The sequence below is a fragment of the Pantoea sp. MHSD4 genome, assembly GCF_021043305.1.
Lineage (GTDB): Bacteria > Pseudomonadota > Gammaproteobacteria > Enterobacterales > Enterobacteriaceae > Pantoea > Pantoea eucalypti.
The window spans coordinates 402,308-517,650 of record NZ_JAJNDH010000003.1 but is presented as its reverse complement, the minus strand read 5'-3'; the positions used below and the strand labels follow the sequence as shown (position 1 = coordinate 517,650).

96 protein-coding genes, 2 pseudogenes and 1 riboswitch (2 of these 99 running past the window's edge) are annotated in these 115,343 nt (G+C 55.5%); of the genes and pseudogenes, 47 read left to right on the top strand and 51 right to left on the bottom strand.

The window, feature by feature from the left end:
* The 3 genes from glnD to LQK91_RS12820 all read left to right on the top strand — a co-directional run.
* Positions 1–2,574, top strand: partial view of a bifunctional uridylyltransferase/uridylyl-removing protein GlnD gene (gene glnD / locus LQK91_RS12830; RefSeq protein WP_105099577.1) — the 3' portion only. Its footprint begins 81 nt before the window's first position; the window shows 2,574 of its 2,655 coding nt (coding positions 82–2,655); the start codon falls outside the window, past its left edge; the stop codon is at positions 2,572–2,574.
* Between the two features lie 83 nt (positions 2,575–2,657).
* A complete protein-coding gene (gene dapD, locus LQK91_RS12825; protein WP_008925633.1) occupies positions 2,658–3,482 on the top strand; it encodes a 2,3,4,5-tetrahydropyridine-2,6-dicarboxylate N-succinyltransferase in 825 nt (274 codons plus the stop codon).
* A 224-nt stretch (positions 3,483–3,706) separates the two neighbouring features.
* Positions 3,707–4,099: a DUF3461 family protein gene (locus LQK91_RS12820; RefSeq protein ID WP_008925632.1), complete on the top strand. Its 393-nt coding sequence runs from the start codon at positions 3,707–3,709 to the stop codon at positions 4,097–4,099.
* Positions 4,100–4,160: 61 nt separating this feature from the next.
* On the opposite strand, the gene LQK91_RS12815 is transcribed toward LQK91_RS12820, so the two are convergent.
* The 3 genes from LQK91_RS12815 to dgt all read right to left on the bottom strand — a co-directional run bounded on the left by LQK91_RS12815 (position 4,161) and on the right by dgt (position 8,572).
* Positions 4,161–5,318 (bottom strand): CdaR family transcriptional regulator, encoded by a 1,158-nt coding sequence (locus LQK91_RS12815; protein ID WP_105099576.1) that lies wholly within the window; start codon positions 5,316–5,318, stop codon positions 4,161–4,163.
* Positions 5,319–5,502: 184 nt separating this feature from the next.
* Complete coding sequence (degP, locus tag LQK91_RS12810; protein ID WP_008925630.1) at positions 5,503–6,948, bottom strand: serine endoprotease DegP; 1,446 nt, start codon at positions 6,946–6,948, stop codon at positions 5,503–5,505.
* Between the two features lie 133 nt (positions 6,949–7,081).
* A complete protein-coding gene (gene dgt / locus LQK91_RS12805) occupies positions 7,082–8,572 on the bottom strand; it encodes a dGTPase (protein WP_105099575.1) in 1,491 nt (496 codons plus the stop codon).
* A 92-nt stretch (positions 8,573–8,664) separates the two neighbouring features.
* Here dgt and mtnN point away from each other — a divergent pair, with 92 nt between their 5' ends.
* The 3 genes from mtnN (at position 8,665) to LQK91_RS12790 (ending at position 10,524) form a co-directional block, all read left to right on the top strand.
* Positions 8,665–9,363: a 5'-methylthioadenosine/S-adenosylhomocysteine nucleosidase gene (gene mtnN / locus LQK91_RS12800; protein WP_008925628.1), complete on the top strand. Its 699-nt coding sequence runs from the start codon at positions 8,665–8,667 to the stop codon at positions 9,361–9,363.
* Positions 9,356–10,150, top strand: a complete 795-nt coding sequence (gene btuF, locus LQK91_RS12795; RefSeq protein ID WP_105099574.1) for a vitamin B12 ABC transporter substrate-binding protein BtuF — start codon at positions 9,356–9,358, stop codon at positions 10,148–10,150. Before mtnN ends, btuF begins: the two co-directional genes overlap by 8 nt.
* 122 nt (positions 10,151–10,272) lie before the next feature.
* Positions 10,273–10,524, top strand: coding sequence for a hypothetical protein (locus LQK91_RS12790; protein ID WP_008925626.1), 252 nt, complete (start codon positions 10,273–10,275; stop codon positions 10,522–10,524).
* A gap of 30 nt (positions 10,525–10,554) precedes the next feature.
* On the opposite strand, the gene erpA is transcribed toward LQK91_RS12790, so the two are convergent.
* On the bottom strand, positions 10,555–10,902 hold the full coding sequence (gene erpA / locus LQK91_RS12785; RefSeq protein WP_008925625.1) for an iron-sulfur cluster insertion protein ErpA: 348 nt from the start codon (positions 10,900–10,902) through the stop codon (positions 10,555–10,557).
* Positions 10,903–11,105: 203 nt separating this feature from the next.
* Between erpA and hemL the strand changes: the two genes are divergently transcribed.
* Entirely contained in the window at positions 11,106–12,386 is a 1,281-nt protein-coding gene (hemL, locus tag LQK91_RS12780; protein ID WP_008925624.1) for a glutamate-1-semialdehyde 2,1-aminomutase, read from the top strand.
* Positions 12,387–12,432: 46 nt separating this feature from the next.
* Here the strand turns inward: hemL and fhuB are convergent, their stop codons facing one another.
* From fhuB to hrpB, 6 genes are all read right to left on the bottom strand, one after another.
* Positions 12,433–14,412, bottom strand: a complete 1,980-nt coding sequence (gene fhuB / locus LQK91_RS12775) for a Fe(3+)-hydroxamate ABC transporter permease FhuB (RefSeq protein WP_105099573.1) — start codon at positions 14,410–14,412, stop codon at positions 12,433–12,435.
* The gene (fhuD, locus tag LQK91_RS12770; protein ID WP_105099572.1) at positions 14,412–15,290 is read right to left on the bottom strand and encodes a Fe(3+)-hydroxamate ABC transporter substrate-binding protein FhuD; all 879 of its coding nucleotides are present in this window, start codon (positions 15,288–15,290) and stop codon (positions 14,412–14,414) included. The genes fhuB and fhuD overlap by 1 nt, the downstream gene beginning before the upstream one ends.
* 10 nt (positions 15,291–15,300) lie before the next feature.
* Complete coding sequence (fhuC, locus tag LQK91_RS12765) at positions 15,301–16,095, bottom strand: Fe3+-hydroxamate ABC transporter ATP-binding protein FhuC (RefSeq protein ID WP_105099571.1); 795 nt, start codon at positions 16,093–16,095, stop codon at positions 15,301–15,303.
* A 43-nt stretch (positions 16,096–16,138) separates the two neighbouring features.
* On the bottom strand, positions 16,139–18,346 hold the full coding sequence (gene fhuA, locus LQK91_RS12760) for a ferrichrome porin FhuA (protein WP_105099570.1): 2,208 nt from the start codon (positions 18,344–18,346) through the stop codon (positions 16,139–16,141).
* A 199-nt stretch (positions 18,347–18,545) separates the two neighbouring features.
* Positions 18,546–21,071 carry a bifunctional glycosyl transferase/transpeptidase gene (mrcB, locus tag LQK91_RS12755; RefSeq protein WP_105099569.1) on the bottom strand — a complete coding sequence of 842 codons (2,526 nt, stop codon included), beginning with the start codon at positions 21,069–21,071 and terminating at the stop codon, positions 18,546–18,548.
* Positions 21,072–21,169: 98 nt separating this feature from the next.
* On the bottom strand, positions 21,170–23,677 hold the full coding sequence (hrpB, locus tag LQK91_RS12750; RefSeq protein ID WP_105099568.1) for an ATP-dependent helicase HrpB: 2,508 nt from the start codon (positions 23,675–23,677) through the stop codon (positions 21,170–21,172).
* Between the two features lie 30 nt (positions 23,678–23,707).
* Here hrpB and thpR point away from each other — a divergent pair, with 30 nt between their 5' ends.
* The 9 genes from thpR to panD all read left to right on the top strand — a co-directional run bounded on the left by thpR (position 23,708) and on the right by panD (position 30,765).
* Entirely contained in the window at positions 23,708–24,265 is a 558-nt protein-coding gene (gene thpR / locus LQK91_RS12745) for an RNA 2',3'-cyclic phosphodiesterase (RefSeq protein ID WP_105099567.1), read from the top strand.
* Entirely contained in the window at positions 24,243–24,947 is a 705-nt protein-coding gene (gene sfsA, locus LQK91_RS12740; RefSeq protein WP_008925616.1) for a DNA/RNA nuclease SfsA, read from the top strand. The genes thpR and sfsA overlap by 23 nt, the downstream gene beginning before the upstream one ends.
* 247 nt (positions 24,948–25,194) lie before the next feature.
* On the top strand, positions 25,195–25,650 hold the full coding sequence (gene dksA / locus LQK91_RS12735) for an RNA polymerase-binding protein DksA (protein ID WP_008925615.1): 456 nt from the start codon (positions 25,195–25,197) through the stop codon (positions 25,648–25,650).
* 73 nt (positions 25,651–25,723) lie between these two features.
* Positions 25,724–26,602, top strand: coding sequence for a tRNA glutamyl-Q(34) synthetase GluQRS (gene gluQRS, locus LQK91_RS12730; RefSeq protein WP_105099566.1), 879 nt, complete (start codon positions 25,724–25,726; stop codon positions 26,600–26,602).
* A gap of 86 nt (positions 26,603–26,688) precedes the next feature.
* Entirely contained in the window at positions 26,689–28,107 is a 1,419-nt protein-coding gene (pcnB, locus tag LQK91_RS12725) for a polynucleotide adenylyltransferase PcnB (protein WP_231001623.1), read from the top strand.
* The gene (gene folK / locus LQK91_RS12720) at positions 28,104–28,589 is read left to right on the top strand and encodes a 2-amino-4-hydroxy-6-hydroxymethyldihydropteridine diphosphokinase (protein WP_008925612.1); all 486 of its coding nucleotides are present in this window, start codon (positions 28,104–28,106) and stop codon (positions 28,587–28,589) included. The genes pcnB and folK overlap by 4 nt, the downstream gene beginning before the upstream one ends.
* A gap of 83 nt (positions 28,590–28,672) precedes the next feature.
* Entirely contained in the window at positions 28,673–29,467 is a 795-nt protein-coding gene (panB, locus tag LQK91_RS12715) for a 3-methyl-2-oxobutanoate hydroxymethyltransferase (protein WP_008925611.1), read from the top strand.
* A 15-nt stretch (positions 29,468–29,482) separates the two neighbouring features.
* The gene (gene panC, locus LQK91_RS12710) at positions 29,483–30,337 is read left to right on the top strand and encodes a pantoate--beta-alanine ligase (RefSeq protein WP_105099564.1); all 855 of its coding nucleotides are present in this window, start codon (positions 29,483–29,485) and stop codon (positions 30,335–30,337) included.
* Positions 30,338–30,384: 47 nt separating this feature from the next.
* A complete protein-coding gene (gene panD / locus LQK91_RS12705) occupies positions 30,385–30,765 on the top strand; it encodes an aspartate 1-decarboxylase (RefSeq protein WP_008925609.1) in 381 nt (126 codons plus the stop codon).
* Positions 30,766–30,831: 66 nt separating this feature from the next.
* On the opposite strand, the gene LQK91_RS12700 is transcribed toward panD, so the two are convergent.
* The 3 genes from LQK91_RS12700 to LQK91_RS12690 all read right to left on the bottom strand — a co-directional run bounded on the left by LQK91_RS12700 (position 30,832) and on the right by LQK91_RS12690 (position 33,965).
* Entirely contained in the window at positions 30,832–31,845 is a 1,014-nt protein-coding gene (locus LQK91_RS12700) for an acyltransferase family protein (protein WP_039658743.1), read from the bottom strand.
* Positions 31,846–32,268: 423 nt separating this feature from the next.
* Positions 32,269–33,039, bottom strand: coding sequence for an ABC transporter permease (locus LQK91_RS12695; RefSeq protein ID WP_003854661.1), 771 nt, complete (start codon positions 33,037–33,039; stop codon positions 32,269–32,271).
* The gene (locus LQK91_RS12690) at positions 33,036–33,965 is read right to left on the bottom strand and encodes an ABC transporter ATP-binding protein (protein ID WP_003854662.1); all 930 of its coding nucleotides are present in this window, start codon (positions 33,963–33,965) and stop codon (positions 33,036–33,038) included. The genes LQK91_RS12695 and LQK91_RS12690 overlap by 4 nt, the downstream gene beginning before the upstream one ends.
* Positions 33,966–34,073: 108 nt before the next feature.
* Here LQK91_RS12690 and can point away from each other — a divergent pair, with 108 nt between their 5' ends.
* Entirely contained in the window at positions 34,074–34,730 is a 657-nt protein-coding gene (gene can / locus LQK91_RS12685) for a carbonate dehydratase (RefSeq protein ID WP_003854664.1), read from the top strand.
* Positions 34,731–34,811: 81 nt separating this feature from the next.
* Here can and hpt read toward each other — a convergent pair whose 3' ends face one another.
* Positions 34,812–35,348 carry a hypoxanthine phosphoribosyltransferase gene (hpt, locus tag LQK91_RS12680; protein ID WP_105099563.1) on the bottom strand — a complete coding sequence of 179 codons (537 nt, stop codon included), beginning with the start codon at positions 35,346–35,348 and terminating at the stop codon, positions 34,812–34,814.
* Positions 35,349–35,582: 234 nt separating this feature from the next.
* Here hpt and LQK91_RS12675 point away from each other — a divergent pair, with 234 nt between their 5' ends.
* On the top strand, positions 35,583–36,866 hold the full coding sequence (locus LQK91_RS12675; protein ID WP_105099562.1) for a cystathionine gamma-synthase family protein: 1,284 nt from the start codon (positions 35,583–35,585) through the stop codon (positions 36,864–36,866).
* Here LQK91_RS12675 and cueO read toward each other — a convergent pair whose 3' ends face one another.
* Entirely contained in the window at positions 36,867–38,480 is a 1,614-nt protein-coding gene (gene cueO / locus LQK91_RS12670; protein WP_003854669.1) for a multicopper oxidase CueO, read from the bottom strand.
* Between the two features lie 181 nt (positions 38,481–38,661).
* On the opposite strand from cueO, the gene LQK91_RS12665 reads away from it, so the two are divergent.
* From LQK91_RS12665 to speD, 3 genes are all read left to right on the top strand, one after another.
* Complete coding sequence (locus LQK91_RS12665; RefSeq protein ID WP_003854673.1) at positions 38,662–39,009, top strand: YacC family pilotin-like protein; 348 nt, start codon at positions 38,662–38,664, stop codon at positions 39,007–39,009.
* Between the two features lie 102 nt (positions 39,010–39,111).
* Entirely contained in the window at positions 39,112–39,975 is an 864-nt protein-coding gene (speE, locus tag LQK91_RS12660; protein ID WP_008925603.1) for a polyamine aminopropyltransferase, read from the top strand.
* Positions 39,976–40,002: 27 nt separating this feature from the next.
* A complete protein-coding gene (gene speD / locus LQK91_RS12655) occupies positions 40,003–40,812 on the top strand; it encodes an adenosylmethionine decarboxylase (protein WP_078804736.1) in 810 nt (269 codons plus the stop codon).
* Positions 40,813–40,954: 142 nt separating this feature from the next.
* On the opposite strand, the gene yacL is transcribed toward speD, so the two are convergent.
* The 3 genes from yacL to LQK91_RS12640 form a co-directional block, all read right to left on the bottom strand.
* Positions 40,955–41,335, bottom strand: a complete 381-nt coding sequence (gene yacL, locus LQK91_RS12650; RefSeq protein ID WP_105099561.1) for a protein YacL — start codon at positions 41,333–41,335, stop codon at positions 40,955–40,957.
* Positions 41,336–41,524: 189 nt separating this feature from the next.
* Complete coding sequence (gene acnB, locus LQK91_RS12645; protein WP_008925596.1) at positions 41,525–44,122, bottom strand: bifunctional aconitate hydratase 2/2-methylisocitrate dehydratase; 2,598 nt, start codon at positions 44,120–44,122, stop codon at positions 41,525–41,527.
* A 591-nt stretch (positions 44,123–44,713) separates the two neighbouring features.
* Positions 44,714–45,223 (bottom strand): phenolic acid decarboxylase, encoded by a 510-nt coding sequence (locus tag LQK91_RS12640; RefSeq protein ID WP_003854706.1) that lies wholly within the window; start codon positions 45,221–45,223, stop codon positions 44,714–44,716.
* 105 nt (positions 45,224–45,328) lie between these two features.
* Here LQK91_RS12640 and LQK91_RS12635 point away from each other — a divergent pair, with 105 nt between their 5' ends.
* The 3 genes and pseudogenes from LQK91_RS12635 (at position 45,329) to LQK91_RS12625 (ending at position 47,671) form a co-directional block, all read left to right on the top strand.
* Positions 45,329–46,234 carry a LysR family transcriptional regulator gene (locus LQK91_RS12635; protein ID WP_003854707.1) on the top strand — a complete coding sequence of 302 codons (906 nt, stop codon included), beginning with the start codon at positions 45,329–45,331 and terminating at the stop codon, positions 46,232–46,234.
* A 389-nt stretch (positions 46,235–46,623) separates the two neighbouring features.
* A complete protein-coding gene (locus tag LQK91_RS12630) occupies positions 46,624–47,025 on the top strand; it encodes a hypothetical protein (RefSeq protein ID WP_033763234.1) in 402 nt (133 codons plus the stop codon).
* A pseudogene (locus LQK91_RS12625) lies at positions 47,018–47,671 on the top strand (hypothetical protein). The gene LQK91_RS12630 and the pseudogene LQK91_RS12625 overlap by 8 nt, the downstream one beginning before the upstream one ends.
* A 266-nt stretch (positions 47,672–47,937) precedes the next feature.
* Here LQK91_RS12625 and LQK91_RS12620 read toward each other — a convergent pair.
* The 5 genes and pseudogenes from LQK91_RS12620 to pdhR all read right to left on the bottom strand — a co-directional run.
* Positions 47,938–48,384 (bottom strand): annotated as a pseudogene (locus tag LQK91_RS12620) (IS481 family transposase); the annotation flags it as partial.
* Positions 48,385–48,612: 228 nt separating this feature from the next.
* Positions 48,613–50,037, bottom strand: coding sequence for a dihydrolipoyl dehydrogenase (gene lpdA, locus LQK91_RS12615; RefSeq protein WP_033763238.1), 1,425 nt, complete (start codon positions 50,035–50,037; stop codon positions 48,613–48,615).
* A 160-nt stretch (positions 50,038–50,197) separates the two neighbouring features.
* Positions 50,198–52,102 (bottom strand): pyruvate dehydrogenase complex dihydrolipoyllysine-residue acetyltransferase, encoded by a 1,905-nt coding sequence (gene aceF / locus LQK91_RS12610; protein ID WP_105099560.1) that lies wholly within the window; start codon positions 52,100–52,102, stop codon positions 50,198–50,200.
* 14 nt (positions 52,103–52,116) lie between these two features.
* Entirely contained in the window at positions 52,117–54,783 is a 2,667-nt protein-coding gene (gene aceE, locus LQK91_RS12605; protein WP_003854711.1) for a pyruvate dehydrogenase (acetyl-transferring), homodimeric type, read from the bottom strand.
* A 101-nt stretch (positions 54,784–54,884) separates the two neighbouring features.
* A complete protein-coding gene (pdhR, locus tag LQK91_RS12600) occupies positions 54,885–55,649 on the bottom strand; it encodes a pyruvate dehydrogenase complex transcriptional repressor PdhR (protein ID WP_008925589.1) in 765 nt (254 codons plus the stop codon).
* 514 nt (positions 55,650–56,163) lie between these two features.
* On the opposite strand from pdhR, the gene aroP reads away from it, so the two are divergent.
* From aroP to LQK91_RS12585, 3 genes are all read left to right on the top strand, one after another.
* Complete coding sequence (aroP, locus tag LQK91_RS12595) at positions 56,164–57,519, top strand: aromatic amino acid transporter AroP (RefSeq protein ID WP_003854713.1); 1,356 nt, start codon at positions 56,164–56,166, stop codon at positions 57,517–57,519.
* A 179-nt stretch (positions 57,520–57,698) separates the two neighbouring features.
* A complete protein-coding gene (locus tag LQK91_RS12590; protein WP_003854714.1) occupies positions 57,699–59,111 on the top strand; it encodes a glycoside-pentoside-hexuronide (GPH):cation symporter in 1,413 nt (470 codons plus the stop codon).
* A complete protein-coding gene (locus tag LQK91_RS12585; RefSeq protein WP_003854715.1) occupies positions 59,108–60,067 on the top strand; it encodes a glycoside hydrolase family 43 protein in 960 nt (319 codons plus the stop codon). The genes LQK91_RS12590 and LQK91_RS12585 overlap by 4 nt, the downstream gene beginning before the upstream one ends.
* Here LQK91_RS12585 and ampE read toward each other — a convergent pair.
* Positions 60,049–60,903, bottom strand: coding sequence for a beta-lactamase regulator AmpE (gene ampE / locus LQK91_RS12580; protein ID WP_003854716.1), 855 nt, complete (start codon positions 60,901–60,903; stop codon positions 60,049–60,051). The genes LQK91_RS12585 and ampE overlap by 19 nt on opposite strands.
* A gap of 16 nt (positions 60,904–60,919) precedes the next feature.
* The gene (ampD, locus tag LQK91_RS12575) at positions 60,920–61,471 is read right to left on the bottom strand and encodes a 1,6-anhydro-N-acetylmuramyl-L-alanine amidase AmpD (protein ID WP_008925586.1); all 552 of its coding nucleotides are present in this window, start codon (positions 61,469–61,471) and stop codon (positions 60,920–60,922) included.
* Between the two features lie 197 nt (positions 61,472–61,668).
* Between ampD and nadC the strand changes: the two genes are divergently transcribed.
* The 4 genes from nadC to hofC all read left to right on the top strand — a co-directional run bounded on the left by nadC (position 61,669) and on the right by hofC (position 65,759).
* Positions 61,669–62,565: a carboxylating nicotinate-nucleotide diphosphorylase gene (gene nadC / locus LQK91_RS12570; protein WP_105099559.1), complete on the top strand. Its 897-nt coding sequence runs from the start codon at positions 61,669–61,671 to the stop codon at positions 62,563–62,565.
* Between the two features lie 174 nt (positions 62,566–62,739).
* The gene (gene ppdD, locus LQK91_RS12565; protein WP_003854719.1) at positions 62,740–63,195 is read left to right on the top strand and encodes a prepilin peptidase-dependent pilin; all 456 of its coding nucleotides are present in this window, start codon (positions 62,740–62,742) and stop codon (positions 63,193–63,195) included.
* Positions 63,182–64,567, top strand: a complete 1,386-nt coding sequence (gene gspE / locus LQK91_RS12560; protein ID WP_008925584.1) for a type II secretion system protein GspE — start codon at positions 63,182–63,184, stop codon at positions 64,565–64,567. The genes ppdD and gspE overlap by 14 nt, the downstream gene beginning before the upstream one ends.
* A complete protein-coding gene (gene hofC, locus LQK91_RS12555; RefSeq protein WP_033763242.1) occupies positions 64,560–65,759 on the top strand; it encodes a protein transport protein HofC in 1,200 nt (399 codons plus the stop codon). The genes gspE and hofC overlap by 8 nt, the downstream gene beginning before the upstream one ends.
* A 24-nt stretch (positions 65,760–65,783) precedes the next feature.
* On the opposite strand, the gene LQK91_RS12550 is transcribed toward hofC, so the two are convergent.
* Positions 65,784–66,824, bottom strand: a complete 1,041-nt coding sequence (locus tag LQK91_RS12550) for a GMP reductase (RefSeq protein ID WP_008925582.1) — start codon at positions 66,822–66,824, stop codon at positions 65,784–65,786.
* A gap of 233 nt (positions 66,825–67,057) precedes the next feature.
* Here LQK91_RS12550 and coaE point away from each other — a divergent pair, with 233 nt between their 5' ends.
* From coaE to yacG, 3 genes are read left to right on the top strand one after another with little or no spacing between them, the layout of a single operon-like run.
* Positions 67,058–67,666, top strand: coding sequence for a dephospho-CoA kinase (gene coaE / locus LQK91_RS12545; protein ID WP_008925581.1), 609 nt, complete (start codon positions 67,058–67,060; stop codon positions 67,664–67,666).
* 4 nt (positions 67,667–67,670) lie between these two features.
* Positions 67,671–68,414 (top strand): cell division protein ZapD, encoded by a 744-nt coding sequence (gene zapD, locus LQK91_RS12540; protein ID WP_105099558.1) that lies wholly within the window; start codon positions 67,671–67,673, stop codon positions 68,412–68,414.
* Between the two features lie 8 nt (positions 68,415–68,422).
* Positions 68,423–68,620, top strand: coding sequence for a DNA gyrase inhibitor YacG (gene yacG / locus LQK91_RS12535; protein ID WP_003854728.1), 198 nt, complete (start codon positions 68,423–68,425; stop codon positions 68,618–68,620).
* 30 nt (positions 68,621–68,650) lie between these two features.
* Here the strand turns inward: yacG and mutT are convergent, their stop codons facing one another.
* From mutT to ilvI, 22 genes are all read right to left on the bottom strand, one after another.
* A complete protein-coding gene (mutT, locus tag LQK91_RS12530; protein ID WP_003854730.1) occupies positions 68,651–69,046 on the bottom strand; it encodes an 8-oxo-dGTP diphosphatase MutT in 396 nt (131 codons plus the stop codon).
* 153 nt (positions 69,047–69,199) lie between these two features.
* The gene (gene secA / locus LQK91_RS12525; RefSeq protein WP_105099557.1) at positions 69,200–71,905 is read right to left on the bottom strand and encodes a preprotein translocase subunit SecA; all 2,706 of its coding nucleotides are present in this window, start codon (positions 71,903–71,905) and stop codon (positions 69,200–69,202) included.
* Between the two features lie 74 nt (positions 71,906–71,979).
* A complete protein-coding gene (secM, locus tag LQK91_RS12520; protein WP_231001620.1) occupies positions 71,980–72,486 on the bottom strand; it encodes a secA translation cis-regulator SecM in 507 nt (168 codons plus the stop codon).
* A 301-nt stretch (positions 72,487–72,787) separates the two neighbouring features.
* Positions 72,788–73,705 carry a UDP-3-O-acyl-N-acetylglucosamine deacetylase gene (lpxC, locus tag LQK91_RS12515; protein ID WP_008925578.1) on the bottom strand — a complete coding sequence of 306 codons (918 nt, stop codon included), beginning with the start codon at positions 73,703–73,705 and terminating at the stop codon, positions 72,788–72,790.
* 101 nt (positions 73,706–73,806) lie between these two features.
* Entirely contained in the window at positions 73,807–74,961 is a 1,155-nt protein-coding gene (ftsZ, locus tag LQK91_RS12510; RefSeq protein ID WP_003854738.1) for a cell division protein FtsZ, read from the bottom strand.
* A 71-nt stretch (positions 74,962–75,032) separates the two neighbouring features.
* Positions 75,033–76,289 (bottom strand): cell division protein FtsA, encoded by a 1,257-nt coding sequence (gene ftsA, locus LQK91_RS12505; RefSeq protein WP_003854739.1) that lies wholly within the window; start codon positions 76,287–76,289, stop codon positions 75,033–75,035.
* The gene (gene ftsQ / locus LQK91_RS12500; RefSeq protein WP_003854740.1) at positions 76,286–77,125 is read right to left on the bottom strand and encodes a cell division protein FtsQ; all 840 of its coding nucleotides are present in this window, start codon (positions 77,123–77,125) and stop codon (positions 76,286–76,288) included. The genes ftsA and ftsQ overlap by 4 nt, the downstream gene beginning before the upstream one ends.
* Before the next feature lies 1 nt (position 77,126).
* Entirely contained in the window at positions 77,127–78,047 is a 921-nt protein-coding gene (locus LQK91_RS12495; RefSeq protein ID WP_105099555.1) for a D-alanine--D-alanine ligase, read from the bottom strand.
* Positions 78,037–79,515, bottom strand: a complete 1,479-nt coding sequence (gene murC, locus LQK91_RS12490; protein WP_008925575.1) for a UDP-N-acetylmuramate--L-alanine ligase — start codon at positions 79,513–79,515, stop codon at positions 78,037–78,039. Before murC ends, LQK91_RS12495 begins: the two co-directional genes overlap by 11 nt.
* Before the next feature lie 70 nt (positions 79,516–79,585).
* On the bottom strand, positions 79,586–80,644 hold the full coding sequence (murG, locus tag LQK91_RS12485) for an undecaprenyldiphospho-muramoylpentapeptide beta-N-acetylglucosaminyltransferase (RefSeq protein ID WP_003854746.1): 1,059 nt from the start codon (positions 80,642–80,644) through the stop codon (positions 79,586–79,588).
* Positions 80,641–81,855 carry a cell division protein FtsW gene (gene ftsW / locus LQK91_RS12480; RefSeq protein WP_003854750.1) on the bottom strand — a complete coding sequence of 405 codons (1,215 nt, stop codon included), beginning with the start codon at positions 81,853–81,855 and terminating at the stop codon, positions 80,641–80,643. The genes murG and ftsW overlap by 4 nt, the downstream gene beginning before the upstream one ends.
* A complete protein-coding gene (murD, locus tag LQK91_RS12475; protein WP_003854752.1) occupies positions 81,855–83,171 on the bottom strand; it encodes a UDP-N-acetylmuramoyl-L-alanine--D-glutamate ligase in 1,317 nt (438 codons plus the stop codon). Before murD ends, ftsW begins: the two co-directional genes overlap by 1 nt.
* Positions 83,172–83,173: 2 nt before the next feature.
* The gene (gene mraY / locus LQK91_RS12470; RefSeq protein WP_105099554.1) at positions 83,174–84,256 is read right to left on the bottom strand and encodes a phospho-N-acetylmuramoyl-pentapeptide-transferase; all 1,083 of its coding nucleotides are present in this window, start codon (positions 84,254–84,256) and stop codon (positions 83,174–83,176) included.
* Complete coding sequence (murF, locus tag LQK91_RS12465; RefSeq protein ID WP_008925574.1) at positions 84,250–85,608, bottom strand: UDP-N-acetylmuramoyl-tripeptide--D-alanyl-D-alanine ligase; 1,359 nt, start codon at positions 85,606–85,608, stop codon at positions 84,250–84,252. The genes mraY and murF overlap by 7 nt, the downstream gene beginning before the upstream one ends.
* Positions 85,605–87,092, bottom strand: a complete 1,488-nt coding sequence (gene murE, locus LQK91_RS12460; RefSeq protein WP_105099553.1) for a UDP-N-acetylmuramoyl-L-alanyl-D-glutamate--2,6-diaminopimelate ligase — start codon at positions 87,090–87,092, stop codon at positions 85,605–85,607. Before murE ends, murF begins: the two co-directional genes overlap by 4 nt.
* Positions 87,079–88,845 (bottom strand): peptidoglycan glycosyltransferase FtsI, encoded by a 1,767-nt coding sequence (locus tag LQK91_RS12455; protein WP_003854762.1) that lies wholly within the window; start codon positions 88,843–88,845, stop codon positions 87,079–87,081. Before LQK91_RS12455 ends, murE begins: the two co-directional genes overlap by 14 nt.
* Before the next feature lie 16 nt (positions 88,846–88,861).
* On the bottom strand, positions 88,862–89,182 hold the full coding sequence (gene ftsL / locus LQK91_RS12450; protein ID WP_003854764.1) for a cell division protein FtsL: 321 nt from the start codon (positions 89,180–89,182) through the stop codon (positions 88,862–88,864).
* Complete coding sequence (gene rsmH, locus LQK91_RS12445) at positions 89,179–90,120, bottom strand: 16S rRNA (cytosine(1402)-N(4))-methyltransferase RsmH (RefSeq protein WP_105099552.1); 942 nt, start codon at positions 90,118–90,120, stop codon at positions 89,179–89,181. The genes ftsL and rsmH overlap by 4 nt, the downstream gene beginning before the upstream one ends.
* A gap of 2 nt (positions 90,121–90,122) precedes the next feature.
* Entirely contained in the window at positions 90,123–90,581 is a 459-nt protein-coding gene (mraZ, locus tag LQK91_RS12440) for a division/cell wall cluster transcriptional repressor MraZ (RefSeq protein WP_003854767.1), read from the bottom strand.
* Positions 90,582–91,070: 489 nt separating this feature from the next.
* Positions 91,071–92,081: a catabolite repressor/activator gene (cra, locus tag LQK91_RS12435; protein WP_003854769.1), complete on the bottom strand. Its 1,011-nt coding sequence runs from the start codon at positions 92,079–92,081 to the stop codon at positions 91,071–91,073.
* A gap of 196 nt (positions 92,082–92,277) precedes the next feature.
* On the bottom strand, positions 92,278–92,769 hold the full coding sequence (ilvN, locus tag LQK91_RS12430; protein WP_003854770.1) for an acetolactate synthase small subunit: 492 nt from the start codon (positions 92,767–92,769) through the stop codon (positions 92,278–92,280).
* Between the two features lie 2 nt (positions 92,770–92,771).
* Positions 92,772–94,496 carry an acetolactate synthase 3 large subunit gene (gene ilvI, locus LQK91_RS12425; protein ID WP_008925573.1) on the bottom strand — a complete coding sequence of 575 codons (1,725 nt, stop codon included), beginning with the start codon at positions 94,494–94,496 and terminating at the stop codon, positions 92,772–92,774.
* A gap of 679 nt (positions 94,497–95,175) precedes the next feature.
* On the opposite strand from ilvI, the gene leuL reads away from it, so the two are divergent.
* From leuL to leuD, 5 genes are all read left to right on the top strand, one after another.
* The gene (leuL, locus tag LQK91_RS22095) at positions 95,176–95,310 is read left to right on the top strand and encodes a leu operon leader peptide (RefSeq protein ID WP_193555294.1); all 135 of its coding nucleotides are present in this window, start codon (positions 95,176–95,178) and stop codon (positions 95,308–95,310) included.
* Between the two features lie 89 nt (positions 95,311–95,399).
* Positions 95,400–96,962: a 2-isopropylmalate synthase gene (gene leuA, locus LQK91_RS12420; protein WP_003854773.1), complete on the top strand. Its 1,563-nt coding sequence runs from the start codon at positions 95,400–95,402 to the stop codon at positions 96,960–96,962.
* A gap of 2 nt (positions 96,963–96,964) precedes the next feature.
* Positions 96,965–98,056 (top strand): 3-isopropylmalate dehydrogenase, encoded by a 1,092-nt coding sequence (leuB, locus tag LQK91_RS12415; RefSeq protein WP_003854775.1) that lies wholly within the window; start codon positions 96,965–96,967, stop codon positions 98,054–98,056.
* A 4-nt stretch (positions 98,057–98,060) separates the two neighbouring features.
* Entirely contained in the window at positions 98,061–99,467 is a 1,407-nt protein-coding gene (leuC, locus tag LQK91_RS12410) for a 3-isopropylmalate dehydratase large subunit (protein ID WP_105099551.1), read from the top strand.
* Positions 99,468–99,470: 3 nt separating this feature from the next.
* Positions 99,471–100,076 (top strand): 3-isopropylmalate dehydratase small subunit, encoded by a 606-nt coding sequence (leuD, locus tag LQK91_RS12405; protein ID WP_008925570.1) that lies wholly within the window; start codon positions 99,471–99,473, stop codon positions 100,074–100,076.
* A gap of 39 nt (positions 100,077–100,115) precedes the next feature.
* On the opposite strand, the gene LQK91_RS12400 is transcribed toward leuD, so the two are convergent.
* Positions 100,116–101,294 (bottom strand): MFS transporter, encoded by a 1,179-nt coding sequence (locus LQK91_RS12400; protein ID WP_039658787.1) that lies wholly within the window; start codon positions 101,292–101,294, stop codon positions 100,116–100,118.
* Positions 101,295–101,547: 253 nt separating this feature from the next.
* On the opposite strand from LQK91_RS12400, the gene sgrR reads away from it, so the two are divergent.
* From sgrR to thiQ, 4 genes are all read left to right on the top strand, one after another.
* Positions 101,548–103,209 (top strand): HTH-type transcriptional regulator SgrR, encoded by a 1,662-nt coding sequence (gene sgrR, locus LQK91_RS12395; protein ID WP_105099550.1) that lies wholly within the window; start codon positions 101,548–101,550, stop codon positions 103,207–103,209.
* A 35-nt stretch (positions 103,210–103,244) separates the two neighbouring features.
* A riboswitch (TPP riboswitch) is annotated at positions 103,245–103,347 on the top strand.
* 46 nt (positions 103,348–103,393) lie between these two features.
* On the top strand, positions 103,394–104,380 hold the full coding sequence (gene thiB, locus LQK91_RS12390) for a thiamine ABC transporter substrate binding subunit (RefSeq protein ID WP_003854783.1): 987 nt from the start codon (positions 103,394–103,396) through the stop codon (positions 104,378–104,380).
* The gene (gene thiP / locus LQK91_RS12385; protein ID WP_039658791.1) at positions 104,356–105,963 is read left to right on the top strand and encodes a thiamine/thiamine pyrophosphate ABC transporter permease ThiP; all 1,608 of its coding nucleotides are present in this window, start codon (positions 104,356–104,358) and stop codon (positions 105,961–105,963) included. Before thiB ends, thiP begins: the two co-directional genes overlap by 25 nt.
* A complete protein-coding gene (gene thiQ / locus LQK91_RS12380) occupies positions 105,950–106,651 on the top strand; it encodes a thiamine ABC transporter ATP-binding protein ThiQ (protein ID WP_039658793.1) in 702 nt (233 codons plus the stop codon). The genes thiP and thiQ overlap by 14 nt, the downstream gene beginning before the upstream one ends.
* A gap of 3 nt (positions 106,652–106,654) precedes the next feature.
* On the opposite strand, the gene LQK91_RS12375 is transcribed toward thiQ, so the two are convergent.
* Positions 106,655–107,419 carry a DedA family protein gene (locus LQK91_RS12375; RefSeq protein ID WP_003854790.1) on the bottom strand — a complete coding sequence of 255 codons (765 nt, stop codon included), beginning with the start codon at positions 107,417–107,419 and terminating at the stop codon, positions 106,655–106,657.
* A gap of 168 nt (positions 107,420–107,587) precedes the next feature.
* Between LQK91_RS12375 and polB the strand changes: the two genes are divergently transcribed.
* The 3 genes from polB (at position 107,588) to rluA (ending at position 113,701) form a co-directional block, all read left to right on the top strand.
* Positions 107,588–109,948 (top strand): DNA polymerase II, encoded by a 2,361-nt coding sequence (gene polB / locus LQK91_RS12370; protein WP_105099549.1) that lies wholly within the window; start codon positions 107,588–107,590, stop codon positions 109,946–109,948.
* Positions 109,949–110,101: 153 nt separating this feature from the next.
* Entirely contained in the window at positions 110,102–113,008 is a 2,907-nt protein-coding gene (gene rapA, locus LQK91_RS12365; protein WP_003854794.1) for an RNA polymerase-associated protein RapA, read from the top strand.
* A gap of 39 nt (positions 113,009–113,047) precedes the next feature.
* Positions 113,048–113,701, top strand: coding sequence for a bifunctional tRNA pseudouridine(32) synthase/23S rRNA pseudouridine(746) synthase RluA (gene rluA / locus LQK91_RS12360; protein ID WP_003854796.1), 654 nt, complete (start codon positions 113,048–113,050; stop codon positions 113,699–113,701).
* Positions 113,702–113,764: 63 nt separating this feature from the next.
* Here the strand turns inward: rluA and djlA are convergent, their stop codons facing one another.
* Positions 113,765–114,574 (bottom strand): co-chaperone DjlA, encoded by an 810-nt coding sequence (djlA, locus tag LQK91_RS12355; RefSeq protein WP_003854797.1) that lies wholly within the window; start codon positions 114,572–114,574, stop codon positions 113,765–113,767.
* Positions 114,575–114,756: 182 nt separating this feature from the next.
* Here djlA and lptD point away from each other — a divergent pair, with 182 nt between their 5' ends.
* On the top strand, positions 114,757–115,343 hold the beginning of the coding sequence (lptD, locus tag LQK91_RS12350) for an LPS assembly protein LptD (protein ID WP_050540837.1). The gene runs 1,789 nt beyond the window's last position; the window shows 587 of its 2,376 coding nt (coding positions 1–587); it begins with the start codon at positions 114,757–114,759; its stop codon lies beyond the right edge, outside the window.

Sequence of the window (115,343 nt, the reverse complement as noted above, 5' to 3'; positions counted from 1 at the left end):
GACATTCTGAAGCCGAGGCTGGAGCTGTTTCAGCAACATCTGGCTGCCGCGTTTGATGCCGGTGAACCCGTTGAGCCGCTGATCGATGCCCGCACGCTGTTTATTGATCGGCTGCTGCGTCGCCTGTGGCGCTTCTTTGGCTTTGATGAAATGCCGTCTACCGCGCTGGTCGCCGTTGGCGGCTATGGCCGTGCCGAACTGCATCCGCTCTCTGATATCGATGTTCTGATCCTCAGCCGCCAGCCGCTGGATGAACAGGCTGCGCAACGCACCAGCGATCTCTTAACGCTGATGTGGGATCTTAAACTGGAAGTGGGCCACAGCGTCCGCACGCTGGAAGAGTGTCTGCTGGAGGGATTGTCTGATCTGACCGTCGCCACCAACCTGATCGAATCACGGATGCTGACTGGCGATGTGGCGCTGTTTCTGGAACTGCAGAAAAATATCTTCAGCGACGGTTTCTGGCCCTCATCCCGCTTTTTCGCCGCCAAAATTGATGAGCAGCAGGAGCGCCACAAGCGTTATCACGGCACCAGTTATAACCTCGAGCCCGATATCAAAAGCAGTCCCGGTGGCCTGCGAGACATCCATACGCTGCAGTGGGTTGCCCGACGCCATTTTGGTGCCACTACCCTGGATGAGATGGTCGGCTTTGGTTTCCTCACTGACGCTGAGCGCAGCGAACTCAACGAATGTCAGGAGTTTCTCTGGCGCATCCGCTTTGCCCTGCATCTTTCCCTCCCCCGCTACGATAACCGCCTGCTATTCGATCGCCAGCTCAGTGTGGCGCAGCGCCTGAATTACCAGGGCGAAGGCAATGAGCCGGTCGAACGCATGATGAAGGATTTCTATCGGGTCACACGGCGTATCGGTGAACTGAACCAGATGCTGCTGCAGCTGTTTGATGAGGCGATTCTGGCGCTCTCCACCAGTGAAAAACCCAGGCCTATCGACGACGATTTCCAGCTGCGGGGTGATTTGATCGACCTGCGCGACGAAACGCTGTTCACCCGCGAGCCGCAGGCGATTCTGCGTATGTTCTACGTGATGGTACGTAACGACAGTATCAAAGGGATCTACTCCACCACCCTGCGTCACCTGCGCCATGCACGTCGACATCTTAAACAGCCGCTGTGTCAGATTCCGGAAGCGCGACGCACGTTTATGTCAATTCTGCGCCATCCCGGCGCGGTGAGCCGGGCGCTGGTGCCGATGCATCGTCATAGCGTGCTGTGGGCCTATACACCGCTGTGGGGGCATATCGTCGGACAGATGCAGTTTGATCTGTTCCATGCCTACACCGTGGATGAGCATACTATTCGTGTCCTGCAGAAGCTGGAAAGCTTCGCCAATGAAGCCACCCGTCCTCAGCATCCACTGTGTGTCGAGTTATGGCCACGCCTGCCGCAGCAGGAGCTGTTACTGATGGCTGCGCTGCTGCATGACATTGCCAAAGGGCGCGGCGGCGATCACTCTATTCTTGGCGCGCAGGATGCGCTTGAGTTCGCTGAAATGCATGGCCTTAACTCGCGTGAAACTCAACTGGTGGCCTGGCTGGTTCGTCATCACCTGCTGATGTCTGTCACGGCGCAGCGTCGCGATATTCAGGATCCGACGGTGATCCAGCAGTTTGCTGAGGTGATGCAGAATGAGAACCGGCTGCGCTATCTGGTTTGTCTGACCGTGGCCGATATCTGCGCCACCAATGAAAGTCTGTGGAACAGCTGGAAGCAGAGCCTGTTACGCGAGCTGTTTTTCGCCACCGAGAAGCAGTTACGACGCGGTATGGAAAACAGTCCGGATTTGCGGGAACGGGTGCGTCATCATCGCCTGCAGGCACTGGCACTGCTGCGGATGGATAACATTGATGAAGAGCGTCTGCACCAGATCTGGAATCGTTGCCGCGCGGACTACTTCCTGCGCCATACGCCGAATCAGATTGCGTGGCATGCCCGCCACCTGCTGGTTCACGATCTGAAAAAACCGCTGGTGCTGGTCAGCCCGCAGGCCACCCGTGGCGGGACCGAAATTTTTATCTGGAGTCCCGATCGGCCTCATCTGTTTGCTGCTGTGGCCGGTGAACTCGACCGTCGTAACCTCAGCGTTCACGACGCGCAAATCTTCACCAGCCGGGACGGCATGGCAATGGATACCTTTATTGTGCTGGAACCGGATGGCAGCCCGCTCTCCCCCGATCGCCATCCGATGATCATTCAGGCGCTGGAACAGGCAATCACTCAGTCAGATTGGGTGCCGCCGCGTACCCGTCGTCCGTCGGCCAAACTGCGGCATTTCAGCGTGGATACCGAAGTGAACTTTCTGCCAACGCACACTGACCGTCGCAGCTACCTGGAACTGGTGGCGCTGGATCAGCCAGGCCTGCTGGCGCGGGTCGGCGAAGTCTTTGCCGATCTGGGTGTCTCACTGCACGGTGCACGCATCAGCACCATCGGCGAGCGGGTCGAAGATTTATTTATTCTGGCCAACAGCGAACGTCAGGCACTGGATGAAGAAATGCGCAAAGCGTTGCAACAACGGTTGACAGAGGCCCTTAATCCAAACGATAAAGTGTGACCAGATTCAATTTGTAGACATTACTCTATTTACTTGTGTCGGGCTGTTGTCCGGCACCGCACATGACAGATCAGGAAAAAAATATGCAACAGTTACAGAGCGTTATTGAATCCGCCTTCGAACGTCGCGCTGACATTACCCCTGCCAGCGTCGACAGCGAAACCCGCGATGCCATCAACCAGGTTATCTCCCTGCTGGACAGCGGTGAGCTGCGCGTTGCTGAGAAGATCGACGGCGAGTGGGTAACGCATCAGTGGCTGAAGAAAGCAGTGCTGCTCTCTTTCCGCATTAATGACAATCAGGTAATGGAAGGTTCAGAAACCCGCTTCTACGACAAAGTCCCGATGAAATTTGCTGGCTGGGATGAAGCGCGTTTCAAAGAAGCGGGTTTCCGCGTCGTGCCGCCTGCAGCTGTTCGCCAGGGTGCTTATATCGCCCGCAACACGGTCCTGATGCCTTCTTACGTCAACATCGGCGCCTTCGTGGATGAAGGCACTATGGTGGACACCTGGGCGACTGTCGGCTCCTGTGCGCAGATTGGTAAAAACGTTCACCTTTCTGGCGGCGTGGGTATCGGTGGTGTGCTGGAACCGTTGCAGGCAAACCCGACCATTATCGAAGACAACTGCTTCATCGGTGCACGCTCTGAAATCGTTGAAGGCGTGATTGTTGAAGCAGGCTCAGTGATCTCAATGGGCGTTTACATCGGTCAGAGCACCAAAATCTATGACCGCGAAACCGGTGAAGTCCACTACGGCCGTGTTCCTGCCGGTTCCGTCGTGGTCTCAGGTAACCTGCCGTCTAAAGATGGCAGCTACAGCCTCTACTGTGCCGTGATCGTGAAGAAAGTGGATGCGAAGACGCTGGGTAAAACCGGCATTAACGAACTGCTGCGCACCATCGACTGAGTAAAATGACGGGCTGGAAAGCAGCCCGTCATCTTTTCTTTACAGCTATTCCTGAACAACATGCTTCGCGTCGCGAATTAACTGGTGCGTTTAGTTTTCATCCAGGTCATAATCCGCGCCAGTTAAATCCTGTCGCGCAATGTTCATCCCGCTTATTTATGTCTACAGTTGACGGACGTCATGAACAAGTCTGCGCGCTTCTCACTTTTGATGGAAACAACGCTATGTATGACAATCTGAAAAGCTTAGGTATCAGTAACCCGGACGACATTGACCGCTACAGCCTGCGTCAGGAAGCCAACAACGACATTCTGAAGATTTACTTCCGCAAAGATAAAGGCGAGTTTTTCGCAAAGAGCGTCAAATTCAAATATCCGCGTCAGCGCAAAACTGTTGTTGCCGATCACGCAACCCAGGGCTACAAAGAAGTTCAGGAAATCAGCCCGAATCTGCGTTATGTCATCGATGAACTGGACCAGATTTGCCAGCGTGACCAGGTTGAAGTGGATCTGAAACGCAAAATTCTGGATGACCTGCGTCACCTGGAAAGCGTGGTTTCCCACAAGATCACTGAAATTGAATCGGATCTGGAAAAATTAACCCGTAACAGCCGTTAATTTTTTGTCCGACGAGAGAGGCCAGCTTTGCTGGCCTTTTTTTATGCCCTGAATTCGGCTCCTATCCCTGCTCATCCAGCTGTAAAGCCACATAGAGCAACAGCCTGTCATCGAAATGGCCAAGATTCAGTCCGGTGAGTTCAGAAATCCGGTTTAGCCGATATTCCAGCGTATTGCGATGAATGAACAGCGCACGCGCGGTGGCGCTTGGCTGGACATTATGGGTGAACCACGCGATTAACGTGCGTCGCAGCAAGCCGTTGTTATCCATGCTCTTAAGCTTCGCCAGTGGCCGGGCCAGTTCGTTGGCCTGCCAGCCGCCACGCAGGCTGTCGAGCAGCACCGGCAACACCAGATCCTGATAAAAATAGCTGCGTAACTCGGGCATACGTTGCTTGCCCACCATCATTGTGGTGCGTGCGGTCCGGTAAGAGCGTGCAATGCTGCCAGGCCCGCTAAAGAAGTTGCCCAGTGCGATACGCATCCGTAAATGTCCGCTCTCTTTCATCCGCTGCAGTAACTGTTCCACGCGGCGGCGATGATCCTCCTGGTCGTAGCGTCCATGTCCATTCAGTGCGGGCTTCAGCACCACCATTTCGGTCAGCGACACAATAGCGATCAGATTATCGCGCTCCGGCGTGGTCAGCAGCGTTTGCAGCTGCTGTAATTCTGACATCGCGCTGTCGACGCCGAGCTGACCGCTGTCCACTTCCAGCACGGCGACCACACGCGGCTGATTGAGATCGATGCCCAACCGCTGTGCCCATTCAGTCAGTTGTGGCGACAGGGTATCGCTGCGGATCAGGTTCAGCACCAGCTCTTCACGCAGACGGCTGTCCTGCGCCAGCATATGCAGCAATCGCGCCTGTTCCAGCATCATCTCTGCGGTCATGCAGACCAGTTCGCCATAATGTCGCAGCGCCAGTGGCTCGCCCGTCAGCCCAATGACCCCGACAATGTCACCGTCGATGCGCAGCGGCAGATTAATGCCGGGCCGCACACCATGAAGATGTTTAGCAACCGCCTCATCAATATCGACAACACGCCCCTGAGAGAGCACCAGCAACGCACCTTCGTGCAACTCCCCAATACGCTCCCGGTCACCGCTGCCGATGATCCGGCCCCGCGCATCCATCACGTTGACATTACTGTCAATAATTTTCATGGTGCGTGCCACGATATCCTGCGCCAGCCGGGCATCAAGGTGATAGGTAGCCATCCATTACTCCTGGAAAAGAGGGTGAGAAACAGAATACGCATGGGTTGCGCACAGAGCATTGTGCAACTGCACAGAGCCGGGCAATCATTTACCGAATTTGCGGAGAGCATCACACTCTGGCGGCGCGGAAGGCGGGCATAAAAAAGGCGGACCGCAGTCCGCCTCATGAACAGTTGTTATACCGTTACTGCATCAGCAGATAGATGCTGCTGTCACCACGTTTCACATTCAGCGCCAGAACGGCTGGTTTGGTGTCGAGGACTTTTCGCAGCTCACCGAGGTTGGTTACCGGCTGCTGGTTAACTCCCTGGATCACGTCACCCTTTTTCAGGCCGATACGCGCTGCGGCGCTGCCGGGTTTCACATTATCCACGCGAACACCTTTATCACCGGTTTCAACATTGCTGAGGTCAGCCCCTTCAATGCCGTTGTAAATGGTGGCGGACTGCACTTTCGCCTGGCTGCTCTGCTGCAAGGTAACCGAGACATCAACGGGTTTGCCGTCGCGCAGCAGGCCCAGTTTCAGTGTGGTGCCAACCGGCAGCGAACCCACTTCCGCACGCAGAGAAGCAAAGCTGCTCAGCGGTTTGCCATTCATTGAAACAATCACGTCACCCGCTTTAATACCCGCTTTAGCCGCCGCAGAGTCTGGCAGCACCTGGCTGACAAAGGCACCACGCTGTGCATCAACCTTCATCGCTTTTGCCAGCTCGGAGTTCAGTTCAGTCCCCTGCACGCCCAGCTCGCCACGTTTCACCTGACCAAACTCAACCATCTGAGCCGTCAGGTTTTTAACCATGTTGCTTGGGATAGCAAAGCCGATACCGATGTTGCCGCCATCCGGCGCCAGAATAGCGGTGTTAATCCCTATCAGTTCACCATTAAGGTTAACCAGCGCACCACCGGAGTTACCCCGGTTAATTGCCGCATCCGTCTGGATAAAGTTTTCGTAGTTTTCCACGTTCAGGCCGCTGCGTCCCAGCGCCGAGACGATCCCGGAGGTGACGGTCTCACCCAGACCATACGGGTTGCCGATCGCCACGGTGTAGTCACCGACGCGCAGGCTGTCGGAGTCAGCGATTTTCACAGCAGTCAGATTTTTAGCGTCCTTCAGCTGAATCAGTGCAATGTCAGAGCTGGGATCTTTACCAATGACTTTGGCGTCATAATGACGACCATCGCTGAGCTGCACCTGAATTTTAGTGGCGTTGTTCACCACGTGGTTGTTCGTCACCACATAGCCTTTTTCAGCGTTGATGATGACGCCCGACCCAAGAGCCCGGAATTTTTCCTGCTGGGTATCAGGGCCTGGCGCGCCACCGTTACCGCCCGCGCCGTCACCGCTCTGACACATGGGTGATCCCTGGAACGGAGAACCGTCCTGGCAGAAGGGCGAGTTGTCGCCAAAGAATTGCTGAAACTGCTGCGGCATGCGCGGGGTTTTCACGGTGGTGGTACCCTCAACGCTGATACTGACCACAGACGGCATTACCTTTTCCAGCATAGGCGCCAGGCTAGGGAGTTGCTGGCTATCGGAAGAGGCCGTTTGCGCAGCAAAAACAGTAACTGGGGCGAGCGCCATGCTCAGGCTCAACGCCAGCGCACTTAACACTAAAGTCTTTTTTTTCATTTTCATTTCTCGATAAGATTACTGTTCAGACCATTGCTGTGGTCGAAAGGTGAGATAAATGTTTTAGCGCGAAATTCCTTTAAAAGTTTAAGTCAAAGGTAAAAATTTATTCGCGGCCTTTACAAACGCCGGCTTATTCTACAGCCATCAGTCGGCGATACTCATCCCAGGCATAGAGATCGGTCATTCCACTGATATAATCCTGAATAAGCCGGAAGCGATAATAACGTTCCCACAGCAGCCGCTGATATTTATGCTCTACCACAAGGGTACGCATCTTTTGCAAATAGGCTTTACGGTGTTTACCAGAAAGCTTATGAAAAAGCCGGGTTTCAATCGGATGCTGACGCAGGAAGTCTTCATTTATCAGCGTGGTGAAAGCCTCATAGTTCAGGCGCATCAGCGGCTGATAGATCTCCAGCAGCCCTTTGATTACGCGGTATCCCTGCAACTCCAGCTGCTCGACTTCAGAGTGATTAAAGACCTGCTGGCGCGCAACAGTTTTAAACAGTTGCAGTAACCGGCCCTCTTCACCCTCATCTTCCAGCAGCGCGTGATTGAAACTGCCATCGAATATAGCAGGCAGATTATCAACGAAACGTTTCACGGCATAACTTACCAGCACGCTCTGAACATTTACGCGTAATGACATAAAAAATTGATCGCTGCGGCTTCGCCGTTTTTTACTGCAGGCTTCGCGCCAGGCTTCACCAATAGTCCGGCTGAAGGCGTCATTATTTTTAACCGGCCCCCAGGCTTTATTGAGAAACTCAAACAAACTCTCAACATTAAAGATATCTTTTTCTACAGCGTCGTCCAAATCGGCAATACAATAGGAGATATCATCCGCCGCTTCCATTATATAGGTAAGCGGAAAGCGATGGTGTTCTTTCATATTGGTGGCAGCACGTAAATCCGCAATATACTCCTGCTCAGAGAGATAAAAGCCGGGTTTCTTCATTAAGACGCTAAATTCGGCAGGTTTTTCACCCTGCCACCAGGCGGGTGCGGTATATTTCAGGATGCAGGCGACCTGAGAATAACTGAGATTGAGTTGCAGCAGCGTATGCACCATACGAATGGCCTGCGCATTGCCCTCAAAATGGCAGAGGTCCTGGCGGATCATGGCATTCAGCTGATCAAAAGCCTTCCGCTGTTCTTCTCCTTCAACGCCCGCTACCAGCGGATCCACCAGTTCGGCAGAGAGGTTCTCTTCAAACCAGTCGTTAATGGCGGCCTCGCCAAAATGGCCAAACGGCGGATTACCGACGTCATGCAGCAGACACGCCATCTCGATCAGACTTTCAAACGCGCCTTCCATCTCATCCAGTCCATACTGCGCCAGCCCGCCCTGCATCTTCAGGGTTTGCAGAATCTCTTTGGTGATGTAGCGCCCGGTTTGCTGCACCTCCAGCGAGTGCGTCAGGCGGGAGCGAACGGCGGCGTTGCGCTCCAGTGGAAAGACCTGCGTTTTCTGCTGCAGACGCCGGATAGCGGCCGAGTTGATAATTCGTCCACGGTCGCTCTCAAAATGGCGGGTAATGTAATATTCACCTTCCGGATCTTTTCGGCTGTTATAAGGGCGTGAGAAGCTGATCTTCTTCCTGAAATTGATCGCCGACATGAATTACCCCTGACTTTTTCGTGAATTAATCCCCTGAATGCCATGGTAGACTATGCCCTAAATTTTGATTCTTTACATTAGCGGAACTCACTATGAAAGCAGGCATTATTGGCGCGATGGAGCAGGAAGTCACACTGCTGCGTGACAAAATTGAAAACCGTCAAACGCTGACACTGGCGGGTTGTGAAATCTATACCGGCACCCTGCAGGGCGTTGAAGTGGCACTGCTGAAATCGGGCATTGGTAAAACCTCTGCCGCGCTGGGTACCACGCTGCTGCTGCAGCTCTGCAAGCCGGATGTGGTGATCAACACCGGGTCGGCAGGCGGTTTAGCACCGTCACTGAGCGTCGGCGATATCGTGGTATCAGATGAAGTGCGTTATCACGATGCTGACGTCACCGCTTTTGGTTATGAGCCAGGCCAGATGGCGGGTTGCCCTGCTGCGTTTGTGGCAGACAGCAAGCTTATCGCGGCTGCCGAAGCCTGCATTAAGCAGCTGGACCTGAATGCTGTACGCGGTCTGGTGGTAAGCGGTGATGCCTTTATCAATGGCGCTGAGCCGCTGGCGCGCATTCGTAGTCTGTTCCCGCAGGCGATTGCGGTTGAGATGGAAGCGACCGCTATCGGTCACGTCTGTCATCAGTTCCAGGTGCCGTTTGTGGTGGTCCGCGCGATTTCAGACGTGGCCGATAAAGAATCGCACCTGAGCTTTGATGAATTCCTGAGCGTTGCAGCGACGCAATCGTCGCTGATGGTGGAGAACCTGCTGGCGCATCTGGCGCGTGGCTAAAACGCTGCTGTTCTGCTGGCTGCTGCTATTAAGCGGCAGCCTGCTCGCTTCCCCACCGCGTGTTATCACCCTCGCTCCACACCTTACCGAACTCGCCTTTGCTGCCGGGATTACGCCGATCGCAGTCAGCGCCTGGTCCGACTATCCGCCGCAGGCGAAACAGATTGAACAGGTCGCCAACTGGCAGGGCATCAAAGCCGAGCGTATTCTGCAGCTCAAGCCGGATCTGGTCCTGGCCTGGCGCGGCGGTAATCCGCAGCGGCAGATTGAACAGTTGCAGCAGCTCGGCGTACCCATTAAATGGATTGATCCACTGACACTGGATGAGATGTTCACGGCACTGGCCGATCTGGGCCGCTGGAGTCCCAGGCCAGAGCAGGCCGCCAGCGCGGCCAGAGCGCTACGACAGCAGGCAGCGGCGCTGCGACAGCGCTATACTCATCTGACTGCGGTTCCGCTTTTTTTGCAGTTTGGTCAGCAGCCGCTTTTTACCGCTGCCAGAGCCACGCTGCAAAATGAAGTTATTACGTTATGTGGTGGCAGGAATATTTTTGCTGACAGCCGCGTCAGTTGGCCGCAGGTCAGCCGTGAGCAGGTGCTGATGCGCCATCCTCAGGCCGTGGTTATAGCCGGAGGTGCACAGCAGGCGGAGAACATTCGTACTTACTGGCGGCCACAGCTCACGGTGCCGGTGATCACCATTAACGAGGACTGGTTAAGCCGGCCGGGTCCGCGGCTGCTGCTGGCGGCGCAGCAACTCTGTTCCGCGTTGCATCCCGCACAATAAGTCCACGCATCGATTAAAGAAACAGCCTTTTTTGCCGTTAATCAATACCAGAGACGAGCGGGCCACGTATGCTCGCCGTCCTTTTAGCGCCGCGGCGCTTTTTAAAACACCAGGAACCTTATATGACCAGAGCACTGCTGCTGGCCATAGGGCTTTTGATCACCGGATCTGCTTTTGCGGGATCGATAAATGGCTCTATAGGCGCCAGGCTTGTCATCTATTCACGCTGTGAAATCAACACGGCTAACGGTCCGCTTTTGCCGCAAATCAACTGTGGCAGACAGGCAAGCGCGCAGCCACGCGTAACCCAAAGTCAGATTCAATCGCAGGGAAGCCTGAAGCAGAGTAACCGGCTGGTCACAATAGAGTGGTAAATGAGGCCGTCGGAGTGACGGCCTGCGCGATCAGATACTGAAGGATGAGCCACAGCCACAGGTGGTTTTGGCATTCGGGTTGGTCACGATAAAGCGCGATCCTTCCAGGCCTTCCGTATAATCAACCGAACCGCCCACCAGATATTGCAGGCTCATTGGATCAACGACCAGTGAGACGCCCTGCTTTTCAATTGTCATATCGCCATCGTTCAGCTGGTCGTCAAACGTAAAGCCATACTGGAAACCACTGCAACCGCCACCGGTGATATAGACGCGAAGTTTCAGCGCCGGGTTCTCTTCATCGGCAATCAGGTTTTTCACCTTGGTGGCTGCGGCGTCGGTAAACTGCAACGGCAGTGCTACTACTTCATCACTCATGTTTTACTCCGGTAAACGCCCAGGTCAGAAAACGACCTTAATAACGCTATTATCAGTCAGCACCTCAGCGCAATCAAGCTCTGCCCTTCGCACTCTGTGCCGCTTTCCCCTCCGTTCAGGACGCTGTGGGTGAATCCACCTTTCGTCTGCTGCTGCTCTTCCGTAGAATGGCGCAATATTTTTCTGAAACGCTGGAGCCGAAAATGAGTAAGTCCGAACAACTGTTTGCCGAGGCACAACGCCTGATTCCGGGTGGGGTAAACTCGCCAGTACGCGCATTTACCGGTGTGGGTGGCGTTCCACTGTTTATTGAACATGCTGATGGTGCGTATCTGTATGACGCTGATGGCAAAGCCTATATCGACTATGTCGGCTCATGGGGACCGATGGTGCTGGGCCATAACAACGCGGCGATCCGTAATGCGGTGATCGAAGCAGCCCAGCGCGGCCTGAGCTTTGGCGCACCGACCGAAATGGAAGTGACCATGGCGCAGCTGGTGTGTGAGCTGGTGCCGAGCATGGAGATGGTGCGGATGGTTAACTCCGGTACCGAAGCGACCATGAGCGCAATCCGTCTGGCTCGAGGCTTTACCGGCCGCGATAAAATTATTAAGTTCGAAGGCTGCTATCACGGCCATGCCGATCATTTGCTGGTGAAAGCCGGTTCCGGTGCCCTGACGCTGGGTCAGCCAAACTCGCCGGGCGTACCAGCAGATTTCGCTAAACATACCCTGACCTGCACTTTCAACGATCTCGACTCCGTGCGCAGCGCCTTCGAGCAATATCCTGATGCCATCGCTGCCATCATCGTTGAGCCGGTTGCCGGTAATATGAACTGCATCCCGCCGCAGCCAGAATTCCTGCCGGGCCTGCGCGCGCTCTGCGATGAGTTCGGCGCACTGCTGATTATCGATGAAGTGATGACCGGCTTCCGTGTGGCGCTGGGTGGCGCGCAGGCTCACTACAATGTGCGTCCTGACCTGACCTGCCTCGGAAAAATTATCGGTGGCGGGATGCCAGTCGGTGCATTCGGTGGCCGTCGCGACGTGATGGCTGCACTGGCGCCGACCGGCCCGGTTTATCAGGCAGGAACGCTCTCCGGTAACCCGATCGCGATGGCTGCCGGTTTTGCCTGCCTGACGCAGATCGCGCAGCCGGGCACGCACGAGAAGCTCGATACCCTGACCCGCAAGCTGGCAGAGGGTCTGCGCGAAGCCGCACAACAGCAAAATATTCCGCTGGTGATTAACCATGTTGGCGGGATGTTTGGCCTGTTCTTCACCGATGCTGACAGCGTGACCTGTTACGCCGATGTGACCCGCTGCGATGTGGAACGCTTTAAAACCTTCTTCCATCTGATGCTGGAGGAAGGCGTTTACTTTGCGCCATCAGCTTATGAAGCGGGCTTCATGTCACTGGCGCACAGCGAAGAGGATATTCAGCGCACGGTTGATGCCGCGCGTCGTTGTTTCGCGAAGCTGTAATTTCGGTAACGTTAAAGATGAAGACCGGCTTGCGCTGGTCTTTTTTTTAACCTGAACGACGCAGCAACCAGATAAAGTAAGGTGCACCTAAAAATGTCGCCATCAGCCCGGCAGGAATTTGATCCGGGAATGCCAGCATCCGCCCGCACCAGTCAGCCAGCACCATCAGTCCCGCCCCCAGTAATCCCGACAGCAGCAGTTGCGGCAAGGCACGCCGGAATCCCAACATGCGCGCCATGTGCGGCGCCATTAATCCAACAAAACTCAGCGGACCAATAGTCAGCGTTGCGCTGGCGGTCAGCGCGGCTGCCAGCAGCAGCAGACTCAGCCGCGCGGGCGTTAATGCCATGCCGGCCGAGCGTGCGGTAGCACTTCCCAGCGGCAGCAGCGTCAGCCAGCGGCTCGCCAGTGGTGCCAGCGAGACCAGCAGCAGCGCACAGAGTGCGCTCTGGATCGCCTGACTGCCGCTGATGTTATAGGTTGAGCCGGAGATCCAGCTCAGCAGCCCACCCATGCGGGGATCGCCACTTGCCAGCAGCAGCATCAGCAGGGTGACAAAGGCGCTGTTAAGCGCCATACCCGCCAGCAGCATTCTCTCAGGTGAGAAGCCGCCACGACTGGCTACCGCCATGATCACCAGCAGCGTCAGCGCGGCCCCCATCGCACCGGCGGGCAGCAGCCATGCCATTGCATCGCCCGGCACAAAGAACATCATGACGACGACGCCACAGGCGGCACCTGAACTGATGCCCAGCACTTCCGGGCTGGCCATAGGATTACCGGTCAGCCGCTGGATCAGGCTCCCCGCCACGCCCAGCATCAGGCCGGTCACCAGCGCAGCCAGCACGCGCGGTGCACGCCACGGAAGCAAAGAGTGCAGCATCTCGCCCGATGACCCGACCCAGCCCAGCGCATCACGCCCAAACGCCAGCGCACCCCACATCAGCAGGGCAAGCACCGCGAGACCCGTCAGCGTCCAGCGCAACAGGTTTTGTCGCTCGGCGGGTACGTTGTCGCCCTGATTCAGGGCGGGCGGCACTGAACCCGTACGCAGTCGCGGCAGCAGCCACAACAAAATGGGTACACCGAGCAGTGCCGTGGCCGTTCCGGTCGGGATATCGCGCCAGTGTGCGCTAAGCCATAACACGCAACTGTCGGCCAGCCACAGCAGCAGCGCGCCGGAAAGCGGTGCCAGCAGCATCCGGCTGAGGAGCCGTCGACCACCCAGCAGCTTCGCCAGCAGCGGCGCAAACAGTCCGATAAAACCGATGATACCGGCGACATTCACCAGCTGTGCGCTGAGCAGGATTGCCAGCCCGAGGCCACCAACACGCGCCACCGAGAGCGCCAGCCCCAGATTTTTTGCTACACCATCATCCAGCCCCATCAGTGTCAGCGGACGCAGCAGCGCCAGCGCCAGCAGAAACGCCAGCAGCAGGCGCGGCCAGAGCTGCTGCACATTTTCCCAGCTCATCTGATTCAGCGCGCCGGTGCTCCACAGAAACATGTTCTGCAGCTGATCGTGATTGAAGATAGCGAAGATTTGATTTACCGCGCCGCTGTAGAAGCTCAGCACCAGCCCGGCCAGAATCAGCGTCACCGGCGACAGACGTTTGCCCCAGGCCACACCAAACACCAGCGCGGCCACCAGCAACGCTCCGCCAAGCGCGGCAAACTGCTGTGTCAGCGCGCCGCCCGGCAGATGCCACAGCGTCGCCACGGTAATACCCAGCTGCGCGCCGGAAGAGACACCCAGTGTGGTGGGTTCGGCCAGCGGGTTCCGCAATATCTGCTGAAACAACAGGCCGGCAAGCCCCAGCCCGGCGCCCACCAGCAGCGCCAGCGCCGTGCGCGGCAGCAGGCTGTAGTGAAACACCATCTGCGGCAGGCTATCGACCGTCGGTGACCAGAATGCCTGCCACCACTCATGCTGCGGCAGCGCATGGTGCAGATTAACCAGCGTCAGGCTGAGTGAGAGCAGAAACAGCAGGCTGAGGAGACCTGCGGGAAACAGAGCATGGCGCATCAGTGCATCTCCAGCGCGCGTTCCAGCACGCGAACAAAGTGCAGCGCCGAGAGCGTAGCACCGTAATACCAGACCGCAGGGACGCGCTGAAAGCGTCCGGTGCGTACAAACGGCATGGCCTGCCACAGCGGGCTGCGCATCAGCTGCTGCATCTCTGCGTCATTGTCATGATCGAAACAGATGACATCCACATCTCCGGCCTGCGCGAGCTGTTCAATGCCGATCACCGCACTGCCCCAGAAGTTGGTCTCGCCCTGCCAGCCATTTTTCAGGCCCAGCAACGTCATTACTTCCAGGAACAGACTGTTTTTGCCGAAGGTAATAGCATGACGGCTGTCGAGCAGCGACATCAGCAGAATCGTGCGTCCGGCATAGGGCGCCAGCCGCTCGCGGGCCTCTGCCAGTTGCGCATCGACCTCGCGCAGATGCTGCTCCGCCCGATCGCGTAATCCAAGGCGCGCTGCCAGCTGATGCAGCGACGCGCGCGCGGCGGTGAAGGGTTTCCCGTCGCCGCTGTGAAGGTCAAAGCCCATGATCGGCGCGATGCGGGTTAGTTTCTCTTTGGGCGGGCCGTAGCCATTTGAACAGAGGATCAGCGACGGCTCCATTTGCGCCATCAGCTCAAGATTGGGTTCGGTGCGCAGGCCCACATCGATCACGCCCGCAGGCAGCGGTGGCTCCCCGACCCAGATGTTGTAGTTGTGCAGATCGGCCACACCCCAGGGCGTGACGCCTAATGCTATCAGCAGTTCGGTGGGGAGCCACTCCAGTACAATAATCCGGCCCGGATTCGGCGTGGCGGCACGCAGGGGAAGTGAACAAAACAGTGGCGAGGCCGCCAGCGCCAGCAACAGTCGGCGGCGATAAAGATCGGGCATCATCCTTTCCTTAACAGACAAAACTGACCGGCGCGCCGCCCTGCGGATGCGGTAAAATGCCCATCGGGATACCATAAATCGCACCCAGCACGTCAGGCTGCATAATCGCCTGCGCGTTACCTTCGGCAATCATCGTGCCCTGCCGCAGCGCCACCAGATGATCGCAGTAGCGTGCTGCCATATTGATATCGTGCAGGACCGCAATCACGGTTAAGCCACGCTGCTGGCTCAGATCTTTTATCAGCGCCAGTACCTCAACCTGATGGGCGATATCCAGCGCCGACGTCGGTTCATCCAGCAGCAGACAGCGGCTGTTCTGTGCCACCATCATCGCCAGCCAGGCACGCTGACGCTCACCGCCCGACAGGCTATCCACCAGTCGTCCGGCAAAGGGCTTGAGTCCGACCTGGGCAATCGCATCTTCTACCCTGTCCCGATCGTCCTGCCCGAAACGGCCCAGCGCGCCGTGCCAGGGATAGCGACCAATCGCCACCAGTTCACGCACCGTCATCCCTTCGGCTGCCGGTAACTGCTGCGGCAGATAGGCCACCTCGCGGGCAAACGCTTTGCTGTTCCAGCGCCCGACCGGCTGCTGATTCAGCAGCACCTCTCCGCCGCTGGCCACGTGATGACGGCCCAGCATTTTCAACAGCGTCGACTTACCGGAACCGTTGTGGCCAATCAGCGCGATCATTTTGCCGGGTGGAAAGGTCAGCGAGAGTGGCTGAAGGAGAGTGCGGCCGGGCACCTCAAAACTGGCGTTTGCCAGCGTAAAAGTCGCCTCTTCTGCGTGCGGATGCGGCATGGTTATCCCTGTGAACGAACGGGCGCCGAAGCGCCCGGTTAAATCAGAATCTGAAGGTCGCGGTGCCGACAATCTTACGCTCCGCGCCCCAGTAGCAGGCGTATTCACGGTAGCAGCTGGCGACATAGTCGCGGTTGAACAGATTGTTGACGTTAACGCCCACCGTCGAGCCAGGCAGACCGAAACGACCGAGGTCATATTTCAGCGCCGCATCCACCGTGGTGTAACCGGCAACCTTAAAGTTCTGGTTCTGCTCGGTGCCGGTGCTGTAGAGACCCTGGCTCTCGCCGACATAACGCACACCCGCGCCCACTGTCACGCCCGAAAGGGCTGTCTCGTGGAAGGTGTAGTCGCTCCACAGTGAGGCCATATTTTTAGGGACGCTCACCGGCGTTTTGCCTTTCAGCTGCGTGTCTTCGGTATATTCCGCATCGGTGTAGGTGTAGGACGCCGTGAGGTTAACGTTGGCATTGAGTGCCGCTTTCGCTTCCAGCTCTACGCCGCGCGACCGGATTTCACCGCTTTGAACACTAAAGTTTGGGTGATTCTTCGTATCAGGATCGGCCGTCAGGTTTTTGGTTTTGGTCAGTTGAAAAACGGCTGCGGTGAGCACAACCGGACGATCTTTCGGTACATATTTCACGCCCGCTTCATACTGTTTAGCGCGTGACGGATCAAACGCCTGACCATCATAGGTCGAACCCGCGTTTGGAATAAAGGCTTCGCTGTAGCTGAAATAAGGTGCGATGCCGTTATCAAACACATAGTTCACACCGCCGCGCCAGGTAAACGCCTGATCGTTCTGGCGATCAACGCTATCCGCCACCCGATCGTAAACCGAGTTCATGGCATAGTCGTATCGGCCGCCCAGCGTCAGCACCCAGCGGTTCCACTCCATCTGATCCTGCGTATAGAGGCCGGTCTGACGTTGCTTGTTGAGATGCTGATAAGGATCGGCAAAAGGTGTGACGCTGTTATCGCCATATTGCGGATTTACCGCGTTCAGGTTCGATGCCGAGCCAAACTGTGCGTCGATATCATTGCGGGTCCGCTGGAAGTCCACCCCCAGCAGCAGCGTATGATCAACCTGGCCGGTGGCAAACTTCGCCTGCGCCTGGGTATCGACCGCCAACTGGTTGAGCTTCTCATGGGAAACGGCCGAACCACGGGTAATTTCCTGAGTCTCCGGGGTAAACCCATTGCCATAGATACTGCGGTAATCGGTGCGCAGGTCGGCGTAACGCAGGTTCTGGCGCAACGTCCAGGTGTCGTTGAGGCTGTGCTCGGCGTTATAGCCCACCATTTTGGTGGTGCGTGAAATCTTGTTGCTCTGCTCGCCTTCATCGAAGTTGGTCGGCAGCTTGTACTGGCTGCCATCGGCACGGGTGATAGGCACTACGGTGCCCTGACGCGGCAGCCAGCCGTAGTAGCCGGTTTCTGGCTCGTTCTGGAAATAGGTCAGCAGGTCAACGCGAGTGCGATCGTCGGGACGCCAGCTGAAAGCCGGTGCGATGGTGTAGCGCTTCTCTTTGTTCATCGCCTGTTGCGCATCCTGACTGCGCGCCTGACCGGTCAGACGATAGCTGTAGACACCGTCATCATCCAGCGCGCCGCCAAAGTCAAAGCCAGTCGAGAAGAGGTTATCGTTGCCCATCTGGAACTGCACTTCGCGCAGGGTTTCCTGGGTCGGACGCTTGCTCACCAGCGAGACCACACCGCCAGGATTGCTTTTGCCGTAGAGTACCGATACCGGACCGCGCAGCAGTTCGGCGCGCTCCAGGAAATAAGGATCGATAGCAAACTCAGAGTAGTTATCACCCTGCAGTTTCAGGCCATCCATATACTGATTAGTATTAGTTTCGCTGAAGCCGCGAATCGACAACGCATCAATCACATCTGAGCTGCCACGGTTACCGGTCAGCACGCCAGGCGTGTAGTTAAACGCTCCTTTCACGCTGGTCACGTTGCGCATTTCCATCTCTTCGCGGGTGACCACGGAGACAGACTGCGGATTTTTTTCAATCGGCGTATCGGTTTTCGTACCGGTGGCGCTGCGTTTGGCTGCCACAGTGGGTGCCGGGCCCCAGGCGCTTTCCGCCTCGGCGCCGCTGCCGCCATCCGCTGAAACCACCATCGTCTCCGCCTGTGCGGCGTAAAGTGAGGTGCTCAGACTGAGAGAGATCATGATGCCCAGAAGCGGTCGGGAAAATGTTTTTTTGGTGTCGGCTGCAAAAGTCGTTCGCGCATTCATAAATGTGTCTCAGAAAATAGGCCCTTAAGGGCGAATCGAAACGATAATGATTATTATAACGGATTAGATAATATGCGAACTTCAGCGGGCACTGCAAGAAGAAATCCCAGTAGTGACGCCGTTTGCAGGGCGATTAACGCGTATTGATCAGAAACAAAAAAAGGGCGCCGAAGCGCCCTTTTAAACCTGTCTGACTGATTTATTTGCCAAACATATCTTTGATCCAGCCTGCTACGCCGTCGCTGTCTTTCTGCTCCTGCGGTTGCTGGGCCGGTTGTTGTTGCGGCTGCTGCTGTTGATCAAACAGCTGTTGCTGCTGCTGAACCTGCTGCTGCTGTTGCTGACACAGCGCATTCGGATCCAGCGCCCACACCGGCAGAGAACGCCAGGTGCTGCTGCCCGTGCCACAGACAAAGTTACCGGCTGAATCGACATTCATCATCGACACATCCTCCGGTGGCGTCAGCTGCAACGGCATCGGTGCCTGAATGTCGAGGTAACGACGATAAAGCTGCATCGCGCCACTGGCACCATAGAGTTTGGTCGGCTGGTTGTTATCGCGCCCCACCCAGGTGATCGCGACTTCTTTGCCATCAATACCGGCAAACCAGCTGTCGACCAGGTCGTTGGTGGTACCGGTTTTACCGGCCAGATGCGCATTCGGGAAGCGCGCACCCAGTGCACGGGCGGTACCGTGGTCAGCAACCTGCTGCATGGTGTAGAGCGTCAGATAGGCCGCCTGCGCGGGTTCAACCCGTTCTGCCTGCGGATAGCTCTGATAGAGCACGCTACCATCTTCCGCAATCACCGAACGCACTGCAGAGAGCGATGCGCGGTTACCGCCGCTGGCGATTGACTGGAACGCCTGCGCCACTTCAACCGGCGTCAGGTTCATGGCACCCAGCAGCATCGCCGGAACCGGATGCAGCTGATCTTTCGGCACACCCAGCTTGCTCCAGGTATCCACCACCGCATCCAGCCCCAGCGTCATACCGAGGTTAACCGTCGGCACGTTCATGGAGTTGGTCAGCGCATCCACCAGCATCACTTTTCCGCTGAAGCGACGATCGTCGTTCATCGGTTTCCAGACGCTGCCGTTTGGCTGCTTCAGCGCAATCGGCTCATCGGCGATCCAGCTGTTCAGCCGGTAGCTGTTTGGCTGGCTCAGCGCGGTGAGGTAGGTGGCGGGTTTCGCCAGTGAACCAATAGAGCGGCGCGCCTGTAACGCACGGTTGTAACCGGCGTACTGCGGATCGGCACCGCCGACCATGGCGCGGACTTCACCGCTAAAGCGGTCAACCACCACCATCGCGGTTTCCAGATCTTTCAGGCCACGCTGTTTTTTCAGCGTCGGAATACCATCAATAACGGCTTTTTCGGCTGCATCCTGTGACACCGGATCCAGCGTAGTGAAGATTTTCACGCCGGAGAGATCTTTAATCTTATCGCCCAGTTTCGCCTGAAGCTCGTTACGCACCATCTGCATAAAGGCAGGCTGCGGCGTGATCACGCCCCCTTTCGGCTGCACGCCCAGCGGACGCGCCGACAGCATGTCATACAGCTCCTGGTCGATCACTTTCTGCTGCTGCAACAGGCGCAGCACCAGGTTGCGTCGTTCCAGCGCCAGTTTCGGGTTACGCCACGGGTTATAGAGCGACGCACCTTTCACCATGCCAACCAGCATCGCCTGCTGATCCAGACTGAGCTCATCCACCGGGCGGCCAAAGTAGTAAAGGCTCGCCAGCGGGAAGCCGCGGATCTGATCACTCCCTGCCTGACCGAGATAGACCTCGTTCAGATAGAGTTCCAGAATGCGATCTTTGCTGTAGCGCGCATCCATGATCACCGCCATATAGGCTTCACGCGCTTTACGCCACAGTGAACGCTCGTTGGTGAGGAACAGGTTCTTCACCAGCTGCTGGGTCAGCGTACTGCCGCCCTGCACCGCTTTCCCGGCCGTGATGTTCGCCAGGAAGGCGCGACCAATGGAGTACGGGCTGATGCCATCGTGCTCATAGAAATGGCGATCTTCGGTAGCGATCAGCGTATCGACCAGCAGATCCGGGAAACCGGCGCGTGGCACAAAGAGACGCTGTTCACCATTCGGCGACTGCAGCATGGTGATCAGGCGTGGATCGAGGCGGAAAAAGCCAAAATCACGGCCGGTTTCGAGGTTTTTAATCTCGCTCAGCTCATCTTTCGTGAAGCTCATGCGCGCGTGGATCTGTCCCTCTTTACTGTCGGGGAAATCAAACGGGCGACGCAGCAGATCGATGGTGTTGCCCTTCACCGAAAACTCGCCAGGGCGGGTAATTCGGGAGACTTCGCGATACTGGGTTCCTTCCAGCAGCGCCACCATTTCACTTTTGTTGTAGGCCATACCCGGTTCCAGGCTGACCATGCGACCATAGACGGTCGCGGGCAGTTGCCACACTTTACCGTCAATACGGCTGCGAATTTCTGAGTCGAGGTAGATGCCCCATGCGACCATGACCACCACAAACACCAGGAACAGTTTAATTAACCATCCCAGCCAACGGCGTTTGCCGCGCGGCGGTTTTCCACCTTTACCTTTACGTGGCACCGGCGCTTCCTCCTCGTCATCATTAAAATCGTCCTGATCGATATCCTGTTCGATATCCCTGCGTCGTCCCCGGCCCGCACTGCTGCGCGGCGGCAACGGTTTACCTTTGCGCCCTATTGGTTCGCGATCGTTCCCAGACATGACTTTTTTTCTCCAGGCAGTGCTTACGGCAGCGCCGCTACTCTAACTGCTTTCTCGCGTGCCGCATGGCAGAACCCTCTGAATTCGATCCAGCGGACTCAACCCTGCGGGGACATTTTTTTGGTTCGCCTTGTTGGCAAGGCATTGGCCGGATCCTCTGGCCAGGGATGTTTAGGATAACGCCCCTTCATCTCTTTCCTGACTTCAGGCCAGGCACCGCGCCAGAACGCCGCCAAATCGCGGGTGATCTGCAATGGGCGCTGGGCGGGCGATAACAGCTCCAGCACCAGCGGAATACGTCCTTCCGCCACGGCAGGATTCGTCGCCTCACCAAACATCTCCTGAATCCTGACCGCCAGCGCGGGCGGCTTGTCCGCATCATAGCGGATCGGCAGCCGGCTTCCGGTCGGCACAGTGTAATGAGTTGGCAGCACAGTATCCAGCCGCTGACGTTGCGACCATGTGAGTAAATGTAAGAGTGCCGTCGTCAGGTTCACCGCCTGCAGGCTGCGGAGATCGCGCACTGCTGACATCTGCGGCAATAGCCACTGTGGCAGGCTCTTAAGCAGGCTCTCATCGTCTGTGGCGGGCCAGCTCTCTTCCGGCAACCACTGCGCCGCACACTGGATGCGCAGGCGCAGCTGTTCGGCATCCGGCGTCCAGCCCAGCACCGACAGACCTTTTTCGGCAATCCAGCGCAACATGGCTGCGTGCAGCACCGCCGGTTCCGGGCGCGCCATCGGCTGGGTCTTCAGTATCAGCGCGCCAATCTGCTCGCGTCTGAACGCGCGCAGTGTGCCTTTCTCTTCGTCCCACTCCACTTCAGTACGGCGCTCAATCAATGCGGGCTGCTGCTGGCACAACGTCTCAATGTCGACCGGTAGCGCCAGCAACATCCGGGCATCCGGCTTGGTACTGCCCTGTAACAGAGCAGGCGCAATCAGCCATTCATTGCGTGTCAGGCCATCCTGCTCATCCAGTCTGGCACCCAGGCCGTTGGCCAGTTGATAACGGCCACTCTGGTCACGTCGCCGCGCCAGCCGATCGCCAAAACCTGCCGCCAGCAAGCCAGCGAAACGATCTTCATCGACCCGTCCGCCACGAATTTTGAGTCGTTGCTGCCACTGCTGCGCGCGTCGCTGCCATGGAGACTGTGGCCGATGCAGGGCATCCCGCAGATCGGCACTGCCGCTACGCGGAGGATCTTCCAGAATCGCCACCAGCAGCGCGGCGCTGGCAACCGCATCCGGTTCATCGCCTGCGGCACAGAGCATAGCAGCCAGTCGGGGATCGCAGCCCAGCTGCGCCATGCGCCGTCCCAGCGTGTTGAGCAGGCCGTTGCTGTCCAGCGCACCCAGGCGAGTCAGCTGCTGTTTTGCGGCATCCAGATTTCTGGCGGGCGGCTGATCCAGCCACTGTAACTGGTGCGGCTCGGTACAGCCCCACTGCAGCAGATCCAGCCACAGCGACGAGAGATCGCTGTTCACAATTTCCGGTTCGCTCTGCGCCGCCGCACGGGATGCCTGCTCCTGCGGTAACAGATGCAGACAGAGTCCCGGCATCAGTCGCCCGGCGCGACCTGCACGCTGGATCATGGATGCCTGGCTAATTCGCTGGGTCTGCAGCCGCGTCACGCCGCTGCGGGCGTCAAACAGAGCGCTGCGCTCAAGCGCGCTGTCGACCACCAGCCGGATCCCCTCAATGGTCAGGCTGGTCTCAGCGATATTGGTGGCAAGCACCACTTTGCGGCGTCCGGCAGCAGCGGGAAGTATCGCCCGGCGCTGCGCCGCCAGCGGCAGTGCCCCATAGAGCGGTGTCAGGTCCACGTCGTCGCTGATGCGTGATTCCAGTTCGCGTTTCACCCGTTCAATTTCCGCCACGCCCGGCAGAAACAGCAGAAGTGATCCGGCTTCATCGCGCAGCAGCTGGGCGACTTCACGCGCGACCGCCTCTTCAAAACGCACGTTCTGATTCAGCGACGCATAACGACGCTCAACCGGATAGCTGCGCCCTTCTGAGACAATCAATGGCGCATCCGGCAGCAGCGCCGCCAGTCGGGCATTATCCAGCGTGGCGGACATCAGCATGATTTTAAGGTCGTCGCGCAGCCCCTGCTGCACATCGAGCAGCAGCGCCAGCGCCAGATCGGCCTGCAGGCTGCGCTCGTGAAACTCATCAAGGATCACCAGCGACACGCCCTCCAGCATCGGATCGTGCTGAAGCATGCGCGTGAGCATGCCTTCGGTCACCACTTCAAGCCGGGTCTGTGGCCCGACGCAGCTTTCGCCACGCATCCTGAACCCCACCGTGGCTCCCGGCTGCTCACCGAGCTGCTCCGCCAGCCGCTGCGCCAGCCGCTGCGCCAGCCGCTGCGCGACATTACGCGCCGCCAGCCGGCGTGGCTCCAGCATAATGATTCGTCCCGGCAAGGCTGCATGCTGTAGTAACTGCAAGGGCAGCCAGGTCGATTTTCCCGCGCCGGTGGGCGCGGCCAGCAGGATTTGAGAGGCGTCACGCAGCGCCGCCAGGATGTCAGGCAGCACCACGCTGACCGGTAAATCGCTCACAGCAAACTCCGCTTCTGCCTGTGCTAAGATGGCGCGCATTGTAGCACGTGATATTTGCCGGAGAGCGCCATGGCGACACAACGCTTATTTTTTGCCATCAGCCTGCCTGACGAGATGCAGCAGCAGCTGGTGCACTGGCGGGCAGACAACTTTCCTGCCGAGGCGGGCCAGCCAGTGGTCGCAGGGAATCTGCATCTGACGCTGGCATTTCTGGGTGAGGTCGCGCCGCAAACCTCCCAGCAACTGCAAACGCTGGCTTCCCGCATTATCCAGCCCGGTTTTGATCTCGACCTGGATGATGCCGGACACTGGCCACGTCCGGGCGTGGTCTGGCTGGGTTGCCAGCGCGCACCACGGGGTCTGCTGCAGCTCGCCAGCCTGCTCCGTGCGCAGGCCGCCCGACATGGCTGTTACCAGAGTCCGCAGCCGTTTCATCCACATATCACGCTGTTACGCCATGCCACTCAGCCGGTTGCGTTACCGCCACGCGGCTTTCACTGGCGTTTTCACGTCTCCACGTTTTCCCTGTTTGCCTCTGAATATTCCCGGGGCCGCACCCGCTATCGCGCTCTGGCCAGCTGGCCATTAACGTCTCAGGATCCGCATGCACTTCTCTCCTCCTCTTAAACCCGCCCGCCTGATTGCCCGTTACAAACGTTTCCTTGCCGATGTTATGACGCCGGACGGTGAGGTTCTGACGATCCACTGTGCCAACACCGGCGCCATGACGGGCTGTGCTACGCCGGGCGATCGGGTCTGGTATTCCACGTCCGACAGCCTGACCCGCAAATACCCTCACAGCTGGGAGCTGACCGAAACGCAGCAGGGCCACTGGATTTGTGTCAATACTCTGCGCGCTAACCAGCTGGTGGCTGAAGCGCTGGATCAAAACAGGCTGCCCGCGCTGGCGGGGTATTCCCAGCGTCAGGCGGAAGTAAAATATGGCAGTGAAAAAAGCAGAATTGATTTCCTGCTCAAGGCAGATGCCCGGCGCAACTGCTATATTGAGGTGAAATCCGTAACCCTTCTCCATGAAGGAAAAGGTTATTTTCCGGATGCGGTGACGATTCGAGGACAGAAGCACCTGCGTGAACTGGCGACAGTTGCAGCAGAGGGTCATCGGGCCGTTTTGTTGTTTGCCGTTTTGCACTCGGGGATTGAGGACGTTTCCCCGGCACGCCACATTGATGCGGTGTATGCAGAACAACTGGCTCAGGCGCAACAGGAAGGCGTAGAGATTTTAGCGTATCAGGCAGACTTATCGGCGGAGGGAATGTTTCTTAAATCGCCGATCAACGTAACCTTGTAATATCTTTTGCAATTTTATGTGTTAAGAATGTTCTGAGCTAAGGGCTGAATACGCTGTTCCTCACAGGCTTGTCAAGGTGTGTTCATGAAGAATTGCCAACCCTGACTGCTTCTGTTATTTATAGCGGCCTGTTTTTTTCCCCAATGGGGGATCGATGTACCCCGCAGACGTTAAATGCAGGCTGGCAGCAACGCCACTGCGAGACGGAAGTCAGAGGGTATAGTGCGTGTTATCCAGGAGAAGCAACATGCAAGAAGGTCAAAACCGTAAAACATCGTCCCTGAGTATTCTCGCTATCGCTGGTGTTGAACCTTATCAGGTGAAGCCAGGCGAAGAGTATATGAACGACGCGCAGCTGACCCATTTTCGCAAGATTCTGGAAGCCTGGCGTAATCAATTGCGGGACGAAGTCGATCGTACTGTATCGCATATGCAGGATGAAGCCGCTAACTTCCCGGACCCGGTTGACCGTGCCGCGCAGGAAGAGGAATTCAGTCTGGAGCTGCGTAACCGCGATCGCGAACGTAAACTGATCAAAAAGATCGAGAAGACGCTGAAGAAAGTCGAAGATGACGACTTCGGTTATTGCGATTCCTGTGGCGTTGAGATTGGTATTCGCCGTCTCGAAGCGCGTCCTACTGCCGATCTCTGCATCGACTGTAAGACGTTAGCAGAAATTCGTGAGAAACAAATGGCCGGCTAATGCCGCGTCCAGCCTGTTACCACGCAGCGGAACAAATGTTTGTTTGTCCGCTGCGTGGTCACTTCTGAATCCTATGCCATCCTCCTGTATCGGTCGCTTCGCCCCTTCTCCCTCTGGTGAACTCCATTTTGGCTCGCTTATTGCTGCCCTGGGCAGTTACCTGAGCGCACGCGCGCAAAACGGCATCTGGCGGGTAAGAATTGAAGATATCGATCCGCCACGGGAAGTATCCGGTGCCGCCAGCCGTATCCTGCATCAGCTGGAACACTACGGCTTAACCTGGGATGGCGATGTGTTGTGGCAGTCACAGCGTCATGAAGCCTACCGGGAGGCGCTGGCCTGGCTGCAGCAGCATCGCCAGAGCTATTTCTGCACCTGCCCGAGGCGTCGCATCCAGGAGATTGGCGGTTTCTATGATGGTTACTGCCGGGAACGACAACGCGGACCCGCAAATGCCGCGTTACGTTTGCGACAGCATGCGCCGGTCTTTGCGTTTGACGATCGACTGCGCGGCCATGTGGAGGCGGACCGACGCCTGGCACAGGAAGACTTTATCATTCACCGTCGTGATGGCCTGTTTGCCTATAACCTGGCGGTGGTTGTCGATGATCATTTTCAGGGTATTACCGAAGTGGTTCGCGGCGCAGATCTTATTGAGCCGACGGTACGACAGATTGTGCTCTATCAGCAATTTGGCTGGCCGGTGCCTGCCTGGTTACATCTGCCGCTAGCGCTTAACCATGATGGCAATAAGTTATCAAAGCAGAATCATGCACCTTCGCTGCCGGATGGCGATGCCAGACCGCTGCTGGTGGCAGCATTGCGTTTCCTTGGACAGCCTGTTTCAGACGGCTGGCAGGACTTAACGCAGGACAAACTGCTGTCTGATGCGGTGTCGCAGTGGAATATCGCTTTGATGCCGCAACAGAACGCCCTGAAACCGGATGCATAGACAACAGCATTCTCAAACGGTTCTCAACAGGCTATGATTAGCCGCTGATTTTACCTACACCCTAATTGCCACTGTCGAGGTGTCCCATTTTTACCCGAGTAGCTAATTTTTGCCGGAAAGTCCTGAAGCGTGATGAAGAGGAAGCCCCAGCAGAGGTTGAACCAGAGCGTCTGATGACCATCATCCCTCGTGAAAGCCATACCATCTCACGTAAAGACATCAGCGAAAATGCCCTCAAAGTGCTCTATCGCCTGAACAAAGCCGGTTATGAAGCCTATCTGGTAGGCGGTGGCGTGCGCGATTTGCTACTGGGGCAAAAACCCAAAGATTTCGACGTGACCACCAACGCCACGCCAGAGCAAATGCGTAAGCTGTTCCGCAACTGTCGCCTGGTTGGCCGTCGTTTCCGTCTGGCACACGTCATGTTTGGCCCGGAAGTGATCGAAGTCGCAACGTTCCGTGGCCATCATCAGGTGGAAGAGATTGCAGAAGATCGTAACAGTTCGCAGCGCGCCCAGAGTGGCATGCTGCTGCGCGATAATATCTTTGGTTCTATCGAAGATGATGCCCAGCGTCGCGATCTCACCATCAACAGCCTCTACTACAGCGTGGCTGATTTCAGCGTGCGCGACTATGTCGGCGGCATCAGCGATCTCGAACAGGGCATTATCCGCCTGATTGGCGATCCGGAAACCCGCTACCGTGAAGATCCGGTGCGGATGCTGCGCGTTGCGCGTTTTGCCGCCAAGCTCAATATGCGTATTGCGCCGGAGACCGCCGAGCCGATTCCGCGTCTCGCCTCACTGCTACGTGATATCCCGCCTGCACGCCTGTTTGAAGAGTCACTGAAACTGCTACAGGCCGGATACGGTTACAGCACCTATCTTAAACTGTGTGAATATCAGCTGTTCCAGCCGCTGTTCCCGACGCTGGCACGCAACTTCACGGAAAACAGCGACAGTCACATGGAGCAGATGCTGGCTCAGGTGCTGAAAAATACCGATAACCGCATTCACAACGATATGCGCGTTAATCCGGCATTTCTGTTTGCCGCGATGTTCTGGTATCCGCAGCTTGAAGCGGCCGAACGCATCGCGCAGGAAAGTGGCCTGACCTACTTCGAAGCTTTTGCGATGGCGATGAACGATACGCTGGATGAAGCCTGCCGTGCGCTGGCGATTCCGAAGCGTATTACTTCGCTTATCCGCGATATCTGGCTGTTGCAGTTACGCATGTCACGCCGTCACGGTAAACGTGCCTGGAAACTGATGGAGCATCCGAAATTCCGCGCCGCTTACGATCTGCTGGCGCTGCGGGCAGAAGTGGAAAATAACCCTGAACTGCTGCGCCTGAGCCAGTGGTGGGGTGAATTCCAGGTGGCTGCGCCGCCACATCAGAAAAACATGCTGAATAACCTGGGTGATGATCCGGTGCCACGCAATAAATCGCGTCGTCCGCGCCGCCGTCCTTCCGCGCCGCGTCGTGACAATCAAAACGCCTCATGACACGGGTTTATCTCGCGTTAGGCAGTAACCTGGCCGATCCGCTGCATCAGGTTGATGCAGCGCTGACCGCACTGGATGCGTTGCCGCAGACGCAACGCATCGCGACCTCTCCGTTCTACCGCACGCCGCCGTATGGCCCACCCGATCAGCCCGATTTTCTCAATGCCGCAGTGGCACTTGAAACCGATCTCAGCGCAGACGCGCTGCTTGACCATACCCAGCGGATTGAGCTGGAGCATGGCCGGGTGCGCAAGGCAGAACGCTGGGGCCCCCGCACGCTGGACATCGATCTGATGCTGTTTGGCGAAGCGGTGATCAACACGGAGCGGTTGATTGTGCCGCATTATGATCTGCAGAATCGCGCCTTTATGCTGGTGCCGCTGCTGGCGATTGCCCCGGATGCCCACCTGCCCGACGGCCGCGCACTCAGCACTCTTCTTGCCGCCCTCGACAGCAGCAGCATCGCGCTGTGGCACGGCTGATCAGACAAACGCAACTCTCTGATTCCGCTCTTTCACGCTATCCAGTAAACTGCGCCCATCAGAATTCCTGAGTTGAGAGCGCCATGAAACCCACCACGATTTCACATCTGCGTCAGGCGAAAGCCAGCGGTAAAAAGTTCGCGACGCTGACCGCCTACGATTTCAGTTTTGCCCGTCTGTTTGCCGATGAAGGTATTCAGGTGTTGCTTGTTGGTGATTCACTGGGAATGACGGTGCAGGGGCACGACTCCACGCTGCCGGTCACGGTCAGCGATATCGCTTATCACACCACCGCCGTACGCCGGGGTGCGCCGCAGGCACTGCTGCTCGCCGATCTGCCATTTATGAGTTATGCCACGCCACAGCAGACCTTTGAGAGTGCCGCACAGCTGATGCGTGCCGGCGCCAATATGGTGAAACTGGAAGGCGGCAGCTGGCTGGCTGAGACCGTGCAGATGCTGACCGAACGGGCCGTGCCGGTGTGTGGTCACCTTGGCCTGACGCCACAGTCGGTAAATATCTTTGGTGGCTATAAAGTACAGGGGCGTGATGAAGCAGGCGCAGAGCAGCTGCTGGCCGATGCACTGGCACTGGAAGCCGCTGGCGCGCAGTTGATGGTGCTGGAGTGCGTACCGGTGTCGGTGGCGCAGCAGATTACCGACGCACTCACGATACCGGTGATTGGCATTGGTGCCGGTAACGTCACCGATGGTCAGATTCTGGTCATGCATGACGCGCTGGGCGTGACTGGCGGTCACATTCCCAAATTTGCTAAAAATTTCCTGGCGGAGACCGGCGATGTTCGCGCGGCGATTCGCCACTATATCGCCGAAGTCGAGGCCGGTACCTACCCGGCGGCAGAGCACAGTTTCCAGTAATCCAGGAGAGTCACCGTGTTGATCATTGAAACGCTGTTGATGCTGCGCCAGGAAGTCCGTCGCTGGCGTCAGCAGGGTAAACGCATTGCGCTGGTGCCGACCATGGGCAACCTGCATGAAGGCCATCTGACACTGGTGGATGAAGCGCGCGCCCGCGGCGACATCGTCATTGTCTCGATCTTTGTCAATCCCATGCAGTTCGATCGCGAAGATGACCTCGCGCGCTATCCGCGCACGCTGCAGGAAGATTGTGAAAAGCTGAACCGTCACCAGGTGGATGTGGTTTTTGCGCCTGCACCGGCTGAAGTCTATCCGCAGGGTACCCAGAATCAGACCTTTGTTGAGGTGCCGGTGCTCTCTTCCCTGCTGGAAGGCGCGATGCGACCAGGCCATTTTCGCGGCGTGGCGACCATCGTCAGCAAACTGTTTAATCTGGTGCAGCCCGATATTGCCTGTTTCGGTGAAAAGGATTTTCAGCAACTGGCTATCATTCGTAAGATGGTGGCCGATATGGGCTTTGACATTGAGATTGTGGGTGTGCCCACCGTGCGGGCTAAAGATGGCCTGGCGCTGAGTTCACGCAACGGCTACCTGACAGCCGATGAGCGTAAGCTGGCACCGTTGCTGAGCCAGGTAATGCGTCAGATGGCGACACGGCTGGAGAATGGCGAGCGTCAGATTGACGAGATCATCGAGGCCGCCAGCGAGGCACTGCTGGCGCAGGGATTGCGTCCTGATGGCCTGGCGATTTGTGATGCGGACACACTGCAGCCGCTGACGGTGGACAGTCAGCGCGCGGTGGTACTGATGGCCGCCTGGCTGGGTAAAGCCCGCCTGATTGATAATCAAACTGTTGACCTGACGCTATAACTCTTTCTGCGGCAGGTTGTTTTATTTCTCTGACAAGGTTTCTGGCTATGATTCGCACTGTTCTGCAAGGCAAATTGCACCGCGTCAAGGTGACGCAGGCGGACCTCAACTATGAAGGTTCCTGCGCTATCGATCAGGATTTCCTGGATGCTTCCGGCATTCTGCAATATGAAGCGATTGATATTTATAACGTCACCAATGGCCAGCGCTTTTCCACCTACGCTATCGCGGCTGAGCGCGGATCGAAAATCATTTCAGTCAACGGTGCAGCAGCCCGCTGCGCCTGCGAGGGCGATATATTAATTATCTGCTCCTATGTGCAGGTTGAGGATGCCGAAGCGCGTCAGTGGCTGCCTAAAGTCGCCTATTTTGAAGGTGACAACCAGATGAAACGTCTGGCGAAAGCACTGCCAGTACAGATCGCCTGATTAATCGTTTATCTAAAAAAAGGGCCGCCGATAAAACGGTGGCCCTTTTCAATTCTGCTCCAGCAATTAAACCGGTTTGGTTGTCATCGGCTTTGATGACTTTTTCATCGTAAAGAGGAAATTAAACCAGCCGTGTTTTCTCATCAGACATAATGTCCACGGCAATGCCAGCGCTACCAGAAACGCTGAAATAAACTTCAGGTCATTTACCCAGGCTGACGGGCTTTCAAACTTCACAATCTTGCTGAAGAACTGAATCGCCAGATAATGTGACAGGTAGAAGACAATAGAGTTGACGCCAATGTAGTAAACCAGGTCAGATTTCAGCTTAAGCGCAATCCAGACAAAAAACGGAACCGACAATAGTGCCAGCGGTGATAATAACGCCTGGGAATGACGTTCCAGTATAAAGATATTCAGGCAGGAAAGAAGTACAAAACTCACTACTGAAATCAGCAGCGTCGGACCATGCTGCACTTTCTCTGCAATATCCACCTGCTTTCTCACTACGTAATCGCCGAGATAGAAGAAGACAAACAGATAAAGCGATTTGTTGATGTGCGTATTGTCGAAGCTGGCAAACACGCCATCCGCCTCAATCGCCGGCAGCGCCCAGCTCAGCGTCATACAGACGGCAAACACCAGCAGGAATGGCAGGTGACGCGCAAAGATAATCACAATAAAGAAAATAAACAGTGAATGCAGGAACCAGGTCATATCACCGCCACCGGTCAGGTGGGAGAGAATAATATTCATCGGTGATTGCGGCGTATTAGCCATTGAGCTGAACAGGATTTTTAATCCGCCGTAGACGGCTACCCAGACCACAAAAGGATAGAGAATACTGCGTACTTTGTTATTAAAAAAAGGCCCCAGGCCTTTTCTCAACCCTGCATCGACAAATAAACCCGAAACAAAGAACATCAGCCCCAGTCTTACCGGTGCCAGCATCTCGTTCAACAGGCTGCTAAAGGCGGTAAAATGTCCGGCGTTATTATGTACGGCGATAGTGCTGTGCAAAAAAATGATTGCGAGAATACTTAATCCCCGCAGATTATCGATCCACGTTATACGATTCATCTTTTCCTGCCTTTTATTAAAAACTGGCCCTGAATTCGATGCCATTTTTCTTATTGAGAACATCCCAAGCCCACCCTTTCATCCCTGAGCAGAGGAATAACCTTATTCCGGCGGTATTTTGATAATTCGTAATAAAATAAACAACAGTCAGAACTTAAGGCTATTCTTAAAAAAAATTTAACAGTTAAGAATCATTAAGATAGAGAAAGGTGTCAGATTATTATCAGATAATACTTAGGGTTATTTTTTGTGAGAAAGGATGTAAGCGAGGCGCCAGGCGGCTTCAGTGGCATAACAGAAACGTCAGGGTGGGTTTCAGGGGGAATTTTAAGGCCAGCCAGAACCGCAGGTATGGATGTTTTTTACTCAGCAAAAAAAAGCCACGCCCTTATCGAAGCGTGGCCCTTATGATTCAGGTTAACGTCAGGTGCGTAATCCGCGCCCGCGCTGTATCAGCGCATAGACCAGCCAGTAGAACACCAGAATAAAGGCCACCAGTACCGTGAGCGTAAACACCAGCGGCACATCGTTAATGCCCAAGAAGCCATAACGGAATCCGCTAATCATATAAACGATTGGATTCAGTTTAGAGACCGCCTGCCAGATTGGCGGGAGCAGACTCAGTGAATAGAATACGCCGCCCAGATAAGTCAGTGGCGTCAGCACAAAGGTCGGGATCAGGCTGATATCGTCAAAGGTGCGGGCAAACACGGCGTTCAGCAGGCCGGCCAGTGAAAACAGAATGGCGGTCAGCAGCAGCGTGATCGCGACCATCGACCAGGAGTGCACCTGAAACGGCACAAAGAACAGCGAGATCGCCGTCACCAGAATGCCCACGCAGACACCACGCGCTACGCCACCGCCAACATAACCGGCAATAATAATGTGGGTCGGCACCGGTGCAACCAACAGCTCTTCAATGTTGCGCTGGAACTTGGCGCTAAAGAACGACGACGCCACGTTGGCATAGGCGTTGGTGATCACCGCCATCATGATCAATCCCGGCACGATGAACTGCATATAGCTGAAGCCATGCATCTCACCGATACGCGAACCAATCAGGTTGCCGAAGATGATGAAATAGAGCGTCATGGTGATGACCGGCGGCACCAGCGTCTGGATCCAGATGCGGGCGAAACGGTTAACCTCTTTGGCCCAGATACTTTTCAGCGCCACCCAGTACAAATGTGTCATGCTTTTGCTCCTGTTTTTCCCTGCGTCGTCAGGCCAACGAACAGCTCTTCCAGACGGTTGGCTTTATTGCGCATACTCAGCACATGCACTCCCTGCGCGCTCAGCTGACTAAAGACGCTGTTGAGGCCCTGCTCACGCAGCACTTCCACTTCAAGCGTTGAGGTGTCAGTCAGCCGGTACTGAAACCCTTCCAGCGAGGGCAGCGGACTGCGCGGTGCCAGATCCAGGATAAAGGTTTCTGATTTGAGCTTGGACAGCAGCCCTTTCATCGAGGTGTTCTCCACCAGCTCACCGCTCTGGATAATGCCGATGTTGCGACACAGCATCTCCGCTTCTTCCAGATAATGGGTGGTGAGAATGATGGTGGTGCCTTTGGCATTAAGATCTTTCAGGAACACCCACATGGAGCGGCGCAGTTCGATATCCACGCCAGCGGTCGGCTCATCCAGAATCAGCAGTTTAGGCTCATGCATCAGCGCGCGGGCGATCATCAGACGACGTTTCATGCCGCCGGAGAGCATGCGCGCACGTTCGGTGCGTTTGCCCCACAGATCAAGCTGCTTCAGATACTTCTCCGCACGCTCATTGGCTTCACGACGCTCAACGCCGTAGTAGCCCGCCTGACTCACGACAATCTGCATCACCGTCTCAAACGGGTTGAAGTTAAACTCCTGCGGCACCAGGCCGAGCTGGCGTTTGGCATTCACCACATCTTTTTCCAGATCGTAGCCAAACACCCGCACGCTGCCTTCGGATTTATTAACCAGCGAGCTGATAATGCCGATGGTGGTGGATTTGCCGGCACCGTTTGGCCCCAGCAGTGCATAAAAGTCACCCGCTTCAACGTTAAGATCGATGCCCTTCAGCGCCTGCACGCCGCCGGGATAGGTCTTGGTCAGCCGGGAAAGTTCCAGTGCATAAGTCATTCTGCATCCATACCCTGTTTTGGTGGCATTGCAATGCCGTTTAAATTTATCAGACCCTGGCATATAGTACGCGCGCGCACTTTGCGCAGTAACCGGTCGCTCAACGCCATGACAGACATTAATACCCTGATCAGAAACAACCGCGAATGGTCAAAATTACTGGTTGAAGAAGATCCCAGCTTTTTTGAGCGTCTCGCCCAGGCACAAAAACCGCGCTTTCTGTGGATTGGCTGCTCTGATAGCCGTGTCCCTGCCGAACGCCTGACCGGACTGGAACCTGGCGAACTTTTTGTTCACCGCAACGTTGCCAATCTGGTGATCCACACTGACCTGAACTGTCTGTCCGTGGTGCAGTACGCTATTGAAGTGCTGGAAGTGGAACACGTTATCGTGTGCGGCCACTACGGCTGCGGCGGTGTGCAGGCGGCAATGGATAACCCGGAGCTGGGATTAATCGACAACTGGCTGCTGCACATCCGCGACCTCTGGTACAAGCATAGCGTGTTGCTGGGGGAACTCCCGCCGGATAAGCGCCTGGACAAACTGTGCGAAATCAACGTTATTGAACAAGTCTATAACCTGGGTCACTCGACCGTGCTGCAATCTGCCTGGAAACGCGGCAAAGATGTCTCCCTGCACGGCTGGGTCTATGGCATTCAGGACGGCTGCCTGCGTAACCTTAATGTCACGGCAAACAGCCGGGAGATCCTCGAACAGCGCTACCGTAATGGCATTGCTAATCTGCGGATGAACGGCGAATCCTGAGCCGATCGCGGCGTAAAGCGCGACATAGCCTACACCAGCTAACCGGTGCAGGCCTTGGAAGAATGTGCGGTCAGAGCGGGATCAGGATTCCAGCGGCACCACTTTGCCGATATAAGGCAGATGGCGATAGTGCTGAGCATAGTCGATACCAAAGCCCACCACGAACTCGTCCGGAATCGCAAAGCCGACATACTCAACGTTTACCTCGACTTCACGGCGCTCTGGCTTATCCAGCAGGGTACAGATCGCCAGTGATTTTGGCTGACGCAGCTGCAGAATCTCACGTACTTTGCTCAGGGTGTTACCCGAGTCGATGATATCTTCGACGATCAGCACATCCTTGCCACGAATGTCTTCATCAAGATCTTTCAGGATTTTCACATCACGTGTGCTGGACATGCCGCTGCCGTAACTGGAAGCCGTCATAAAGTCGACTTCATGCGGCACATCAATGGCGCGGCAGAGATCAGCCATGAACATGAATGAGCCGCGCAGCAGCCCTACCAGCACCATATCGCTGCCGCTGTCGCGGTAGTGCTCGTTAATCTCTTTGCCCAGTTCAGCGATGCGCGTGGCGATTGCCTGTTCAGGGATCATCACTTCAACAGTGTGTTTCATTGCGTTCAGCCCGGTTACGTCAGAAAGCCCCGAAGTCTATCACAGACGCAGCCGCGACGGCTGTGCGGCACCCGAAGCAAACGATTACGTCGCGAAATTTATCACACAGGGTCTGCAGGTCACAGAATTGCGCATTACCTTAGAACATTCTGGCATTTACCAGCATGATTCGCTGCATGGTAGCCTTTATCCAACAGATCGTTACTCTACTCGCGCCGCTGGCCGGAGATCACAATGACTTCATATTCAGGCAAAAAAACGCATATTGGCGACAGGCCACTTCACCCTGAAACTCAGATGCTGAACTATGGCTATGATCCCCGCCTCTCTGAAGGTGCGGTGAAGCCGCCCGTGTTTCTGACGTCGACATTTGTCTTCGACAGCGCCGAAGAGGGGCGGGACTTCTTTGACTACGTTTCTGGCCGACGTGAGCCACCGGAAGGCAAATCTGGTGGTCTGGTCTATTCCCGCTTTAATCACCCTAACAGCGAAATTGTTGAAGATCGGCTGGCGGTTTATGAGCAGGCAGAAAGCTGTTCGCTTTTCTCTTCCGGCATGGCCGCCATCTCCACTGCTCTGCTGACGTTTGCCCGTCCAGGCGAGGTGATCCTGCACTCCCAGCCGCTCTATGGCGGCACCGAAACGCTGCTCAGCAAAACGCTTCACAATCTGGATATTCAGGCCGTGGGTTTCAGCGACGGTAATGATAAAGTCAAAGTGAGGGATGCCGCTCAGCAGGCGATGGCGCAGGGCCGGGTGGCGGTGATCCTGATTGAAACGCCGGCGAATCCCACCAACAGCCTGGTCAATATCCGCCTGATGGCGCGTATTGCCGATGAGATTGACCAGCAGCAGGGTTCACGACCCATTATCGCCTGTGACAACACCCTGCTCGGCCCGCTGTTCCAGCAGCCGCTGACGCTGGGCGCTGACCTGTCGCTTTATTCGTTAACCAAATATGTAGGCGGTCACTCTGACCTTATTGCGGGTGCCGCAATGGGCAGTAAGGCGCTGATGGCGAAAGTGCGCGCCCTGCGCAGCGCCATCGGCACGCAGCTGGATCCGCACTCAAGCTGGATGCTTAGCCGCTCGCTGGAAACCCTGTCGCTGCGGATGGAGAAAGCTTTTCAAAATGCGGAAGCGGTCGCGGCGTTTCTGCGCGATCACCCGAAAGTGGCGAAGCTGCACTGGCTACCTTATCTGGATGCGGAGAGCGCCGAAGGGAAGACTTATCGTGAACAGTGCAGCGGCGCGGGTTCAACCTTCTCATTTGATATCACCGGCGGCCAGGCTGCGGCGTTCCGTTTTCTCAATGCGCTGTCACTGTTTAAGCAGGCGGTGAGCCTGGGCGGTACCGAGTCGCTGGCCAGCCATCCTGGCAGTACCACCCACTCCGGCGTGCCGCAGGCGGTGCGTCAGCGTATTGGTATCACTGACGCCACGGTGCGGCTGTCGATTGGCATCGAGAACGCCGGCGACCTGATTGAAGACATCAAACTGGCGCTCGATCAGGTGTAATCAGCTCACGGTAAAGCCCAGCATCATGCCGGTATCTTCATGCTCCAGCAGATGGCAATGGGCCATGTAAGCGTGTTCGGCGGCGGCGACATAATTGAAGCGTACCAGCACTTCACTGCGCCAGCCGTCGACATTCACCATATCTTTCCAGCCCTGCCGATGCGGAGCGGGCGGTTTGCCATTTTCAGAGAGAATACGGAACTGAGTGCCATGAATGTGGAACGGATGCAGCATGGCATCGCCCTCCCCTGAAATCGTCCATTTTTCATAATCACCCAGTTTCACCGCAAACGACGGTTTTTTCATGTCAAAGGCCTGGCCGTTGATCTTGTTGCCGTTGTGGAAATCGTAACCGGCGGGCGGCGCATTGCCGTGCATGCTGTGATCCATACCTTCCATGTTTTCCATACCTTCCATACCGTCCATCGGCTCTGCCGCCTTTTTCTTCGGCGTCTGCGGCATCGAATGATGACCGCCCTTGCCCATCGCTTTCTCGCCGTAGCGCTGCATCAATGCCTGCATGCCCTGCTGGTCCAGTTGCGGATCCATCATCAGTTGCAGCCAGCGTGTCGTCAGTCCGTCGGTGGCCGGCAGCGCGGGCAGCGTCGCCAGCCGATCCGGCAGCGTGGCGCTGGCCATCACCCGCAGCGGCAGGATCTGCACCAATGGCAACGGCTGGTCAAACGGCGGTAGCGTCATGCCCATCTGCTCTGTCGGCAGCGTGACCAGATCAAAGGCCTTGCCATCAGAGGTATCAATCATTACCTCAAAACGTTCGCCCGGCAGGAGCGGTAACGCGTCGAGCTTTACGGGCTCAGCCAGCAGACCGCCATCGCTGGCGATGATATAAAGAGGACGTTTATCACTGGCGGCAATGTTCAGCGAACGGGCGTTACAGCCGTTGAGTAGCCTCAGACGCATCCAGCCCCGCGGTACTGCATGCTGCGGATACTGCACGCCGTTGGTCAGCATCATGTCGCCAAACCAGCCCACCGCGGCGCGCATCACGTCGAGCTGATAATCAATATGGCTGCCATCTTTGGTCAGCTGCTTATCCTGGAAAATCAGCGGCACATCATCCACGCCCCACTGCGAAGGCAAGCGCAGCGTTCCGCTCTCTTTGTCTTCCAGCAGGATCAGGCCCGCCAGCCCCTGTGCCACCTGATGCCCGGTCTTACCGTGCAAATGCGGGTGATACCAGCAGGTGGCGGCGGGTTGATCGGGCGTAAAAGAGACCTGACGCGAACCACCAGGCGCAATCACCGCTTGCGGGCCGCCATCGACGGCGCCGGGGATTTCCAGACCGTGCCAGTGCAGGGTGGTCGCCTCATTGAGGCGGTTATAGATGTTGACCGTAACCGGTTTACCACTCTGCATCTTCAGCACCGGTCCCAGCAGGCTGCCGTTATAGCCCCAGGTCGGCACCGCTTTGCCGTTCCACTGGGTGGTGCCCTGCATCGCGGTGAGGCTGTAGCTTCCCCTGGCATCAGGTTCCAGCAGCGACGGGATCGGCAACAGTGGACGGGTGGCCGCCATCAGCGAACGGCTCCAGAGCGGCAAAGCTCCGGCTGCACTCAGTGTGGCGGTGAGTTTCAGGAAATGGCGACGTTGCATGGTGATCATCCTTGTGGCATCAGTGCAGACAGCCTAAACCCTGACCTTATGGGAAGGTCAAGTCTTACCCGTGAGAATCTGACGAAAAAAGGCGGTACAGCGCCCTGCAGCGCCAAATTAATCGAAAATCTGAGAATAACTGTGCTAACGTCATGAGCAATATCCATTGAAGAGAAAGACTATGAAGCAAAGTATCAGGATCCTGCTGTTGACGGGACTCCTTGGCTTCTCCTCCACCAGTTTTGCCCTGAGTGAATCCGAAGCGGAAGATCTGGCTGATCTCACGGCGGTTTTCGTCTATCTGAAAAATGATTGTGGCTATCAGGATTTACCGGACGCGCAGATTCGCAAAGCGCTGGTCTTTTTTGCTCAGCAGAACCGCTGGGATTTAAGTAATTACAGCAACTACAACATGAAGGCGCTGGGCGAAGATAGCTATCGCGATCTCAGCGGCATCGCCATCACCAACGATAAAAAATGTAAGTCACTGGCCCGCGATTCCCTGAGCCTGCTGGCCTACGTCAGGTAACAGCTCTGCCCTCTGCAGCCGGACATTGACCGTGCAACGGCGGTCAGTGTTAGCTATCATGTGCCGCCCATCTTCATGGCGATGTCATCAGAGGAGAGCACCATGGCCCAAAATGAAACGTGGTATGAAACCCTTCATGCTGGTTTTGGCCAGTATTTCACGGTAGACAAAGAGCTTTACCGTGAAAAGACTGCGCATCAGGATTTAATCATTTTCGAAAATGCCGCAATGGGCCGTGTTATGGCGCTGGACGGCGTTGTTCAGACCACCGAACGCGACGAATTTATCTATCATGAAATGATGACTCACGTTCCACTGCTGGCGCATGGCGCGGCGAAGAGCGTCCTGATTATCGGCGGCGGCGATGGCGCAATGCTGCGTGAAGTATCACGTCATCCTGAAGTCGAAAAGATTACTATGGTGGAGATCGATGCGGGCGTCGTAACCTTCTGTCGCCAGTATCTGCCAAACCACAGTGCAGGCGCCTATGACGACCCACGCTTTACGCTGGTGATTGATGACGGCGTTAATTTCGTCAATCAGACCCAGGAAAAATTCGATGTCATCATCTCTGACTGTACGGATCCAATTGGTCCGGGCGAGAGTCTGTTTACCTCCGAATTTTATGCGGGTTGCAAAGCGTCCCTTAATGAAAATGGCATCTTCGTGGCGCAGAATGGCGTCTGCTTCCTTCAGCAGGATGAAGCCGTCAACAGCCATCGCAAGCTGAGCCACTATTTTGGCGATGTCAGTTTCTATCAGGCGGCGATTCCGACCTACTACGGCGGTATTATGACCTTTGCCTGGGCGAGTGATAATCCGGCGCTGCGCCAGCTTGATACCGCCACTCTGCAGACACGTTTCAAGGCTGCTGGCCTGACCTGCCGTTATTACACACCAGCGATTCATACCGGCAGCTTTGCTCTGCCTCAATATCTGTTAAATGCTTTATCTGCCGCGTGCTGATCGGGCATTTTTAAGGGGTTAACAAAATTGCAAAAGCTAAAACTACATGGCTTCAATAACCTGACGAAAAGCCTGAGTTTTTGTATTTACGATATCTGTTACGCGAATACTGAAGCTGAACGCGATGGTTACATCGCCTACATTGATGAACAATATAACGCTAACCGGTTGACGGAAATCCTGACGGAGACCTGCTCAATTATCGGGGCTAACGTGCTCAACATTGCACGCCAGGATTATGAACCGCAGGGAGCCAGCGTCACGATTCTGGTCAGTGAAGAGCCGATCGATCCCAAAGATATCGATAACTCCGAGCATCCAGGCCCGCTGCCAAACTCGGTAGTGGCGCATCTCGATAAAAGCCATATCTGCGTGCATACCTATCCGGAGAGCCACCCGGAAGGCGGACTTTGCACTTTCCGCGCCGATATCGAAGTCTCAACCTGTGGCGTGATTTCACCGCTTAAGGCGCTGAACTATCTGATCCACCAGCTGGAGTCAGATATTGTCACCGTCGATTACCGGGTGCGCGGTTTTACCCGTGATGTGAAAGGGATGAAGCACTTTATCGATCACGAGATCAATTCGATTCAGAACTTCATGTCTGACGATATGAAAGCGATGTATGACATGGTGGATGTGAATGTCTATCAGGAGAACATCTTCCACACCAAGATGTTGCTGAAAGAGTTCGACCTGAAACACTACCTGTTTAACACCCGCCCGGAAGATCTCAGCCCGCAGGAGCATAAGCGTATTACTGACCTGCTGTGGAAAGAGATGCGGGAGATCTACTACGGCAGAAACATTCCCTCAGTGGGCCTGAAGAGCCTGTAATGGATTAGCACGCAGCGTTAGCGCAAGCCTGCCTTTGTGAATCGTGCGTCAAAGACCCTTATCTGACCGGCAGTCGGTAACGACATCGGTCAGATTCTCCTCTGGTTAGCTGACAAACCAGGAGCCGCACCTCATCGGGTTTTTATTTCCGTAACGGATTGCCGTACTGATTAACAAACTGGCGGTAGGCGGCGATCACCAGCAGAAAATCTTCAATGCCACAGAATGAGAGGCTCTCTTCGTCGTAGTAGTTCATCCCCTCTTCCATGCCGTCATCCTCCAGAGCCAGCAGGTTGGCGCGAATCATTACCTCTTCCTCATCCAGCAGGATGGTGTACTCGCTACCGACGCGCTGCCACTGACGCACGCTGCCTTTGACGTCTTCGATTGCGGCTTCGACTTCATCCAGCAATCCTGGATCGTTTTTCACCTCTTCGTTGAACCAGTGGCCGACCGCTTCATGATCCATCGACATACGAACTTTAATCTGTCCGGTCACATCGCGTAAAAATTCATATTCCATCGCCCGTTCCTCTTAACGTCATCGCGTCACTAAATGAGTGTCAGCGCTGCCTGCGCGGCAAAGTGTGACACGTCGCGCATTATTACAGGCTGTCTGGCGAAATCCAGCTTTTGATCGTCTCTCTGGCCAATGCCGGGACGAAAAAAAGGGGCGAATCATCGCCCCTTTCTGTTACTGCCAGGTGAAGAATCAGACCGCAGTCTGGAAAATCACGCCGTCAGCTTTGTCAGTGTACTGCGCCAGCTGGTCAAAGTTGAGATAGCGATAAGTGTCGCTGGCTGTTTTATCAACCTGCTCCATGAATTGCTGATACTCATCCGGCGTTGGCAGTTTGCCAAGCAGAGACGCGACCGCAGCCAGCTCCGCAGATGCCAGGTAGACGTTAGCGCCATTACCCAGACGGTTCGGGAAGTTACGGGTCGAGGTGGAAACCACCGTCGCACCGTCTGCAACACGTGCCTGGTTACCCATGCAGAGTGAACAGCCCGGGATCTCGATACGCGCACCGCTTTTGCCGAATACGCTGTAGTAGCCCTCTTCGGTTAGCTGTGCGGCATCCATCTTGGTTGGCGGCGCCACCCACAGACGGGTTGGCAGCTGACCTTTGTGGCTATCCAGCAGTTTACCGGCAGCACGGAAGTGACCAATGTTAGTCATGCATGAGCCGATGAACACTTCGTCGATCTTCTCGCCCTGAACGTCAGAGAGCAGACGTGCATCGTCCGGATCGTTTGGTGCGCAGAGGATCGGCTCTTTGATGTCAGCCAGATCGATTTCGATCACCGCAGCATATTCAGCATCGGCGTCTGCTTCCAGCAACTGAGGATCGGCCAGCCATTTCTGCATGCTTTCAACACGACGCTCCAGTGTACGACGATCGCCGTAGCCTTCTGCGATCATCCACTTCAGCAGTACAATGTTGGAGTTCAGGTATTCAATAATCGGTGCTTTATCCAGCTTGATGGTACAGCCCGCAGCGGAACGCTCTGCTGACGCATCAGACAGCTCAAACGCCTGCTCGACCTTCAGATCCGGCAGACCTTCAATCTCCAGGATACGGCCAGAGAAGATGTTTTTCTTACCTTTCTTCTCAACGGTCAGCAGACCCTGTTTGATCGCATACAGCGGGATGGCGTGAACCAGATCGCGCAGCGTAATGCCTGGCTCCATTTTACCTTTGAAGCGCACCAGCACCGATTCCGGCATGTCGAGCGGCATAACGCCGGTCGCGGCGGCAAACGCCACCAGGCCTGAACCCGCCGGGAAAGAGATGCCGATAGGGAAACGGGTATGGGAGTCACCACCGGTGCCCACGGTATCCGGCAGCAGCATACGGTTCAGCCAGCTGTGGATAATGCCGTCACCCGGACGCAGTGATACACCACCACGGTTCATGATGAAGTCTGGCAGCGTGTGGTGCGTACTCACGTCCACTGGCTTAGGATACGCGGCAGTGTGACAGAAGGACTGCATCACCAGATCGGTCGAGAAGCCCAGACAAGCCAGATCTTTCAGCTCATCACGGGTCATCGGGCCGGTGGTATCCTGCGAGCCAACCGAGGTCATCTTCGGTTCGCAATAGGCGCCTGGACGAACACCGGCTACGCCACAGGCGCGGCCCACCATTTTCTGCGCCAGTGAGAAGCCACGGGTGCTCTCCGCAACATCTTTCGCCTGACGGAATACGGTGCTGTGCGGCAGACCCAGTGACTCACGCGCTTTGGTGGTCAGTCCACGACCGATGATCAGCGGAATACGGCCACCGGCACGCACTTCGTCAATCACCACTTCGGTTTTGAGTTCGAAGCTGGCCAGCAGTTCGTTGGTTTCGTGATTGCGGACTTCGCCTTTAAACGGATAGATGTCGATGACATCACCCATGTTCAGGTTGTTGACGTCAACTTCAATCGGCAGTGCGCCTGCATCTTCCATGGTGTTGAAGAAGATTGGCGCAATTTTGCTGCCCAGCACCACGCCGCCGCCTTTTTTATTTGGCACGTTCGGGATGTCGTCGCCCATAAACCACAGCACCGAGTTGGTGGCAGATTTACGCGAGGAACCGGTTCCGACCACATCGCCGACATAGGCCAGCGGGAAGCCTTTGGTCTTAAGCGCTTCGATCTGTTTGATCGGACCGATGTTGCCTGCCTCATCCGGCTCAATGCCTTCACGGGCATTTTTCAGCATCGCCAGGGCGTGCAGTGGAATGTCCGGACGTGACCAGGCATCCTGGGCTGGAGAGAGATCGTCGGTGTTGGTTTCGCCAGTGACTTTGAACACCGTAACGGTGATTTTCTCAGCCAGTTCAGGACGTGACAGATACCATTCCGCATCGGCCCACGATTGCATCACCTGCTTCGCGTATTCATTACCCGCTTTCGCTTTCTCTTCGACATCATAGAAGTTGTCGAACATCAGCAGGGTGTGTGAAAGGGCTTTCGCCGCAATTGGGGCAAGCTTGCTATCGTCCAGCGCTTCAATCAGCGGGTGAATATTGTAACCACCCTGCATGGTGCCGAGCAGTTCAACCGCTTTTTCAGGAGATATCAGAGGAGAGGTTGCTTCGCCTTTGGCGACAGCCGCCAGGAAACCGGCTTTGACATACGCCGCTTCATCGACGCCAGGTGGGACTCGGTTGACCAATAAATCGGTCAAAAATTCTTCTTCACCCGCAGGTGGATTTTTCAGCAGTTCAACCAGCGCGGCCATCTGGGAAGCCTCTAAAGGCTTAGGTACAATTCCCTGGGCAGCACGCTCGGCAACGTGCTTACGGTATTCTTCTAGCACGACGTTATCCTCGCTCTCATTATGTAGGGCTTTCCGACCACCTTGCTCACTTATGGAGAACACACTTCCCTTTCTCGTCCAGGTTGAGGTGCCCGGTTTCGCGGAGGGCAGAATAGCAGGATTCCGTCTGTTTGTTAATCTGTTTACAAAAATACAACATAATCCACTACGCCCATTCTGCCCGCTTATCTCCCCGCATCAGGCTCCTGAGTGAGCCGATTTGGTCTCACAGCAGCTTACCGTATTCCAGTGAAATGGCGACACGATAAGGTCAGCTTTGCAGCGGTTTAAGCGAAATGATTCAGTGAAATAGATAACCAACAGGAATAGAACGCGGTGTGAATCGGGTGTAAAACAGCGGTGATTTTGACAAAATCTCAACACCAGAGCGAAGTGTGAGGTTCTTTTAGCGTCAGAGGATTACAGCGTAGTTTTCATTTCCTGCAGTGATAGTGGCTAGTCCCGCCGCCAGAACGCGCCCTCTTCCCTTTCCGTCATGGCAAGAAGGCTCAATTCTCTTTTAATACCTGCACTGCCTGCCTGGGCAATCCATTTTTAACAAATGGACGCCATGACCGCTTTTGTTCTGCGTTAATTTTGCAGGTTAGCTGGCCAATTGGCAGGCAGCTGGTCAGGCGGACAATCAATCACGCTTTCATTATTTTCGCCCACTTCGCGGATAACGGTCAGCGTCGCGAATTCATCGATAATCTCAGTTGGATAAGCCGGACCCGTTTCGCGGAATTTTGCCATCTCTTCCAGATGATCGTTCTGGAAGCAGACGGTTTTTTCCGGGTTGTTCATTACCCAGCGAGGGAAGAAGATGGTGCCATGGAAGATTTTATCGGCCAGATTAACGGCCAGGCTGACATCGGTGCCGGTAGGTTCGGTCCAGGAGACTTTATAGACATCCTGCGCCAGACGAACGACATAGACATGCTGATTTTTAACCCAGCGATTTCCCACCATGCCGCTGTGAATACGGTAGTCGATGGTGCTGGCATTTTTGATGTAGAGCTCGTAGTTCCAGCCATTGTCATAGGTATAAACCAGATGTTTACCGACGATGCCAGACAGGTCATGTTTATCAAAAGTACTCATGATTAACTCCTCATTTGTTTCCGTTGAGAGGATTATTGCGCGTTACAAAAGCGATGAATAACGCTATTTTTAGCGCTAAATAATTCATTTTTTAGATGAGTCAACATGTACAGGACAACGCTGGAACAGTGGTATCTGCTCGATGCAGTAGTCAATGAAGGGAGTTTTGCGCTGGCAGCGGAGAAGAACCATCGCAGCCAGTCTTCATTGAGCTACCAGCTGGGCCTGCTTCAGCAGCGGCTGGGGCTGACGCTGTTACAGCAGGAGGGCCGCCGTGCGATGCTGAGTGCAGAGGGACATCAGTTGCTCGCGCAGGTGCGTCCTTTGCTGGCGGGATTCAGTGCGCTTGAGGCGCAGGCTAATGCACTACAACGCGGCGAGCGGTCACGCATCGATCTGATGGTCGATGCGACGCTGCCCAAACCTTTGCTGTTTGATGTGCTCCAGACATTTCAGCAGCGCTATCCCCATGTGCGTATCTGGTTCAGCGAAATCGTCCGAAGTGAAACGCCTGACAGACTGGCGGAAAATCAGGCCGATCTCTGGCTGGTGGCGCAGCAGGGCGATACGCAATTTGCAGGCGAAAGCCTGATGAGTGTCGATTTCGTCGCCGTTGCCCATCGCGACCACCCATTACACCGCGAACCCGCCCCGCTTAATGCGGCCACGCTGGCTCGCTGGCCCTGCATTACCATACTGGATCGTCAGCAACAGCAGCAGTCAGAGGTGAATGGCGAACAAGCGGAAAACTGGTCATTTACAACACTGTCGGCCGCGATTGAGGCGGTCCAGCACCAGTTAGGTTATGGCTGGCTGCCGGAACAGAATATCGCCGCGCTTTTAGAGAGCGGTGAGCTTCGTCCCCTGCCGCTACTGCAGGGCCGCCGACGCAGCAGTTCACTGGTGATGCATATAAACGAAGAGAGACTGCCGGCCAATAGCGCCATTGCGGCACTGGCGCAGATGTTTATTGAACGGGTGGCGCAGGAGAAGCGCATAGCTGAGCGCTAAAGAGGCTGAGATTGTTTCCGTTGACGCGGGGAACACGCAAAAAAACACGCATTCCAAAGATTAAGCTGCGGTTTATCCCCCTCAAGCGTGGAACACCAGATTGGCGATCATTGGCAGGCCCCTGATTGTGGTTATATAAGGCTGTGGTGAAGGCCGGAACGCTGCTCAAGTAATCGCAATCATTATGTATAGATTATAGTAATCTATATCTTAATATACCAAACGTTCTCATACGATCAGATTGCTGGCCCAAAGCGGTAATCTTTGGTCTATCCGGCACTAAAGCTATCTACACAGTCAATCACCGTCGATACAAAGCGCCTAAAGAACGAGAGCCGATCCCCTTTAACGAAAACCAAATTACTGATGCTGAGATAGCTAATCGAGGTATGACATTCACCTATGAGCTTTTCAACATCTATCACATGATAGAATCAGGGGTTATCAGCAAAGAGGCTGCTCGTGAAGCCTTCAAGCAAGAATGCCTCATGGACTTCAGACACAGCCTTCACCGGCTCGACTTCAATCACTGCTATGATCGAGCGGTGGTTTACTCCCTTATAATCCCTGCCGACAGCAACTTTACTGTCTCAAGGTTTGATAAAATCGCAATACAGGACAGTGAGAATCATTGGCACTTACTCAATATTGAAAGCATTGAGATAGACCGTGTTCCTTACGATGAGGTAAGCAATGGCACAGTCGGCATCAAGGTTGATAGGATAGTGCCGGAAGCAAGGGACTACTATGTAGTCAAAGTAAGCGAGGATAAGGACCTTCAGGATGCGTAGCTACAGTGAGATCGCAAAGCGTATAGCCAAAATCATTATATAGCCTGAGTCAGCGATAGGATTAATGCATGGAGTCCTGTCTGTGCCTACAGACATTGGCTATCTTGCCTATGGATTTCTTGATACAGACAGCCGCTATCAACGTGAAACAGAGAAAATAAGGATGGTTAGTGCCATCAGGCATGGCATTCTTGAAAATCACAACTTCATGAAGACAATCGAGACTGTGCTCAATATCTTCAACAAGAATGTGCCTGAATTCAAGCAGAACGCTATCTATAGCAAAACGATGGCTTCAGTTGCTGGCCGGACGCTTACGAACTCACTAATAGCCGGAAGGTTAGCAACTACCATTGCGCAGCGTAGCTCCTTCCTTGTTGCGGTCAGAGGTGGCCTGATTGGTAATGCTTTACTGATCGGTGGCATGACAGAGAGATGTGTCTACACCTCTGAAAAGCTTCAAAAGAACAACCCAGAAGTCTACAACGCGCTACGCGTGCGGAACTATGATTTACTTTACTTCTTAGTTGAGCCAGCTCTGAACCCCTTCTTAGAAGCTCTGAATGTAAAGCGAACTCAGGGACAACCGGCTTTTGAGAAGATCATTGAGATGGTAGACCAGGAGGTAAACGCTAATGCGAGATAATGGGCCGGCTAAGTTGAGCTTAGGTAAACGCATCATGTGTAGCCTTATAGAGGCGTCAGGTGCGATCATAGGCGGGTTCTTGCTCTTACTATGCTGCTACTGGTTCTTTCACTATGAAACGTGGCATGAGAGGCTTATAGCGATTGGCTTATCTATAGGGGTTGTCTATCTGATAGGTAAGGTCTTACCTGAACGGCCAAATCAGTAAGCCCCTCATGGGGCTATACTAAGTTTTATCAGCTCAGGCCTCATCTGAAAGTTACCCGTTATTTATACAGGTATCTATCAGAGTATATTTGGATTGAATTCTTCTCAGCCCAGAGGCGTTTTCCATCAAGTAATATTTCCATAAGCGTCCGGCCAGGGCACATTTTCCCCTGATGAGTTCGCTAATTATTAAGTGAGCCAGCCAGTCATTAAGATCAGATTTTAATGTGTCGGGTTCACCATACAGCTTTTTGTGGAACGTCACCTGATATAATTCCTGCAATATCGTGATGTGGAACCGCATCGCAGTTGCCGTTCGTCTATGGTGACATCGCTTTGGTCTTCGTATGGTCTATATCATTTATTGCCAGACAAAGTTGATAATCATGCTGCTCCACTTTGCCACAGTACTCTATGCCTCCTTCGGTCAGTATTCTTAGAATTGGCAGGCCCTGAGACGCATAAATTGACAGTACACGTTCATTCAGCAGATCTGCCGCTGCAATAAAACGTGTCACGTGGGATAACCATGATTTACAGGCGGTTTATCCCCTGCTAACGCGTGGAGCACTCTAAATTTATTTGCCTGATTACTAAATACTTATTCGCACTCAAAAATTCCACCAAATTTAACGCTCTGATTTTACCCAACATCACACCTAATCCCACCACCAGAATCCAGGCCAAAAAAAAGCCCCCATTACGGGAGCTTTCTCAATAGTTGCGGCAGAAACTTATTTCTTCTTCGCTTTCGCGTTAGGCAGATCGGTGATGCTACCTTCGAAGATCTCTGCAGCCAGACCCACTGACTCATGCAGGGTCGGGTGAGCATGGATGGTCAGCGCGATATCTTCCGCATCACAACCCATCTCAATCGCCAGACCGATTTCGCCTAACAGCTCACCGCCGTTAGTGCCGACAATCGCGCCACCAATAATACGGTGCGTCTCTTTGTCGAAAATCAGTTTGGTCATACCGTCTGCACAATCAGAAGCGATAGCACGGCCTGAAGCAGCCCACGGGAAGGTGGAGGTCTCGTAGCTGATGCCTTTCTCTTTCGCTTCTTTCTCGGTCAGACCGACCCAGGCAACTTCTGGCTCAGTATAGGCAATTGAAGGGATCACTTTCGGATCGAAGTAGTGCTTCAGACCGGAGATCACTTCGGCGGCAACGTGGCCTTCATGCACACCTTTATGCGCCAGCATTGGCTGACCGACGATGTCGCCGATAGCATAGATGTGTGGCACGTTGGTACGCATCTGCTTGTCGACGCGGATGAAACCGCGATCGTCCACTTCCACGCCCGCTTTACCAGCATCCAGACCTTTACCGTTCGGCACACGACCGATAGCTACCAGCACCGCGTCATAACGCTGCGCTTCACCTGGTGCTTTTTTACCTTCCATGGAAACGTAAATGCCATCGTCTTTCGCTTCAACGGCGGTCACTTTGGTTTCCAGCATCAGGTTAAATTTCTTGCTGATTTTCCTGGTAAAGACTTTCACCACGTCTTTATCCGCAGCCGGGATAACCTGGTCGAACATCTCAACCACATCGATCTCTGAACCCAGCGCATGATAAACCGTCGCCATTTCCAGACCGATGATGCCGCCGCCCATAACCAGCAGACGCTTCGGCACTTCTTTCAGTTCCAGCGCATCGGTAGAGTCCCAGACGCGTGGATCTTCATGTGGAATGAATGGCAGTTCGATTGGGCGTGAACCCGCAGCGATGATGGCATTATCGAAGTTGATGGTGGTCGCGCCGCCTTCTCCTTCAACCACCAGGGTGTTAGCACCGGTGAATTTGCCCAGGCCATTAACCACGGTGACTTTACGACCTTTTGCCATACCTGACAGGCCGCCAGTCAACTGGTTGATAACCTTCTCTTTCCAGCTGCGAATCTTGTTGATATCAGTAGATGGCTGGCCAAACACAATGCCATGCTCTTCAAGGGCTTTCGCCTCTTCAATCACTTTAGCAACGTGCAGCAGCGCTTTAGATGGGATACAACCGACGTTCAGACAAACACCACCGAGGGTGCTGTAACGCTCTACCAGTACGGTTTCCAGACCTAAATCCGCACAACGGAAGGCTGCAGAGTAACCTGCAGGACCTGCCCCAAGTACCACGACCTGGGTTTTCATCTCTGTACTCATCATGACCTCTTAATTGATATCCGGCGGGTCAGACGTTCTTATAATGCCCTTGTTCCACCGGGACTTTCACCGCAAGAGTTTACAGAATTGTTAACAAACTGCCAACAGCGGCGCGACGAATCGTTAAAGGAAGGCCGGCATTCGCCGGCCTTCTTAACATTTACATAACTAAACGACGAATATCAGACAGCATATTGCCGATAATGGTGATGAATCGCGCACCATCAGCACCGTCGATCACGCGGTGGTCGAAGGAGAGAGAAATCGGCATCATCAGACGCGGAGTAAACTCTTTACCGTTCCACACCGGTTCCATCGCCGATTTAGAGACACCCAGGATAGCCACTTCCGGCGCGTTAACGATCGGCGCGAAGTGGGTAGTGCCCAGGCCGCCCAGGCTGGAGATGGTGAAGCATCCGCCCTGCATGTCGCCCGCTGTCAGCTTACCGTCACGCGCTTTCTTCGAAATCGCCATCAGTTCACGGGACAGCTCGGTAATGCCTTTCTTATTCACGTCTTTAAAGACCGGAACAACCAGGCCATTTGGCGTATCAACCGCCACACCGATATTGATATATTTCTTCAGCGTCAGTTTCTGCGCATCTTCAGACAGCGAACTGTTGAAGCGTGGCATCTGCTCAAGCGCCGCAGCGACCGCTTTCATGATGAACACCACTGGGGTGTATTTCACATCCAGCTTACGCTTCTCTGCTTCAGCATTCTGCTGCTTACGGAAAGCTTCCAGGTCGGTGATATCAGTTTTGTCGAAATGCGTAACGTGCGGGATCATCACCCAGTTACGGCTCAGGTTCGCGCCAGAAATTTTCTGGATACGGCCCAGTTCGACTTCTTCGATTTCGCCAAACTTACTGAAATCAACTTTCGGCCATGGCAGCATGCCAGGCAGACCGCCGCCGCTGGCCGCAGCAGGTGCTGCTTCAGCGCGTTTCACGGCCTCTTTCACGTAAGTCTGCACGTCTTCTTTCAGAATGCGACCTTTACGGCCGGTGCCTTTGACTTTCGCCAGGTTAACACCGAACTCGCGCGCCAGGCGACGAATCACCGGGGTAGCGTGAACGTAAGCGTCGTTCTCTGCGAACTCACCTTTGCTTTCTGCTTTAGCGGCGGCAGGTGCTGCTGCGGCTTTCGCTTCAGATTTGGCAGCAGGCGCCGGTGCGGCTTCCTGTTTCGCAGCCGCAGGGGCAGCCGGAGCAGCACCTTCGACTTCGAACACCATGATCAGTGAGCCGGTGCTGACTTTATCGCCCGTCGCGACTTTCAGCTCTTTGACGATACCCGCAAACGGTGCCGGCACTTCCATAGAGGCTTTGTCGCCTTCAACCACGATCAGTGACTGCTCAGCTTCCACCTTATCGCCAACCTTAACGAGGATCTCGGTGACTTCAACTTCGTCTCCCCCGATATCCGGAACGTTAACGTCTTTTGCGCCCGCAGCCGCTGCAGGTGCCGATGCCGCTTCTTCTTTCACTTCTGGCTTCGCATCAGAGGCCGGTGCTGCACCTTCTGCTTCAAAGACCATGATGGCTGAACCGGTGCTGACTTTGTCGCCGGTCGCAATGGTGATCGCTTTGACCACACCCGCGAACGGAGCCGGAACTTCCATTGACGCTTTGTCACCTTCGACAACAATCAGTGACTGCTCGGCTTCGACTTTGTCGCCAACCTTAACCAGAATCTCAGTGACTTCAACTTCATCACCACCGATATCCGGCACAGCCACTTCTTTGCTGGCAGTGGCCGCAGCAGCGGCTGGCGCAGGCGCCGCGTCCGCTTTCTTCTCTTCGGCGGCGGCAGGAGCTGCTTTCGCAGCGCCTTCAGCATCAAACACCATAATCAGCGAACCGGTCTCAACTTTGTCACCGGTAGAGATTTTAATCTCTTTGACTACGCCAGCCTGTGGCGACGGCACTTCCATTGAGGCTTTGTCGCCTTCCACGGTGATCAGCGACTGCTCGGCTTCCACCTTGTCGCCAACTTTCACCAGAATCTCGGTGACTTCAACTTCGTCAGACCCGATATCCGGTACCTTAATTTCGATAGCCATTACTCTATTACCTCTTAAGCCAGACGCGGGTTAACTTTATCGGCATCGATATTGAATTTGGTGATAGCGTCAGCCACCACTTTCTTCTCGATCTCGCCGCGTTTAGCCAGCTCACCCAGCGCGGCAACCACCACATAAGATGCATCAACTTCAAAGTGATGACGCAGATTCTCACGGCTGTCAGAGCGACCAAAGCCATCGGTACCCAGTACGCGATAATCGCTGGCTGGGACATAGCTACGAACCTGCTCAGCGAACAGTTTCATGTAGTCGGTTGAAGCAACAGCAGGTGCGTCATTCATCACCTGAGCGATGTAAGGTACGCGCGCTTCTTCAGTCGGATGCAGCATGTTCCAGCGCTCACAATCCTGGCCATCACGAGCCAGTTCGGTGAACGAGGTGACGCTGTAGACATCAGAGCCGATACCGTAATCTTTCGCCAGAATCTGGGCGGCTTCACGAACGTGACGCAGGATAGAACCTGAGCCCAGCAGCTGTACTTTACCTTTGCTGCCCTCTACCGTTTCCAGCTTGTAGATACCCTTACGGATACCCTCTTCCGCGCCCTTCGGCATGGCTGGCATATGGTAGTTTTCGTTCAGCGTGGTGATGTAGTAGTACACGTTCTCCTGCGCTTCGCCATACATACGCACCAGACCGTCATGCATGATGACAGCCACTTCATAAGCGTATGAAGGATCGTAAGAGATACAGTTCGGGATAGTCAGAGACTGAATGTGGCTGTGACCATCTTCATGCTGCAGACCTTCGCCGTTCAGGGTAGTACGACCCGAGGTGCCGCCGACCAGGAAGCCGCGCGCCTGTTGGTCGCCCGCCAGCCACATCAGATCGCCGATACGCTGGAAGCCGAACATCGAGTAATAGATGTAGAACGGGATCATCGGCAGGTTGTTGGTGCTGTAAGAGGTCGCCGCAGCCAGCCAGGAAGAACCTGCGCCCAGCTCGTTGATCCCTTCCTGCAGAATCTGGCCTTTCTCGTCTTCTTTATAGTATGCAACCTGCTCGCGGTCCTGCGGGGTGTACTGCTGACCGTTCGGGCTGTAGATACCGATCTGACGGAACAGACCTTCCATACCAAAGGTACGCGCTTCATCGGCGAGGATTGGAACCAGACGATCTTTGATCGACTTGTTCTTCAGCATCACATTCAGGGCACGCACAAAGGCGATGGTGGTCGAGATCTCTTTGTTCTGCTCTTCCAGCAGCGCACTGAACTCTTCGAGTGCTGGCATTTCCAGCTTTTCAGTGAACTTCGGCTGACGCGTTGGCAGGTAGCCGCCTAACTTCTCGCGCTGACCATGCAGATAAGCATGTTCTTCTGAGCCTTTTTCGAAGGTCACGTACGGCAGTGATTCGATTTTGTCATCAGCAACCGGCACGTTGAAGCGATCACGGATATAGCGCACGCCATCCATGTTCATCTTCTTCACCTGGTGAGCAATGTTTTTGCCTTCCGCGGTGTCGCCCATACCATAACCTTTGATGGTATGCGCCAGGATCAATACTGGCTTGCCTTTGGTGTCCTGCGCTTTTTTCAGCGCCGCGTAGATTTTCTTCGGATCGTGGCCGCCACGGTTCAATGCCCAGATTTCATCATCGGACATATCTTTAACCAGCGCGGCGGTTTCCGGATATTTGCCAAAGAAGTGCTCACGCACATAGGCACCATCGCGGGATTTAAAGGTCTGGTAGTCACCGTCGACCGTTTCGTTCATCAGCTGAATCAGCTTGCCGCTGGTATCTTTGCGCAGCAGCTCATCCCAGCGACCGCCCCAGATGACCTTGATCACTTCCCAGCCAGCACCGGCAAAGATGCCTTCCAGCTCGTTGATGATTTTGCCATTACCGGTTACCGGGCCATCCAGACGCTGCAGGTTGCAGTTGATGATGAAGACCAGGTTATCCAGTTTTTCACGGGTGGCGATGGTGATCGCACCTTTAGATTCTGGTTCATCCATCTCGCCGTCACCCAGGAAGGCGTAGACGGTCTGCGCAGAGGTATCTTTCAGGCCACGGTGTTCCAGATATTTCAGGAACTTCGCCTGATAGATCGCTGACAATGGACCCAGGCCCATTGATACGGTCGGGAACTGCCAGAATTCCGGCATCAATTTCGGATGCGGATAAGAAGAGAGGCCTTTACCGTCAACTTCCTGACGGAAGTTGTTCATCTGCTCTTCGGTCAGGCGGCCTTCAAGGAACGCACGCGCATAGATACCCGGAGAGATGTGGCCCTGGAAATAGACCAGATCGCCGCCATCCTTCTCACTGCGCGCGCGGAAGAAGTGGTTAAAGCACACTTCATAAATCGTCGCAGAAGACTGGAAGGAGGACATGTGGCCACCCAGTTCCAGATCTTTCTTCGATGCGCGCAGCACCGACATGATGGCGTTCCAGCGGATTGCGGAACGGATACGACGTTCAAGAGAGGTGTTGCCCGGATAATCGGGTTCATCTTCAACGGCAATAGAGTTGATGTAGTTGCTGATTGCAGAAGATCCTGCAGCCACGTTTACGCCGCCTTTGCGGGCTGCACCCAGTACCTGATCAATCAGATACTGTGCACGTTCAACACCTTCTTCACGGATGACCGATTCGATCGCCTGTAGCCAGTCACGAGTTTCAATCGGATCCACGTCATTGTGTAAACGTTCTGACATGGGTGTGTTCCTTATCTGTGTCTAATACGTTGAATAATCGGGAGCCTGTTAAAGCAGATGCAGGCAGGCTCGTCTGATATCAGTACGATCTTTGTCGCACGTCATTCCTTACGTTGCTGTAAACGACGCAGGGAGCGTTCTCGACGGCTCTGCTCCCGACTTCTGTCCAGCAAGATTTCCTCTATGAACGCCAGGTGACGGTGTGAAGCCTCGCGCGCTTTTTCTGGCTCACGGGCCACAATCGCCTCAAAGATTCTGGCGCGGTGACCGCTCACTTTTGCCAGCATTTCCCGGCGCGAGTAGAGCAATTCGAAATTCTGACGAACGTTTTGTTCCAGCATAGGGCCCATTGAGCGTAGCAAATGTAAAAGCACGACATTATGGGCTGCTTCTGTGACAGCGATCTGATACTGCATCACTGCGTCCGCTTCGGCGTCTAAATCGCCGCTGTCCTGCGCCTGCTGGATATTCAGATGGCAGTCGCGAATGCGCCGCAGGTCTTCCTCTGTGCCGCGCAGTGCCGCGTAATAGGCGGCAATGCCCTCTAAGGCATGGCGCGTTTCCAGCAGATCAAACTGGGATTCCGGATGGCCGGCAAGCAGCTCAACGAGTGGATCGCTTAAGCTTTGCCAGAGATTCTCCTGCACGAACGTTCCGCCACCCTGTCGGCGCAGCAATAATCCTTTCGCTTCTAAGCGCTGGATCGCTTCGCGGAGAGACGGACGTGAGACATCGAATTGTTTGGCGAGTTCGCGCTCAGGCAACAGCTTCTCTCCCGGACGCAACGTGCCTTCCATAATCAGGGATTCGAGCTGTTGCTCGATAGCATCGGAGAGCTTAGGTTGGCGAATCTTACTGTAAGCCATCATCCCTTCTTATTAAGCCAGGCGTCCGGAGTAAATTGGTAATACCAATTGCAATGAGGTGCCGGTAAAGTAACAAAGTATTCACCTTGTGTCTATATGGTGTCTGCGACATTCACCTCGCCTTAAAGCCTGTCCTGGCGCTAACTCGCGGTTAAAAAAATGAAAAAATCCGCTACGGCAAATGTTAAACAATTGCACTTTTACCAAACCTTACACCTGCTTAGCGCCTGATGAGTGCGGCAGCCATAAGTGAAAGCTATTCGTCATTACCCGAATTTCATGGCAGAAGTTTCGACAGGCAGACGTGACCAGGACGGCGTTTTTTCAGTCAAGTCTCAGCACGAAAGGCGAAAGCAGGTGCAAAGCGAATCGCTTATCACTATTCTTGTCGCCAGGGTAGCAAATGGCCGCATTCAGCACGCCAGATACCGTAAAATAATCAATACGTTATTGTAACTCCTTCATTACAGCGGATTGCGCTGCGAACGAAGAATAAAAACATCACGAGGTTTGTATGGAACAGCAGCAAGGCGAAGCGCTGAAACGTGGTCTTAAGAACCGCCATATTCAGCTCATCGCGCTGGGTGGTGCAGTGGGAACCGGCCTGTTTCTGGGCAGTGCATCGGTCATTGAATCCGCCGGACCGGCCGTTATTCTGGGCTATGCGATTGCCGGTTTTATTGCCTTTTTAATCATGCGCCAGTTAGGTGAGATGGTCGTGGAAGAGCCGGTTGCTGGCAGCTTCAGCCACTTTGCCTATAAATACTGGGGCAACTTTGCGGGTTTTGCTTCGGGCTGGAACTACTGGGTGCTCTATGTGCTGGTTGCCATGGCAGAACTCACAGCCGTCGGCAAATATGTCCAGTTCTGGTGGCCTGACTTTCCGACCTGGGCGTCGGCTGCCCTCTTCTTCGTGATGATCAATGCTATCAACCTGACCAACGTGAAAGTGTTTGGTGAGATGGAGTTCTGGTTCGCCATCATTAAAGTGGTTGCGGTCATTGGCATGATCCTGTTCGGCGGCTGGCTGCTGTTCAGTGGTCATGCCGGTCCGCAGGCGACAGTACGCAACCTGTGGGAACAGGGCGGCTTCTTCCCGCATGGCATTGGCGGCCTGGTCACCGTCATGGCGATTATCATGTTCTCATTCGGGGGTCTGGAGCTGGTGGGTATCACCGCAGCTGAAGCGGATAACCCGGAAGTGAGCATTCCAAAAGCGACCAACCAGGTGCTGTGGCGTATCCTGATTTTCTACATTGGTTCGCTGGCGGTCCTGCTGTCACTGATGCCGTGGACCCGCGTCACCTCAGAAGTCAGCCCGTTCGTCTTTATCTTCCACGAACTGGGCGATGCCATGGTGGCGAATGCGCTTAACGTGGTGATCCTGACGGCTGCCCTGTCGGTCTATAACAGCTGCGTTTACTGTAACAGCCGCATGCTGTTTGGTCTGGCACAGCAGGGCAATGCGCCGAAAGCACTGCTGAAAGTCGATCGTCGCGGTGTACCGGTGTTAACGATTCTGGTCTCTGCTGTGGCTACTGCGCTGTGTGTGCTGATCAACTACCTGATGCCGGGCGAAGCGTTTGGCCTGCTGATGTCGCTGGTGGTCTCTGCACTGGTCATCAACTGGGCGATGATCAGCCTGGCGCACCTCAAGTTCCGTCGTAAGAAAGATCAGCAGGGCGTCACAACCCGCTTTAAAGCGCTGCTCTATCCGGCAGGTAACTGGATTTGCCTGATCTTCCTGGCAGGGATTCTGGTACTGATGGCGACCACGCCGGGCATGGCGATCTCCGTCTGGCTGATCCCGGTCTGGCTGGTCATTCTGGGTATTGGTTACTTTATTAAAAACCAGACGCAGAAAGCCTGATGCTCTACTACGTGCTGCGACCTCTCAGGGAGGTTGCAGCACGTACCTCTGATGCCCGATCCAGCTCACACTTCTCTTCCCGCACCTGTTTTGTCCATCTTCATGACGAATTTCTCCCGTTCATCTCACTGATTTCCTGACAATACTTCCTGTTCACACTGGATGCGCAGGAATAAACCATGAAAGGTACAGCTCTCCCGTTTCGGGAAAAACTGGGATATGGCATGGGTGATGCCGGATGCAACATGATTGGCGGTGCCATCATGCTGTTCCTGAACTACTTCTATACCGATGTTTTCGGCCTTGCTCCGGCGCTGGTGGGAACCCTGCTGCTTTCGGTCAGGGTGCTGGATGCGGTTACCGATCCGATTATGGGCGCCATCGCCGATCGCACCCAGAGTCGCTGGGGCCGTTTTCGTCCCTGGCTGCTGTGGGTTTCCGTTCCCTATGTGGTCTTCAGCGTTCTGATGTTCACCACACCAGACTGGACCTATCACAACAAGGTCATCTGGGCGTTCGTCACCTACTTCCTGATGTCACTGACGTATACCGCGATTAATATTCCTTATTGCTCGCTGGGTGGCGTGATTACCAACGACCCTGGTGAACGCGTCTCCTGCCAGTCCTACCGTTTTGTCATGGTCGGTATCGCCACGCTGATACTTTCTCTGTCGCTGCTGCCGATGGCGGAGTGGTTTGGTGGGGAAGATAAAGCGCGCGGCTACCAGATGGCGATGGCGGTGCTGGCCACGATTGGTCTGGCGATGTTTCTGTTCTGCTTTGCCACAGTTCGTGAACGTATCCGCCCTGCTGTACCGAGCAATGATGACCTGAAAAAAGATCTGCGTGACGTCTGGAAGAATGACCAGTGGGTGCGCATTCTGCTGCTGACCTTCTGTAACGTCTGTCCTGGCTTCATCCGCATGGCAGCCACCATGTATTACGTCACCTGGGTCATGGGTCAGTCCACGCACTTCGCCACGCTGTTTATCAGCCTGGGCGTGATTGGCATGATGTTCGGCAGCACGCTGGCGAAACTGCTCACCGATCGCTGGTGCAAACTCAAAGTCTTCTTCTGGACTAATATCGCATTGGCGCTCTTCTCCTGCGGCTTTTACTGGATCGATCCTCACGCCACGGTGATGGTCGTAGTGGCTTACTTTGTGCTGAATATCCTGCATCAGATCCCTTCTCCGCTGCACTGGTCGCTGATGGCGGATGTGGATGACTACGGCGAGTGGAAAACCGGCAAGCGCATCACCGGCATCAGCTTCTCCGGCAACCTGTTCTTCCTCAAGGTGGGACTGGCAGTGGCCGGTGCAATGGTCGGCTTTCTGCTGTCGATCTATGGCTACAATGCGGGTGCTAAACAGCAGTCCCCTGAAGCGATTAACGGCATCATGCTGCTCTTCACCATCATTCCAGGCGTCGGCTATCTGATTACCGCCGGCGTGGTGCGGCTGATGAAGGTCGACCGCAAAATGATGATTACCATCCAGCAGGATCTCGCGCTGCGCCGCGAAAACTTCCACGAGTTACACGCTGTTCGCCTGCGCGACGGTGCTGCTACGCCAACCGGAGATGTTAAATGACTGCAATCCTGCCGAATCCTTTTATTGAGCAGCGCGCCGACCCCTTTATCCTTCGCCATGAACAGCACTACTACTTTGTGGCATCAGTACCGGAGTATGACCGGCTGGAGATCCGACGCGCCACAACGCTGGCTGGCCTGCGCAGCGCCGAGCCGGTCGTGGTCTGGCGCAAGCCTGATAGCGGCCCCTGTAGCGAGTTAATCTGGGCACCCGAATTGCACTACATTGACGGCCAGTGGGTTATCTATTTCGCAGCAGCGCCGACGCGGGAGATCAAAGAGGGACTGTTTCAGCACCGGATGTATGCGCTGGTGTGTGAGGCGGCAGATCCATTGCAGGGCGAATGGCAGCCCTGCCGCCGGGTTTTCAGCCAGCTCGACAGCTTCTCTCTGGATGCCACGCACTTCGTACATCAGGGCAAAAACTGGTATCTCTGGGCGCAAAAAGATCCCGTGATTCCCGGCAACTCTAATCTCTACCTGGCTGAGCTGCTGAATCCCTGGACGCTGAAAGGTACACCGGTGATGCTGAGTCGGCCAGAATATGAGTGGGAGTGCGCAGGGTTTAGCGTGAACGAAGGTCCGGCGGTGATTCGTCACAGCGATCGGCTGTTCGTGACCTACTCCGCCAGCGCTACCGATGAAAATTACTGTCTGGGGATACTGTCGATTGCCGCTGATGCCGATCCGCTTGATGTCACCGCCTGGCAAAAATCGGCACGCCCGGTCTTTGTATCCAGCTGGGACAACCATCAGTATGGGCCAGGCCACAACAGTTTTACCCAGGATGAGGCGGGACGCGACGTGCTGGTTTATCACGCGCGTAACTACACTGAAATTGAGGGCGATCCGTTGTGGGATCCGAACCGCCACACCCGACTGAAATATTTCAGCTGGCGGGAAGATGGCACGCCCGATTTTGGCGTGCCACCTGCCGATTACACCAGCGTGCCGTAAATCGTCAGCAACGCAACGGCAACCACCAGCACCAGTGAAGTGCGTTTCGCTAACGCCACGGCAACCCGTGGCGTTTCTACTTTATCGGTGTGCGGATCGCGTGACAGGGAGAACTGCGCCAGCGTCGTCAGCACCTGATACTGAGAACGGTGACGATCAGTCAGCGAAGCAAACCACGCAGGCAGCGCTTTTTCGCCGTGGCCGAGCAGCGCGTAAGCCACCCCCGCCAGCCGCACCGGGATCCAGTCGAGAAGATGCAGAATCGCATCCACGCCAGACTGCGAACGCGCCATCGGTGTACCATGTTTTGCCAGCCAGCCTTGCCAGGCTCGCAGAAACGCATAACCCACCAGCAGCACCGGACCCCACGGCCCTCCCACCACCAGCCAGAACATCGGCGCAAGGTAGAAGCGGAAGTTTATCCAGATCAGTGCATTCTGCAGTTCACGCAGGAACTCGCGTTCGCTGCATTCTACCGGCACGCCATGAATCAGCGTCAACTCAGCCGCCATCGCCTGATGCGCCGCGTCGTCGTCATGACTGGCTGCTTTCAGATAGCTATGGTAGTGCTGACGCACCGAACCGGCACCGATGCAGAGCAAGCCGGCGACGATCCAGAACAGTAATTGCAGTATACCAAACAGCAGCCCTTTCAGCGCCCAGATGACCAGCGCAGTCAGCGCCATCGCCAGCACAGTCATTAGCAGAGTACGCATCATGGAGAAATGTCGGCGATGCCGAAAAATCGGCTCCAGCCGGTGTTCGAGCTGCCAGTGCTCGCCCAGTTTAAACAGGCGCTCCCAGCCTAAAACCAACAACAAGGTAAACAACGTCATACTGACTCCGCAAAAATCAGGATTTTTGCTGCGTTAACAGCTGTTTGTAGTAGTCCCAGTCAAAAGCAGGTCCGGGATCGGTCTTTCGTACCGGCGCGATGTCACTGTGCCCCGTGATACGTGAAGGCGTTAACGGGTAATGCTGCAGCAGCAACAGGGTTACCTGCTGCAGGGCCCGATATTGCGCTTCGCTATAGGGCTCACTGTCTGTTCCTTCCAGCTCAATCCCTATAGAAAAGTCGTTGCAGTTTTCACGTCCTTCAAACTGCGAAATGCCTGCATGCCAGGCACGTTTATGAAAAGGGACATACTGCACGATCTCCCCGTCACGACGAATCAGGCAGTGTGCCGCGACTTTCAGCGCGGCGATATCCGCAAAATAGGGATGAGCATCCGGCGGAAGTGTGCCGGTGAACAGCTTGTCGATCCACGGCCCGCCAAATTCACCGGGTGGCAGGCTGATATTGTGAATCACCAGCAGTGAAGGCGCTTCATTGTCTGGCCGTTCATTGCAATGCGTTGACGGCACGTGACGCGCTCCGGTCAGCCAGCCCTGTTCGATTTTCATACCCATTTTCCTTGTTTCAGCTGGCTGAGAATAGCATGAATAATAAAGGATTCTTGCCTCTTAGTGTGCCGGTTGGGTCATATGACAACGCTGCGTGTTAAGGATACTAAACAAAATACGATTCGTTGCTGGAACCTGATGGCGGTTCAGGCTATTGTGTCACCCTCTGTCATTTCTCGTTCTGGAGTAAAACACCTATGTCATCTCGTGGTTATGATCCTGACAGCCGCCGTCAGGCACTCATCAAACGCATTGAAAGTGACATCCCGGATGCGGTTGCACTGGCGTTAAAAGAGGATCTTGGTGGAGAGATCGACGCTGACCGGGATATTACTGCCCAGTTGTTACCTGCCGATATCCAGGCTCATGCGCAGGTCATTACCCGTGAAGCGGGTGTTTTCTGTGGTAAACGCTGGGTGGAAGAAGTCTTCATTCAACTCGGCTCGCACGCGACACTGAGCTGGCATGTCGAAGATGGTGATCAGATCGAGGCAGACCAGCTGCTGTTTGAAATCGAGGGTCCTGCCCGACTGCTGCTGACTGCGGAGCGTACCGCGCTTAATTTTGTGCAAACACTCTCGGGCGTTGCCACCGAAGTCAGCCGCTATGTCGCACTGCTGGCGGGAAGCCAGACACAGCTGCTGGACACGCGTAAAACCCTGCCCGGATTGCGGACCGCGCTTAAATATGCCGTGCTCTGTGGCGGTGGCAGCAATCATCGCCTGGGCCTCTCAGATGCCTACCTGATTAAAGAGAACCATATTATTGCCAGCGGCTCAATTGCGCAGGCAGTGGAAAGAGCGCAATGGCTGCAACCCGATGTGCCGGTTGAAGTTGAAGTGGAATCACTGGAAGAGTTGCGTCAGGCGCTGGAAGCCGAAGCCGATATTGTGATGCTGGATAACTTCAGCCTGGAAGAAATGCGTACCGCCGTCGACATCAACCAGGGTCGGACGCTGCTGGAAGTCTCCGGTAACGTTACCGAAACAACCCTGCCACAGATCGCTCTGACCGGCGTGGACTATGTCTCTGTTGGCGCACTGACCAAGCATGTGCGGGCGCTGGATCTCTCGATGCGTTTCAAACAAAAGTAGCCTGCGCTACCGTAACCCGGCCCGGCGATTTTGCGACCCCGCTTCCGGCGCAGTTTCGACTGCGCTGCAATCCTGAAATCTGTTCACACCACACTTTCCAGTTTTCCCCTCTCTGACTGTCTTTTACTGCTACTGATTTTTAACCTGTCGCCTTCTTAATCAGGAGACGATGTGATGAATCATCAACGTGGATTTACGCTGGTTGAATTGATGATTGTGGTCGGTATTGTGGCGATCTTAAGTGCCATCGGCCTGCCCGCTTATCAAAATTATCTGCAGCGCGCTGCCCTCACCGACATGTTGCAAACAATGGTGCCGTTTAAAACTGCGGTAGAGCTCTGCGCCATGGAGCGTGGTGGCCCAACCCAGTGTCATGCAGGAGAAGCGGGCATTCCGGCAGCCAGAGGATCGCGCTACGTCTCGGCACTGAGCGTGACCAACGGTGTGATTGCATTGACTGGCCAGGAAAGTCTCAATGGCCTGAGCGTTGAAATGCTGCCGGTCTGGGACAGCACGGATGGCGGCATCAGATGGCAACGCAGTTGCACCAGTAGCAACAATAGCCTGCGCGACAATTGTCAGGATCAGTTCCGCTTTGCGGATAAAGGGGCCAGCGATGAACAAGCCTGATGAAGCGATCGCGGCTTTATGTCAGCGCTATCGCGCCCTGGTGTTACACCATGATGCCAGTCAGCTGCGTGTGGCCGTCGCAGAAAGCGTGCCGCCCGGACTGTCTGAAGCGCTTCATTTTGCCAGCCAGTGTAAGATTGAGATCGAATGCTGGCCGCAGGCCCGGCTCGACCAGCTTCGGCATGCCGACACACCGCTGGTGGCGCGTGAAGAGGCGCCCGCAGAGTCAGCGATTGAGGCAACACAGCTGATCCTGCGTCAGGCGCTCGAACGCCGCGCCTCCGATGTGCATATCGAACCCTGCCGCGAGGGTTTACGCGTGCGACTGCGCATTGATGGCGTACTGCATCCGCTCTCTTCATTACCTGCCACTCAACCTGCATCGCTGCTGGCACGACTGAAGATTCTCGGCGGGCTGGATATCGCCGAACGACGGTTACCACAGGATGGTCAGTTCAGCATGGAGATCGCCGGTAAACCCGCCTCGTTTCGTCTGGCCACGTTGCCCATCTACGGCGGGGAGAAAGCCGTAGTCAGGCTATTGCAGAGTGAAAGCGCGGCGCTGTCACTGGATAAGCTCGGTTTACCCACTGCGCAGCTACGTCTGTTCTGCGCTGCGCTGGCCCAGCCGCAGGGATTGATTCTGGTGACGGGCCCCACCGGCAGCGGCAAGACATTCACGCTCTACAGCGGACTTAGCGCGCTGAATAAACCTGAAAAAAATCTCTGCAGCGTTGAGGATCCGATTGAGATCCCACTGCCGGGCATCAATCAGACGCAGATCCATGCTAAAAACGGGCTCGATTTTAACCGCGTGCTGCGGGCGCTGCTGAGACAGGATCCCGACGTCATCATGGTGGGCGAAATTCGCGATGCCGAAACGGCAGAGATTGCGGTTAAAGCAGCACAAACCGGACATCTGGTCCTTTCCACGCTGCACACTAACTCCACCGCCGAGACGCTGACCCGGCTTCGACAGATGGGAATTCCCGGTTATCTGCTTGGGTCAGCACTGAAATTGATCGTTGCTCAGCGTCTGGTCAGGCGCCTCTGCCCTCACTGCCGTCAGCCTGCTCAGGCAGTGGCACACTATCCTCCGGAACTCTGGCCTGGCACCCTGCAAACCTGGCGTGCCCCAGGCTGCGACCACTGCTTTTCCGGCTATTTTGGCCGGCTGGCGCTGTTTGAACTACTGCCCATTAATGCCAGACTGCAAAATGCGATCGCCGCCGAGATGCCGCTGGAGAATCTGCTGAATCTGGCGAAACAGCAGGGATTGCGCACCCTGCTGGTTTCCGGTTTAGAAGCGGTAAGTCGGGGCGATACCTCCCTGGAGGAGATGCAACGGGTGATTGGGCTGGACGATGGCTAATGCCTCTTTATTCAGCTGGCAGGCGGTCGACAGTCAGGGTCAGTTACTCAGCGGTCAGCTACTGGCTATCGATAGTGACAATCTGCTGCTGATGCTGGCGCAGCGTGATCTTTTGCCGGTGAGCTGGAAGCGTGAAAAAGTCTGGCGTCCGAGGGACTGGAAGTGGCAGCACAAAACCGATCTCATTCGCCAGCTGGCCACCTTGCTCAAAGCGGGCCTGCCGCTGGCAGAGAGTCTGGTTTTGCTGGCGGAGGGGCAGCCGCATGCTGGCTGGCGGGCCCTGATGCTAGCTCTGCATCATCGGGTACTCAGCGGTGCGCCTTTTTCACAGGCTTTGCGTGAATGGCCGCAGATCTTTCCGGCACTCTATCCGTCCCTGATGGAGGTAGGTGAACTCACCGGTCAGCTGGATGTCTGTTGCAGCGAACTGGCTCAGCAGCAGATCCGCCAGCAGCAGTTATGGCATCAGGTGGGTAAAGCGCTGCGCTATCCTCTTTTTATTCTGCTGGTGGCGATGGCTGTCACCTGCGGCATGCTGCTCTTCGTGCTGCCGGAGTTCGTTGCGGTTTATGACGCCTTTGATGCGCCCCTGCCCGCCTTTACCGCAGCGGTAATGCAGTTATCTGCCGCGCTTCAGGAATGGGGAGGTGTGCTGGCCCTGGGTGTTTCGCTGATGCTGACTGGATGGCATCAGCTGCGACGACGATCTGAGGGCTGGCAACGCCGTGAGCAGGCATTTTTCCTGCGCATCCCGCTGCTTTCCGGATTGTGGCGCGGCACACAACTGACGCAGATCTATACCATTCTGCATCTCACACAGAGCGCCGGGTTAACGCTGTTACAGGGGCTATCCGCCGTTAAGGTAACACTCTCCTCATTGCTCTGGCGGGACGCGATAGCCGGACTGCAGCAACATATTGCTGAGGGAAGTCCTCTGCATCAGGCGCTGATGCAGCATCCGTTGTTCACGCCATTATGTGGTCAGCTGATTCGCGTCGGTGAGGAGGCGGGCGCCCTGGATTTGATGCTGGCACGTCTGGCTGAATGGCATGAGGCCGAAACGCGAGAGCGCGCTGACACACTGGCGGCTTCGCTGGAACCGATGATGATGATGGTGATTGGCGGCATTGTTGGCACACTGGTGATTGCCATGTATCTGCCGGTCTTCGGGCTGGGTGATGCGATGCATTAGGGGCGCACGCTGCGCCCCGGATGGCTATCGGTTAAATACCCGGTTCTCCTGCTCGTTAACCCGAATAAAGGTCGTGCGTTTGGTCAGCTCTTTCAGGCGCTCGGCCCCTACGTAAGTGCAGGCGGAACGCAGCCCACCCAGGATATCGCGTGCTGTCTCAGCCACCGGACCTCTTAAGGGCAGCTTGACCGTTTTGCCTTCTGCCGCACGGTACTGCGCAACACCACCAACGTGACGCTTCATCGCCGATTCGGAACTCATGCCATAAAAGAGCATGGATTTTTCGCCATTCTCTTCAACAACCTGCCCTTCGCACTCATCATGTGCCGCCAGCATGCCACCCAGCATCACGAAGTCAGCACCGCCGCCAAAGGCTTTGGCGATATCCCCCGGCACTGAACAACCGCCATCACTGACAATCTGTCCGCTTAAACCATGCGCCGCATCAGCACACTCGATAACGGCAGAAAGCTGCGGATAACCTACACCGGTTTTTACCCGGGTTGTGCAGACCGAACCCGGGCCAATGCCCACTTTGACAATATCCGCGCCGGAAAGAATCAACTCTTCCACCATTTCGCCCGTGACGACATTACCGGCACAGATTGTTTTAGAGGGGAAAGTTTCACGCGCGCGTTGCAGAAAATCGACAAAATGTTGTGAGTAACCGTTGGCCACGTCGATGCAGATAAACTGCAGATCGTCTGACAGCGCCATAATGGCGACCAGTTTACTGAGATCGGACTCTGAAGTGCCGGTGGAGACCATAACATGTTTAAGGCATGTCGCAGGCACGCGCTGAATGAACGCGCGCCAGTCATCAACGCTGTAATGTTTGTGGACTGCAGTAAGGATATTGAAGCTGGCGAGCGCCTCGGCCATCGAAAATGTGCCGACGGTATCCATATTGGCGGCGATGATGGGTACGCCGCTCCAGCTCAGGCCCGAATGTCTGAAGGTAAAGCTGCGTTCCAGCTCAACCTGTGAGCGACTTTGCAGCGTGGAGCGTTTGGGACGGATTAAGACATCTTTAAAGCCCAGTTTCAGATCTTCTTCAATACGCATAAATAGTGTCCTGGTAAGTGGCAACGAATCGTCGTTCGCGAAGTAAGCACAGCTCCAGTGGCGTTATGATACGCGCCTCTCGCTGTGCGACAAGACTGCGAATTTCACTTTATTTACGCTACAATCCGTTAAATTTAGTTGTGATTTATCGGTGTGATCTGACACCCATTTTTGCCTTTTTTAGTCAGATCATTACCCTGAACCCATGTCGTAAAAGAAGTCAGGTGAGAAACATGCCCTATATCGTCGCGCTTACAGGGGGGATCGGCAGTGGAAAGAGTACGATTGCCCAGGCATTCGCCGCGTCTGACGTGGACATTATTGATGCTGACCTGATTGCCCGTGAAGTTGTTGAACCCGGCACGCCCGCTTTGCAGGCTATAAAGGGGCGCTATGGCGCGTCGATAGTGACGGAGCAGGGCATGCTTGATCGTAAACAGCTTCGCGACATTATTTTCCAGAAGCCGGAAGAGAAAAGCTGGTTAAACGCACTGCTTCATCCGCTGATAAACGCCCGGACGCGACAGCTGATCGCCCAGGCCACCTCACCTTATGTGCTCTGGGTAGTGCCATTACTGGTGGAAAATCAATTACAGCACCAGGCTGATCGGGTACTGGTGGTGGATGTTGATGAGGCAACGCAGTTAGCGCGGACTCAGCAGCGTGACCATCTTTCCGTCGAACAGGCGAAACGTATTCTTGCCGCACAGGCCACGCGCCAGCAACGCCTCGCCTGTGCCGATGACATTATTGATAACAGCGGCGAGCCCGACGACGCCCTGCCACAGGTTGCCGAACTCCATCAGCGCTATCTCAGGCTGGCGGCAACGAAACAGGATTAATACCATGAGTACACCCGTTCTGTTTGAACACCCACTGAATGAAAAAATGCGAACCTGGTTGCGGGTTGAATTTTTGATTAATCAGTTAGATGAAACCACGCCACTGGATAAAACCGTTAATGCGCTGACCTTTTTTCGCCTGATTGGCGAGTTGCTCGACATTTTCGAGCGCGGCGATATGCGGACTGAACTGTTGAAAGAGCTGGAGCGTCAGCAGCAAAAATTACGTGCCTGGGCTGATGTGCCGGGTGTCGACATGACGCTGGTGGATGCTCTGCACGATAAACTAAAAATTCAGTCAACGCAGTTGATGAATGCCCCGCGTATGGGACAACAGCTCCGCGAAGATCGTCTGATTGCTCTGGTGCGCCAGCGACTCAGCATTCCCGGCGGATGCTGCAGCTTTGATTTGCCAGGCCTGCACATCTGGCTCCATCTGCCGCAGGAAACACGCGATGCGCAGGTCGAAGCCTGGATGCAGACGCTCAAGCCCCTGCACCATGCGCTGGCGATGGTACTGGATCTGATCCGCCAGTCCGGCGCATTCCATATGCAGACCAGTCTGAACGGTTTTTATCAGGATAATGCCGAGGGTGCCGATCTGCTGCGATTGCAGTTATCGCTGGACGATGCCCTCTATCCACAGGTGTCCGGACATAAAAGCCGCTACGCCATTCGTTTTATGCCATTTGATAGTGAGCGCGGTGAAGTTCCGGCCCGCCTTAACTTCCAGTTGGCCTGTTGTTAGAGGTAAACATGCAGCAAGAAGTCATGACCGTTTCCTGTCCGCAGTGCGGCAAAGATGTCATCTGGGATGAGCTCAGCCCGTGGCGCCCCTTTTGCAGTAAGCGTTGCCAGCTCATCGATTTAGGTGAGTGGGCCGCAGAAGAGAAACGCATTCCCAGCAGCGACGATATGAACGACAGTGACAACTGGAGTGAAGAAGAGCGCTGATAACAGGATGGGGCGCGCTGCCCCATCCACTCAGAGTTCGCCGGCGACCAGACGCGCAATCAGCTGATGATTCGCTGGCGGAAACTCCTCCGCGACCAGCGCATGCTGATCAACCCAGCGCTGCGGTTGCCCCTCTTTGCCCCACGGCTCCCCTTTCCACCCTTCAACCAGAAAGAAGTGCAGCGTTACGCGCAGATCGTCATAGCTGTGATCTGCATGACCAATCGGGCGAGCCTCGGTGACATCGATCCCGGTTTCTTCCTGGAGCTCCCTTATTAGTCCCTGTTCGGCGCTTTCGCCCGCTTCAATCTTACCGCCAGGAAACTCCCACTTATTTGCCATATAAGAGGTCGATGCGCGCTGGGCAAGGAAAATCTGTTTATTGGCATTGCGAATGATGCCAACTGCAACCTGCAGGTGCTTCATGAAGACTATCCGGTAGTAATGGTGAATGAAGGCTGATTTTAGAGCATGCCGTAACGGAAGTTAACCGCTTTAGCTCAGCATGGGCATAGTCATCGTAGTGGCAAAGGCCATAAAAAAAGGAGCCAGCGGCTCCTTTTTTATCAGCATTTAGCCTCAGGCGATACGGCCATGACACTGCTTATACTTTTTACCGGAACCACATGGGCAGGGATCGTTGCGGCCCACTTTGCGTTCTCCACTTTGCTCAGCCACAGGCTCAGCTGCCAGCAGATCTTCTTCCACATGGCTCAGCTGCTGTTGCTGTGCCAGACGTTCAGCTTCTTCGCGACGCTGTTGCTCCATCGCTTCAACTTCTTCTGGCATGCGCACCTGAACTTTGCTCAGCGTACTGATCACTTCATACTTCAGTGATTCAAGCATTGCGGCGAACATGGCAAAGGATTCACGCTTGTACTCCTGCTTTGGATCTTTCTGCGCATAGCCGCGCAGATGGATACCCTGGCGCAGATAGTCCATCGCTGCCAGATGCTCTTTCCACAGAGAGTCCAGCGTCTGCAGCATCACGCCTTTTTCGAAGTTGCGCATCATTTCCGCGCCCACGATCTCTTCTTTCTCTGCGTAGCTTTCCATGGCATGGGTCATGATGCGTTCACGCAGCACTTCTTCATGCAGATCGGGCTCTTTGTCCAGCCACTCTGCAATCGGCAGGTTAAGATCGAAGTCAGTGCGCAGACGCTCTTCCAGGCCAGGCACGTCCCACATTTCTTCCAGCGACTGTGGCGGAATGTAGGTATCGATAGTGGCTTTGTAGACATCGTGGCGAATGCTGTTGATGGTTTCGCTCACATCAGACACATCCAGCAGCTCATTACGCTGACTGTAGATCGCACGACGCTGGTCGTTAGCCACATCATCATATTCCAGCAGCTGCTTACGGATATCGAAGTTACGGCTTTCGACTTTACGCTGTGCGTTGGCAATCGCTTTAGTCACCCACGGGTGCTCAATCGCTTCACCTGGCTTCATCCCCAGTTTACGCATCATATTTGACACGCGGTCTGAGGCGAAAATACGCATCAGCGCATCTTCCATCGACAGGTAGAAGCGTGAAGAACCGGCGTCACCCTGACGACCTGCACGACCACGCAGCTGGTTATCGATACGACGCGATTCGTGACGCTCAGTACCCACAATATGCAAACCACCTGACGCCAGAACTGCATCATGACGAATCTGCCAGGCCGCTTTAATCTCTTCGATTTGCGCTTCAGTTGGCTCTTCCAGTTCGGCCACTTCAGCGTGCCAGCTACCGCCCAGCATAATGTCCGTACCACGTCCGGCCATGTTGGTCGCGATAGTGACCGCGCCCGGCTGGCCGGCCTGTGCCACGATATCCGCTTCGCGGGCGTGGAATTTGGCGTTCAGGACGTTATGTTTGATACCGGCGCGGGTCAGTTCATTAGAGACCACTTCTGATTTTTCAATCGAGATCGTGCCCACCAATACCGGCTGTCCATTGGCTGTACGCTCACGGATATCTTCGATAATCGCATCGATCTTCTCTTTCTCTGTCATGTAGACCAGGTCAGCCAGATCTTTACGCACCATCGGACGGTTAGTCGGCACGACAATGGTGTCGAGCTTGTAAATAGAGCTGAATTCGAACGCTTCGGTATCAGCAGTACCGGTCATACCGGCCAGCTTTTCGTAAATACGGAAGTAGTTCTGGAAGGTAATAGAGGCCAGCGTCTGGTTCTCGTTCTGGATCTCTACGCCTTCTTTCGCTTCAATCGCCTGATGCAGACCATCTGACCAGCGACGACCCTGCATGGTACGGCCGGTGTGTTCATCAACGATTACCACTTCGCCATCTTTCACGATGTAATCAACATCGCGGGTAAAGAGTGCATGCGCGCGCAGTGCCGCAGTGACGTGGTGCATCAGCATGATGTTGGTCGGTGAGTAAAGTGACTCGCCCGCCTCCATAATGCCCTGGCTGACCAGCAGCTCTTCCACTTTCACCAGACCGCGTTCAGACATATGAGCCTGACGCGCTTTCTCATCGACCCAGAAGTCGCCTTCACCCTGATGGGTTTCGGTATCTTCTTTATCCTGGCGAACCAGATGAGGGATGATCTTGTTCACTTTGGTGTAGAGATCAGAACTGTCTTCTGCCGGACCGGAGATGATCAGCGGTGTACGCGCTTCATCGATCAGGATGGAGTCGACCTCATCCACCAGCGCATAGTGCAGTTTACGCTGTACGCGCTCTTCCGGGCTGAACGCCATGTTGTCGCGCAGGTAGTCGAAGCCATACTCGTTGTTGGTGCCGTAGGTAATGTCTGCTGCATAAGCTTCACGCTTCGCCACAGCCGGCAGGCCCGACATGTTGATACCAATCGTCAGACCCAGGAACTCAAACAGTGGTCGGTTGTTTTCCGCATCACGCTGTGCCAGATAGTCGTTGACGGTCACCACGTGAACACCTTTACCAGACAGCGCATTCAGGTAGGCTGGCAGCGTTGCGGTCAGGGTTTTACCTTCACCGGTACGCATCTCAGCGATGCAGCGGTCGTTCAGCACCATGCCGCCGATCAGCTGCACATCAAAGTGACGCATACCGAACACACGTTTACTCGCTTCACGCACGGTCGCGAACGCTTCCGGGATCAGACTCTCCAGCGATTCACCTTTTTTCAGGCGATCGCGGAACAGGTCGGTTTTAGCTTTCAGTTCATCGTCAGAGAGCTTCTCAAAATCAGGCTCCATCTTATTGATGACATCCACCACCTTGCGCATACGACGCAGCGTACGATCGTTACTGCTACCAAAAACCTTGGTTAATATTTTGCTAAACATAATAAATATATTCTCAATTCAGCCGGAATATTCCGGACTGCGAAATCTAAACAGAGTGAGTAAAACCAATACTATTAGCAGAACAATCGGGCGGGTCCGGCGCGGATGCCATGCACACTGGCATGCCATTCTACCCATGAACGGGTAACGGCCATGAAGAGAGGCGGTGTTGCCATCTGCTGCGGTACGGTATGCAGCGCAGAGTGCGATGTCAGTAAATTATGCAGTGAGTCAATCAGCGCCAGCTTTTGGGCCGCCAGCGGTAACTGCTGTTGTTCCGCCTGCGCCTGGGGGGCAAGCGTGAAAGAGAGGTGACGAATAACGGTGCGGATGGCGTGCTGATGCCAGTAATCCACGCTGAAGCTCGGGCGCCGTGACGCTTCCTGGAGCCGGATTAAATGATCAAAGCGTGTGGCATTGCCAAGAAAGAGGCTGCTGGCTGGCGATTCAGAGGACGCGTTGGGTTCGGCGCTTTGCGCACAGGCTGGCAGGCCAAAGCTGGCCGCTACCATCCCTAACAGGAGATGAGGCCAGAAATAGCGTCTACCTAATTGTCGCCAGCGCTGAAGAATCCCGATCACAACCTTTCCATCGCGCACGCTCTGTTGCGCTCTTGTTTTCGTGTACCCGCCGCGAGCCGCAACGGATTTCGGCCTGTAAAAGCGCCACAGATAGTAACATTAATGTGGGGCATCCACACCTGGGATTAAAGTGGCGGCGTGAGAAAAGGCGTGTGATTGTTCAGCAATTCAGCAGAACAGACAATGTGTTGCGAGCGACGTCGCAGTCGTCAGGAGTATGACAGAAAGCCATAAAAAAACGGCTGGTGCCGCTGACCGGAGAGGGTGTCAGCATAACCAGCCGTTTTACGTTCTGGGGTAGTTAAGCCAGAACCAGATTCGGTGCTTTGAATGCCACTGGCAGTTCAGCTTCGTCTTCGAAGGTTGCCCATTCCCAGGCTTCCTGCTTAGCCAGAACCGCTTGCAGCAACTTGTTATTCAGCGCGTGACCCGATTTAAACGCAGAGAATGCGCCAATGATGTTGTGACCACACATAAACAAGTCGCCAATCGCGTCCAGCATTTTGTGACGAACAAACTCGTCCTCAAAACGCAGACCTTCTTCATTCAGTACGCGGAAATCATCCAGACCTATCGCACAATCTAAGCTACCGCCCAGGCACAGGCCTTTAGACTGCAGATATTCGATTTCACGCATAAAGCCAAATGTACGCGCCCGGCTGATTTGACGAACAAAGGCGTCAGCAGAGAAGTTCATCGCATAGCGCTGTGAGCTGGAGTCGATAGCCGGGTGTTTGAAGTCGATGGTGAAATCAAGCGAGAAACCGTTGTACGGTTTGATCTCGGCCCATTTGTCACCCTCTTCCACACGCACGGTCTGCTTAACACGCACAAATTTCTTCGCGCTGTTGAGCTGCTCGATACCCGCATCCATCAGCAGATAGATAAACGGTGCTGCGCTGCCATCCATGATCGGGATTTCCGGCGCATCGACTTCAACAATAATGTTGTCGATACCCAGACCCGCCAGGGCGGCATTGAGGTGTTCAACCGTTGAAATACGCACGCCTTCATCATTCACCAGGCAGGTACTCAGCATGGTGTCGCGCACGTATTTTGCATCAGCCGGAAAATCTACCGGTGGATTCAAGTCGGTGCGACGATAGATGACCCCGGTATTAGCCGACGCAGGGCGTAATGTCAGTGTGACTTTTTTGCCGGTATGTAAACCGACACCCGTCGCCTGAACAATACGTTTTAATGTCCTTTGTTTGATCATCGCATTATCTCGCAGTATCACCTTTCCGACCGCCAGTATACTTTACCAGCGGACAGACACTTTAGCACAAAGAGCGGATAATCCCAATTATAGGGTTAATCCTAATCGGCCTGCTTACGTAAAAAGGCCGGAATATCAAGATAGTCAGGCTCTTTGTTCGACTGCGCAGCCTGGTCATTTACGACTTTGGCAGCGGGTTTCTGCTCCTGCGGCAGCGGTGACATACCGTGCTGCTGATAGCGATGGTCCATCACTGGCTGACTGGCTGGCTTGTTGGTGACCAGCGTGATTTCCGGACGCTTGTCCATGCCGATACCGGTTGCCACGACAGTGACGCGCAGTTCGTCATTCATTTCCGGATCCAGAGAGGTACCGATTACAACGGTTGCGTTGTCAGAGGCGAAGGCGCGGATAGTGTTACCCACGGTCTCGAACTCATCCAGACGCAGGTCGAAGCCCGCAGTAATGTTGACCAGCACGCCACGGGCGCCTGACAGATCAATATCTTCCAGCAGTGGGCTGGAGATCGCCATTTCAGCCGCTTCTTCCGCACGATCTTCACCGCACGCAACGCCTGAACCCATCATGGCATAACCCATTTCGGACATCACTGTACGCACGTCAGCAAAGTCGACGTTCATCAGGCCCGGACGAGTGATCAGCTCGGCAATACCCTGGACTGCGCCTTTCAGCACGTCGTTAGCAGCGCCAAATGCATCCAGCAGGGAAATACCACGGCCCAGCACTTTCAGCAGCTTGTCGTTGGGAATAGTGATCAGTGAATCGACGTGCTTAGAAAGTTCAGCGATCCCCTGCTCAGCAAACGCCATGCGCTTTTTGCCTTCGAAGTTGAACGGCTTGGTAACAACGGCCACCGTCAGGATACCGAGATCCTTAGCCACTTCAGCAACTACAGGGGCTGCACCGGTACCGGTACCGCCGCCCATGCCTGCTGCGATGAAGACCATGTCTGCCCCTTCCAGCGCAGCCCGCAGTGCTTCGCGATCTTCTTCTGCTGAGTTACGGCCTACTTCCGGATTCGCACCCGCACCCAGACCTTTGGTAATGTTATTACCGATCTGAATGGTCTGGCCGACAGCTGTTTTACGCAGCGCTTGCGCGTCGGTATTCACAGCAAAGAATTCCACACCTTCGATACGTTCGCGTACCATGTGCTCTACGGCGTTACCGCCGCCGCCACCGACGCCGATGACTTTAATCACCGCGTCGTTGGTTAATTCCATAGGTTCAAACATGATTTCTCTCCGTTATGTGCCTGTCGCCTGGAGATCACTAAAGAAAACAGCATGATCCCCTTTCACAAAAATTAAAACTCTTTTTTTAACCAACTGTTAATACGCTTGAACCAGTTACCTACTGAGACCCGTTTTTCGGTCTCTGCATCACCGTTCATGTGCGACTCTTTGCCGTAATGCAACAGTCCCACGGCAGTGGAGTAGTACGATTCCTGCGCATAGTCAGTCAGGCCGGTAATATTCAGCGGCTGTCCGATACGCACCTGCGTATGGAATACGCGTTGCGCACAGGCCGCCAGTCCTTCAATTTGCGCTGCACCACCGGTCAGGACAATGCCTGCGGCTAAGTGATGCTTTACGCCCTGCTGACGCAGTTGTTCCTGTAACTGCAGAATCTCGTCATTAACCAGATTCAAAAGTTCGGTATAACGCGGCTCAATCACTTCCGCCAGCGTCTGACGTTGCAGGCTGCGTGGTGGACGTCCGCCCACGCTCGGTACCTCAACGTTCTCATCTTTGCCGACAATCGAGCCCAGCGCGCAACCATGACGCACTTTAATCGCTTCAGCATCCGTTGGCGGTGTGCCAAACGCATAGGCGATATCGCTGGTGACGACGTTGCCTGCATACGGAATAACCTTAGTGTGCCGTAAAGCGCCGCCGGTATATACGGCTATGTCCATTGTACCGCCACCAATATCGACAACACACACGCCCAGCTCACGTTCGTCTTCAGTCAAAACGGCAAAACTGGAGGCGAGACCGGCAAAAATCAGCTGATCTACTTTCAGTCCGCAACGCTCAACGGCTTTAACGATGTTCTTCGCCATGTCGTTGTGGCAGGTGATCAGGTGCACTTTCGCCTGCATACGCACGCCAGAAAGCCCAACCGGATTCTTGATCCCTTCCTGATAGTCGATCGCGTATTCCTGAGGAATAACGTGCAGGATGCGATGCTCGTCGCGCACTCTCACCGATTTAGCGGTATGTACGACATTCTCTACATCATCCTGAGTCACTTCCTCTTCTGAAATCGGAACCATCCCGATTTCGTTCTGACAACTGATATGTTTGCCCGATAAAGCAAGGTAGACGGAGGAGATCTGGCAATCCGCCATCAGCTCAGCCTGATCGATGGCGCGCTGAACGCATTTCACCACCGACTCAAGATCGTTTACGCCACCTTTATCCATACCACGGGAAGGACAGCTGCCCACCCCAATAATGTTGACCATACCATCGGGCAGAATTTCCCCAACCAGGGCGGCAACTTTCGCAGTGCCGATTTCGAGTCCAACTACCAGTTTTCTGTCCGTTGCCTTGATCATTGTTGTTTAGCCTGTGCCTGGTTCTGTTGCTGATTACTGTCCTGTGGCTCCATCACGACCGGTGTCCAGCCAACAGAAGCGCCCGAGTCATATCGCAAATCCACGTAGCTGATACGTTTGCTCTCGTTCTGACCTTGCTGTTGCAGTACCGGGTAGAGCTCAATAAAGCGATTCAGTCGTTTCATGGTGTCGCTGCGTCCCAGTTCGATGCGTACATCATCACTGGTGACCAGCTGCCATGAACGACGGGCCGTCATTGACGCCACCTTCAGGGTAAACTTCCGGGCTTTTAGCACATCATCCATGCTGTGATAGCCTGCCAGGACCTCTTTCTCACTCCCTTCTGGCCCATACAGCATCGGCAGTGTCTCTTTGCCGACATGACTGGCGGGTACGCTGAAGGCGTTACCTTCTGCATCCACCATATGCAAATCGTTCCAGCGCGCCACCGGCGTGTACTCCACCAGGTGGATCTTCAGTTCGTCCGGCCACTGCTTACGCACACTGACCTGCTTAATCCACGGCAGCCGCTCAATCTGCTGCTGCAGAATGTCCACATTCTGTGACATAAACGTGCCGGGCGGACCCAGCGACAAAATCGCCTGTCGAATATCGTCGTGCGTGGTGTAATGCGTCTGTCCTGTCACCACCAGTTTTGACAACGGCAGCCGGGACGCATCGTTCATCCACTTCAGCACCACCAGCCCGCCGGCAACCATAATCCCGATAACGATCAGCAGGAAAAAAATGCCGAACAGTCGGGCACCATTACTGCGCCCGGTGCGAATACGCTCCTGCGGTTCACGGTTTCGAACTCTCATCGCCGCCTGTGACATATCAGTCGGCCAACTCCAGAATATGGGCTACCAGCTGCGGGAAGCTCATACCCGCCTGTTTTGCTGCCATAGGAACCAGACTGTGGCTGGTCATGCCTGGTGAAGTATTGGCTTCCAGTAACTGAAAGCGCCCTTCCCCGTCGGTCATCACATCAACCCGTCCCCAGCCACGACAGCCCAGCGCACGCCAGGCCGCCAGCACCAGCTGCTGCAATTCAGCTTCACGTTCAGCACTTAACTCGGCCGGACAGACGTACTGAGTATCGTCAGAAATGTATTTAGCTTCATAGTCATAGAACTCGCTGGCGCTCTTTATTTCTATTGAGGGCAGGATACGATCGCCCACAATCGCGACGGTATACTCCGCGCCGCTGAGAAACGCCTCGACCAGTACGTCATTGTCGTACTTAAACGCCATCTCCAGTGCCGCTGGCAGCGCGTGCAGATCGTTAACACGGCTGATGCCCACGCTGGAGCCTTCACAGGCTGGCTTCACAAACAGTGGCAGGCCAAGCGCTGCAATCGCCGCGTTGCTCTCCTCATCCAGCCCGCCCTCAAACTGCTGACGCGTCAGCCAGACAAATTTTCCTGATGGTAAACCACGCCCCTGCCACAGCAGTTTGGTGCGCAACTTATCCATCGTCACCGCCGATGCCATCACGCCGCTGCCGGTGTAAGGCAGTTGCAGGAATTCCAGCACCGCCTGCATCGTGCCATCTTCACCGCCGCGACCATGTAGCGCGATAAAGGCTTTGGTAAAGCCCTGCTCTTTCAGCGTCAGCACGGAGACATCGCGGGTATCGATGCCATGTGCATCGATACCCATTTCCCGCAATCCGGCAATCACGGCCTGACCCGAGTTGAGCGAAACCTCGCGCTCTGCCGACGTGCCACCCATTAATACTGCAATTTTATCCGCCATGACGATCCTCCGCTTTGCGTTCCGGCTGGAGCTTCGTGTCCGCCAGCTTGCGGGCAACCTTGCCGACGTTCCCGGCACCCTGTACCAGAATCAGGTCATTGCCTGACAGCAGCGGTGCAAGCATCTCCGGCAGTGCGTCATGTTCCGGCACCAGAATCGGATCGACCTTGCCCCGGTTACGAATGGCACGGCAGAGCGAACGACTGTCAGCGCCGGGAATCGCGGTCTCACCAGCGGAGTACACATCCAGCATCAGCAACACATCGACATGCGACAGTACGTTGGCGAAATCATCAAACAGATCGCGGGTACGGCTATAACGGTGCGGCTGAAACACCATCACCAGCTTTTTATCTGGCCAGCCTGCGCGCGCGGCTTTAATCGTCGCGTCAACTTCGGTTGGGTGATGACCGTAATCATCCACCAGCATCGCGGTGCCCGGTTGTCCATTAACCGGCTCGGTCGGGAATTCACCCAGCAGATCAAAGCGACGGCCTGTGCCCTGGAAGCTCTCCAGTGCGGCCAGAATCGCATTGTCTTCGATGCCTTCTTCACTGGCGACGGCGACAGCGGCGGCTGCGTTCAGGGCATTGTGGCGGCCCGGCGCGTTCAGCGTAATCTGCAGCGGCGCTTTATCCTGACGAATCAGAGTGAAATGCCCCTGCGCGCCACTCTGCTCGTAATTTTCAATGCGCAGATCCGCATCGTCACTGAAACCGTACGTGGTGATATGACGGCCCACGCGAGGAAGCAGGTCACGAATAACTGCATCATCCACGCACATCACCGCACGACCGTAAAACGGCAGGTTGTGCAGGAAGTTAATAAAGGTCTGCTTCAGGTTCTCAAAATCGCCCTGATAGGTGTCCATATGATCAGCTTCAATGTTGGTCACAATCGCCACCATCGGCTGCAGATGCAGAAACGACGCATCGCTCTCATCCGCTTCAGCAATCAGATACCGGCTGTTACCCAGACGGGCATGGGTTCCAGCTGCTTTAACCAGTCCGCCGTTAACGAAAGTTGGATCGAGACCCGCTTCCGCATAAATGCTCGACACCATCGCCGTCGTCGTCGTTTTGCCATGGGTCCCTGCAACGGCAATGCCGTGACGGAAACGCATCAGTTCAGCCAGCATCTCCGCGCGACGGATCACCGGAATGCGCTGTTCACGTGCTGCTACCAGTTCAGGGTTATCCTGTGAAACGGCGCTGGAGACCACGACCACGCTGGCATCGGTCACGTTTTCAGGGCGATGGTTAAAATAAATAGTGGCACCCAGCGCAATCAGATTCTGCGTCACCGGGTTAGGGGCCAGATCTGAACCGCTGATATGGTAGCCTTCATTTGCTAACACTTCGGCAATACCGCCCATGCCAGCACCGCCGATGCCGACAAAGTGGATGTGCCGGACGCGACGCATCTCGGGCACGATAGAACGCAGTTTTGCCAATTGTTGTGTATTCATCGCTCTCTGTTACCTGCTATTTCAGTTTGTACCCAGTCCGGGTACAGGTCAGACGCGCTGACCGGAATGATTACTTTGCGGCGCGAGCCACTTCCTGAGCGACTCGTTCAGTCGCATCGGGGATAGCCACCTGACGGGCCTGTTCAGCCATCGTCAGCAGTGTTGCACGATCCCAGTGGCGTAGCAGATCCGCTACAGCCTCCGCAGTAAATTGCGGCTGCTCAAAAATTCTGGCGGCGCCCGCTTTTTCCAGCGGCAGCGCGTTCCAGTACTGCTGGCGATCTTTGTGCTGAAACGGCACAAAAATGGCCGGTAAACCAGCGGCAGCAACTTCGCTCACGGTTAACGCACCGGAGCGGCATACCACCACATCAGCCCAGGCATAGGCAGCAGCCATATCATCAATAAATTCGGTCACTTTATGCTGCGTCTGACCGACCTGCTGATACGCTTTCTCTGTTTCAGGCAACGCCCCTTTACCGGTCTGATGCCACAGGGTGATCTCATCACCCACCAGCGCCGCAATCTGCGGTAGCGTCTGGTTCAGTATCCGTGCGCCCTGACTTCCACCAATCACCAGCACCCGAATCGGGCCATGACGGTCTGCCAGACGTTGCGCAGGTAAAGGCAGTGCCAGAACGTCAGTGCGAACCGGATTTCCTACCACGTCGGCGGCAGGAAACGCGCCCGGAAACGCCTGCAAAACTTTGGTGGCGATTTTCGCCAGCCATTTATTGGTCAGACCGGCAATACCGTTCTGCTCATGCAGCACAACCGGAATACCGCAGCTCCAGGCCGCTAAGCCGCCCGGACCGGAAACGTAGCCGCCCATGCCCAGCACGACATCCGGCTTCCACGCTTTCATGATGCGACGCGCCTGACGCCATGCATTGAAGATGCGCAGCGGTGCCAGCAGCAACGCTTTCATGCCCTTACCGCGTAGTCCGCTGATGCGGATAAAGTCGATTTCGATGCCGTGCTTCGGCACCAGATCGGCTTCCATACGGTCGGCGGTGCCTAACCAGCGAACCTGCCAGCCCTGTTCCATCAGGTGATGGGCGACAGCCAGACCGGGAAAGACATGTCCGCCGGTTCCGCCTGCCATCACCATCAATCGCTTACCGCTCATCGACCACCTCGGGTAAACGCCTGCGCTTTCGCCAGGCGCGTTTCATAATCTATGCGTAATAAAAAAACGATGGCGGTCGACATAATGATCAGACTCGACCCACCGTAACTGATCAGCGGTAAGGTCAGACCTTTGGTCGGTAACATACCTGCGGCAGCCCCGACGTTAACCAGCGCCTGGAAGCTGAACCATACACCGATCGAACAGGCTAAAAAGCCGGAAAAACGCTGATCCAGTTCCAGAGCACGACGGCCAATCGACATCGCACGAAAAGCGACGAAGAATACCATTAAAAGTGCCAATACCACACCGACGTAGCCGAGTTCTTCCCCGATGATGGCGAAAATAAAGTCGGTATGGGCTTCCGGCAGATATTCCAGCTTTTGCACAGAGTTACCGAGCCCCTGCCCCCAGAATTCACCGCGACCAAATGCCATCAGCGACTGAGTCAGCTGGTAGCCGCTACCAAAGGGATCTTCCCACGGATTCCAGAACGACGTCACACGGCGCATACGGTAGGGTTCTGCAATGATCAGCAGAATTACCGCAAAAATGCCGGAGCCGATAATTGCCATGAACTGCCACAGCTTGGCACCGGCCAGGAACAGCATCGCCAGCGTAGTCACAAACAACACAACCACCGTACCGAGGTCCGGCTGTGCCAGCAGTAACACGGCCAGCACGACCATCACGCCCATCGGCTTACAGAAGCCCCAGAAGTTGTTACGCACCTCTTCCACTTTGCGCACCAGATAACTGGCGAGATAACAGAACAGAGAGAGCTTCGACAACTCAGCCGGCTGGATACGCAGTGGACCCAGTGCAATCCAGCGCGATGCACCGTTTACCGAGCTACCAACTACCAGAACAATCAGCAGCATCGCCACCGTGACCATCAGCATCACGTTGCTGTAGCGCTGCCAGAAATCCATCGGCACCCGCAACGTGACCAGTGCCATACCTAATGCCAGCACGATGTAGAAAGCATCACGCTTGGCGAAGTAAAAGAGATCGTCATTCAGACGCTGACCCACCGGCATTGATGCCGACGTCACCATCACAAAACCAATCACCGCCAGGCCCAGCGTGAGCCATAGCAGTGTGCGGTCATAGAGCACCAGTGAAGAGTCATCACTCTCACGTGCGCCCATGACCCAATCTTTCAGGCGTCCTGAGAAATATCCCGCCAGTCCGGCACCAGGAATACGCATCAGCTCAGCTCCTTCGCCAGTTGCGCGAACTGCTCACCGCGCTGCTCAAAGTTACGGAACTGGTCAAGGCTGGCGCAGGCCGGCGACAGCAGAACCATATCGCCTGCGTTAACCTGCGGCGCGATCTGCTCCATCGCCTGCCGCATGGTTTCTGTGCGCACGGCGATATCAGGACGCAGCGCGGCCAGCGCATCACCGTCGCGGCCAAAGCAGTAAAGACGCACGTTGTCGCCCTGCAGCCAGGGGATCAGCGGCGTAAAATCGGCTGACTTACCATCACCGCCCATCAGCAGCCACAGCGTTCCCTGAACCTGCAGGCCATTGAGCGCCGCTTCGGTGCTGCCGACATTGGTCGCTTTGGAGTCATTGATCCAGCGCACGCCCTGATGTTCATGGACCAGCTGGAAACGATGCGCCAGACCGTTAAAGTGCGTTAAGGCCGCCAGGCTTGAAGCGCGTGGCAGACCGACCGCATCGGCCAGCGCCAGTGCCGCCAGCGCGTTGGTATAGTTGTGCTGTCCCACCATCTTCATTTCAGCGGTGTTCAGGACTTTCTCGCCCTTCACCCGCAGCCAGATGCTGCCTTGCTGCTTATTCAGGTGATAGTCACCAAAATCGACACCAAAGCTGACACAGCGGGTATCTGCGCCGCGGACCGGCATTGTCAGTGCGTCATCGGCGTTAACGATGCAGATCTGTGCATTCTCATAAACCCGCAGCTTGGCGGCGCGATACTGCTGCATACCCAGCGGATAGCGATCCATATGATCTTCACTGACGTTGAGCACGGTTGCCGCAGCCGCTTTCAGACTGTATGTGGTCTCAAGCTGGAAGCTGGAAAGTTCCAGTACATAAAGTTGCGCGGGTGATTGCAGCAGACTCAGCGCGGGCAGACCGATATTGCCGCCAACGCCCACCTGCCAGCCCGCGGCTTTCGCCATCTCACCCACCAGCGTTGTAACAGTGCTTTTGCCGTTGGAACCGGTGATCGCCACGATAGGTGCCTGCGCCTCGCGGCAGAACAGCTCAATATCACCGACGATTTCGATTCCGGCTTCGACGGCTTCGCTAAGAATCGGATGCGCCAGCGCGACGCCAGGGCTGGCAACAATCAGATCGGCCGCCAGCAGCCAGTCACCGTTGATGCCGCCCAGGTGACGTTCAACCTGCCCGGGCAATTTATCCAGCCCCGGCGGCGAGACACGGGTGTCCATCACGCGGGGCGTTACGCCCTGCGCTAAAAAGAAATCAACACAGGAGAGCCCGGTAAGGCCCAGCCCGATTATGACAACTTTTCTACCCCGATAGTCAGCCATGATTAACGCACCTTCAGCGTGGCCAGGCCAATCAGCACCAGCATTAGCGAAATAATCCAGAAGCGCACAATGACGCGCGGTTCCGGCCAGCCCTTGAGTTCATAGTGGTGATGGATCGGCGCCATGCGGAAAATACGCTGGCCGCGCAACTTAAACGATCCCACCTGCAGGATTACCGACAGCGTTTCAACCACAAACACGCCACCCATAATCACCAGTAAAAATTCCTGACGCAGCAACACGGCGATGGTTCCCAGCGCGCCGCCCAGCGCCAGTGAGCCGACATCCCCCATAAAGACCTGAGCCGGATAGGTGTTGAACCACAGGAAGCCCAGCCCTGCCCCGACGATGGCGGTACAGACAATCACCAGCTCACCGGCGTGACGCAGATAAGGAATATGAAGATATTCAGCAAACTTCACGTTACCGGTGGCCCAGGCAACCAGCGCAAAGCCTGCGGCGACAAAGACGGTGGGCATGATCGCCAGACCATCGAGACCATCGGTCAGATTGACCGCGTTACCCGTTCCGACAATCACAAAGTAGGCCAGCAGCACATAAAACAGGCCTAACTGCGGCATGATGTCTTTGAAAAAGGGCACCACAAGCTGGGTCGCCGGGGTGTCTTTACCTGCTGCATAAAGCCCGAACGCGACGCCCAGAGAAATCACCGACATCCAGAAATATTTCCAGCGGGCAATCAGACCCTTAGTATCTTTGCGCACCACTTTGCGGTAGTCATCGACAAAGCCGATGATGCCAAAGCCGATTAGCACGAACAGCACGCACCAGACATACGGATTCGATGGATACGCCCACATCAGCACCGAAATGGTGATGGAGGTCAGAATCATAATCCCGCCCATTGTGGGCGTTCCGCGCTTACTGAAATGCGATTCCGGGCCATCGTTACGGACAACCTGACCAATCTGTAATTTCTGCAGCCACGCAATCAGGCGCGGCCCCATCCAGAGAGAGATAAAGAGTGCTGTCAGCAGGCTGACAATGGCGCGAAACGTCAGATAGGAAAAGACGTTGAAGCCCGAATAAAAAGTGACCAGATGCTCGGCCAGCCAAACTAACATGTTCCTTTCTCCTTTAAGCTCTGTACTACCTGCTCCATGGCGGCACTACGCGAGCCTTTTATCAGGACGGTAATTTCTGAGTGTTCGGACAACAATTGACGCAAACGTTCAGTCAGCGCTGTCTTATCGCTGAAATGTTCGCCAGCTTTGCTGTTTTCACTAATAAAATGGCTGAATTTTCCGCAGCTCAATACGCGATCAATACCTGCATCACGTGCCGCATCCCCGATTTCGCGGTGGCATTTTTCGGTCTCATCACCCAGTTCCGCCATATCGCCGGCGACCAGCACCCGGTAGCCCGGCATCTCTGACAGGACCTGGACGGCGGCGGTCATCGATCCGACATTCGCGTTATAACTGTCATCCAGCAGCAGCTGATGCGCAGAGAGGCGCACCGGGAACAGGCGACCTGGCACCGACTGCAGGTTTTTCAGCCCCTGCTGAACGGCGCTAAGCGGGGCATCCACTGAGAGGGCCAGAGCCGCCGCAGCCAGTGCGTTGGCGATGTTATGCCGACCCGGCAACGGCAGCACAATCTCAGCCTCACCACGCGGTGTCTTCATCACAAAATGGGTGCCGTCCTGCGCAATGCGGATATCACGGGCAGAGAAATCACACGCTGCCGCCTGCGGCGAGAAGCGCCACACGGTTTTGTCCTGCAGCGTGGTCTGCCAGTTTGGCCAGTCGTTGCTTTCCTCATTGAGAATCGCAATGCCATTCGCCGGTAAGCCCTGAAAAATCTCGCCCTTGGCTTTAGCGACACCCGCCAGCGAACCAAAGCCTTCCAGATGGGCCGCTGCCAGGTTATTCACCAGCGCGCTTTCCGGTTTAACCAGGTCGGTGGTGTAGGCGATTTCGCCCTGATGATTAGCGCCAAGCTCAATTACCGCATACTGATGCTCTGCGGTCAGACGCAGCAGCGTCATCGGCACGCCATAATCGTTGTTGAGATTGCCTGCGGTGTAGAGCGTCTCACCGCACTCACGCAGAATCGCTGCCGTCATCTCTTTAACCGACGTTTTGCCGGACGAGCCGGTCAGCGCCACGACGCGGGCAGTGGACTGCTGACGAACCCAGGCACTCAGTCGGCCAAAAGCAAGTCGGGTATCTTCCACGACGACCTGAGGCACAGAGACAGGTAAATGCTTACTGACCAGTAACGCCTGTGCGCCACTGTCAATGGCCTCTTCAGCGAAGTCATGGGCATCAAAACGTTCGCCCACCAGCGCGACAAACAGACTGCCTGCTGTCACTTTGCGGGTATCCGTCGTTACGTCATTCAGGGTTAAATCACTGCCGTGCAGCGTTCCGCCGGTGATCTCCGCAAGCGTTTTTAATGAAACCGGAATCATGCTGCGCCTCCCAGCAGTGCCGCAACCGTGGCACGATCGGAGTAGTCGAGACGGCGATTGCCGATGATCTGATAATCTTCGTGGCCTTTACCGGCCACCAGCACGATATCGTCGGGCTGAGCCTGCATGATGGTGTTAGTGACGGCCTGCGCGCGGCCAGACACCACCCGTGCACGGCCCGGATCCAGCAAACCGGTCAGAATATCGTTAACAATCGCCTGCGGATCTTCGCTGCGCGGATTGTCGTCGGTAATCACCACCACATCCGCATATTGCTCAGCAATCGCGCCCATTAATGGTCGTTTGCCTTTGTCACGATCGCCACCGCAGCCAAACAGACACCACAGTTTGCCTTTGCAGTGCAGGCGGGCTGCTTCCAGCGCTTTTTCCAGCGCATCCGGCGTATGGGCATAATCCACCACGACCGTCGGTTTTCCGGCGGCGCTGAACACTTCCATACGCCCGTTGACCGGCTGCAACTGCGGTGCAACGTTGATCAGCGTCGCCAGCGGATAATCCAGTGACAGCAGCGTCGCCAGCGCCAGCATCAGATTGCTGACGTTGAACGCGCCCATTAATGGACTGTTGATTTCTCCGTTGCCCCAGCTGGAGCTGAAACGGATGTGCGCGCCGTTATCGTGGTACTCCACCGCATCGGCTTTCAGCCAGCGGCCATGGCAGCCCGGCTGGAGGTTATTCTCCATCGTGACGGCAACGGCATCCGGTAAGCGCGCCAGCCAGCGACGACCGACTTCATCATCGGCGTTAAGAATCGCCTGCCCGACCTGATGCTCAGAAAACAACAGCCATTTGGCTGACTCGTAGCTCTGCATATCACCGTGATAATCGAGGTGATCGCGGCTGAGATTGGTAAAGACCGCTGCGGCAAACGGCAGCGCCGCGACGCGATGCTGAACCAGTCCGTGTGACGAGACTTCCATTGCGGTCAGGGTCGCCCCTTTTTCCGCCAGATCGTTCAGCAGATGCTGAACATCAACTGCTGAGCCGGTGGTATTTTCTGCCGCGGACAAGTGACCCACCAGCCCATTCCCGACGGTGCCCATGACCGCGCTGGTTTCACCCAGCAGCGTTGCCCACTGCGCCAGCAACTGGGTCGTGGTGGTTTTACCATTTGTACCCGTAACGCCAATCAGCGTCTGTTTCTCACCCGGCTGCTGATAAAAACGGCCTGCTAAGGCTGAAAGACGCTGAGGCAATTGGGCCAGATAGATAACCGGTACGCCGTGCATTTCACGGATTTCGCCGTCGGCGGCTTCGCCTTCAGCTTCGGCCACCACGGCGGCGACGCCCTGAGCAATCGCCTGCGGGATGAAACGGCGTCCATCGACCTGATGGCCTGCAACAGCGACAAACAGATCGCCAGAAGCCGCAATGCGGCTATCCAGTGTCATGTCGCGCAGTGGGCGCGCCGGCGCGCCTGGCACCCAGGGGCCGAGTAAGTCGCGCAGGTTACGATCTGTCACTTGTTTCCTCACTTCTGTTAGTCACCAACTCATTCTTGTCATTGGTCGGTAACGCGTCCGGCTCGATGTTCATGGTGCGCAGTACGCCGCCCATGATGGCACCAAACACCGGGGCAGAAACCGCACCACCGTAATACTTGCCGGCCTGGGGATCGTTGATCACCACCACCAGCGCGAATCGGGGATGACTGGCAGGCGCAACGCCTGCGGTATAGGCAATGTATTTGTTGACGTAGCGACCATCGGGGCCGACTTTTTTCGCTGTACCGGTTTTTATCGCAATCCGATAACCTTTGATGGCCGCTTTGACCCCACCGCCACCAGGCAGCGCCACGCTTTCCATCATATGCATCACGGTTTTCACCAGTGACTCATCGAAAACGCGTTGTCCCGCGACGGGCGGATCCACTTTGGTAATCGACAGCGGACGATTAATGCCATAGCTGCCAATTGTTGCGTAGACTCGCGCTAACTGTAACGGCGTTACCATTAGCCCGTAGCCGAAAGAGAAGGTGGCCCTCTCTATGTCAGACCACCGTTGTTTTTTAGGGTATAAGCCACTGCTTTCCCCGACCAGCCCCAAATTGGTCGGTTTGCCCAGTCCAAAGCGCGCATAAGTTTCTACAAGCGCTGAGGAAGGCATCGCTAACGCCAGACGTGAAACACCGACGTTACTCGATTTCTGTAAAACCCCTGTCAGGGTCAATTCGTTGTAGCGCGCCACATCCTTGATCTCATGACCATTGACGCGATATGGCACGGTATTCAGGACGCTGTTCTCTCTGACCACGCCGCGTTGCAGCGCCGCCATGACCACCATCGGCTTCACGGTCGAGCCCGGTTCAAAAATGTCGGTGATGGCGCGGTTACGCATCAGATCTTTCGGCGTGTTGCCAAGATTATTCGGGTTGTAAGCCGGGCTGTTGGCCATCGCCAGTACTTCGCCGGTATTCACATCCACCAGGACTGCCGTGCCCGATTCCGCTTTGTTAAAGGCCACAGCGTTATTCAGTTCACGGTAGACCAGCGCCTGTAAGCGCTCATCGATGCTGAGAGTCAGGTTATGCGCGGCCCGGCTGTCCACAGAGGAGATATCTTCGATGACGCGACCGTAGCGATCTTTACGCACCGTCCGCTCGCCCGGCGCACCGGTCAGCCATTTATCAAAACTCTTCTCAATGCCTTCAATGCCCTGCCCGTCGATGTTGGTAAAGCCAATCAGATGAGAGGTAACCTGCCCGGCAGGATAGTAACGGCGCGACTCTTCGCGCAGATGAATACCGGGAAGTTTGAGTTTTTTGACGTAGTCGCCGATGGCCGGATTGACCTGACGCGCCAGATAGACAAAGCGGCCTTTAGGATTGGCATTTACGCGCGCGGCCAACTGGTCAAGGGGGATAGAGAGCGCATCAGAGAGTGCCTTCCAGCGGCTGTCCAGCGTGACGCCACCACCGGCGTGCAGCTCTTTTGGATCCGCCCAGATGGCATTAACCGGGACACTCACTGCCAGCGGTCGTCCGGCACGATCGCTGATCATCCCGCGCGAGGTTGGCACCGCCTGAACGCGCAGCGAGCGCAGATCGCCCTCTTTGACCAGCTTGCCAGGATTGATCACCTGCAGCCAGGCAACACGTGACAGCAATCCACCCAGCGCCAGTAAAATACAGCCGCACAGCAACGCAAAACGCCAGCTTACAAAGCTGGCTTTATCTTCCGGTTTCTTCAATTTCAGCGTTCTGCCTGTGCCGCTCATTCGCTAACTTAAGTCCTTATTTCTGCACCACGATATTTTCTTGTGAAGGATCAACGTGCTGCAGCTGCAGCTTCTCGGTGGCGATGCGTTCAACACGGCTGTGATCGCCCAGCGCATTCTCTTCCAGAATCAGGTTGCGCCACTCGATATCCAGCGCGTCACGCTCCAGCACCAGCTGTTCACGCTGTGCCGTTAACAGTCGTGTTTTATGCGTGGTGGTGACCACCAGCACGGCAGAAACCACGACAGCGATCAGCAACAGCACCGGAATCTTGCCCTTTCGCAGCAGATCCCCGCCGATAACGGCAGGCAGACTGTGACGCTCGTTACCGATCATGCGTCGGTTTTCTCCGCGATACGTAAAACCGAGCTGCGCGCGCGTGGGTTCTCAGAGACTTCAGCGTCACCCGGCGACATTTTGCCGAGCAACTTCAGTTCACGGCCACCCAGGGCTCGCAGCTGATGTTCAGTCATCGGTATTCCGGCCGGCACCTGTGGTCCACGACTCTGATCGCGCATAAAGCGCTTAACCAGCCGATCTTCCAGTGAATGGAAGCTGATCACAGAGAGACGGCCCTGCGGTGCGAGTACCTGAACCGCGCCTTTCAGTGCGTTATCGATCTCTTCCAGTTCACTGTTAATCCAGATGCGAATGGCCTGGAAGCTGCGTGTAGCCGGATGTTTAAACTTATCTTTCACTGGCATAGCGATGGAGATGACTTCAGCCAGTTCACGGGTGCGGGTCATCGGCTGCTCGCGATTGCGCTCGACAATGGCCCGGGCAATACGTTTAGCGAATCGCTCTTCACCGTAAGTCTTCAGGACGAAAGCGATATCTGCCTCTTCCGCGTGCAGCAACCATTCTGCGGCTGAGTGACCACGCGACGGGTCCATTCGCATGTCCAGCGGTCCGTCACGCATAAAGGAGAAGCCGCGTTCAGCGTCATCCAGTTGCGGCGATGAAACCCCCAGGTCCAGCAAAATCCCGTCAATTTTTCCGACCAGATCCCGTTCAGAAACATACTCTGCCAGCGCAGAAAAAGGGCCATGAATAATTGAAAAACGCGGGTCGGTAATCTCAGCAGCAGCGGCGATAGCTTGCGGATCACGATCGATGGCGATCAGTTTTCCCTTCTCTCCCAGTTGCGAAAGAATCAGGCGTGAGTGGCCACCACGACCAAATGTGCCGTCGATGTAAATACCGTCTTCCCTGATATTGAGGCCGTTAACCGCCTCATCCAACAGCACGGTGGTATGTTTGAAATTTTCCTGCATAGCTATAGCGACAAGTCCTGCAACCGCTCAGATAAAGGTTCCTGAGCCGACTGTTCTGCGTCAATATCGTCCCTGACTTGTTGATACCAGGTCTGTTCATCCCACAGCTCAAACTTATTGAACTGTCCAACCAGCATCACTTCTTTGGTTAATTTTGCGTGCTGCCGAAGCGTATTCGCCAGCAGCAGGCGGCCTGCATTGTCCATCTGACATTCACTGGCATGTCCCAGCAGCAAACGCTGCACGCGGCGCTCAAGTGGATTCATACTGGAAAGGCGTGCCAGCTTTTTTTCAATGATTTCCCATTCGGGCAGGGTGTAAAGCAACAGGCATGGCTGGTGGAGGTCGATGGTACAGACCATCTGCCCCTGAGACTCCCCAATCAGCAATTCGCGATATCGCGTGGGTACGGCGAGCCGCCCTTTGCTGTCGAGATTGACTAACGTTGCTCCGCGGAACATGCCAGTCTCTTCTCCTCATCACCCATTTACGCCACTTTATCCCACTTTTTACCACGAAACGAGTTTAAGGATCCCATGAAATCCTTGTCAAGCCGGAGCGGCAGTTGAATATCACTCTTTACAAGGCGCAAAATTAAAGTCTGGCGACGATATAATCGAATAAAAGGAGAAACTAAAAATTAAGCCAATGAATAACTGAATAAAAAAAATGGCTCGGGGAAAAAAGACTAAAAATGAAACAATGTAAAGGGTTAAATATTTATCCTGATTTCTGAGACAGCGGCGGCATTTTAGGGGATTTCTGAATGGAAGCCCAGCGGCTTCAGGGCAGACGGGAAAGAAGGTTTGTTGAAGTTGTAAGCAAATAATAGGTATCGGGCTTTCTGCTTTGTTAGATTTGATGAGCAGAATTTACCCTTTTTTACGTCGACCTGTTTATTTAATCAGTAAATCGCGAAATAAAAGGGGCAGTATAATACTGCCCGTTACTCATTTAACTCTTCGGCTTAATTGTCCGCGACGGTATAAATTACGCCGGATACGGGTTAAGCCTGGTTTTGGTTTTCGGGGTTCGTCCAGTGAGGCTAAAACTAATTCCAGCACGCGCTCTGCCACGTCACGATGACGCTGACCAACGGCCAGGACCGGACACTCAAGAAAGTCCAGTAATTCGTGGTCGCCAAAGGTGGCAATCGCCAGCTCCGTCGGCAGGCGGCCGTTTCGTTTCAGCGTCACATCCATCACACCCTGCAGCAGCCCAAAAGAGGTGGTGAAAAGCGCCTCTGGCATCGGATGATCTTCAAGGTATTTCTCAAACAGTGCAGCAGCAGCAGTGCGTTCGAAGCTGTTGCAGTAGATATAATCAATCGGACGGGGATCGTCTTTCCAGGCATCGCGGAAACCCATTTCGCGCAGGAAGCTCACTGACAGTTCGGGTAACGCACCGAGGAACAGCACATTTTTAACGTCGAGCTGACGCAGTTCAGCAGCCAGTGTCTGGGCATCGTCCTGATCGGCCCCGACGACACTGGTAAAATGTTCACGATCCAGCGCACGGTCCAGCGCAATTATTGGCAGAGAATCGTTGATCCAGCGCTGATAAAAGGGATGCTCTGGCGGTAATGAGGTGGAAACGATAATTGCATCGACCTGGCGCTGCAGCAGATGTTCAATGCAGCGCATCTCGTTTTCAGGCTGATCTTCAGAACAGGCGATAAGAAGCTGATAGCCGCGCTGACGTGCCTGTCGCTCAAGATAGTTTGCAATACGCGTATAACTGGTATTTTCCAGATCAGGGATCACTAACCCAATGGATCGCGTACGCCCGGCGCGCAGCCCCGCAGCCACCGCATTAGGGTGATAATTATGTTCACGTACCACTGCCATGACTTTTTCAACGGTCTTGTCGCTGACACGATACTGCCGCGCTTTGCCGTTGATCACATAACTGGCCGTGGTGCGCGACACGCCTGCCAAACGCGCAATTTCATCCAGTTTCACAATAACCCCACCATCAAATCCGCTTTTACGGCAGAAATAGCCGCAGTTAAGCTATGGATAACTCATGTCTATCATCTAACAGCAGAAAAGTGCGCGGAGCAACCGCTTTTCTGAATGTAATCCGCCTGACGCATAAAAAATAAAAAAACCCGGCATTTCGCCGGGTTAGGTGAGGATTGATGATGACGCAGCGTGATTAACGCATGATGCGATCGCCGCGTGAAACGCCGACGATACCGGAGCGCGCCACTTCAACAATTTCAGCGACATCGCGGACGGTGCTCAGGAAGGCGTCCAGTTTGTCGCTGGTGCCTGCCAGCTGAACCGTGTACAGCGTCGGCGTTACATCGATGATCTGACCACGGAAGATCTCGGCGTTACGCTTCACCTCTTCGCGACCATAACCACTGGCCTGAATCTTCACCAGCATGATTTCGCGCTCAACATAGGCGCCCTGCCCCAGCTCGGTGACGCGCAGGACATCCACCAGCTTGTGCAGTTGCTTTTCAATCTGCTCCAGTACCTTCTGATCGCCCACCGTCTGAATGGTCATCCGCGACAGTGTGGGATCGTCGGTTGGCGCCACGGTCAGGCTTTCAATGTTATAGCCGCGCTGTGAGAACAGGCCGACGACACGGGATAATGCGCCGGATTCGTTCTCCAGCAGAACTGATAAAATACGACGCATAATTATGTCCTCTCCGTTTTGCTCAACCACATCTCATCCATGCTGCCACCGCGAATCTGCATTGGGTAGACATGTTCGCTACCGTCAACGGTGACATCCACAAAGACCAGACGCCCCTTCGCCAGGGTTTCCAGCGCCAGCGTCAGCTTCTCTTCCAGCTCAGCCGGATGCTCAATCGCGATCCCGACGTGACCGTAGGCTTCCGCCAGACGCACGAAGTCAGGCAGCGATTCCATATAAGACTGGGAGTGGCGACCCGAGTAGATCATATCCTGCCACTGTTTCACCATGCCCAGCACCCGGTTATTCAGGTTCAGTACCAGCACCGGCAGATCGTACTGCAATGCTGTTGAAAGCTCCTGAATATTCATCTGGATACTGCCATCGCCCGTTACGCAGATGACGGTCTCTTCCGGCAGCGCCATTTTCACACCCAGCGCCGCGGGCAGGCCAAAGCCCATGGTGCCCAGACCGCCAGAGTTGATCCAGCGGCGCGGTTTATCGAAAGGATAATAGAGCGCAGCAAACATCTGGTGCTGACCTACATCTGACGTGACATAGGCATCGCCTTTGGTCAGCCGGCTGATGGTTTCAATCACGGCCTGCGGCTTAATTTTGTCGCTGGTGCGATCAAATTCCAGACAGTGACGACTGCGCCAGCCTTCAATCTCCTGCCACCAGTCGTGCAGGCTTTCAGCACGTGATGGCGTGTCGCTTTGCGTCAGTAACTCCAGCATCTGCTGCAGCACCTGTTTTGCATCGCCGACAATCGGGATATCCGCCGACACCGTTTTGGAAATAGAGGTCGGGTCGATATCGATGTGCATCACCGTGGCATTGGGGCAATATTTCGCCAGATTGTTGGTGGTGCGATCATCAAAGCGAACACCGATCCCAAAAATCAGGTCGGTGTTGTGCATCGTCATATTAGCTTCATAGGTGCCGTGCATACCCAGCATGCCGACACACTGACGATGGGTGCCAGGAAACGCGCCCAGGCCCATCAGCGAGGTCGTCACCGGAATATTCAGGCTTTCTGCCAGCTGTAACAGCTCCGCTTCACAGCCTGCGGTAATGGCACCGCCACCCGCATAGATCACCGGCTTCTTCGCCGCCAGCAATGTTGTCAGCGCGCGCTTAATCTGCCCTTTATGACCCTGAATAGTGGGATTGTAAGAGCGCATGCTCACTGACTCCGGCCAGTGATAAGGCAATTTGTTCGCCGGGTTCAGGATATCTTTTGGCAGGTCAATCACCACGGGTCCCGGACGGCCGCTGGAGGCCAGCCAGAATGCCTTTTTCAGCACGCTTGGGATCTCTTCGGTGTTTTTCACCAGGAAGCTGTGCTTCACCACCGGACGAGAGATGCCGACCATGTCGCATTCCTGAAAGGCGTCATAGCCAATCAGCGACGACGGAACCTGACCCGACAGAATCACCAGCGGAATCGAGTCCATATAGGCGGTGGCGATACCGGTAATCGCATTGGTTGCACCAGGTCCGGAGGTGACCAGCACCACGCCGACTTCACCCGTCGCGCGCGCCAGGCCATCAGCCATATGCACCGCACCCTGCTCATGGCGCACCAGAATGTGATCGATACCTCCGACGGTTTGCAGCGCATCATAGATATCTAAGACTGCGCCACCCGGATAACCGAATACCTGCTTCACGCCCTGATCGATTAACGAACGGACGACCATTTCGGCTCCTGACAACATCTCCATCTTCTGCCTCCAGGCTTGCGGACCCGGCTCTGTGAATGCGCCCGTTTATGCGTATCACGTTGCCCCGGTGCCTGCTTTGCCAATCAAAATCTTATGTTTATGCACGACAGCGGAAACGTCAGCCGCTGTCCGGTTACAGAGAAATCTGTTGCGTTTATTTTTCTGAGAGTAGGTCGATTACCATAACCGCAGTTACACGGGCAGGCAAACCGCAAACCCGCGTAAATTAAAAGGCAGGGACGTAAAGCCTCTGGCCGATAAGAATTGGCTACGCGGATTAAACTAATTACGCGGCAGAACCGCAGAGGAAAATGCTGGGTATGAAATTATTTTCAGCGTGATCTAAGAAATAACGAAAACTTATTACCGGCTGCAATAGCCCACTATCGTCTGACATTTTTCTTTTCTGGCGTAATTAACCAGGAAATCACTAAAGCACATTGGATTATGCTAACCAGCAGGTGATAAATGCTGTGTTCCCGCATAACACCATGCAAACAAAATACTTATAATTCAATTAAATAGAATTTAAATCGCGCCCCAGCGCCCCGCATTCCCGCGCTGATTGCGTCCACAGTGAGGGTCGCGCTGTTCATTACGCTGCCTGACCGATAAATAACAGAATATCTTCCTCTGGCGCCCAGGAGAATACCCCTGCATTGAAGGTTGACATCCCTGAATGATTCCAGTACCAATATGTACAGCACAACATTTTATAAGGTTTGAATCCATGTTTCGTTCTGTTCGCCTTCTCGGTCTACTACTAAACGCACTCAGCTTGCGCGGTAGACTTGTGGGCGGAATCAAACACTGATTCAAACCTGCTGAAAGTTAAAAACCCGCGCCTGTCGCGGGTTTTTTTATGCTCGTTGCCAGGCCAGAAAAAGCATAAGGATGAATACGATGAGCCAGCAAGTCATTATTTTCGATACCACTCTGCGCGACGGTGAGCAGGCATTACAGGCCAGCCTGAGTGTGAAAGAAAAATTGCAGATTGCGTTAGCGCTGGAGCGCATGGGCGTGGATGTGATGGAAGTCGGTTTCCCGGTCTCCTCACCGGGCGACTTTGAGTCTGTTCAGACCATTGCGCGCACCATCAAAAACAGCCGCGTCTGTGGACTGGCGCGCTGTGTAGAAAAAGATATCGACGCAGCTTATGAGTCACTGCGTGTTGCCGAAGCCTTCCGTATTCATACCTTCATCGCCACTTCCCCAATGCACATCGCAACCAAACTGCGCAGCACGCTGCCAGAAGTGATTGAGCGTGCGGTACATATGGTGAAGCGTGCGCGTAACTACACCAGTGACGTTGAGTTCTCCTGTGAAGATGGCGGCCGTACCCCGATTGATGACCTGTGCCGTATGGTGGAAGCCACGATTAACGCCGGTGCGACCACCATCAACATCCCGGATACCGTTGGTTACACCCTGCCAGGCGAATATGCGCACATTATCAGTGAACTGATGAACCGCGTTCCTAACATCGATAAAGCGATTATCTCTGTGCATACCCACGATGACCTGGGTATGGCATCCGGTAATGCCCTGGCTGCTGTCCAGGCAGGCGCGCGTCAGGTTGAAGGCACGATGAATGGTCTGGGTGAACGTGCCGGTAACTGTGCGCTGGAAGAGGTGATCATGGCGATTAAAACCCGCCAGCAGATCATGAACGTACACACCAATATCAATCATCAGGAAATTTACCGTACCAGCCAGATGGTCAGCCAGATCTGCAACATGCCGATCCCAGCGAATAAAGCCGTGGTCGGCTCCAATGCTTTCGCCCACTCTTCCGGTATTCATCAGGATGGCGTGCTGAAGAATCGCGAGAACTACGAAATCCTGACGCCGGAATCGATCGGCTTACATAAAATTCAGCTCAATCTGACTTCTCGTTCCGGCCGTGCGGCGGTAAAACATCGTATGGAAGAGATGGGTTATGCCGAGCAGGATTACAATCTGGATACGCTGTATGACGCTTTCCTGAAACTGGCCGACAAAAAAGGTCAGGTCTTTGATTACGACCTGGAAGCGCTGGCCTTCATCAACAAACAGAATGAAGAGCCGGAGCATTTCCAGCTGCACGAATTTAACGTCCAGACCGGTTCCAGCATGACTGCCACCGCCTCGGTTAATCTGGGTTGCGGCGATGTTGCTAAATCTGATGCGGCTACCGGTAACGGCCCGGTTGACGCGGTTTACCAGGCGATTAACCGCATTACCCAGTTTGACGCTGAGTTGGTTAACTACAAACTGACCGCTAAAGGCCACGGCGAGAATGCGCTGGGCCAGGTCGATATCGTCGTAAGCTACAACGGCCGCAAATTCCACGGAATTGGTCTGGCGACCGATATTGTGGAGTCCTCCGCTAAAGCGATGGTCAACGCCCTGAACAATATCTGGCGTGCCCGTCAGGTTGAACAAGAATTGCAGCGCAAATTTAAAGACCAGAAGGAAACCGTATAACCATGTCCAGTTCATCTCATATCGCAGTTTTACCCGGTGATGGTATCGGCCCGGAAGTGATGGCGCAGGCGATGAAGGTGCTTGATGCCATTCGTCAGCGCTTTGATATGCAGATCACTACTCAGGAATATGCGGTCGGCGGCATCGCTATCGATCAGCATGGAGAGCCTCTGCCACCGGCAACGGTTGCAGGCTGCGAGCAGGCCGACGCGATCCTGTTTGGTTCCGTTGGCGGTCCGAAGTGGGAGCACTTACCGCCCGCATCACAGCCGGAGCGCGGTGCGCTACTGCCGCTGCGCAAACATTTTAAGCTGTTCAGTAACCTGCGTCCGGCTGCGCTCTACAGCGGTCTGGAAGCATTTTGCCCGTTGCGCGCCGACATCGCGGCTAAAGGCTTCGACATTCTGTGCGTGCGTGAACTGACTGGCGGCATCTATTTTGGCCAGCCGAAAGGACGCGAAGGCAGCGGCCCGGAAGAGCGTGCTTTTGATACCGAGGTCTATCACCGTTTCGAAATCGAGCGCATTGCCCGTATCGCGTTTGAATCGGCGCGCAAACGTCGCAACAAAGTCACCTCGGTTGATAAAGCTAACGTGCTGCAGACCTCGGTGATGTGGCGCGAAATCGTCAACGAAGTGGCTAAAGAGTACCCTGACGTGCAACTGAGCCACATCTACATCGACAACGCGACCATGCAGTTGATCAAAGACCCGTCGCAGTTTGACGTGCTGCTCTGCTCCAACCTGTTTGGTGACATTCTGTCTGATGAGTGCGCCATGATCACCGGCTCGATGGGTATGCTGCCGTCAGCCAGCCTGAATGAAGCGGGCTTTGGCCTGTTCGAACCGGCGGGGGGATCAGCGCCGGATATCGCCGGTCAGAATATTGCTAACCCGGTCGCCCAGATTCTGTCGCTGTCATTGCTGCTGCGTTACAGCCTGAATGCCGATGCGGCAGCCGACAGTATCGAACGCGCCATCAGTCGTGCACTGGAACAGGGCTACCGCACCAAAGATTTAGCCGGTGATGGCCCAGCGGTCAGCACAGATGAGATGGGCAGCATCATTGCCCGCTTTATCGCCGAGGAAAAATAAAAAAATGAAAACCTTATACCAGAAGTTATTTGATGCACATGTCGTCCATGAAACGCCAGAAGAAACCCCATTACTCTACATTGATCGCCATCTGATCCATGAAGTGACCTCGCCCCAGGCCTTTGATGGTCTGCGTGCGCACGGACGTAAAGTCCGTCAGCCGGGCAAAACCTTTGCCACCATGGATCACAACGTCTCCACGCAGACCAAAGACATTAATGCGTCAGGCGAGATGGCGCGTATTCAGATGCAGGAGCTGATGAAGAACTGCGCAGAGTTTGGCGTACAGCTCTATGACCTGAATCACCCTTTCCAGGGCATCGTCCACGTTATCGGCCCTGAGCAGGGTATGACGCTGCCGGGAATGACCATTGTCTGCGGCGACTCGCACACGGCGACGCACGGCGCCTTTGGCTCGCTGGCCTTTGGTATCGGCACCTCTGAGGTGGAACATGTGTTTGCAACGCAGACCCTGAAACAGGGTCGGGCGAAAACCATGAAGATTGAAGTGCTGGGCCAGGCATCCACCGGCATTACAGCAAAAGATATCGTGCTGGCGATCATCGGTAAAACCGGCAGCGCGGGCGGCACCGGCTATGTTGTTGAGTTCTGCGGCCCTGCGATTCAGGCGCTGAGCATGGAGGGTCGTATGACGCTGTGCAACATGGCGATTGAGATGGGGGCGAAAGCGGGCCTGGTGGCACCGGACGAGACCACCTTTAACTATCTGAAAGGTCGTCAGTTCTCGCCTCAGGGTGAGAAATGGGAGCAGGCAGTGGAATACTGGCGCACCCTGAAGTCTGACGCAGGCGCGAAGTATGATGCGGTGGTCACGCTGCATGCCGAAGAGATCGCACCGCAGGTCACCTGGGGCACCAACCCGGGTCAGGTGATTGCCGTTGATCAGGTGATCCCGAATCCGGCCTCGTTCGCCGATCCGGTTGAGCGCGCCTCAGCGGAAAAAGCGCTGGCCTACATGAACCTGCAACCGGGCATCAGACTGACCGATGTTGCGATTGATAAAGTGTTTATCGGCTCCTGCACCAACTCACGCATTGAAGATCTGCGTGCCGCCGCCGCCATCGCTAAAGGCCGCAAAGTGGCACCTGGCGTGGTTGCCATGGTGGTACCAGGTTCCGGCCCGGTAAAAGCGCAGGCTGAAGCGGAAGGTCTGGATAAAATCTTCCTGGAAGCGGGCTTTGAATGGCGTCTGCCTGGCTGCTCAATGTGTCTGGCGATGAACAATGATCGTCTGAATCCGGGCGAGCGTTGCGCCTCTACCAGCAACCGTAACTTTGAAGGCCGTCAGGGCCGTGGTGGACGTACCCATCTGGTCAGCCCGGCGATGGCCGCGGCGGCTGCCGTGACCGGCCACTTTGCCGACATCCGTGAACTGACGACAGGAGCCTAAGTCATGGCGAATAAATTTACTCAGCATACTGGTATTGTTGCGCCGCTGGATGCCGCGAACGTTGATACGGACGCAATCATTCCCAAGCAGTTTTTGCAGAAGGTGACCCGCACCGGTTTCGGTCAGCACCTGTTCCACGACTGGCGCTTTGAAGATGATGCCGGTACGGTGCCGACGCCTGGCTTTGTGCTGAATAAGCCGGAGTTTAAAGGCACCAGCATCCTGCTGGCGCGCGAGAACTTTGGCTGCGGCTCCTCACGTGAGCATGCCCCGTGGGCGCTGACCGATTTCGGTTTCCACGTGGTGATTGCGCCGAGCTTCGCGGATATCTTTTACGGCAACAGTTTCAACAACCAGCTGTTGCCGGTGAAATTAAGCGAAGAGGAAGTGGATGAGCTGTTCAGACTGGTAGCGGCCCAGCCAGGCATCAGCTTCACAGTCGATCTGGAAGCGCAGACGGTCACCGCAGGCGACAAAGTCTATTCGTTTGAACTCGATAGCTTCCGTCGCCACTGCATGATTAACGGCCTGGACAGCATCGGCCTGACGCTGCAGCATGAAGCGTCGATTTCGCAGTATGAGCAGAATCAGCCCGCCTTCCTGCGCTGATTGCGTTAAAGCAGGGCGACATCCGGTCGCCCTGCTTCTTTATACGTCGCGCACCCGCGCCGACATCACCAGCGCCACTATCCCCAGCCCGAATGCCAGCCAGTAAACCGCCTCATGTCCCAGCCGCTCACTCAGCGTCCCCTGAATAACACCCGCCAGAATCATGCCGGTCGAAATCGAATTGGTGAACATCGTGGTCGCCGCACCCGGCCGTCCTGGCATCAGATCCTGGAACCACAACATCCCTATGCCAGCAATAATCCCGACAAACACCGCATTAAACAGCTGTAACACCATCAGCGAGGTGCGGGAATTGAAGAGCACCAGCCCCAGATAAAACAGGACGCCCGCCGCCACCGCGATCAGCATTAACCGCCGCTTGCCGATGCGACGCGCGTAATGGCCCGCCAGCAGCATCACCGGGATTTCCAGCCCGGCCGCCGTTCCCATCAGCAGACCGGCCAGTTTCTCCGGCAGACCCAGCGTGGTGCTGATATAGAGCGGCATATCAATGATATACATCGTGTTGCAGGTCCACATCGCCACCGAGGCGAGGAACAGCAAACGCACATCGCGATCGCGCCAGCCGCTCAACGGCAGCCCGCCGCTTTGCATCAGTGGTTGCGAACGTGGCACCGACGGCAGGGTAAACCAGACCAGCAGAATGCAGAGCAGAAACAGCACCGCGGCCACCATAAACAGCGTCACAAAGCCGTAGTTCAGCGCCAGCGCGAACGATAACGGCGGCCCGATCACCCACGCCAGCGACAGCTGCGCACGCATCACAGAACTGAACATCACTGCTTCACGCGCCGACTGATCGGCATACTCTCGTGCCAGCGCAAACAGCTGCGGCATAGAAACACTGGCCAGCGCTGACAGCAGTACACCCAGTGTCAGCAGAGTCAGATAGTCGCGGGTAAAGGCAAACAGTAGCGCATTCACCAGCGCCATCAGGCAGCAGAAAAGAATGATATGACGACGATCGCCGACGCTGTCTGAGCGCTTTGCCACCAGCATACTCACTACGATACCGGCCACCGCATTAATGGTGAAAAACAGCCCGACCCAGAAGGGCCGCGCCTGTACCTCGCGCGTCAGAAACAGGCTGAGCGTCGGTGCCTGCAGAGCACCCGCGATGCCCAGCATGAACGAGGCGACCATAAAAGCGAGGTAAACCGGGTTGATGCGGCGCTGCCGCGTTAACAGCGATTTCATTCGAAATCCCTTACAGAACAAACAGAGGGGAAAAAAGAAGGGTAGACGATACCGCGCAACATGAAAAAAGCCAGCAGAGATCATCTGCTGGCGGTGTAAATGCACCCTACTCAGAAAAGCACTCCGCTGAACAGCGAAGTGAGGGTCGAACGCCATTCACTGCTGAATGCCTCCCGCTCTTCCCATAGCGTAAAGTTTGCTCTTAAAATGGGGCAGGAAAAACAGAGCGCTTTTCACAGGGAGTTCCCCTTTTATGTCCTCATCACGTCTGAAGCAGCAGTTCATCCGCCTGTGGCAGAGTTGTCAGGGCCAGACGCAGAAGATTACGCTCAGCGAACTGGCTGATCTGCTGCACTGCTCGCGCCGCCATATGCGCAATCTGCTCAACCGGATGCAGGCCGCAGGCTGGCTGACCTGGCAGGCTGAAGCCGGACGCGGCAAGCGATCGCAGCTTATCTTCTGCTACACGGGCCTGGCCCTGCAGCAGCAGCGTGCCGAGGATTTGCTGGAACAGGATCGCATCGATCAGCTGGTCCAGCTGGTAGGCGATAAAAACCAGGTGCGGCAGATGATCAGCGCGCACCTGGGGCGCAGTTTCCGGCAGGGCAAGCATATCCTGCGGGTGCTCTACTATCGTCCGCTGCTCAACCTTTTGCCCGGCTCGCCGCTGCGGCGCTCGGAAACCCACATTGCCCGACAGATTTTCAACGGTCTGACGCGGATAAATGAGGAAAACGGGGAAATCGAACCCGATATTGCGCACCACTGGCAGCAGACGTCTCCACTTCACTGGCGCTTCTTCCTGCGTCCGGCGATTCGCTTCCATCACGGCAGAGAACTGGAGATGGAGGATGTGCTCGCCACGCTGGAGCGTCAGCGCCCCCATCCGCTCTTTTCCCATATTGCGCAAATCGACTCACCTGCCCCCTGGACGCTGGATATCCGTTTAAGCCAGCCCGACGAGGGCTTGCCCTGGCTGCTGGGCAGCGTCAGTGCGATGATCCTGCCGCGCGAATGGCCGACGCTGCACGACTTTGCTCGCCAGCCAGTTGGCACCGGTCCTTACCGGGTGATCCGCAATCAGGAGAGCCAGCTGAAGATCGAAGCGTTTGATGACTACTTCGGTTTTCGCGCGCTGATTGATGATGTCTCTATCTGGGTACTGCCCGACATCAGCGATGAGCTGGTCTATGCGGGTGTCCGTCTGCAGGGCGGCAGCACCGATGAAGTTCAGGAGGAGAGCCGCCTTGAAGAGGGCTGCTACTATCTTTTGTTCGACCAGCGTTCAGAGCAGGGTCGAAACGAAGCGGTCCGGCGCTGGGTCAGCTACCTGTTTAACCCCATCGCCCTGCTCAATCACGCTGGTGTCGGCTATCAGCGCTACTGGTTTCCGGCGTATGGTCTGCTGCCACGCTGGCATCATCGCCGTGACCTGACGCCAGTAGAAAAACCGCCCGACTTAACCCATCTGACGCTGACCTGGTACAGCCAGCACGTGGAGCATGAAGGCATCGCGAATGCGCTACGTCCGCTGCTGGCAGAGCATGGCGTCACGCTGGAGACCCGTGAGATCAGCTACGAAAGCTGGTATCAGGGCGAAACGGAGAGTGATATCTGGTTGGGAAGCGTGAACTTTACCCTGCCGCTGAATTATTCGCTGTTCGCACAGCTTTATGAGATCCCGCTGCTGCATCACTGCCTTGCTATCGACTGGCACGGCGATGCGGCCCGCTGGCGCGAGAAAGCGCTGCCGCTGGCCGAATGGAGCAAACAGCTGGTCGACGAAGCCGGCCTGCATCCGCTGTTTCATCACTGGCTGTTGCTTGAAGGGCAGCGCAGTATGCGCGGCGTCCGGATGAATACGCTGGGCTGGTTTGATTTTAAATCGGCCTGGTTCGCCCCACCCGCGCTGTGACGCTTTCGCCCCGGCGCTGAAATGACTAGAATGTGACGTTCTCAACGGGGTGCGGCCTGCCACAAGCAAGCCGCTGAGAGAGACCCGTCGAACCTGATTCGGTTAATACCGACGTAGGGATTTGAGAGGCCTCTGTGCTCAGATCCTTTGCGACTCATCCCCTATTCTCCTGAAGGAGCGCAAAGTGTTAAACAAAGTTCTGCCGGTGCTGCTGTTACTCTCCGCCCCCGTTCTGGCGGCTAAGCCGGTTCTCACGGTCTACACCTACGATTCCTTCTCCGCCGACTGGGGCCCTGGTCCGGCGGTAAAAAAAGCCTTTGAAGCACAGTGCAACTGCGAGCTGAAATTCGTCACGCTGGAAGATGGCGTGTCGCTGCTGAACCGCGTGCGGATGGAAGGCAAAAACAGTAAAGCCGATGTGGTGCTGGGGCTGGATAACAATCTGGTGCAGGCCGCGCAGAAAACCGGTCTGTTTGCCGAAAGTCAGGTCGACACATCGACATTAAAACTGCCCGATGGCTGGCACAACACCACCTTCGTGCCGTTCGATTATGGCTACTTCGCGTTTGTCTATGACAAAACCCGGCTGAAAAATCCGCCAAAAAGCCTGAAAGAGCTGGTCGACAGCCCGGAGAAGTGGCGGGTGATCTACGAAGATCCCCGCACCAGCACGCCCGGCTTAGGGCTGCTGCTCTGGATGCAGAAAGTCTATGGCGATCAGGCGCCGCAGGCGTGGCAAAAGCTGGCGCAGAAAACCGTGACGGTGACCAAAGGCTGGAGTGAAGCCTATGGCCTGTTCCTCAAGGGCGAAGGCGATCTGGTGCTGAGCTACACCACCTCTCCGGCTTACCACATCATCGAAGAGAAGAAAGAGAATTACGCCGCTGCACCCTTTGCAGAGGGTCATTATCTGCAGGTCGAAGTTGCCGCGCAGCTAGCCAGCAGCAAACAGCCGGCACTGGCACAGCAGTTCATGAAATTTATGGTTTCGCCTGACTTCCAGCGCACTATCCCCACCGGCAACTGGATGTACCCGGTGATCGACACGCCGCTGCCTGCCGGTTTCGCGGCGCTCAACGTGCCTTCCACTGCTCTGCAGTTCTCGCCAGAAGAGGTTGCCAGCCAGCGTTCGGGCTGGATTAGCCAGTGGCAACGCGCCGTCAGTCGCTGATGCCGCGCTGGCTGATTCCCGGTTCCCTCGCCACGATATTACTGACCATCGTGGCATTTATGGCGTTCGGTGCACTCTGGAGCGCCGCGCCGGATACGGACTTACGCGGCGTGCTGCAGGATGATTACCTGCATCACGTTATCGCGTTTTCTTTCGGTCAGGCTCTGCTCTCCGCCCTGCTGTCACTGCTGCCTGCGGTGCCGCTGGCGCGGGCGCTCTATCGACGCCGTTTTCCGGGTCGTCTGTTGCTGCTGCGCCTGTGCGCCATGACGCTGGTGCTGCCGGTGCTGGTCGCGGTGTTCGGTCTGCTGACCGTCTATGGTCGCAATGGCTGGCTGGCGCAGTTGTGCCAGCTGGCAGGGATGGGTTATCACTTCTCCCCGTATGGTCTGCCAGGCATCTTGCTGGCGCACGTCTTCTTTAACCTGCCGCTGGCGACCCGCCTGATGCTGCAGGCGCTGGAGAGTATTCCGGCGGAACAGCGTCAGCTGGCGGCACAGCTCGACCTGCGCGGCTGGCATCATTTTCGTCTGCTGGAGTGGCCATGGCTGCGGCGTCAGCTGTTGCCGACCGGTGCGCTGATCTTCATGCTCTGTTTCGCCAGCTTTGCCACCGTACTGTCACTCGGCGGCGGTCCGCAGGCCACCACCATTGAGCTGGCGATCTTCCAGGCGCTGAGTTATGACTACGATCCCGGACGCGCAGCGCTACTGGCGCTCATCCAGCTCGGCTGCTGTCTGACGCTTGTGCTGCTCAGCCAGCGTTTCAGCAAGGCGATTCCCGCCGGAACCAGTCAGCTGAACGGCTGGCGTGATCCGCAGGATTCGCGTGGAGCACAGCTGATGGATGCGCTGCTGATTCTGCTGGCGCTGATGCTGCTGCTGCCCCCGCTGGCGGCGGTCATCGTCGATGGTCTGCACGGCGGACTGCGTGGCGCGCTGGCGCAGCCTGCACTGTGGCAGGCCACCTTGACGTCATTGCGTATCGCCATCGGTGCCGGTCTGATCTGTGTGGTGCTGACCATGATGCTGCTGTGGAGCAGTCGGGAACTGCGTCTGCGCCAGCGTCCGGCGGCGGCACAGTTGATCGACACCAGCGGCATGCTGATTCTGGCGATGCCAGGCATTGTGCTCGCCACCGGCTTTTTCCTGCTGTTCAATGCCACTATTGGCCTGCCTGATTCGGCAGAAGGGCTGGTGATCTTTACCAATGCGCTGATCGCCATTCCCTATGCGCTGAAAGTACTGGAAAACCCGATGCGGGATGTCGCAGAGCGTTACGGCAGGCTCTGCGATTCGCTGGATATCCACGGCTGGAACCGGCTGCGGCTGATCGAGCTGCGGGCGCTGAAACGTCCGCTTGCCCAGGCGCTGGCCTTTGCCTGCGTACTGTCGATTGGTGATTTCGGCGTGGTGGCACTGTTTGGCAACGCTGACTTCCGCACACTGCCGTTCTACCTTTATCAGCAGATTGGTGCCTATCGCGGCGCAGATGGCGCGGTCACCGCCCTGCTATTACTGCTGCTCTGCTTATTGCTGTTCACGCTAATGGAAAAATTACCAGGCCGCCATGCTGACTCTTGATAACCTCACTTACCTTTATCAGCATCTGCCGATGCGCTTCAGCCTCAAGGCCACACGTGGCGAGCGCATCGCCATTCTCGGCCCCAGCGGAGCCGGGAAGAGTACCCTGCTGAGCCTGATTGCCGGTTTCCTGCCGGTGAAACAGGGCACCCTGATGATTGACGGGCAGGATCACACCCACAGCGTGCCAGCCAGACGACCGGTTTCGATGCTGTTTCAGGAGAACAACCTGTTTCCGCACCTCAGCGTGCAGCAGAACATGGCGCTGGGGCTGCATCCGGGATTAAAACTCAGCGCTGAGCAGCGCCAGCAACTGGCTGCACTGGCCGATCAGGTGGGATTAGGCGATCTGCTGGCCCGCCTGCCGGGCGAGCTGTCGGGCGGACAGCGACAGCGTGCGGCGCTGGCGCGCTGTCTGCTGCGTGATCGTCCGGTGCTGCTGCTGGATGAGCCTTTTTCTGCACTGGATCCCGCGTTGCGCGGCGAGATGCTGCAACTGGTGCGTTCAGTGTGCGAAGCGCGCAGCATTACACTGCTGATGGTGTCGCACAGTCTCGAAGATGCCCGGCAGATTGCGCCGCGCAGCGTTGTGATTGTGGATGGACGGGTTTACTGGGATGGCGAGACCCGACAGCTGCTGTCGGGTGACACGCGGGAGGCCGAGGTCCTTGGCATCCCGCGCCGTTAAGCGTTACGCGAAGAAAACCTGCCACAGCAGATGACGGAAAATCGGCATCATCGGATGGAACTGAATGCCGACAAACGCTGCGACGGCGATCACCAGCCCCAGCGGACCTGCCCAGCGCAAACGCTCCGGCGGCAGCCAGGCAGTCGCCCAGTCACGACTCTTGCCACTGCGCCACCAGCGCCAGCATAACCAGCCCCCGAGCCATATCAGCAGTGCTGCGCCAAGTAACAGCCATTTAAAGCTGCCGCCCTGCGCGGCTTTCGGCACATCGATCGCCACGCCTGCCAGAATACCAGGCAGCAGATAAAGCGGTGGCCAGAGGATGCAGCCGATAAGGTTCGGCGGCAGAAATTTACGCACCGGCAGCTCCAGCATACCGGCCGCCAGCGGGATCAGCGGACGCGTAGGTCCCACAAAGCGCCCGACCAGAATCGTAAACATGCTGTGCTGATGCAGGGCGTGCTCGGTTTTATCCAGCAGGCCTTTGTACTTTTGCAGATACTTCCAGCGGTGCAGCGGCCCCTGGAATTTCCAGCCGATACCGTAAGAAACCCAGTCACCAATCAGGCAGCCCGCAAAACCCGCGGCCCAGGCCGGGTAAAGGCCCAGCTCGCCACTGCCGATCAGCGCGCCCAGGCTGGCCATCATCACTGTGCCTGGCAGCAACAGCCCGACCAGCGCCAGCGACTCCAGAAACGTCACCAGCGCAACGGCAAACAGCGCCCATTCCAGAGACTGCGTAATCAGTTGTTGAATCCAGGCTTCCATAATCATCCTAAGTAAAAGCAGAAGGCTGGATTGTCCAGAGCCAGCCACACAGCGTCAAGGCAAGAATTGTAGGACAATGTTGACAAAACCGGTGACGAGAACTGTATAAATATCCATGGTATACTTAAGCCGTTTTCTCACCCCTGAAATACTGAGTCCGGAGAACATCTGAATATGCCCCGCGCAGGTTTTCTGCTCACCCGCCACTGGCGCGACAGCCCGCATGGCACCGAAATTATCCTCTGGCTCGCCACTGATGCCGGTGCGCAGCGCGTGGTGCTGCCCGTGCAGGAGTCTGTCGCGTTTATTCCCGAAGAATTTCAGGCGCAGGTCAGCGAGCTCCTCAAAGATGAACGTCAGTTTCGGATTCAGTCGCTGGCGCTGAAAGATTTCCGCCGCCGCCCGGTTTTTGGCCTCTACTGCCCGCAGCATCGTCAGCTGCAGCGCATTGAAAAACGGCTGCGTGAACAGGGCATTCCGGTGTATGAAGCGGATATTCGCCCGCCGGAGCGCTACCTGATGGAGCGTTTTATTACCGCGCCGGTCTGGTTTGAGGGCGAGCAGCGCGGTGATAGCGTGGTCAATGCGCGGCTCAAACCCCATCCCGACTATCGCCCGCCACTGAAGTGGGTCTCGCTGGATATTGAAACCACACAGCATGGCGAGCTCTACTGCATCGGGCTGGAGGGCTGCGGTCAGCGTCAGGTTTATATGCTCGGCCCGGCCAACGGTGATGCCAGCACGCTGGATTTCGAGCTGATCTATCTCGACAGCCGACCACAGCTGCTTGAAGCGCTGAACCAGTGGTTTGCAGATCACGATCCGGATGTGTTGATTGGCTGGAACGTGGTGCAGTTTGACCTGCGGGTGTTGCAAAAGCATGCCGATCGTTACGGCATTCCACTTCGTCTTGGTCGCCAGCAGGCCGCGCTGGAGTGGCGTGAACATGGCTTTAAGCCCGGCGTTTATTTTGCGCAGGCCAGCGGGCGGTTGATTATTGATGGCATTGACGCGCTGAAATCAGCGTTCTGGGATTTTCCCTCATTCAGCCTGGAGTCGGTGTCGCAACAATTGCTGGGTGAAGGTAAAGCAATCGATAATCCCTGGCAGCGCATGGAGGAGATCAACTGGCGTTTTGCCAACGATAAACCGGCGCTGGCACGCTACAACCTCAAAGACTGCGAGCTGGTGACGCGCATTTTTCATAAAACGGCGATAATGCCGTTTCTGCTGGAACGCGCGGCGGTGAATGGCCTGGCAGTCGATCGCCACGGCGGCTCGGTGGCGGCCTTTGGTCATCTTTATATTCCGCGGATGCATCGCGCGGGATTTGTTGCCCCGAACCTGGGTGATGTGGCGCCGGAAGCCAGTCCGGGTGGCTATGTGATGGATTCGCGCCCTGGTCTGTATGACTCGGTGCTGGTGCTGGATTATAAAAGTCTCTATCCGTCGATTATCCGCACCTTCCTGATCGACCCGGTGGGTCTGGTAGAAGGACTGGCCCATCCTGATGATGCCGATTCGGTCGAAGGTTTTCGCGAAGCGCGTTTCTCCCGGCACACTCACTGCCTGCCTGCGATCGTCGAGCAGATCTGGCTGGGTCGTGAAGCGGCGAAAAAGCAGAAAAACCAGCCGCTGTCGCAGGCGCTAAAGATTATCATGAACGCCTTTTACGGTGTGCTGGGCACCAGCGCCTGCCGCTTCTTTGATCCGCGCCTCGCCTCCTCAATTACCCTGCGCGGTCACGCCATCATGCAGCAGACACGCGCGCTGATCGAGGCGGAAGGCTATGACGTGATCTATGGCGACACCGACTCCACTTTTGTCTGGCTGAAGTCCGCCCACAGTGAAGAGCAGGCCGCCGCGATTGGTCAGCAACTGGTGCAGAAAGTGAATGCCTGGTGGCGCGACCACCTGCAGCAGACCCACGGGCTGACCAGCGCACTCGAGCTGGAGTATGAAAATCATTTTTGTCGTTTTCTGATGCCGACCATTCGCGGCGCGGAACAGGGCAGCAAGAAACGCTATGCCGGACTGATTCGTGACGCCGCCGGTGAACGCATGGTTTTCAAGGGGCTGGAGTCGGTGCGAACGGACTGGACGCCACTGGCAAAAGCATTTCAGCAGCAGCTCTACCACCGTATCTTCCACCGTGAGCCGTGGCAGGATTACATTCGCACCACCGTCGCGCAGCTGCTGGCGGGTGAACTCGACGATCAGCTGATCTACAAAAAGCGTCTGCGACGTCCGTTAAAAGAATATGAACGAAACGTGCCCCCGCACGTGCGTGCCGCCAGGCTGGCGGATGAGCAGAATCGTAAATTAAACCGGCCTTTGCAGTATCAGAATGGAGGCCGGATTCGTTACGTGATTGCCACGGCAGGCCCCGAGCCACTGGAGGCACGCAGCACGCCGCTGGATTACGACCACTACGTTACGAAGCAACTTCAACCGGTCGCGGAGGGGATTCTGCCCTTTGTCGAAGGTGACTTTGCTACACTTATTACCGGGCAGCTGGGGCTTTTTTGACAGGTGACGAATGCCCTGCCATCCAGTACCATAGCGCCCTTCCTGAAACTCACCGCTCTTAAAGCCCGCTCCAGACCTTGTTGTCTGGTGGTAGCGCTATTGCCTGAGCTTTGGGAACACCTTTAAAAACGTTAAAATTCGAGCAAACAATATATGGTTTTTACATTAGGTCAGCGCTGGATTAGTGATACGGAAAGTGAACTGGGACTGGGCACCGTGGTGGCGATCGATACACGTATGATCACCCTGCTGTTCCCCGCTACGGGAGAAAACCGCCTTTACGCCCGCAACGATTCGCCGGTTACCCGCGTCATCTTTAATCCGGGTGATACCATCACCAGCCACGAAGGCTGGCAGATGCGCGTTGATGAAGTACGCAACGAAAATGACCTGATGACCTATATCGGTACCCGTCTGGATACCGAAGAAAGCGACGTGATGCTGCGCGAAGTGATGCTCGACAGCAAGCTGGTATTCAGTAAGCCGCAGGATCGTCTGTTTGCCGGCCAGCTCGACCGGATGGACCGTTTTGCCCTGCGCTTCCGCGCCCGTAAATACCAGAGTGAGCAATACCGCCTGCCGATTAGCGGCTTACGCGGTATGCGTACTAACCTGATCCCTCACCAGTTGCACATCGCCCATGATGTGGGCCGCCGCCATGCGCCGCGCGTGCTGCTGGCCGATGAAGTTGGCCTGGGTAAAACCATTGAAGCCGGGATGATCATCCAGCAGCAACTGCTGGCTGGCCGTGCCGAGCGCGTACTTATCGTGGTGCCTGAAACCCTGCAGCATCAATGGCTTGTTGAGATGCTGCGCCGCTTCAACCTGCGCTTTGCGCTGTTTGACGACGACCGCTACACCGAAGCGCAACACGACAGCGACAATCCGTTTGAAACTGAGCAGCTGATTATCTGCTCACTCGACTTCGTGCGTCGCAACAAACAGCGTCTTGAAATGCTGGCCGATGCCGAATGGGATCTGCTGGTGGTCGATGAAGCGCACCATCTGGCCTGGTCAGAAGGCGAGCCAAGCCGTGAATATCAGGTTATTGAACAGCTGGCTGAAAAAACTGCCGGGGTTCTGCTGCTGACCGCGACGCCAGAGCAGCTGGGCATGGAGAGTCACTTCGCCCGTCTGCGCCTGCTCGACCCGGACCGTTTCCATGACTTTGCCGCCTTTGTTGAAGAGCAGCAGCATTTCCGCCCCATCGCCGATGCCGTTACCGCGCTGCTGGCGGATAAAGCGATCTCCCAGGCGGAGATGAACCGGATCAACGATCTGGTCGGCGAGCAGGACATCGAGCCGCTGCTGCAGGTTGCCAACAGCGACCGCGAAGGCAAGCTGGAAGCGCGTCAGGAACTGATCTCCATGCTGATGGATCGCCACGGCACCAGCCGCGTGCTGTTCCGTAACACCCGTAATGGGGTTAAAGGCTTCCCGAAACGCGAACTGCATCAGATCCGCCTGCCGCTGCCTGCGCAGTATCAGACGGCAATTAAAGTCTCCGGCATTATGGGCGCGCGCAAAAGCGCAGAAGAGCGGGCGCGCGACCTGCTCTATCCGGAGCAGATTTATCAGGAATTTGAAGGCGACAGCGGCACCTGGTGGAACTTCGATCCGCGCGTGGAATGGCTGATGGGCTATCTCACCACTAACCGTAAAGAGAAAGTGCTGGTGATCTGCGCCAAAGCGGCCACCGCGCTGCAGCTGGAGCAGGTACTGCGCGAGCGCGAAGGTATTCGTGCAGCGGTGTTCCACGAAGGTCTGTCGATCATTGAACGTGACCGTGCTGCCGCCTGGTTCGCCTCAGAAGAGAATGGCGCGCAGGTGCTGTTGTGCTCTGAGATTGGTTCAGAAGGCCGTAATTTCCAGTTTGCCAGCCGTCTGGTGATGTTCGATCTGCCGTTTAACCCGGACCTGCTGGAGCAGCGTATCGGTCGTCTGGATCGTATCGGTCAGGCGCACGATATTCAGATTCTGGTGCCGTGGCTGGAGCAGACCGCACAGGCCGTGCTGCTGCGCTGGTATCACGAAGGACTGGATGCGTTTGAACACACCTGTCCGACCGGCCGGACAATCTATGACAGCGTCCATTCGCAGCTCATCGGCTATCTGGCCGCACCGGAAAACAGCGAAGGCTTTGATGCCTTTATCACCGACTGCCGCAAACAGCATGACGCGCTGAAACTGCAGCTGGAACAGGGTCGCGATCGCCTGCTGGAGCTGAATTCAAACGGCGGTGAATCGGCTCAGTTGCTGGCTAACGCTATCAGCGAGCAGGATAACGACACCGGCCTGGTGAACTTCGCGCTTAACCTGTTTGATATTGTCGGTATCAATCAGGAAGATCGCAGCGATAACCTCATTGTGCTGACCCCTTCCGATCACATGCTGGTGCCCGATTTCCCTGGCCTGCCGGAAGATGGCTGCACCATCACCTTTAACCGCGATCAGGCGCTGTCACGTGAAGATACTCAGTTCATTACCTGGGAGCATCCGCTGATTCGCAACGGACTGGATCTGATTCTGTCGGGCGACACCGGCAGCAGCGCCCTGTCACTGCTGAAGAACAAGGCGCTGCCGGTGGGGACGCTGCTGGTCGAGCTGATCTATGTGGTTGAAGCCCAGGCACCGAAGCATCTGCAACTGACCCGCTTCCTGCCGCCAACGCCAATCCGTCTGCTGATGGATACGAAAGGCACTAACCTGGCAGGCAAAGTGGAGTTCGAAAGCTTTAACCGTCAGTTGAATGCCGTTAACCGTCACACCGCCAGTAAACTGGTGAATGCGGTGCAGCAGGATGTCCATGCGATTCTGACTCAGGCCGAAGAGAGCGTCGTCAGCGAAGCGCGTGCCGTGATTGAGGCGGCACGGACCGAGGCGAATGAGAAGCTGGGTGCCGAGCTTTCGCGTCTTAACGCGCTGAAAGCCGTCAACCCGAACATCCGCGACGACGAAGTTGAGGCGCTGGAAAGCAATCGTGAACAGGTGCTGCAAAGTCTGGATGAGGCCAACTGGCGTCTTGACGCGCTGCGCCTGATTGTGGTGACACACCAGTAAGCTCAGGGGCCGCATGGCCCCTTATTTTTGGAAAGCCCCATGGAACCTTACAACCCACCGCGTGAACCCTGGCTGCACATCCTTTATCAGGATGCGCATATCATGGTGGTGAACAAACCCAGCGGTCTGCTCTCGGTACCCGGTCGTCTGGATGAGCACAAAGATAGCGTGATGACGCGGATACAGCGGGATTTCCCGCAGGCGGAATCTGTGCACCGACTTGACATGGCGACCAGTGGCGTGATGGTCGTGGCGCTGACCAAGGCGGCGGAGCGTGAGCTGAAACGACAATTCCGCGAGCGGGAGCCTTCCAAAACGTATGTGGCCTGCATCTGGGGTCATCCCGAGAAGGAAGAGGGGCTGGTTGATCTGCCGCTGATCTGCGACTGGCCAAATCGTCCAAAGCAGATGGTCTGCTTCGAGAACGGCAAAGCCGCACAGACAGAATATCAGGTGCTGGAGTATCGGGCGGACAACAGTACGCGGATTTCGCTTAAGCCGATTACTGGCCGCTCACACCAGCTAAGGGTGCATATGCTGGCGCTGGGCCACCCGATTCTGGGGGACAACTTCTATGCACATCCGGAGGCCAAAGCGATGGCGCCCCGTTTACTGCTGCACGCGGAGTCACTCACCATTACCCATCCGGCATTTGGTAATGCCATGACGTTTCGTCAGCCCGCCGACTTTTAAGGTTTACGGCAGGACTGTCGCCGTGGCCTCCTCTGTTGCAGAAGAGGCCACAGGAGCGACGCATTACTTGAAGCCTTTCTCTTTGCGAATCAGATCGTAAGCCGCCTGAATTTCCTGCGCTTTCTGCTTCGCCATCTCCATCATCTCTGGCGGTAACCCTTTCGCCACCAGCTTATCAGGATGATGCTCACTCATGAGCTTGCGGTAAGCACGTTTAATCGTGGTGGCGTCATCACTGCTCTTCACGCCCAAAACGCTACAGGCATCTTCCAGCGTTGGACCACGTTGCGCCTGCTGAAAGCCGCCTGAACTGCGCTGCCCGCCGCCAAACTGCTGGCCGCCCTCCATCATGCGCAGGAACTGATCGAACTGACCACGCGAAATGCCCAGCTCTTCGGCAATCACGTAGAGTACCTGTCGCTCATTGGGGTGCAGTGAGCCGTCGGCAAAGGCGGCCTGGATCTGAATCTCCAGGAACATCCGAATCAGATCGAACCGGCCAAAACAGGCGCTGCGCAGTTCTCGCAGCTTGCTGCGCAACGGGTAATCCGCCTGCTTACCTTCGCGGAACGCGCGCTGAGCAGCCGTGCGTGAGTCACCGTGCAGCTGCATCCGCTCCATGAGCAGTGAAGCAATCTGGATATCCGCTTCCGTAACCCGCCCTTTTGACTTGGTCAGATGGCCCATCACCTGAAAGGTGGTGCTGAAAAACAGCGTCTGCCGGGTCTGATTATTTGAAAAGTAAGCCTTGCCTTGTGCGCCACGTACTTTGTCAATCATATGGCCAATGATCAAACCGATCACAATACCCCAAAAGCCTGCGCCGGAAAGTAATCCCACCGCCAGACCCATAACTTTTCCCCAGTAGCGCATAAACTCCTCAATTCGCCATGCTTGCGGCTGAAAATTGCATTATCATACCTGTCATTTATCTCAGCGCCTAACGGCAACGCTGACAGACCAGGATTAACACTGGCGCAACGCCGGGCAGTAAGTTAGTCTCTGACCCGATTGTCGGCATGATGCCAGTTTTCATGGAATTCTCGATACCGCGTATGAAAAAACATATACCTACCCTGCTGGCCACACTGATCGGCGCAGCCATTAGCCAGCAAGCCTTTGCCGACGATTTGATGTCGCAGTGTATGTTAGGCGTGCCGAGTTATAACCGCCCGCTGGTCAACGGTGATACCAACCAGCTGCCTGTCACTATTCACTCCGACGCCGCCAAAGGGAACTATCCCAATGATGCGGTCTTTACCGGCAATGTGAATATTGAGCAGGGCAACAGCCGTATGCAGGCGGATGAAGTTCAGCTTCATCAGCGTCAGCAGGAAGGCCAGACGGCGCCAGTGCGTACCGTCGATGCCCTGGGTAATGTGCACTACGATGACAACCAGGTCATCCTGAAAGGTCCGAAAGCCTGGTCAAACCTCAACAGCAAAGATACCAACGTCTGGAACGGTGATTATCAGATGGTGGATCGTCAGGGACGCGGCACCGCCGACCAGATGAAGCTGCGCGGCGATAACCGCTACACCATTCTGGAGAACGGCACCTTTACGTCCTGTCTGCCCGGTTCCAACAGCTGGAGCGTGGTCGGTTCACAAGTCATCCAGGATCGCGAAGAGGAAGTGGCGGA

What these genes read in the sequence shown, in the direction of transcription:
- dksA (WP_008925615.1), top strand. Translation starts at nt 25,195, where the DNA reads ATGCAAGAAGGTCAAAACCGTAAAACATCGTCCCTGAGTATTCTCGCT.
- LQK91_RS12820 (WP_008925632.1), top strand. Translation starts at nt 3,707, where the DNA reads ATGTATGACAATCTGAAAAGCTTAGGTATCAGTAACCCGGACGACATT.
- LQK91_RS12695 (WP_003854661.1), bottom strand. Translation starts at nt 33,039, where the DNA reads ATGACACATTTGTACTGGGTGGCGCTGAAAAGTATCTGGGCCAAAGAG.
- zapD (WP_105099558.1), top strand. Translation starts at nt 67,671, where the DNA reads ATGAGTACACCCGTTCTGTTTGAACACCCACTGAATGAAAAAATGCGA.
- LQK91_RS12690 (WP_003854662.1), bottom strand. Translation starts at nt 33,965, where the DNA reads ATGACTTATGCACTGGAACTTTCCCGGCTGACCAAGACCTATCCCGGC.
- LQK91_RS12815 (WP_105099576.1), bottom strand. Translation starts at nt 5,318, where the DNA reads ATGGCTACCTATCACCTTGATGCCCGGCTGGCGCAGGATATCGTGGCA.
- leuA (WP_003854773.1), top strand. Translation starts at nt 95,400, where the DNA reads ATGAGCCAGCAAGTCATTATTTTCGATACCACTCTGCGCGACGGTGAG.
- LQK91_RS12790 (WP_008925626.1), top strand. Translation starts at nt 10,273, where the DNA reads ATGACCAGAGCACTGCTGCTGGCCATAGGGCTTTTGATCACCGGATCT.
- LQK91_RS12675 (WP_105099562.1), top strand. Translation starts at nt 35,583, where the DNA reads ATGACTTCATATTCAGGCAAAAAAACGCATATTGGCGACAGGCCACTT.
- nadC (WP_105099559.1), top strand. Translation starts at nt 61,669, where the DNA reads ATGTCATCTCGTGGTTATGATCCTGACAGCCGCCGTCAGGCACTCATC.
- folK (WP_008925612.1), top strand. Translation starts at nt 28,104, where the DNA reads ATGACACGGGTTTATCTCGCGTTAGGCAGTAACCTGGCCGATCCGCTG.
- rapA (WP_003854794.1), top strand. Translation starts at nt 110,102, where the DNA reads ATGGTTTTTACATTAGGTCAGCGCTGGATTAGTGATACGGAAAGTGAA.
- ftsZ (WP_003854738.1), bottom strand. Translation starts at nt 74,961, where the DNA reads ATGTTTGAACCTATGGAATTAACCAACGACGCGGTGATTAAAGTCATC.
- can (WP_003854664.1), top strand. Translation starts at nt 34,074, where the DNA reads ATGACAGACATTAATACCCTGATCAGAAACAACCGCGAATGGTCAAAA.
- mtnN (WP_008925628.1), top strand. Translation starts at nt 8,665, where the DNA reads ATGAAAGCAGGCATTATTGGCGCGATGGAGCAGGAAGTCACACTGCTG.
- rluA (WP_003854796.1), top strand. Translation starts at nt 113,048, where the DNA reads ATGGAACCTTACAACCCACCGCGTGAACCCTGGCTGCACATCCTTTAT.
- ilvN (WP_003854770.1), bottom strand. Translation starts at nt 92,769, where the DNA reads ATGCGTCGTATTTTATCAGTTCTGCTGGAGAACGAATCCGGCGCATTA.
- fhuA (WP_105099570.1), bottom strand. Translation starts at nt 18,346, where the DNA reads ATGAATGCGCGAACGACTTTTGCAGCCGACACCAAAAAAACATTTTCC.
- ilvI (WP_008925573.1), bottom strand. Translation starts at nt 94,496, where the DNA reads ATGGAGATGTTGTCAGGAGCCGAAATGGTCGTCCGTTCGTTAATCGAT.
- ampE (WP_003854716.1), bottom strand. Translation starts at nt 60,903, where the DNA reads ATGACGTTGTTTACCTTGTTGTTGGTTTTAGGCTGGGAGCGCCTGTTT.
- secA (WP_105099557.1), bottom strand. Translation starts at nt 71,905, where the DNA reads ATGTTTAGCAAAATATTAACCAAGGTTTTTGGTAGCAGTAACGATCGT.
- LQK91_RS12495 (WP_105099555.1), bottom strand. Translation starts at nt 78,047, where the DNA reads ATGGCGGATAAAATTGCAGTATTAATGGGTGGCACGTCGGCAGAGCGC.
- mraY (WP_105099554.1), bottom strand. Translation starts at nt 84,256, where the DNA reads ATGTTAGTTTGGCTGGCCGAGCATCTGGTCACTTTTTATTCGGGCTTC.
- gluQRS (WP_105099566.1), top strand. Translation starts at nt 25,724, where the DNA reads ATGCCATCCTCCTGTATCGGTCGCTTCGCCCCTTCTCCCTCTGGTGAA.
- sfsA (WP_008925616.1), top strand. Translation starts at nt 24,243, where the DNA reads ATGCACTTCTCTCCTCCTCTTAAACCCGCCCGCCTGATTGCCCGTTAC.
- coaE (WP_008925581.1), top strand. Translation starts at nt 67,058, where the DNA reads ATGCCCTATATCGTCGCGCTTACAGGGGGGATCGGCAGTGGAAAGAGT.
- murC (WP_008925575.1), bottom strand. Translation starts at nt 79,515, where the DNA reads ATGAATACACAACAATTGGCAAAACTGCGTTCTATCGTGCCCGAGATG.
- LQK91_RS12700 (WP_039658743.1), bottom strand. Translation starts at nt 31,845, where the DNA reads ATGAATCGTATAACGTGGATCGATAATCTGCGGGGATTAAGTATTCTC.
- cueO (WP_003854669.1), bottom strand. Translation starts at nt 38,480, where the DNA reads ATGCAACGTCGCCATTTCCTGAAACTCACCGCCACACTGAGTGCAGCC.
- gspE (WP_008925584.1), top strand. Translation starts at nt 63,182, where the DNA reads ATGAACAAGCCTGATGAAGCGATCGCGGCTTTATGTCAGCGCTATCGC.
- dapD (WP_008925633.1), top strand. Translation starts at nt 2,658, where the DNA reads ATGCAACAGTTACAGAGCGTTATTGAATCCGCCTTCGAACGTCGCGCT.
- dgt (WP_105099575.1), bottom strand. Translation starts at nt 8,572, where the DNA reads ATGTCGGCGATCAATTTCAGGAAGAAGATCAGCTTCTCACGCCCTTAT.
- leuC (WP_105099551.1), top strand. Translation starts at nt 98,061, where the DNA reads ATGAAAACCTTATACCAGAAGTTATTTGATGCACATGTCGTCCATGAA.
- murG (WP_003854746.1), bottom strand. Translation starts at nt 80,644, where the DNA reads ATGAGCGGTAAGCGATTGATGGTGATGGCAGGCGGAACCGGCGGACAT.
- ppdD (WP_003854719.1), top strand. Translation starts at nt 62,740, where the DNA reads ATGAATCATCAACGTGGATTTACGCTGGTTGAATTGATGATTGTGGTC.
- fhuB (WP_105099573.1), bottom strand. Translation starts at nt 14,412, where the DNA reads ATGCGCCATGCTCTGTTTCCCGCAGGTCTCCTCAGCCTGCTGTTTCTG.
- leuL (WP_193555294.1), top strand. Translation starts at nt 95,176, where the DNA reads ATGATTCCAGTACCAATATGTACAGCACAACATTTTATAAGGTTTGAA.
- speE (WP_008925603.1), top strand. Translation starts at nt 39,112, where the DNA reads ATGGCCCAAAATGAAACGTGGTATGAAACCCTTCATGCTGGTTTTGGC.
- LQK91_RS12665 (WP_003854673.1), top strand. Translation starts at nt 38,662, where the DNA reads ATGAAGCAAAGTATCAGGATCCTGCTGTTGACGGGACTCCTTGGCTTC.
- thiQ (WP_039658793.1), top strand. Translation starts at nt 105,950, where the DNA reads ATGCTGACTCTTGATAACCTCACTTACCTTTATCAGCATCTGCCGATG.
- hemL (WP_008925624.1), top strand. Translation starts at nt 11,106, where the DNA reads ATGAGTAAGTCCGAACAACTGTTTGCCGAGGCACAACGCCTGATTCCG.
- aroP (WP_003854713.1), top strand. Translation starts at nt 56,164, where the DNA reads ATGGAACAGCAGCAAGGCGAAGCGCTGAAACGTGGTCTTAAGAACCGC.
- mutT (WP_003854730.1), bottom strand. Translation starts at nt 69,046, where the DNA reads ATGAAGCACCTGCAGGTTGCAGTTGGCATCATTCGCAATGCCAATAAA.
- aceE (WP_003854711.1), bottom strand. Translation starts at nt 54,783, where the DNA reads ATGTCAGAACGTTTACACAATGACGTGGATCCGATTGAAACTCGTGAC.
- mrcB (WP_105099569.1), bottom strand. Translation starts at nt 21,071, where the DNA reads ATGTCTGGGAACGATCGCGAACCAATAGGGCGCAAAGGTAAACCGTTG.
- fhuD (WP_105099572.1), bottom strand. Translation starts at nt 15,290, where the DNA reads ATGCCCGATCTTTATCGCCGCCGACTGTTGCTGGCGCTGGCGGCCTCG.
- ampD (WP_008925586.1), bottom strand. Translation starts at nt 61,471, where the DNA reads ATGAAAATCGAACAGGGCTGGCTGACCGGAGCGCGTCACGTGCCGTCA.
- rsmH (WP_105099552.1), bottom strand. Translation starts at nt 90,120, where the DNA reads ATGCAGGAAAATTTCAAACATACCACCGTGCTGTTGGATGAGGCGGTT.
- djlA (WP_003854797.1), bottom strand. Translation starts at nt 114,574, where the DNA reads ATGCGCTACTGGGGAAAAGTTATGGGTCTGGCGGTGGGATTACTTTCC.
- hofC (WP_033763242.1), top strand. Translation starts at nt 64,560, where the DNA reads ATGGCTAATGCCTCTTTATTCAGCTGGCAGGCGGTCGACAGTCAGGGT.
- fhuC (WP_105099571.1), bottom strand. Translation starts at nt 16,095, where the DNA reads ATGCCGCATCCGCACGCAGAAGAGGCGACTTTTACGCTGGCAAACGCC.
- leuB (WP_003854775.1), top strand. Translation starts at nt 96,965, where the DNA reads ATGTCCAGTTCATCTCATATCGCAGTTTTACCCGGTGATGGTATCGGC.
- LQK91_RS12375 (WP_003854790.1), bottom strand. Translation starts at nt 107,419, where the DNA reads ATGGAAGCCTGGATTCAACAACTGATTACGCAGTCTCTGGAATGGGCG.
- murD (WP_003854752.1), bottom strand. Translation starts at nt 83,171, where the DNA reads ATGGCTGACTATCGGGGTAGAAAAGTTGTCATAATCGGGCTGGGCCTT.
- ftsW (WP_003854750.1), bottom strand. Translation starts at nt 81,855, where the DNA reads ATGCGTATTCCTGGTGCCGGACTGGCGGGATATTTCTCAGGACGCCTG.
- LQK91_RS12550 (WP_008925582.1), bottom strand. Translation starts at nt 66,824, where the DNA reads ATGCGTATTGAAGAAGATCTGAAACTGGGCTTTAAAGATGTCTTAATC.
- thpR (WP_105099567.1), top strand. Translation starts at nt 23,708, where the DNA reads ATGGCGACACAACGCTTATTTTTTGCCATCAGCCTGCCTGACGAGATG.
- lpdA (WP_033763238.1), bottom strand. Translation starts at nt 50,037, where the DNA reads ATGAGTACAGAGATGAAAACCCAGGTCGTGGTACTTGGGGCAGGTCCT.
- yacL (WP_105099561.1), bottom strand. Translation starts at nt 41,335, where the DNA reads ATGGAATATGAATTTTTACGCGATGTGACCGGACAGATTAAAGTTCGT.
- degP (WP_008925630.1), bottom strand. Translation starts at nt 6,948, where the DNA reads ATGAAAAAAAAGACTTTAGTGTTAAGTGCGCTGGCGTTGAGCCTGAGC.
- hrpB (WP_105099568.1), bottom strand. Translation starts at nt 23,677, where the DNA reads ATGCGCGCCATCTTAGCACAGGCAGAAGCGGAGTTTGCTGTGAGCGAT.
- hpt (WP_105099563.1), bottom strand. Translation starts at nt 35,348, where the DNA reads ATGAAACACACTGTTGAAGTGATGATCCCTGAACAGGCAATCGCCACG.
- LQK91_RS12455 (WP_003854762.1), bottom strand. Translation starts at nt 88,845, where the DNA reads ATGAGCGGCACAGGCAGAACGCTGAAATTGAAGAAACCGGAAGATAAA.
- LQK91_RS12630 (WP_033763234.1), top strand. Translation starts at nt 46,624, where the DNA reads ATGACATTCACCTATGAGCTTTTCAACATCTATCACATGATAGAATCA.
- pdhR (WP_008925589.1), bottom strand. Translation starts at nt 55,649, where the DNA reads ATGGCTTACAGTAAGATTCGCCAACCTAAGCTCTCCGATGCTATCGAG.
- murF (WP_008925574.1), bottom strand. Translation starts at nt 85,608, where the DNA reads ATGATTCCGGTTTCATTAAAAACGCTTGCGGAGATCACCGGCGGAACG.
- ftsL (WP_003854764.1), bottom strand. Translation starts at nt 89,182, where the DNA reads ATGATCGGTAACGAGCGTCACAGTCTGCCTGCCGTTATCGGCGGGGAT.
- aceF (WP_105099560.1), bottom strand. Translation starts at nt 52,102, where the DNA reads ATGGCTATCGAAATTAAGGTACCGGATATCGGGTCTGACGAAGTTGAA.
- ftsQ (WP_003854740.1), bottom strand. Translation starts at nt 77,125, where the DNA reads ATGTCACAGGCGGCGATGAGAGTTCGAAACCGTGAACCGCAGGAGCGT.
- ftsA (WP_003854739.1), bottom strand. Translation starts at nt 76,289, where the DNA reads ATGATCAAGGCAACGGACAGAAAACTGGTAGTTGGACTCGAAATCGGC.
- LQK91_RS12590 (WP_003854714.1), top strand. Translation starts at nt 57,699, where the DNA reads ATGAAAGGTACAGCTCTCCCGTTTCGGGAAAAACTGGGATATGGCATG.
- lpxC (WP_008925578.1), bottom strand. Translation starts at nt 73,705, where the DNA reads ATGATCAAACAAAGGACATTAAAACGTATTGTTCAGGCGACGGGTGTC.
- yacG (WP_003854728.1), top strand. Translation starts at nt 68,423, where the DNA reads ATGCAGCAAGAAGTCATGACCGTTTCCTGTCCGCAGTGCGGCAAAGAT.
- panD (WP_008925609.1), top strand. Translation starts at nt 30,385, where the DNA reads ATGATTCGCACTGTTCTGCAAGGCAAATTGCACCGCGTCAAGGTGACG.
- LQK91_RS12635 (WP_003854707.1), top strand. Translation starts at nt 45,329, where the DNA reads ATGTACAGGACAACGCTGGAACAGTGGTATCTGCTCGATGCAGTAGTC.
- LQK91_RS12640 (WP_003854706.1), bottom strand. Translation starts at nt 45,223, where the DNA reads ATGAGTACTTTTGATAAACATGACCTGTCTGGCATCGTCGGTAAACAT.
- LQK91_RS12585 (WP_003854715.1), top strand. Translation starts at nt 59,108, where the DNA reads ATGACTGCAATCCTGCCGAATCCTTTTATTGAGCAGCGCGCCGACCCC.
- mraZ (WP_003854767.1), bottom strand. Translation starts at nt 90,581, where the DNA reads ATGTTCCGCGGAGCAACGTTAGTCAATCTCGACAGCAAAGGGCGGCTC.
- erpA (WP_008925625.1), bottom strand. Translation starts at nt 10,902, where the DNA reads ATGAGTGATGAAGTAGTAGCACTGCCGTTGCAGTTTACCGACGCCGCA.
- leuD (WP_008925570.1), top strand. Translation starts at nt 99,471, where the DNA reads ATGGCGAATAAATTTACTCAGCATACTGGTATTGTTGCGCCGCTGGAT.
- panB (WP_008925611.1), top strand. Translation starts at nt 28,673, where the DNA reads ATGAAACCCACCACGATTTCACATCTGCGTCAGGCGAAAGCCAGCGGT.
- sgrR (WP_105099550.1), top strand. Translation starts at nt 101,548, where the DNA reads ATGTCCTCATCACGTCTGAAGCAGCAGTTCATCCGCCTGTGGCAGAGT.
- LQK91_RS12400 (WP_039658787.1), bottom strand. Translation starts at nt 101,294, where the DNA reads ATGAAATCGCTGTTAACGCGGCAGCGCCGCATCAACCCGGTTTACCTC.